The following is a 110,523-nucleotide window of genomic DNA, read 5'->3' as shown; positions in this document are numbered from 1 at the left end:
GGAAATCGACGATCCAGCACAGGTCGAACCGGTCCTTGTCGATGAGGTCCAGCTGCTCGCCCACGCGGATGCGGGCGAGGCCGGCGAGCTTGGCGGCCTGGCTTTCCTTGCCCGCCGCGAAGAACACGCCGTCATTGGGGCCAAGGCCCAGCGCCGCGATCAGCTTGGCGGTCGCTTCCTCGCCATGATTCTTGGCGATGGGGCCGCCGGGCACGCCGTCCTTGATGTTGATATAGCCGAGGCCCGAATAGCCCTCGCCCCGCGCCCAGACGTTCATGTCGTCGAAGAATTTGCGGCTGCCAGCGCCGGCACCCGGCGCGGGGATGGCGCGGATAACGCTGCCGCTTTCCACTAGGCTCGCGAAGATGCCGAAGCCCGATCCCACGAAATGCTCGGTGACGTCCTGGATCAGGATGGGATTGCGCAGGTCGGGCTTGTCGCTGCCATATTTCAGCATCGCTTCGGCATGGGGAATGCGCGGGAAGCTGCCAGCCGGGGTGACTGGCTTGCCCTCCGCGAACGCCTCGAACACGCTGGCGATCACAGGCTCCATCGTGTTCCACACATCTTCCTGCGTAACGAAGCTCATTTCGAGGTCGAGCTGGTAGAATTCGCCGGGCAGCCGGTCGGCGCGCGGATCTTCGTCGCGGAAGCAGGGGGCGATCTGGAAATAGCGGTCGAAGCCCGCGACCATCAACAACTGCTTATATTGCTGCGGCGCCTGCGGCAGGGCGTAGAATTTGCCGGCGTGGATGCGGCTCGGCACCAGAAAGTCGCGTGCGCCCTCCGGCGAGGATGCCGTCAGGATCGGCGTCGAATATTCGGTGAAGCCCGCATCCTCCATCCGGCGGCGCATGTCGCGGATGATCTGGGTGCGCTTGACGATATTGGCGTGCAGCGTCTCGCGCCGCAGGTCAAGGAAGCGGTAGCGCAGGCGGATGTCCTCCGGATATTCCTGCTCGCCAGCAACCGGCAGCGGCAGTTCCGCCGCCGTAGACAGCACCGTTACGCGATCGGCCACGATCTCGATCTCGCCGGTCGCCATTTTGGGGTTGATCGCTTCCGGGGTGCGGGCAACCACCTTGCCCTCGATCGTCACGACCGACTCAAGGCGCAGGGTTTCGAGAATCGCCAGCGGCTCGCTGTCCGCCTTCGCCACGATCTGGGTGATGCCATAATGGTCGCGCAGGTCGACGAACAGCACGCCGCCATGGTCGCGCTTGCGGTGGACCCATCCCGACACGCGCACGTCATTCCCGACCTCCCCCGTGGTCAGGGCGCCGCAGGTGTGGGTGCGATAGGCGTGCATGGCGATTTGATCTTTCAGCTTCGTTTTACGGAAATGACAAAGTGTTGCAGCCCCGCTATGGCCCGTCTGTCGATGGTTCGACGAGCCCGCCGGGGAGCGGGCCAGCCCATAATAAGATCGAAGTCCATATGCAAATCCATCCGCTGATTACCGACAGCAAGGCGCTTTCCGATTTCTGCGCCCGCATCGCCAAATCGCCCTACATCGCCGTCGATACGGAGTTCATGCGGGAGAACAGCTATTGGCCGGAACTCTGCCTGGTGCAGGTGGCCGACCCCCATGAGGCGGCGGCGATCGATCCCAAGGCACCCGGCCTCGACTTGAAGCCGCTGCTGGACCTGCTGGTCGACAATGAGGATGTGCTGAAGGTGTTTCACGCCGGCGGGCAGGACATAGAGATCGTCCATAACCTGACTGGCAAGACCCCCCACCCGATGTTCGATACGCAGATCGCGGCGATGGCCCTGGGCCTTGGCGAACAGATCGGTTACGGCAATCTGGTCGACGCGTGGATGGGCGTTCAGCTCGACAAGGGCGCGCGCTTCACGGACTGGGCGCGCCGTCCGCTCGACAAAAGGCAGATCGACTATGCGATCGGCGACGTCACCTATCTGATCCAGATTTTCCCCCGGATGCTGGAGGAACTGCGCAAGACCGGGCGCGGCGACTGGCTGGACCAGGAGATGGAGCGGATCAGCGATCCTGCCAATTACGAGAATGATCCGCAGCAGGCATGGCAGCGGGTGCGCATCGCCAGCAAGAAGGCGGATGTGCTGGGTCGCCTCAAGGCGCTGGCCGCTTGGCGCGAGATGGAGGCGCAGGACAAGAACCTGCCCCGCGGTCGCATCGTCAAGGACGAGACGCTGGCCGACATCGCCAGCCATCCCCCGCGCGCACAGGACGACCTTGGCAAGGTGCGGGGCCTCTCCGCCACATGGAAGAGCAACGACATCGGCGCGCGGCTGATGAACGCCATCAAGAATGCGCAGCCGCTCCACCGTGACGAGATGCCCGACCGCGAACCGCGCCGACCGGGCCTGGGCAAGGACGGCGCGCTGGTGGCCGACCTTTTGAAGCTGCTGCTCAAGATCCGATCGCGCGACATCAATGTGGCGGCGCGGCTGATCGCGCGGACGGACGATATCGATGCGCTGGCGGCCGGCGTGCGCGAGGGACTGTCTATCCTGGAGGGCTGGCGCTACGAACAGTTCGGCCGTGATGCGGTCGATCTGGTCGAAGGGCGCATGGCCTTCGCGGTCAAGAATGGCCGGCTCAAAATGACGCGCACCGAGTGAGAGGACGGACGATGCGGACGATGATGCTAGCCGGGCTGCTGGGCCTCACCGCTTGCGCTGGTGCCAATGGCGAGGGACCGGCAACGCCCCCCACCGCCGCCGAAGGACCATGCCGCAACGACGGCCTGGACGCGTTCGTGGGGCAAAAGGCAAGCGCAGAAAGCGGCGCGGCGCTGCTCAAGGCTTCGGGCGCGAAGGCGCTGCGCTGGGGCGGCCCCGGCATGGCGATGACGATGGACTTTCGGCCCGACCGGCTGACCGTCAGCTATGACGAGGCGATGACGATCACGTCCGCGCGTTGTGGCTGAGGACGCCGCCGCCGGCCTCGCCATCCGCCTCGCCCGCGCCTCCTTTAACCGCGCACTGGCGGAAGGCGACCTTGCCGCCATCGGCCCCCTGCTCAGCGCTGAGGTGGTGATGGTGACCGGCAGCGACAGCGCCGTCATCACCGGACGCAAGGCGCAGTTGATGGCGTGGAAGCGCGAATTCGCCGCCAGGGAACGAATGATCTACACCCGCACGCCGCAGACGATCACCGCCTCTCCGGTAGAGCCGGTCGCGATGGAGCTTGGCGCCTGGCAGGGCGTCGCGGATGGGGCGGTTCAGGCGTCCGGCACCTACAGCGCCAAATGGCGCGAGGTCGGCGGCACATGGCTGATCGAAGCCGAAATCTACGTCACGCTCGCCTGAGCGCGGATCAGCGCTTCCACCGCGCCCAGATGGCGGTGGGCAGCGCGATGCCCCGCGCCTCTTCCCGCACCGCCAGTTCCCCGGCCTCCACAGTGCCGGGCAAGTCCGCGAACGCCTGACGCAGCAGTTCGCCGATCGCCAGCGCCGACATGCGCACGGCATAGACGGTCAGGAACAGGAAACGGCTGTCGGCGTCCAGCAGCGCCCGGCAATTGGCAACCAAGCCAGGCAGGTCTTCTTCCAGCCGCCACACCTCGCCGTCCGGCCCGCGCCCATATTTGGGCGGGTCGAGCAAAATGCCGTCATAGCGCCGTTCCCGCCGCACTTCCCGGGCGACGAACTTCGCCGCATCCTCGACGATCCAGCGGACCGGCCGGTCCTCCATGCCCGACAGGGCGGCGTTGGCGCGCGCCTGCGCCACCGACTTTTTCGACGCGTCGACATGCACCAGGCGCGCGCCGCCGGCCGACAGCGCCAGCGTGCCGACGCCGGTATAGCCGAACAGGTTCATCACCTCCGCATCGGGCTTGTCGGCGATCGCCCTGCGCAGGTCGTCCCACACCGGCGCCATGTCGGGGAAGAACCCCAAATGGCGGAAGGGCGTGCAGCTCGACTGGAAGGTCACTTCACGCCAGTGCAGCGGCCAGCCTTCGGCCGGCACCGGCTTTTCATAATACCAGCGGCCGCCGCCATCCTCGTCCGATCCGGGGATGAATTCGGCGTCGGCGCGCCAGTCGGCGGTGGCAGGCTTCCACATCGCCTGTGGCTCGGGCCGGATGAAGCGGAAGCGGCCATAGCGTTCCAGCTTCCGCCCATCGCCTGAATCCAGCAGGCCGTAATCCGACCAGGGTTCGCCGATGAGCGTCTTGAGTTCCAAATCGACCCCGTCAGGCGCGCGGCGTCGCGCGTTCCGCCACATAGGCGGTCACGGCGTCAAACGTGCCGGGCAGCTTGGCATAGCTTTCCTCGCGCGCGAACAGGTCGCCCACGCGCGCCGGGAGAGGCGGGCGGGTGCCGGTCGCGCGCTCCACCGCATCGCGGAACTTGGCGGGATGGGCGGTCGCCAGCGTCACCACGGGGATCGACGGATCGAGCGCCGCTTCCCGCGCCGCCGCCAGCCCGATAGCGCTGTGCGGATCGACGATCTGCCCCGCCCCGTCATAGGCCCAGCGCATCGCCATGGTCATGCCGTCGGCATCGATCCGGGCGGAACCGAACAGATGCGCCGCCCCTTCGCGCTGCGCATTGGTGAGGCGCATGGCCCGGCTTGCCTCGAACCCGCGCATTTGGTCCGCAAGGGCCAGGCCGTCGCGCCCGCCCGCATCGAACAGCAGCCGTTCGAAGTTGGAGCTGACCTGGATGTCCATGCTGGGCGTCGCGGTCGCCACCACCTGACCCTGGCTATAGTCTCCCTCCGACAGCGCGCGATGCAGGATGTCGTTGACGTTGGTCGCTACGATCAGCTTCGCGACCGGCAGGCCCATCTTCGCGGCGACATAACCCGCGAACACATCGCCGAAATTGCCGGTGGGGACGGAGAAGGCGACCTGCCGCTCCGGCGCGCCCAGGCGCACGGCGGCGTAGAAATAATAGACCACCTGCGCCATCAGCCGCGCCCAGTTGATGCTGTTCACCGCCGACAGGTTGAACCGGCGCGAGAAAGCGGCGTCGTTGAACATCGCCTTCACCAGCGCCTGCGCCTCGTCAAAGCTGCCGTCGATCGCGATGTTGTAGACGTTGGGCGCGCGCACCGTGGTCATCTGCCGCCGCTGCACGTCCGACACTCGCCCGTCGGGATGCAGCATGAAGATGTCGATCTTCGCTCGCCCCGCCACCGCATCGATGGCCGCAGAGCCGGTATCCCCCGATGTCGCGCCAACGATGGTCAGATGGTCGTCCCGGCGCGACAGGAACCGCTCGAACAATTGGCCGAGCAGCTGGAGCGCGACATCCTTGAACGCCAGCGTAGGCCCGTGGAACAGTTCCAGCAGCCAGTGCTGATGATCGAGCTGGACCAGAGGCGTCACCGCGCCATGGCTGAACCGCCCATAGGCTGCGGTGCAAAGCTCCCGCAGTTCCTCTTCGCTCAGCGATCCCGCGACGAAAGGTGCCATGACCCGAACCGCCGTCTCGACATAGGAGAGTCCGGCAAGGGCGCGAATCTGATCGGGAGTGAAGGCGGGCCAGCTCTCGGGAATATAAAGGCCGCCGTCGGACGCGAGGCCCGCCAGCGTCACATCCTCGAAACCGAGCGTCGGCGCGCTCCCCCTGGTGCTCTGATACTGCATGATGGGCAAGCGCGGTAACGCCGGGCGACGCGGGGGGCAAGCAATTAAGGCTTTTACGGCCCCCTAGCGGAAATATTCCGCCGCCGCAGCGCCAGCGCATAGATGATGGCCGCCACGCCGGCGAAGAAGAACCATTGCATCGCATAGGCGAGATGGTTGTTCGGGATGTCATCGATATTGGGTGGCGCGACGGGCTTCAGCCCTTCCGGCGCGCGCTTTGCGATCAGCATGGGGCGCAGCGGCGGCGCCTTGCCGCCGATCCGGGTCAGCAGCGCGCGATGGTCCGGCTCCTCGCTGATCCAGCCTTCCACCTGTCCGCCCGACCAGCCCGGCGACTGGTCCGGCCGCTGCCCGACCCCCACGGCCACCAACACGCCCGGCCCTTCCGCGCCGGTCGAACATTGGGCGATGTGGCGATACCCGCTGCTGCCGTCCGCGGCGCGCCCAGCCTCCACCTGCCAGCCCACGACGGCAAGGCAGTGGACGGAGGACGGGCGGAACAGGATGGCGGGATCGACGGGAGGCAATCCGGGAAAGGCCATAGCGGGCTTACCGGGATTGGTCGCGGCAAGGGCAAGCGCCTGCGCCTTTTCCTCCCGCCGCTGCAACTGCCAGACGCCAAGACCGATCATCGTCAGCACCGCGAGCGCGACGAGCAGCGTCGGCATGATCGGGATGCGGGCCGGGATCGGGGTCGGACTTTGCGCGGTCATGCCCCTTGGTAAACCGCCTCGCCCGAAAAGAAAACGGCCGGCGCATCGCTATGCCGGCCGCATGTCAGGTTAACCGGCGGGATCAGCCGCCATGGACTTCCGCGCCCCAGCCGCCCCAGACATAGACGGCGACGAAGAGGAACAGCCACACCACGTCGACGAAGTGCCAGTACCAGGCGGCGGCTTCGAACCCGAAATGCTGGCGCGGAGTGAAGTGGCCCTTATAGGCGCGCACCAGGTTGACGATCAGGAAGATGGTGCCGACCAGAACGTGGAAGCCGTGGAAACCGGTCGCCATGTAGAAGGACGAGCTGTAGGGATTGCCGCCGAAGCCGAACGGCGCATGGGCATATTCATAGGCCTGGATGCAGCTGAAGATCGCGCCCAGGATGATCGTGCACCACAGCCCCTTGATGAGGCCGTCGCGGTCGCCATGGATCAGGCTGTGATGCGCCCAGGTGACCGTGGTGCCCGAGCAGAGCAGGATCAGCGTGTTGAGCAGCGGCAGCTCGAACGCGTTCATCACCTCGACGCCCTTGGAAGGGAAGGCGCCGTCGATCGGCGGCAATGCGCTCGGGAACAGCGAGAAGTCGAAGAAGGCCCAGAACCAGCCGACGAAGAACATGACTTCGGACGCGATGAACAGGATCATGCCATAGCGCAGATGCAGCTGCACGACCGGCGTATGGTCGCCCGCATGCGCTTCGGCGATGACATTGCCCCACCAGCTGTACATGGTGAACAACACGCCTGCCAGGCCGATCAGGAACACCCATCCGCCACCCGCGCCCATCGCGTCGGGATGCATGTACATGATCGCGCCGAACGCCATCACCAGCGCCGACATCGAGCCGAACAGCGGCCAGATGCTCGGCGGAAGAATATGATAATCGTGCGTCTTTGCGCCTGCCATGATCGGGTCTTCCCTGCTCCTGTTACCGCTCGTCCTTAGCTTGCCTTCTTGCCCTGCTCAACAGGATAGAAAGTATAGCTGAGCGTGATCTGTTGCGTGTCCTTGTTGTCCGGGTCGTTCAGTATCTTGGGATCGACATAATAGAGGACGGGCATCCGCACCTCCTGCCCCGGCTGCAGCGTCTGCTCGGTGAAACAGAAGCACTGGATCTTGGTGAAATAGGCGCCCGCCTGCGTCGGCGTGACGTTGAAGGCGGCGGTGCCGGTGACCGGCTTGTCCGACAGGTTCTTCGCGACGAAGATCGCCATGCTCTTCGCCCCGACCGTGACGGTCTGGGTAGGCCGCTCTGGGTGGAACGCCCATGGCATGCCGAGCGCGATGTTCGAATCGAAGCGGATCGACATGCTGTGCCCGGTCGCGACCGGCACCTGCGTGGCCGCTTCCGCGCGCTGCGTCGTGCCACCGAAGCCCGTTTGTTCGCAGAAGATGCGGTAGAGCGGGACCGAGGCGAAGCCCAGCCCCAGCATGGCGAGTCCCACGCCCGCCGCCGCCAGCATCGTGCGCCGGTTGCGCCGGTCGCGATCGAAGGGAGAAGGCGGCAGGCTGGCCATCAGATGTTATGGCTCGCGCCGATCTTCGCCAGGGTGATGGCGAAGAAGAGGATGACGAGGAAGCCGAGCAGCAGCCCCGTCACGATGGCGCGGCTCTTCTGCCGGGCACGGATCGCCTCCAGCTCCTCGGGCGTCACGCCAGCAGCCAGCGGTCGACGACCACTGCCCCGAACAGGAGGAAGAGATAGAGGACGGAATATTTGAACAACCGCTTTTCCGGGGCCATGCGCGCGGGATCGCTTTCCCGTCGGCGATAGACCTGGAAGGCGAAGACGGCGAACAGGCCAGTGCCGAGCAGCGCGGCCGTGCCGTAGACGAGGCCCGTCAGCCGCAGCAGCACCGGCGCGAGCGCTGCCACCGCCATGATCGCGGTGTAGAACCATATCTGCCGCCGCGTCGCCACCTCGCCCGACACGACGGGCAGCATCGGGATGCCGGCGGCGGCATAGTCGGTCTTCACGAACAGGGCGAGCGCCCAGAAATGCGGCGGCGTCCAGAAGAAGATCAGCATGAAGAGAGCGATGGGCAGCGCGCTGACATCGCCGGTCACCGCCGCCCAACCGATCACCGGGGGGAACGCCCCTGCCGCGCCGCCGATGACGATATTCTGCGCCGTGCGGGGCTTGAGCCAGATGGTGTAAACGAAGACGTAGAAGAGGATCGACACGGCCAGCACGGCGGCGGCGAGCCAGTTGGTCGCCATGCCCATCAGGATGACCGAGAAGAAGGAGAGCCCGACGCCGAAATGCAGCGCCGCCTGCCGGTCCATGCGGCCGGCGGGCAGCGGGCGGGACGCGGTACGCTTCATCTTGGCGTCGATGTCCGCTTCCCACCACTGGTTGAGCGCGGCGGCCGCGCCAGCACCCAGCGCGATGCAGAGGATCGCGGTGAAGGCCAGCACCGGATGGATCGTTCCCGGCGCGGCGAGCAGCCCGCACAGGCCCGTGAACACGACCAGCGTCATGACGCGCGGCTTGGTCAGCGCCACGAAGTCCCGCCAATGGGCGGGCATGGGCGCGGCGCGGCTTTCCGTCAGCGGCAGGCCGGCTTGCATCTGACCGGGCAGGATCGGCGAACTGGCCATAGTCTCCTCAATGGATCGAACGCGCCCCCTCTACAGGGGCGCGGCGATTCCGGCAAATGGACAGGCTGTCCCTCCCTGCAGGGCGGCAGCCTGTCTCTGCCCCATGATCAGTCGACGACCGGCAGGGTCTCGAACTGGTGGAAGGGCGGCGGGCTCGACAGCGTCCATTCCAGCGTCGTCGCGCCTTCGCCCCATGGATTGCCCTCAGCCTTCCTGCCGGCCGCGAGCGACCAGAAGATGTTGATGAGGAAGATCACGATGCCGACGGCCATGATCTCATAGCCGTGGGTCGCGACCGAGTTCCACTTCTCGAACGCCGCCGGATAGTCCGGATAGCGGCGCGGCATGCCGGAAAGGCCCAGGAAGTGCATCGGGAAGAACAGCAGGTTCACGCCGATGAAGAAGACCCAGAAGTGCAGCTGGCCCAGAAACTCGTTGTACATGCGCCCCGACATCTTCGGGAACCAGTAGTAGAAGCCGGCGAAGAGCGAGAAGACCGCGCCCAGCGACAACACATAGTGGAAGTGGGCGACGACATAATAGGTGTCGTGCAGCACGTCGTCCACGCCGCCATTGGCCAGCACCACGCCGGTCACCCCGCCAACGGTGAACAGGAAGATGAAGCCCAGCGCCCATACCATCGGCGTCTTGAAGCTGATCGACCCGCCCCAGATGGTGGCGATCCAAGAGAAGATCTTGATGCCGGTCGGCACCGCGATGACCATGGTGGCGGCGGTGAAATACATCTTCACGTTGACCGACATGCCGGTCGTGAACATGTGGTGCGCCCACACGACGAAGCCAACGACGCCGATCGCGACCATGGCATAGGCCATGCCGAGATAGCCGAACACCGGCTTGCGGCTGAAGGTCGAGATGATCTGGCTGACGATGCCGAAGCCCGGCAGGATCATGATATAGACTTCGGGGTGGCCGAAGAACCAGAAGAGATGCTGGTAGAGTTCGGGATCGCCGCCGCCCGCCGCATCATAGAAGGTCGTGCCGAAATTGCGGTCGGTCAGCAGCATCGTGATCGCCGCAGCCAGCACCGGAAGCGCCAGCAGCAGCAGGAAGGCGGTGACCAGCACCGACCAGACGAACAGCGGCATCTTGTGCAGGGTCATGCCCGGCGCACGCATATTGAGGATGGTGGTGATGAAGTTGATCGCGCCCAAAATCGACGACGCGCCCGCGATGTGCAGCGACAGGATCGCCATGTCGACGGCCGGCCCCGCCGACCCGCTGGTCGAAAGCGGCGCGTAGACGGTCCAGCCGGTGCCTGCGCCGTTGCCGGTGCCGCCGGGGACGAATGTCGATCCCAGCAGCAGCGCAAAGGCGGGGATGAGCAGCCAGAAGCTGATATTGTTCATCCGCGGGAAGGCCATGTCCGGCGCGCCGATCATGATCGGCACGAACCAGTTGCCGAAGCCGCCGATGATCGCCGGCATCACCATGAAGAAGACCATGATAAGGCCGTGTGCGGTGATCAGCACGTTCCAGAGGTGGTAGGCCTGGTCCAGCGTCGCGTCCGGCCCGTCCATCATCTGCGCCCAGCCATGGAGATACTGAATGCCCGGATGCGCCAGCTCGGCGCGCATCAGGCCCGAAATCGCGCCGCCGATCAGGCCGGCAAGGATCGCGAAGATCAGGTAGAGCGTGCCGATGTCCTTGTGATTGGTGGACATGAACCAGCGCTGGAAGAAGGCCGGCTTGTGGTCGGCATCATGGTGATCGTGTGCGTGATCGCCGTGATGATCGGCTGTGATGGTCGTCATGGCTTCCTAACCCCTGGATCAGATCTTGGCCGGCGCGCCGGCGGGCGCGGCGTCGGCGGTCTTGGGCTGCGGCTTCACGGTGCCGCCCTGCGAGAGCAGCCACTGTTCGAACTGCGCCGGCGGCAGCGCCTCGATCGCGATCGGCATGAAGCCGTGGCGCGCGCCGCACAGTTCGGAACACTGGCCGTAATAGACGCCGGGCTTCTCGATGAAGACGCTCTTTTCATTGAGACGGCCGGGCACCGCGTCCATCTTCAGCCAGAGCGAGGGCACCGCGAAGCTGTGGATCACGTCCGCGCCGGTGATGATCAGCTTGATCGGCCGGCCGACCGGCAGCACCAGGCGATTGTCGGGCGCGAGCAGATAGGGCTCGCCATTCGCCTTCGCCTTGTCTTCGGGCAGCATGTTGGACACGAACTCGGGCACGCCATTGTCGGGATATTCATAGCCCCAATACCATTGGTAGCCGGTGACCTTGACGGTCAGCGCATCCTTGGGCGCGGGCTTGTACTGGTCGGCCAGCAGGCTGATCGAAGGAACCGCGATGGCGAGCAGGATGACGACCGGGACGACGGTCCAGATCACCTCGATCACCGTATTGTGCGACGTCTTGGACGGAACCGGATTGGCGCTGCGGCGATAGCGGAACATGACCCACAGCATCAGCCCCAGCACCAGCAGCGAGATAAGCGTGATGATCGGCACCAGCATCTTGTCGTGCAGCCAGCGGGCGGTGTGGCCGGTGGGGCTGAACTGTTCCTGCAGCGTGATCTCGCCCGGACGCGGCATGCCGATGCCTTCGGTCGGCTTCATCCGCGGCGGCGCTGCGACCTTGGCGGCGGGCGCGGCGGCGCTGACGTTCGCCACATTGGCGTCGGCCGAATCGGCGGGCGCGCCGGGATCGGAGGATTTGGGGTCGGCATCCACGGGCGTCGCCAGCGCCGGGGCGGCCGCAGCCGCCGCATTGCCCTGCGCCATTGCCACACCACTCAGCCCCAGACCGGGCGAGAAAGCGAGCAACCCTGCAAGAACGAGCGATTTCACCTTGTTCATAGCGTCTTCGTACCCCTAACCCCTTGGCGCCGCTGCAACGAAGACGCACATGCGTGCGCACAGTCCCTCGCCCGTACGGTTCTGCCGCGGCTTATAGGCAGGCTTTTCCCCCGCCTCAAGCATTGATGGAGCAGATTTTCTTCGCTGTTGCAACGCACCCCCTCCCCGCCTATTTCGCAGGTCCGCGCACAGGGGCGCGATCATGGCGCGCTTTCAAGCACGCCGTGCATTCTTCAAGAGGGCGGATCGGCCAGGCAGCGCCGGCCCGCCGGGCATGGACGTAAGGCGGCATGACTGACGAGGACGTATTGGCGGAATTCCGGGCGGCAGGGGCGCTGCTCGAGGGGCACTTCATCCTCTCCTCGGGCCGGCGGAGCGCCAACTATCTGCAATGCGCCCGCGTGTTGATGAACGCCGAGCGCGCCGGCCGCCTCGCCCGCGCCGTGGTGCAGAAGCTGCCGCGCGAATTGCGGCAGGAGATCGACCTCGTCGTCTCGCCGGCGATGGGCGGCCTCATCATCGGGCATGAGGTCGGCCGCGCGCTGGACAAGGACGCGGTGTTCCTCGAACGACCAGAGGGCGTGTTCGAACTGCGCCGGGGCTTCGCCGTCGCGCCCGGGCAGAAGGTGCTGATGGTCGAGGATGTGGTGACCACCGGCCTGTCCTCCCGCCAGGCGATCGAGGCAGTGGAGAAGGAAGGCGGCATCGTCATCGCCGAAGCGGCGCTGGTCGACCGCTCGGCGGGCGAGGTGGAGCTTGGCGTCCCCTTCTACCCGCTCGTGTCGATCAACTTCCCGGTCTATGATGCCGATGCGATCCCGCCCGAACTGGCGGCGATCCCCGCGATCAAGCCCGGCAGCCGGAAGCAGTAGGCGGCCCCATGTCCACGCCGCTGCGCCTCGGGGTCAATATCGACCATGTCGCGACCATCCGCAACGCGCGGGGGGGCACGCATCCCGATCCGGTCAAGGCGGCGCTGCTTAGCGTGAAGGCTGGCGCGGACGGCATCACCGCGCATCTGCGTGAGGACAGGCGGCATATCCGCGACGAGGATATCGCCATGCTGATGGCCTCGCTCGACGTGCCGCTCAACCTGGAGATGGCGGCGACGCAGGAGATGCTGGAGATCGCGCTTCGCCACAAGCCGCACGCCGCCTGCATCGTCCCGGAAAAGCGCGAGGAACGCACGACCGAGGGCGGCCTTGACGCGGCGGGGCAGTTCGATGCGCTGCGCCCGATCGTCTCCGCGCTGGGCGAGGCGGGCATCCGCGTCAGCCTGTTCATCGAAGCGGATGCGGCACAGATCGAGGCGGCCATGAAGCTGGGCGCGCCAGTGGTGGAATTCCACACCGGGGCCTATGCCCATCTGGACGGTTCCGCCCGCGCCGCCGAGCTGCGCCGCATCGCCGACGCCGCCGCGCTCGCCGCCAAGAACGGGATCGAGCCGCATGCCGGCCACGGCCTCACCTTCGACAATGTCGCGCCGGTCGCCGCCATTCCCCAGATCGCCGAACTCAATATCGGCCATTTCCTGATCGGCGAAGCGATCTTCGGCGGCCTCGAAGCCAGCATCCGCGAAATGCGGCGGCAGATGGATCTGGCGCGGTGATGGCAGCCAAAGCATGATCATCGGCCTCGGCTCGGACCTCTGCAATATCGAGCGGATCCAGAACTCGCTCGACCGCTATGGCGAACGGTTCGAACGACGCGTCTTCACGCCCGTAGAGCAGGCCAAGGCCGCGCGCCGCCCCTTCACGCGCGCGGGCACCTACGCCAAGCGTTTCGCCGCCAAGGAGGCTTTCTCCAAGGCGGTCGGCACCGGCTTCAAGGCAGGCGTGTTCATGAAGGACATCGGCGTCGTCAACGCCCCCTCCGGCGCGCCCACGCTGGCGCTCACCGGCGGCGCGAAGGCGCGGCTGGACGCGATCACGCCGGTCGGCCACAAGGCGGTCGTTCACCTGACGCTCACCGACGACCATCCATGGGCGCAGGCCTTCGTCATCATCGAGGCGCTCCCGCTTTGAGCGAACCGTCGCCCCCCACCGAAAGCCAGTCCATGACGGCCATCGACCTTCCCGAACAGCCGCTCCAGTCCCTTCCCGCGACCGAGCCGGAGGAGCGCAAGGCGCCCGTCAACTGGTGGCATGAGGCGCGGAGCATCGTGCTGCTGGTTCTCGCCGTGCTCGCCTTCCACAGCTTTGTCGCCAAGCCCTTCTACATCCCCAGCGAATCGATGATGCCCGGCCTGCTGACCGGCGACCGGCTGGTGGTCAGCAAATTCCCCTATGGCTGGTCCTATGTGTCGCCCAGCTTCCATCCCCTCCCCTTCCTCAAGGGCCGCCTGCTCGGCCGCCTGCCGGAACGGGGCGACATCGTGATCGTCAGCCCGCAGAACCGGCGCGAGGATTATATCAAGCGCGTCATCGGCCTGCCCGGCGACATCGTCGAAGTGCGCGGCGGGCAGGTGATCCTGAACGGCGTCGCCGTGCCGCAGAAGATGCTGAAGCCGCTGCGCATCCCGGTCGATGGCAACGCGCCCTGCCCGCCGCTGCAATTCCCCGGCGCGCTGGTGACGGACAAGACCGGCAAAAGCTGGTGCGAACTGCCGGTGCGGCAGGAAATCCTGCCCAATGGCAAGACCTACACGATCATCGACATGGGGCCGAGCGCGCTCGACTGGTACGGACCGGTTCGGGTGCCGGAAAATCATGTATTCCTGATGGGCGACAATCGCGACAACAGCGCCGACAGCCGCGCCCCGCTGGAAGAAAACGGCCTGGGCGGCCCTGTGCCGTGGGAGGCGATCGGCGGCCGCGCCGAATTCATCACCTTCTCGCTGGACGGCGATGCGACCCTCAATCCGCTGACCTGGCTTCATGCCTTCCGCAGCGGGCGCGCGGGGAACAGCCTGCGTCCGGCGAGCGTTCCTCCCCCGAAATAACATCTTCGGGGATCAGGGTCTTGAGCGAGCAGCCGCGCCATATCGAGCAACCCGGTCCCAGCGAAGTCCGCAGCCCCATCATCCGGCGGGAACTCGCTCGCGCGGGCGTATGGATCGGCCTGGCCGTCGCCGTCGCGGTCCTGGCCTTGCTGGCCCAGCCGCTCATGCTCATCATGGGCGCACTGGTGTTCGCGACGATGCTGGACGGGGGCACGCGCCTTCTGGGTCGCGTCCTGCCGATCGGACGCGGATGGCGCCTTGCCATCGTCCTGCTCGGGATCGTCGCCTTCCTCGCCTATACCTTCTATCTCACCGGCGCGAGCCTCGCCGCGCAGGCGCAGGCGATGCGCGACATCGTCGAAACGCAAGTCGGACGCATCGGCGGCTGGATGCAGCAGCTGGGCGTCACCACCACGCCCAATGACCTCAAGGGGCTGGCGCAGCAGGCGATGAGCAGCATGGGCCGCGTGACGGCGGCGGTCGGCACGGCGGTCGGCGCGATCACCAGCGCGGTCATGATGCTGGTGCTCGCCATCTTCATCGCCGTCGAACCCAAGCTCTACGAGCGCGGCGTCGCCTGGATGCTGCCGATGGACCGGCGAGACGACTTCTACCGCACTGCCGACAAGATGGGCTGGACGCTGCGCCGGCTGATGTTCGGCCGGCTGATCGGCATGGCGGTGGAGGGCGTGGGCACCTGGCTGCTCTTGTGGGCGGGCGGCGTGCCGATGGCGGGACTGCTTGGCATATTGACCGGCCTGCTCGCCTTCCTCCCCAATATCGGCGCGATCATATCGGGCGCGCTCATCATCCTGGTCGGCTTTTCCGGCGGCACCGATACCGGCCTGTATGCCCTGGGCGTCTATCTGGCGGTCCAGATGGTCGATGGCTATCTGATCGTGCCGATGGTGGCGAAGCGTGCGGTGGACCTGGCCCCTGCGCTGGTGCTGGCGGCGCAGATCCTGTTCGGCGCGCTGTTCGGCATATTGGGCCTGTTCCTGGCCGATCCGATCGTCGCGATGATCAAGGTGTGGCTGGAGGAACGGTCGCGCGCGTCGAACGAACGCCGCCGCCCTGCCGGCTTCATCGCGCGCTAGCCTGCCACGCTCCCGCCGACTTGCCCCGGCGTCTCGGCACGGGACAACTGGCTGGAACGCCATGGCGCGCCACGCGCTTCATGCTATGATGAACAAAATGGAGAGGAAGGAGCGAAGCCGATGACAAGCGGGCTCGACAAACAGAAGAAGCTGCATTTCGACCTGTCCAATGTAGGCCTGCGCGCCCATGCGACGGCGGCGGGCTTGCTCCAGCTGTGCCTGGAACTGCGCCAGGCCGGGATATTGGACGACGCGGCGGTGGGGCGGATCAAGAACGCCATCGCCTGCGACATAGAAGTGTCCGCGCCGCGGTCCGTCGCGACCGCCGATTTCCGCCGCGACATCAAGCTGCGGCTGGACCGGCTGTTCGCTGGCGAGGAAAAGGTCGGCAGCGCCAACGCGCTGGCATTCGGCGCCTCCTTCGACGAGGATGGCGTCTGTCAGGGTCACGCCTGACCGGGACATGAAAAAGGGGCCGTGCGGCGGCCCCTTCCCAAAGACTTGGACTGGCTGTGCCGGTCAGTTGCCGGCGTGCGGCACCACGCCCTGCTGCATCTGCTGCTGAAGCTGCATCAGTTCCGCCTTCGACTTGAAGTCGTGCAGCGTGACGTCGAACACCAGCACCGAACCGGCCGGAATGGGGCCGGCGGCCTGATCACCATAGCCAAGCTGCGGCGGGATCCACAGGCGATACTTGCCGCCCTTCTTCATCTTCTGCAGGCCTTCGGAGAAACCCGGAACCACGCCGTCGATCGGCATCGGGGCCTGCGGATTCTCGTCGAAGACAGTGCCGTCGAGCAGCGTGCCCTTATAGCCGACCAGCGCGACGTCGGCCGTGGTCGGGCTCGCACCGGTGCCGTCTTCCAGCACCTTGTACTGCAGGCCAGATTCGGTCGTGACGACGCCATCGGCATGCGCGTTGGCGGACAGGAAGGCGGCCGGAGACGGTTCCACGCCCTGCTGCCCCGCCCAGGCCAGGCCGCCCGCCGCCAGCGCAACCGCCGCGACGCCGACCCAGAGGCGCGTCAATGACCCCTTGGCGATGGGACGAAGGGGAACGGCCGTCGTGGACATGGGGCTTGGCTCTCGTGATCAGGGGCAGGTCGAAACAGCGAAAACCGGAACGGTCATGCCGCTCCGGTCATAGGCGTCTTAACGGACGCCGTCGCGTTCGGCGCGCTTGCGCTCCATCTTGCGGGCGCGGCGGACAGCGGCAGCCTTTTCGCGGGCGCGCTTTTCCGACGGCTTCTCGTAATGACGGCGCAGCTTCATTTCGCGATACACGCCCTCGCGCTGCAGCTTCTTCTTGAGCGCGCGAAGAGCCTGGTCGACATTGTTGTCGCGAACGATGATCTGCATAAGTCCGTCAATCTCCAATCGAAAACGGGCGGTTCGCCGGGACCGAATTGTCTTTCCCGACGAGCCGACCGAATAGCAAAGCCAGTGAGTCGTCGCAGGTCGCCCTGCGCCATGTGCGGCGCGCCCTACCAGCGGTCCCGCGCAAATTCAACCCTATTGGGTGAAATCTCGACATTCTTGGCGCTTGGGCCGATAGTGGCGGCATAAAAGAGACAGGAGAAGGATCGCCATGGCCACCGCCGCCAAACACCCCGCTATGACCCCCGCCGAATGGGAAGCCCGCCAGCAGCTCGCCGCCTGCTACCGCATCTTCGACCATATGGGCTGGTCCGAACTCATCTACAACCACATCACCGTGCGCGTGCCGGGGGAAGATCACGCCTTCCTCATCAACCCCTTCGGTCTCAGCTATGCGGAGGTACGCGCGTCCAACCTCGTCAAGATCGACATCGACGGGCAGGTGCTGGACGGCAGCCCCTATCCGGTCAACCGCGCCGGCTTCACCCAGCACAGCGTCTTCCACCGCCATCTGCCAGACGCGCATTGCATCATCCACACCCACACGACCGCCGGCATGGCCGTCAGCGCCTGCGCGGAAGGACTGCGCCCGATCAGCTTCTATGCGGCCGCCTTCATCGGCCGGATCGCGCATCATGATTTCGAGGGCGTGACGATCCGGCCGGAGGAAGGCAAGCGGCTGATCGCCAATCTGGGCGACAAGCGCGTCATGCTGCTGCGCAATCATGGTACGCTGGTGATGGCGCCCACCCTACCCGAAGCGTTCCTGAAACACTGGCTGCTCCAGCGCGCCTGCGAGATTCAGGTGGCGGCGGGCTCGGCGGGCACGCCGATGAACATCCCGCTCGAGGTGATCGCCGTGCATCAGCGCGACCTGGCCGGCGTCCAGCTGCCCACCGGGCCGGGCGTTCCCGACTTTCAGGCGATGGTGCGCACCATCGACCGGATCGATCCGAGCTGGCGGGACTAGCGCAGCAGGGTCGAGCGTCAGCCCGCGCCGAAGCCCCCGCCACCCGGCGTTTCGATGACGAAGGCGTCGCCCGCGCGCAGCTGCGCCGTGGCGGTGGGGCCAAGCGGCTCCACCGTCCCGTCTGCCCGCTCCACCCGGTTGCGCCCAACGGCACCGGGCGCGCCGCCCTTCAGGCCGAAAGGTGGCACGGTCCGCCGGTTGGACAGGATGCCGGCGGTCATGTCCTCCAGGAAGCGGATGCGCCGCACCGCGCCGTCGCCGCCCCGGTGGCGGCCTGCGCCCCCTGATCCCTCACGCACCGAAAATTCCTCCAGCAGCACGGGAAAGCGGCTTTCGAGGATTTCGGGATCGGTAAGCCGGCTGTTGGTCATGTGCGTCTGCACCACGCTGGCCCCGTCATGGTCCGGCCCCGCCCCCGCGCCGCCCGCGATCGTCTCGTAATATTGATGGCGCGCATTGCCGAAGGTGAAGTTGTTCATCGTGCCCTGCGCGGCCGCCATCACGCCCAGCGCGCCGAACAGCGCGTCCGTCACCACCTGGCTGGTTTCGACATTGCCCGCGACCACGGCGGCCGGATGGCGCGGCCGCAGCATCGACCCATCGGGCACGACGATGGTGACGGGCTTCAGGCAGCCGTCATTCATCGGCACCGCCTCGTCGATCAGGGTGCGCACGACATAGAGCACCGCTGCCCGAACGATCGAGGCGGGCGCATTGAAATTGTTGGGCAATTGATCGGACGTGCCGGTGAAGTCGATGGTCGCGGCGCGCGCCTCCCGGTCGATGGAAACCGAGACCTGCACCGTTGCGCCATTGTCCATTGCGTAGGAAAAGCGCCCGTCGCTCAGGCTGCCGATCAGGCGGCGGACGGCCGCTTCGGCCTGATCCTGCACATGCCCCATATAGGCGGCGACCACGTCCGCACCATAATCGGCGCTGATCCGCTGCAATTCGCTGGCCCCTTTGGCGCAGGCCGCGATCTGCGCGGACAGGTCGGCGATATTCTGGTCGATGTTGCGCGCCGGCCAGCGGCCCGACGCCAGCAAGGCGCGGGTCTCCTCCTCGCGCAGCACCCCTGCCTCCACCAGCAGCCAGTTGTCGAACAGGATGCCTTCTTCCTCGACGCTGACGCTGCCGGGCGGCATCGATCCCGGCGTGATCCCGCCGATATCGGCATGATGCCCGCGCGCCGCAACGTAGAAGGACGGCGTGTCCCCTTCGACGAAGACCGGCATCACCACCGTCAGGTCAGGCAAGTGCGTGCCCCCGTCATAGGGCGCGTTGAGCGCATAGACATCGCCCGGCCTCATGCCGCGTCCGTCGATCGGCGCGCCGTCCGCGTCCGGCCCCCGGCGGCGCAGGATCGCGCGGATGCTGTCGCCCATGCTGCCCAGATGGACCGGCATGTGCGGCGCATTGGCCACCAGATTGCCGGTGGCATCGAACAGCGCGCAGGAAAAATCGAGCCGTTCGCGGATATTGACCGACGATGCGCTGTGCTGGAGCGCGGCCCCCATCTCCTCCGCAACCGCCATGAACAGCCCGCCCATCACCTCCAGCCGCACCGGATCGACCGCGCCGTCGCTCGCACCCTTGGCCCGCGCGGCATGGCGGGTCAGGATCAGATTGCCGTGACCATCCAGCCGCGCGCGCCAGCCCGGCTCGACCGCCGTGGTCGATACCGGATCGATGATGAGCGCCGGCCCGTCGACGACGCTGTCGGCCGCCAGCCCCGAACGGTCGAACACCGGCGCGTCCTGTCCGGCATAATCGACATGGGCCAGCGGTGGCGCGGCCCGGTCCGCGATCTCGACCAGACCGCTCATATCCTCGTCATTCGCGGCGATCGCCTCCACCCGCGCCATGTCGATCAGGATCGCGCCCTTGCCCGCAAAGCCGAACCGCGCGCTGTGCTGGGCCAGGAAATCGGCGCGCATGGCGGCGACATCGCCCAGCGGCACGTCGAACAGGCTGTCCGTGCCCTCATAGCGCAGCCGTAGCAGCGTTTCGGTCCGGTCCGCGTCCGGCAGGTCGGCCCGCGCCTCTTCCTCCAGCGCCGCCATCGCTTCGGCAAGCGCACCACCTGCCTCCAGCGGCAGCGCCAGCGTCCGCTCCCGCACCGCCCGGCGATCGGCCAGCCCCATGCCATAGGCCGACAGTACGCCGCCCAGCGGATGGATCATCACCCGGTCCATCCCCAGCGCGTCGGCCACCAGGCAGGCATGTTGCCCGCCCGCCCCGCCGAAGCTCGCCAGCGTATAGCGCGCCACGTCATGGCCCCGCGCCACCGATATGCGCTTGATCGCATTGGCCATGCTGGCGACCGCGACCGCGATGAAGCCGCCCGCCGCGTCCTCAACCGTGATCGCCCGCCCCGTCTCCGCCTCGACCTGTGTGCAGATGTCCGCGATCCGCGCCTGCGCCGCCGCCCGGTCGAGCGGCTGGTCGCCGTTCGGCCCGAACAAGCTGGGGAAGAAGGCGGGCTGGATCTTGCCCAGGACCAGGTTGCAGTCGGTGATGGTCAGCGGCCCGCCGCGCCGGTAGCAGGCGGGACCAGGCACCGCGCCGGCGCTGTCCGGCCCGACCCGGAACCGCCCGTCCTGAAAGGCGCAGACGGACCCGCCGCCCGCCGCGATCGTATGGATGCGCATCATCGGCGCGCGCAGCCGCACGCCGGCGATCTTCGCCTCATTGTCGCGCTCATAAGCGCCGGCATAATGCGACACGTCGGTGGACGTGCCGCCCATGTCGAAGCCGATGACCCGGTCGAAGCCCGCCTGCGCGCTCGTCCGGGCAAGGCCGACGATCCCGCCCGCCGGCCCGGACAGCACGGCGTCCTTCCCCCGGAACAGGCTGCCGTCCGTCAGGCCGCCGTTCGACTGCATGAACAGCATGTCCGCCCCTTCGCCAAGCGCGCGCCGCAGCCCGCCGACATAGGCGCGCAGCACGGGAGACAGATAGGCATCGGCCAGGCTGGTGTCGCCTCGCCCGATCAGCTTGATGAGCGGCGCGACCTCATGGCTGAGGCTGATCTGCGTGAAACCGATCTCCGCCGCGATTCCACCGACCCGCCGCTCATGATCGGGATGGCGATAGCCGTGCATCAGCGCGACCGCCACTGCGCGCAGCCCGCGATTATAGGCACCCTGAAGCGCGGCGCGCGCGGCATCCTCGTCCAGCGGCAGGCGCACGGTCCCGTCCGCTGTCACCCGCTCGTCGATCTCGACGACATCGGCGTGCAGCGGTTCGGCCACGCGGATGGCACGGGCGAACAGCTCCGGCCGCTCCTGCGTGCCGATGCGGATGGCGTCGCGAAAGCCGCGGGTGGTCGCCAGCAGCACCGGTTCGCCCTTCCGTTCCAGCAGCGCGTTTGTCGCGATCGTTGTGCCGATGCGAAGGGAACTGGGCGGAATCGGCCCGGCCTTCGCGCCGGTCAGCCGCCGCACCGCCTCCACCGCCGCGTCGGCATAGCGTTCCGGGTCGCTGGACAGCAGCTTGGCGCAATGCAGCCGTCCGCGGGGGTCGCGCGCCACGACATCCGTGAAGGTGCCGCCCCGATCGATCCAGAAATGCCATGTCATGGCGGGGGTGATGGCCTCGGCTCGTCCGATTGGCAAGGCATGTCGTCGCTGCACCGCAGCAAGAGCGAGTGCGCCGTTAACCATGGAAGTCCCTGCAAATCCGCCGATTTTTCTGGCGCACCCGGCAAAAATCTGATACTAAAATGTCACTTCGGGTAAGTGTTTGCATAAAAGTGTAAATTTAGGAGAGTTGGATGGCTGTTCTGGGGCAGGCCGTTTCTGCACAAGGCGATTATGATCACCGGTACGAAGATGTCTCCGGCGTGATGCGGGCTTTGCCGCTCGCGCTGGTGTTCAGCGCGGGCTTGTGGGCCGCCAGCGCCGCCTGCCTCTTTGGCTTCATCGGTTGACGGCGGCCACCCGGACGCCTTTTGGCAAGTAAAGCAAGGACAAGTCGCTTGCCCTGAGGCGGCGAATGACTCATGACGTTGCGCCATGCCTGCCCTGCGTCCTGAACGATCCGTCGTCATTCTGTTGCTTGCACTCGCGGTCGTGATGATCGCGGTCGGGGGGACGCTGTGGCTTTACACCGGCCAGCAGGCCGAGGCGGCATGGGTGCGCCACACCCTGCGGGTGGAAAATCGCCTCTCCATGCTGCTGTCCCGCGCGCAGGCGGCGGAAAGCGCCCAGCGCGGCTTCCTCCTGACGCGGAAGGACGATTTTCTCGGTTCCTACGAGGAATTCCGCGCGACCTGGCGGGATGAAGTGCGCGAGCTGCAGGCCGACGTCAGCGACAATCCCGAACAGTTCCGCTCGCTTGAGAAGGTGGCGGCGCTGATCGACCGGCGCGTACAACGGCTGCAGACCAACATAGAGGCGCGACGCGCGGGGCGGCAACCCGACTCCACCGTTCTGCTGCAGGGGCTGGTGCTGATGTCGAGCATCCGGGCCGAAATCGCCAGGATGAAGGCGCGCGAGGAGCAATTGCTGCGCACCCGTTCGATGCAGGCGGGGCGGTTGAGCGCCATGGTCACGGCCGGCCTGCTGCTGAGCGCCGCGCTCGTCATCGTCCTGGGGTTGATGGCCCTGCGCACCGCCCAGCGCCGCGTTACCGAAGCGGTGGAAAGCCGCGAGGCGCTGCAGAGCGCCAACGACCGGCTGATTGCCGAAGCGGAGGAGCGCGAAGCGGCGCAGGCGCAACTCCGTCAGGTGCAGAAAATGGAATCCATCGGCCAGCTGACCGGCGGCATCGCGCATGATTTCAACAACATGCTCGCCATCGTCATCGGGTCGCTCGACATGGCGAAGCGGCGGCTGGGCGAAGATGGCGATCCGCGCATCGCCCGCGGCATAGACAATGCGGCGGAAGGGGCACAGCGCGCCGCGCAGCTCACCGCCCGCCTGCTCGCCTTCTCCCGCCAGCAGCCGCTCGACCCGCAACCGACCGACGTCAACAAGCTGGTGGGCGGCATGTCCGAACTGCTGCGCCGCACGATCGGGGAAGATGTGCGCGTCGAATCCGTGCTCGCCGGCGGCCTCTGGCGCGCCAGCATCGACGCCAACCAGCTGGAAAGCGCGATCCTGAACCTGTGCGTCAATGCGCGGGATGCGATGCCGGGCGGCGGCCACCTGACGATCGAAACCGGCAACGCCCATCTCGACGATGCCTATGCCGCCGCGCATGCGGACGTTTCGCCAGGCCAATATGTGATGGTGTCGGTGACCGACACCGGCACCGGCATGCCGCCGCATGTGGTGGAGCGCGCCTTCGACCCCTTCTTCACCACCAAGGGGGTGGGCAAGGGTACTGGCCTCGGCCTCAGCCAGGTGTTCGGCTTCGTCAAGCAATCGCACGGCCATGTCAAAATCTATTCGGAGCCGGACGAAGGCACGACGATCAAGATCTACCTGCCGCGTCATTATGGCGCGGAGCTGGGCACCGGCTATGCCGCCCCCGCATCCGACAGCCTGCCGCGCGCCCGCGACGAGGAGATCGTCCTGGTGGTGGAGGATGAGGAACGTGTCCGCCATATGTCCGTCGATTCGCTGCGCGAATTGGGCTATACCGTGGTACAGGCGTCGGACGGCGAGCAGGCGCTGGAGATGCTGACGATCCAGCCGCGCATCGACATGCTGTTCACCGACATCGTCATGCCCGGCATCAATGGCCGCGAGCTTGCCGACCGGGCGCAGGCGCAGCGGCCGGGCCTCAAAATCCTCTACACCACCGGATATACTCGCAACGCCATCGTCCATAACGGTATGCTGGATCCCGGCCTCGCCTTCCTGCCCAAGCCCTTCACGCTGGACCAGCTGGCGATGAAGGTACGACAGGTTCTCGACGGGGCCAGCGACGGGGACGGGGCGGGGACCTGACCGGCGGCGGCCGCCATCTGGGGGACAGCCATGCCCTTTTGGTCAGGCTTGATGCAGATCATGGACAGAAGCGCGCACTGAACATATCAGGAACGAATGACGCAGCTTTCCACCCGGCAAAAGCTGGAAATCCTCGCCGACGCGGCAAAATATGACGCGTCCTGCGCCTCGTCCGGCACGGCGAAGCGCGACAGTCGCGGGGGCAAGGGCATCGGCTCGACCGAAGGCATGGGCATCTGCCACGCCTATGCGCCCGACGGTCGCTGCATCTCCCTGCTCAAGATATTGCTGACGAACAGCTGCATCTTCGATTGCCATTATTGCATCAACCGCCGGTCGAGCGACGTGCGCCGGGCCCGCTTCACCGCGCGCGAGGTGGTGGACCTGACGCTCAACTTCTATCGCCGCAACTATATCGAGGGTCTGTTCCTTTCCTCGGGGATCATCCGCTCCTCCGACTATACGATGGAGCAATTGGTGGAGGTCGCGCGATCGCTGCGCGAGGATCATGATTTCCGCGGTTACATCCACCTCAAGACTATCCCGGACGCCGACCCCGGATTGCTGAACTTGGCAGGGCTCTATGCCGACCGCCTCTCCATCAATGTCGAACTGCCGACCGAAGGGGGTTTGAAGCGCCTCGCGCCGGAAAAGGATGGCGGTCGGATCGAGGGCGCCATGGGCCAGCTCAGGAACGAGATCGAGGACAAGAAGGACGCCCGAAAGAAATATCGCCACGCCCCCCGCTTCGCCCCTGCGGGACAATCGACGCAGATGATCGTGGGGGCGGACGCGGCCGACGACCGCGCTATCATCGCGCGCGCCAGCACGCTCTACGACCGGCATCGCCTCCGCCGCGTCTATTACAGCGCCTTCTCCCCAATCCCCTCGCCCAGCGCCGTGTTGCCGCTCAAGCGCCCGCCCCTGATGCGCGAACATCGGCTCTACCAATCCGACTGGATGATCCGCTTCTACGGCTATGACGCGGGCGAAATCGCGGCCGCGACCGATCGGGCGACCGGATGCCTGCCGCTCGACATCGATCCCAAGCTCGCCTGGGCGCTGAACCACCGCGCCGCCTTCCCCGTGGACGTGAACCGCGCACCGCGCGAAGCGCTGCTGCGCGTGCCCGGCCTTGGCGTGAAGGCGGTCGACCGCATCCTGCTGAGCCGCCGCCATCGCCGGCTGCGGCTGGACGATGTCGCGCGGCTCACCACCTCCATCCGCAAGCTGCGGCCCTTCCTGATCGCCGCCGACTGGCGTCCGCTGGCGCTCACCGACCGGGCCGACCTGCGCACGCGCCTCGCGCCCCCCGCGCGCCAGCTCGACCTCTTCACATAAACGTCATTTTGCGGTTGATTGCCGCGCCGACTCGTGAAATTCTCGCATCAGGGTCTTTTGAAGGAGGATGGGGTCTTGGCGACCGCACTTGGCAACGGCGCGCATTCGCGCAAGAGCTTCGCCAAACGCATCAGCTCGCATCTCGCCGCTGCGCTGGTCGTCTTCTGCCTCCTGCAAATCGGCATCGTCGCGAAGATGGGCGGATCGCTCGTCCTGCACCTCGGCATCGTCATCGCCATCGGCGGCTTCGCGGTCGCGGCGCGGGGACTCGAACATCGCTGGCAGATGCTGGAGCAGGGCGGCCTGTCGCAGGGCGGCCTCATCGTGCGCTTCCGCCGCGATGTCGTGCAGCTCTGGGCCGCCAGCCTGCTTGGCGCGCTGCTCTGGATCCCCGTCGGCATCATCTACCGCTTCCTCTTCGGGTAGGCTCGGACCCAATCGGGCGCGCCCACGTTCTCCTTGGCTGGAACAAGGAGGAACCCCCATGGCCGACGCCACCATCTTCGATCGCCTCAAGCAGGATCATGACAGCCATCGCCAGCTCTTCGCCAAGATGGACGAAGCGAAGGACGATGCCGACCGCCTGGAAAAGCTGTTCGCCCAGTTCAAGGTCGAGGTAAAAGCCCACGCCGCCGCCGAGGAGGAAACGCTCTACGCCACCATGCTTGCCCGCCCCGACCTGCGCGAAGACGCCCAGCACAGCGTGTCCGAGCATAAGGAGATCGAGGATTATCTGGAGGAGATGGAGGAGCAGGAATTCAACGGCCAGGACTGGCGCGAAACCTTCGCCCAGCTCAAGAAGCGCTACCTCCACCATATCGAGGAGGAGGAAGAGGAGATGTTCCCGGACGCCGCCAAGGACTTGACCGACGAGGAGGAACGGACGCTGGGCGAGCGTTTCGCCGAACGCAAGCCCGCCGAGCTGGAACGCGCGCAGGCGGAGGACTAGGTCGCCGCCGCGCCAGCCCTTGATGCACCGCGTCGCCCTCTCCGCTCCCGACGATTTCGACGGCTGGCGCGCGGCGGCGCGGCGGCTGGCGGTGGCGGGCGTCGATCCCGCCGATGTGCATTGGCAGGTCGGTGACACCCCCGCCGACCTCTTCGCGGCAGACCCCCTCCCGCCCGAGCCGCTGCGCGCCGCCTTTTCCGTCCCGCGCGCCTTCGTTGATCTTGCCGAGAGCGCGATCCTCCACAGCGACGCCGAACGCTTCGCGCTGCTCTATGCGCTGCTGGTCCAGGTGCGCGACCGTCCGGGCGCGATGGAGGACAAGGCGGACCCGCTCCTCCGACGCATCGACGGGCTGGCGAAGGCGGTGCGCCGCGACATCCACAAGATGCGCGCCTTCGTCCGCTTCCGCGAGGTGGAGGCGGACGGCCACACCCGCTTCGTCGCCTGGTTCGAGCCCGACCATCATATCGTGCGCGCCAATGCCGGCTTCTTCGTCCGTCGCTTCGCCGCGATGCGCTGGTCCATACTGACGCCGGACATCAGCATCCATTGGGACGCTCAGACGTTGAGCGAAGGACCGGGCGCTAGCCGCGCCGATGCGCCGGAGGGCGACCCGGTCGAGGCTTTGTGGAAGGGCTATTATGCCGCGATCTTCAATCCGGCCCGGCTCAAGACCGGCGCGATGCTGTCGGAAATGCCAAAAAAATATTGGCGCAACCTGCCTGAAGCCGCGCTCATCCCCGACCTCATCGCCGGCGCGCAGGCGCGGGAGGCAGCCATGATCGCGACCACACCTCTGCCCGAAAAGCCGCGAAAGCCAACGCCGTCCCAAACCCCACCGGTGCAGCGCGGCAACGTCGCCCCCGTCTGGGCCGCGATCCGCGAGGAGGCGATGGTCTGCACCCGCTGCCCGCTCTATCAGGACGCCACCCAGACCGTGTTCGGCGAAGGTCCGCTCGACGCGCCGCTGCTCTTCATCGGCGAACAGCCGGGCGATCAGGAGGATTTGGCCGGCCGTCCCTTCGTCGGCCCGGCAGGCCAGCTGTTCGATCAGGCGCTTGAGCAGGCCGGCGTAGACCGGGCCGCCGCTTACGTCACCAATGCAGTCAAGCATTTCAAGTTCGAACGGCGCGGCAAGCGGCGGCTGCATCAGTCCCCTGATGCGGGCGAGATCCAGGCCTGCCGCTGGTGGCTGGGACAGGAAATCGATCTTGTCCGGCCCCGGCTGATCGTCGCGCTCGGCGCGTCGGCCGCCCGCGCGATGCTGGGCAAGGCGGTGACCATCAGCCGCAGCCGGGGTGCGGCTATCCCTCTGGAAAGCGGTGCGGAAGGGTGGGTGACGGTCCATCCCAGCTATCTCCTCCGCCTGCCCGACGAGGGCCGGCGCGCCGAGGAGCGCGCCCGCTTCGTCGATGAATTGCGCCGGATCGGACAGAGGGTGGCGGAGCTGACTTGACGCGGCGGAGGAAACCTCCGATCGACCCATGCATTATCATGGCGAAGCCAAGGCGAGCCACATGACGGACCAGCCCCCGCGCCCCAAAAGATCGAGCGTTTTCATCGACGCCGCGATGGACAGCCAGCAACAGAGCGCGTCCATGCAGACGGTGCGGATCCGCAACCTGTCGGAAGGCGGCGCGAAGATCGAGGGCAAGGCCCCGCCGGTGGGCACGGCCATCCTGCTGTCCCGGGGCGACCTGGAAATTGCTGCACGCGTCGCGTGGGTGTCGGACCGCTATTTCGGCGTCGCCTTCGATGAGCCGGTAGCAGTCGAACAACTGATGCGCGCGGCTGCGAAGCCCGGTGCGCCCGACCGGCCGGTCTATGCAGCAGCGCTGACCGAAGGCGTCGGCCGCGTCCAGCCGGAACCGCCGCGCCGCCGGACGACGCCGCTCGACCGCGCGACCTTCGGCCTGCGCGTCGCGCCGCGCTCCTGACCCGCGATCCTGAGCCTGCCTATTTCCGCAGCAGGAACACCGCATGTTCTGCGAACAGATTGGCGTTCGCATGGGTCGTTTCGCGGTCGCCCTTCAGGAACCACTGCCCGTCGATATGCCAGCCGCGATCCTTCACCAGCGCGCGGAAATCGTCGACGGTCACATGGTGGATGTTGAGCGTGTCATACCATGTGTCCGGCAGCAGCCGGGTCACCGGCATCCGCCCGCCCCACATCAGCGACAGCCGCCCGCGCCAGTGCGCGAAGTTGGGAAAGGACACGAAAGCCTGCGCGCCGATGCGCAGCAATTCTTCCACCACCAGATCGGGCCGCCGCGTCGTCTGAAGCGTCTGGCTCAATATCGCATAGTCGAAACTGGCGTCGGGATAATAGCCAAGGTCGGTGTCCGCGTCCCCCTGAACCACGGAAAGCCCGCGCGCCACGGCGGCCGCGACGTTGGATCCGTCGATCTCCAGCCCGCGTGCATCCGCCCCCGCATTGTCGCGCAGCGCCGCCATCAGCGCGCCGTCGCCGCACCCCACATCCAGCACCCGCGCGCCCGTCCGCACGGTGCGCGCGATCAGCGCCAGGTCGGGACGCAGCGCCGCGCTCACGCCCGCCCGCCGCGCAGGAAGCCGTCCACCACCCGGTTCAGCTCCGGACATTCCAGCAAGAAGGCGTCATGGCCGAACGGGCTGGACAGTTCGACGAAGCTCGCCTGCGCGCCGCTGGCGTTCAGCGCATGGACGATGATCCGCGATTCCGCGGTCGGATAGAGCCAGTCGGTATCGAAGCTGACGAGGCAGAAGCGCGCCTTCGTGCCCGCGAACGCCATGGCGAGCGATCCGCCATGATCCTCGGCAATGTCGTAATAGTCCATCGCGCGGGTGATGTAGAGATAGGAGTTGGCGTCGAACCGGTCGGTGAAGCTCAACCCCTGATGCCGCAAATAGCTTTCCACCTGGAAATCGGCGTCGAAGCCGAAGGTCTTTGCGTCGCGTGCCTGCAGCCGCCGGCCGAATTTTTCCGTCAGCCCCGCTTCCGACAGATAGGTGATGTGCGCCGCCATGCGTGCCACCGCAAGGCCCGCGACCGGCGCCTGTCCGTCCGCATAATAATCGCCCCCGCGCCAGTTCGGATCGGCCATGATCGCCTGCCGCCCGACTTCATGGAAGGCGATGTTCTGCGCGCTGTGCCGCGCGGTGGAAGCGATCACGACGCAGCTTTCCACGCGGTCGGGAAACAGGGTGGGCCAGGTCAGCGCCTGCATCCCCCCCATCGATCCGCCGATCACCGCCTTCAGCCGCTCCACCCCCAGATGGTCGAGCAGCGCCGCCTGCGCGCGCACCATGTCGGCGATGGTCAGCACCGGAAAGCGCATGGCGAAGGGATCGCCCGTCACGGGATCGATGCTGGCGGGGCCGGACGATCCCATGCAGCTGCCGATGACGTTGGAGCAGATGATGAAATGGCGGGCGGGATCGACCGGCTTGCCCTCTCCCACCAGCCGCCACCACCATCCGGGCTTGCCAGTGACGGGATGGTCGGAAGCTACATATTGATCGCCGGTCAGCGCATGGCAGATCAGGATGACGTTGGACTTGTCCGCGTTCATCGCACCATAGGTTTCGTAGGCGATGTCCACCGGGCCAAGGCTCGCCCCGCTCGACAGGTGCAGCGGCGCGGTCAGGCGCGCCTGCCGGCGCAGGCCGAAACGGCTGTCTTCGCTGGACGGGAGGCTCGCCATGATGGCGCGGGGCTAGGACCGGCGCGGCTCGCTGTCAATCTGGGCCGACATTCTGGCTTCACGAAGCACCAGCCGCTACAGCGACGCGATGACCGATATCCCCCCGCCGCATGGCAAGCCCCCCGTCCTCGGCTACGGCCATCTCAATCCCTATCTGGACGGCGAGCTGGGCCGCCGCTTCACGCTCCACCGGCTGGCGGCGGACGCCGACCTGTCCGCCCTGCCGGACGAGGTGCGGCAATCGCGCGCGCTGGTCAGCTTCGGATCGGTCGGCGCGCCTGCCGCAATCATGGACGCGTTGCCACGGCTGGAGATGATCGCGCTATTTTCCGTCGGCTACGACAAGGTCGATGTCGACCATGCCCGCGCGAAGGGCATCCGCGTCACCAACACGCCCGACGTGCTGACCGACGATACGGCGGACCTTGCCGTGGGGCTGCTCTACGCCACCGTCCGCAACATCGCCGCCAACGACCGGCTGGTGCGCGCGGGCGCTTGGGCGCGCGGGGAAATGCCTGCCCTGTCGGGCCGGGTGACGGGATCGCGCATCGGCATATTGGGCCTCGGCCGCATCGGCCGGGCGATCGCCAGGCGGCTGGAGCCGGTGGCGGGCGAGATCCTCTACCATAACCGCCGGGAAGCGACGGGCGCGCCCTATCGCTACGTCGCCGACCGCATCGACTTCGCGCGGCAGTGCGACGTCATCATGGTCGCGACCTCCGGCGGGCCGGAAGCGGCGCAGCTGGTGGACGGCGCGATGCTCGAAGCGCTGGGGCCGGACGGCGTGCTGGTGAACATCAGCCGGGGCAGCGTGGTGGACGAAGCCGCGCTGGTCGCGGCGCTGGCGGACGGGCGCATCGCCGGCGCGGGGCTCGATGTCTTCGCGCAGGAGCCGCATGTCCCCCAAGCCCTGCTCGCCATGGATCATGTCGTGCTGCAGCCGCATCAGGGCAGCGCCACCCGACACACGCGCAAGGCGATGGCCGACCTCGTGCTCGCCAATCTCGACGCGCATTTCGCGGGACGGCCGCTTTTGACCCCGGTCGTGTAGGAAAAGCCGCATAGGAGGAGAAGCTTCGCGAGCGCTTCGGGGAGGCGTCGGGAAAGCATGTGGAGAGCGTCGCGAGCGCGTCGCGGACGTTTTCGGCGGAAAAGCGTCGACTACGGTGTGAACTTCGGGAGCGGCCCCTGATGCGCCGCCGACTTTGCCTTTCTCCCCGAACCCGCTAAAGCCCCGGCCATGACCGATCTCGCTCTCAAACCCGCTCCCAAGGACTGGATTCTCGGCATTTCCGCCTATGTGCCCGGCAAGGCCGCGGCGGATGACGGCCGTCCCCTCATCAAGCTCAGCGCCAATGAAAATCCGCTGGGCACCGGAAAGGCCGCACGCGACGCGTTCCTTGCGGCGACCGCCGACATGGCGACCTACCCCGACCCATCCGCCACGGCGTTGCGCGAGGCGATCGGCACAGCGCACAATCTCGATCCCGCGCGGGTGATTTACGGCACAGGGTCCGACGAACTCCTCCACCTCGCCGCCTCCGCCTATGCCGGGCCGGGGGATGAGGTGCTGTATGTCCGCTACGGCTTTTCCGTCTATGACATCGCCGCCCGGCGCGTCGGCGCGACGCCCGTCATCGCGCCCGACCGCGACTATGCGACCGATGTCGACGCCCTGCTCGCGGCGGTGACGGACCGGACGAAGGTCGTCTTCCTCGCCAACCCCAACAATCCCACCGGCACGATGACGTCGCGCGCCGAAATCGCGCGGCTCCACGCCGGGCTGCGCCCCGACATCCTGTTCGTGCTGGATCAGGCCTATGCCGAATATCTGGACGCGGACGAGGATGACGGCGGCCTCGAACTGGCGCGCACCGCGTCCAATATCCTGGTCACCCGCACCTTCTCCAAAATCTATGGCCTCGCGGCGGAACGGATCGGCTGGGGCTATGGCCCGGCCCATGTCATCGACATGCTCCACCGCATCCGCGCGCCGTTCAACGTGACGACCGCCGGCCAAGCCGCCGCCATCGCAGCCATCGCCGACACCGCCTGGGTCGAACAAAGCCGCGCCCATAATGCGCGCTGGCGCGACTGGCTCGCGGGCGAAGTCGCTTCCCTCTCCAACCATGGCCTGCGCGCGGTGCCGAGCAAGACTAACTTCCTGCTCATCCTATTCGACGGCGCGCTGACCGCCGAAGCCGCGATGAAGGGGCTGTGGGACGAAGGCTTCGCCACCCGCTGGCTACCCGGACAAGGCTTGCCCAACGGCCTGCGCGTCACCATCGGAACGGAGGATCAGACCCGCGCCGTCGCCGCGAAGCTGCGCGCCATGGCGGAGGCGGCCTGACGCGATGCTGCCCCTTGCCCGCATCACCATCATCGGCCTGGGACTGATCGGCTCCTCGCTCTGCCGCGCTATCCGCGCCGAAATGCCGACAGTGCGAGTGACAGGGCATGACGCCGATCCGGCGGTGCGCGATATCGCACGCCGCATCGACCTGTGCGACGACATCACCGACACGGCGGGTGCCTCGGTGACGGACGCTGACCTTGTCATCCTGTGCGTGCCGGTCCGCGCCATGGGCGCCGCCGCTGCCGAGATCGCCGACGACCTGCCCGCCGACGCTATCGTCAGCGATGTGGGTTCCTGCAAGGCGGACGTGCTGGCGCAACTGAGCACGGCGTTGCCGCACCACAGCATCGTCCCCGCGCATCCTGTAGCGGGCACGGAGAATAGCGGCCCGGAAGCCGGCTTCGCCACGCTGTTCAAGGGACGCTGGTCGATCGTCACCCCGCCGCACGACGCCGACCCAACCGCGGTGGAGCGTGTAGCGGAACTGTGGCGCCGGCTGGGGGCTCAGGTGGAGACGATGGAACCTGCGCACCATGATCTGGTGCTGGCGGTGACCAGTCACCTGCCTCACCTCATCGCCTACACCATCGTCGGCACGGCCAGTGACCTGGAAGACGTGACCCGCAGCGAAGTCATCAAATATTCGGCCGGCGGCTTTCGCGACTTCACCCGCATCGCCGCGTCCGATCCCACCATGTGGCGCGACGTGTTCCTGGCGAACAAAGATGCCGTGCTGGAAATGCTGCAACGCTTTTCCGAGGATCTCTCGGCGCTTCAGCGGGCGATTCGCTGGAATGACGGGGATGCGCTCTTCACGCTCTTCACCCGCACCCGCGCGATCCGCCGGTCGATCATCGAAGAGGGGCAGGACGACGCGAAGCCGGACTTCGGTCGGTCGCACTGAGCGCGACGGGCCTCAGGGATTGAGGGCGTTGATCGCGGCGTGGACCCGCGCCTCGGCATCCTTGCGATCAAGGCCAGGTGGGATCATCTCGCCTACCTTGTAGGTGATGACGCCCGAGCGTTTTAGGAACCGCCCTCGCGGCGAAACCCGGCCGCTGTCGATCGCGATCGGCACGACAGGCAGGCGCAGCAGGCTGTAGAGGCCGGCAAAACCTGCCTTGAGCGGTGGACGCTCGCCGTGCGGCACACGCGTGCCTTCGGGGAAGAGGCAGATGGCGCGGCCCTCCGCCGTCGCCGTTTTCGCCGCGGCCCGCAGCGTGCGCAGGGCGCTCGCGCCCGCGGTGCGTTCGATGGGGATCAGGCCGTACCGCCGCGCGATCCCGCCCCAAAAGGGAATATCGAACAGTTCCCGCTTCGCGCCGATAGCCGGACGGTCGAACAGGCACAGCATGTCGATCGTCTCGAACATCGATTCATGCTTGACGATATAGAGATACGGACCCTGAGGCAGCTCGCCTTCGACCACCACTTTCTGCCCCAGCAGCCAGCGGGCGCAGCCGCGATGAAAGCGGCTCCAAGCCGTGGCGATCCGCTGCACCGCCGTCGGCGCGACCCAGCCGAAGAGCATCGCCGCCAACACGAAGCCGACGCTGCCCACATAGAATAGGAGCATGAACAGCAGGGAACGGACCGCCGTGACCATATCGCCAGATCCCGTCAGACGCCGATCAGCGCAGCGATGCGGCGAAGCAGATATTTGTTATATTCGCGCAGCAGCACGGAAAAACTGGGCCGGCTGGGCACCGCGTCATAGACGATGGTGACGCGCGCGGGCAGCGCCTGCCGCAGTTCGAGCGCGGCGCGGCGCATGTGCCAGTCCGTGGTGATCAGGCGCACGGTGCGATAGGCGCGCCGGTCAAGCCAGCGGGCCGTCTCGATCGCGTTGGAGCGGGTGTCGATCGCCTCGCGACCCAGGGTAATGCAGCAGGTGAAGAGCCGTTCGGGCGCCTCATATTCGGCAGCCAGTTCGCCCGGACGCACGGAACGATCGACGCCGGAGATGAGCATCCGCTTGGCCGCGCCTTCCTCCAGAAGGGAGAGGCCGCGATCGATCCGCCCCGCGCCGCCCGTCAGCACGACGATGGCGTCGGTCTCGCGTCCGTCGAGCGGCTGCGGCAGGAAAATCGCGAACCAGGCAAAACCCAACATCCAGGCGAGCAGGGTGACGGCGGCGAGGCGGACGATCACAGCGACCGCCCCAAGGCGCGCAACACGGTCCAGCGTGCGGCCAGCATGGCGAGCAGGACTCCGAGCAGCGGCAACAGCGCGAGCAGCGCCCAGCCGCGCGTGTCGATCTCCGCCGCGCCCAACAGGTCCGATCCGGCGGCCGACAGCCGCAGGCCGATGAGGATGATGACCAGCACGGCGAAGGCGAAGCCCAGCGCACTGCCGAAGAGGGCATCGAGACCGATCCGCCGCTGAAACAGCCGCGCGATCTGGACGTCTGTCGATCCCATCAGGTGCAGCACGTCGATGGTGCTGCGATGGCTGTCATGCGCGCCGCGCGCGGCCAGCACGACCACCGCTCCGGTCGCCAGCGCCATCAGCCCGACAACGCCGGCCGCAAGCCAGCCCAGGGCGCCCAAGAGGCCAGCGAGCGGCGCGAGAAAGGCCGCATGCGGTTCGATCCGCACTTTGGGGGAGAGACCGCTCAGTCGGCGCCGCAGTTCCGCGATCTTGCCTTCCGCGCCGCCGGGCGTCAGTGTGAGATCTATCAGCGCAGGCACGGGCAGGTCGCCGTTGGTTGCGGCATCGCCGAGCCATGGACGCAATTGATCGGCCAGCGTTGCCGGATCGACCGGATCGGCTGACCGGACATTCGGATTGCCGCGCAACAGGCGCAGCGCCGTCGTCGCCAGACGGGCTCGCGTTTCCGCGTCCGCTTCCACAATCTGGACGCTGGCACGGCCGGCGAGATCGGCGCTCATCGATCGCACCGCAGCCGCCATCGCCAAAGCGGCGGCGGCCGACAAGACCGTCAGGAACATCATGATGCCGATGATCCAGGGCATGGGGCCAGCCACCCTGCCTTCCGGAAGCAGGCGGTGGCGCGCGGCAACGGCGGCCTTGCGACCTGCGCGGCCGGTCACGCCCCACGCTCCTGCGAGCGCGGCGGGTAGCGAAGCGTGCCGGTGGGATCGGCCAGCCGACCCTTGTCCAATCGCATCATCTGCGCGCCGGACACCTGCGCGATCAGGGGCAGATCGTGGGTGGCGACGACGATCGTGGTGCCCAGCCGATTGAGCGCCTCGAACAAGGTCAGGAGCCGCTTCGCCATCTCTGCATCGACATTGCCGGTCGGCTCGTCCGCCACCAATATCTCAGGCCTGCCGATCACTGCCCGGGCGATGGCGACGCGCTGCTGCTCCCCGCCCGACAGCGTCGCGGGTCGCGCTTCTCCCCGGTCACCAAGGCCCACCCAGTTCAGCATTTCGGCGACGGGCGCGTCGATTTCCCCTTCCTCCATGCCGGCGACGCGCAATGGCAGGGCGATATTGTCGTAAGCGGACAGATGAGGGACGAGCCGAAAATCCTGGAAGACCACGCCGATGCGGCGGCGGAAGCCGGGCAGGCGCTTGCGCGGCAGGGTCACCACATCCTCGCCGAACAGGCGGATGACGCCCCGGCTGGGCCGCTGGGCCAAATAAAGGAGTTTCAGGAGCGAAGTCTTGCCCGCGCCCGACGCGCCGGTCAGGAAGTAGAAGCCGCCGCTGGCGAGCGAGAAGCTGACGTCGGAAAGCGTCTCACTGTCGAGGCCGTAGCGCAGGCCGACATTTTCGAACTGGACGATGGCCGACATAGATTGAAAAATCGCGCCGCCGCGCTCCCTGCGTCCCCGATATCCAAGCCATGGCACAGCGGGCGGGCCGCCGTAAAGCCCGCCCGCGCAAAGCCGCGAGTCGCAGGATGTCGCTGCGCCGCCTCTTGCCGCTTGCGTGCGAGTCCCTGGCGTGATTATGAAGCGAAATGATCCTGGTGTGCCCCAATTGCGCGACGCGCTATGTCGTGCCGGACAGTGCGGTCGGCCCCAATGGTCGCCAGGTCCGCTGCGCGGCGTGCAAACATAGCTGGTTCCAGGAACCGGCGCTGCTGCCGGAGCGGCAAGCGACCGTCGCATCTCCGCCGGAAGCCGCCCCTGTTCCTGCCCCCGCCCCAGTCGCACCACCGCCGCAACCCGCTACGCCCCCTGCCCCGTCCGCCGATCCTGATCCGGCGCCGGCCCAAGCGGAGGTGACGGAGCCGGTGAGAACGGAGCCTGAAACGGCTCCGCAGGATCACCGGTTCGACGACATCTACGCGGGCGTGCGGGATGACGCCGACGATGCAGAGGCATGGTCCGACGCGGCATCGCCCAGGAAGCCGCAGCGCAACATATTGAAGCTATGGACCTATGCCGCCGCCGCTTTCTGCCTGATCGTCGCCGCGGCGGGCGGCGCGCTTTATTATTTCGGCACGCCCGGATGGATGGTATCGATGGGCCTGGTGTCGGAAGAGGGCGATCCCGACCTGCTCTTCTATCTCTCCAAACCAGCCGAGCGCCGCAAGCTGCCGACCGGAGAAGAATATTTCGCGTTCGGCGCGCGGATCGTGAACAGCGGGGCGGAAGTCTTACCCGTGCCGCCGGTGCTGGTGCAGCTGCGCGACCGGCAGAACCGCCTGGTGTTCAGCTGGACCACCAAGGCTGACAAGGCCCGGCTGAAACCCGGCGAGGAAGCGTCGATCAACGAGAGCCGGATCGACATTCCGAAGAATGCCGAAAACCTTTCGCTGACATTCGTTCAGTAGCGCCCCTGCCAGATAGCGATCAGGGATAGCTGACCGTCTTGGGTCGCCCTTGGGGTATGGGGATGAATTCCTGATCGTCGCCGGGGATAAGCGGGAAACGCAGCGCCTCCCAATCTTCGCGCGCCTGCATCAGGCGGTCGGGGCGCGAGGACACGAAATTCCACCAGACGTGGCGCGGCGATGTGAAGGCTTCGCCGCCGCACAGCACCAGGCGTCCGCCGTCGACGCTGCGGAGCGTGGCGGACGTGCCGGGACGCAGGACGTAGAGCGTCTGGGGACTGAGCATCTGCCCGTCGAGCATGGCATCGCCGCCCGATACGTAAAGCGCCCGCTCGTCGGCGGAAGCATCGATCGCGATCCGTCCGCCCGGCGCGAGCTGAATGTCGGCATAGATGGTATGGGCATAGGTGGTGACGGGCGAGGTTTCGCCCCAGAGCGATCCCATGATGACGCGGGCGCGTGCGCCGCTATCCTCGATCACCGGCAGGCCACCCTCCCCCACATGTTCGAAGGCGGGGTCCATTTCCTCGATGGCGTCGGGAAGGGCGAGCCAAGTCTGGATCGCCGACAGCTTCGATGCCCTCGCGCGATCTGGTTCGGGCGAGCGTTCGGAATGCACGATGCCCTTGCCCGCAGTCATGAGGTTGACCGCGCCCGGCTCGATCAGCTGCTCGGTGCCGAGCGAGTCCCGATGCAGGAACGCGCCCTCGTACATATAGGTCACGGTGGCGAGGTTGATATGCGGATGCGGGCGTACGTCGATGCCCTGACCCGGCGCGATCTGGGCTGGGCCAGCCTGGTCGAAGAAGATGAAGGGCCCGACCATCGTGCGTTCCTTGACCGGCAGCGAGCGATGCACGCGGAAATCGCCCAGATTGTGGCTGGTCGGCGTGATCGTCTGAAGGATGATGTCGTCGAGGGTCATGGCGCATCCAGTTCGGGATAGTGGCGGAATATGTCTTCCCAATTGAAGGGAAGCCGCCGGTCACTGGTCAGATAGTCCTGCAATTCGGCCAGCGCCGCAACCCTGTCGTGGAGAACGGACAGTTTCGAAAATGCGTATCCAAGCGTCGCCAGTGGCAGGGGGAGAAGCGGCGCAGCACCGTCACCAAGGTGGAACAGCCAGAAGTCCCGACGAATTCGCCCCTGCTTGCGATGGTCGGCCAGTACCAGAAGTCATAGGCCATGGATGTCGTGCTCCCTTGACAGGGAGCAGAACCCGCCAGCCTGTCCGAAAGTCTCACGCCTCGCCGGGTGCGCGGGCCTTGATAGCGAGAGCGTGGACCTTGTCGCGTAACAGTTCTGCGAGCGCGCTGTTCACCATCCGTTGCCGGGCGACGCGGCTCTGGCCGATGAAACGGCGGGAGGTGATGTCCACGGTGAAATGGCTTTCGCCCGATCCGTCATGTCCGGCATGGCCGCGATGCTTTTCGCTGTCGTCGATGACGGCGAGCTGTTCGGGCGACAGGGCGGCGCGCAGGCGCGCTTCGATTTCAGTGGCGACAGGGCCTTTGAGGTCGGTGGTCATCTTTCCTATATAAACGTTTTGCCCGGATTTTCATCAGGACCATCTTGTCTACCGATCCCTTTTCGACCCGCCGCTTCAACCGCTTCCATGGCCGCGTGGAAAGCGACCGCCCCTGCGCGGTAGAGGGTTGCCCCCAACCCGGCGAATTCCGCGCCCCGCCGCTGGAAGGGGCGCGCCCGCAGCAGGAAGGACCGCAATGGCGCTGGCTCTGCCTCGACCATGTGCGCGAATTCAACCAGGGCTATAATTTCTTCACCGGCATGAGCCCGGAAGAGATCGCCGCTGCGCAACGTCCCTATGCCGGCTGGGAGCGGGAGACGCGCGCCTTTTCCTCCAACGCCGCCAGCCCGCCGCCGAAATGGTCGGATTTCCAGGATCCTCTCGACGCCATCGGCGCGAAATTCCGGGAGCGGGTGGCCAAGGCGCGCGAGGCGAGCCAGATGCGGCAGGACGGCAAGTTCCTGTCTGGCGAGGACCGCAAGCAACTCGCCGTCATGGGCCTTTCCATCGACGCGGATCGCAAGGCGCTGCGCACCCGCTACACCGAATTGCTGCGGCGCTATCATCCCGATCATAATGGCGGCGACCGCAGCCATGAAGGCGCTTTGCAGGATGTGATCGAAGCCTATGGCCATTTGCGCAAGGCGGCGGCTTTCGCTTAACTTCGCACATTTCCCGCAGAATTCGACATTTCGTTGCGGCGATAGGATATTTTCTGTCCAATCCCTCGTGCTCATGACGATGAGGACCATGTCGAAAAAGGGCTGGATAGGACAGCAACAGGCCAGCTCGTGCCAATGGGCAGCTTGATCGCCGGATGCCAACGCCCCACTCTATCGACACGCCCCGAACTGATCGGATAGGGGCTGATGACAGACTCGCAGAAAGATGACTCTCGATGACCGACATTTCCAACGTCCAGCCCGACGCCCGCGCCGATACGCTGCTCGACGCGCCCGACCGCGAGGTGGACGCGCGGGAGGTGTTCGGCGTCGACGTCGATATGAAAATCCCGGCTTTCAGCCAGGCCGACGAGCGCGTGCCGGACCTCGACCCCGCCTATGTGTTCGACCCCGACACCACGCTCGCGATCCTGGCGGGTTTTGCCTACAACCGCCGCGTCATGGTGCAGGGCTATCACGGCACCGGCAAGTCGAGCCATATCGAACAGGTCGCCGCCCGCCTGAAATGGCCGTGCATCCGCATCAACCTGGACGCGCATATCAGCCGCATCGACCTGGTGGGCCGTGACGCCATCGTGCTGAAGGACGGGCAGCAGGTGACGGAATTCCGCGAGGGGCTGCTCCCCTGGTCGCTCCAGCGCCCGGTCGCTCTGGTGTTCGACGAATATGATGCGGGACGGCCCGACGTCATGTTCGTGATCCAGCGCGTGCTGGAGACGGACGGCAAGATGACGCTGCTCGACCAGAACCGGGTCATCCGCCCTAATCCGCATTTCCGCCTGTTCGCGACCGCCAACACGGTGGGCCTTGGGGATACGACCGGCCTCTATCACGGCACGCAGCAGATCAACCAGGGGCAGATGGACCGCTGGAACCTCGTCGTGGCGCTCAATTACCTGCCCGCCGCGACCGAGGCTCAGGTGGTGCTGGCGAAGTCGGGCGAGTATGATCATGAGGGCGGCCGCAAGGAAGTCGAGAATATGATCAAGGTTGCCGAACTGACGCGGCAGGGCTTCGTCAATGGCGACATCTCCACCGTCATGAGCCCACGCACCGTCATCAGCTGGGCGCAGAATGCGCTGATATTCAAGAATGTCGGCTTCGCCTTCCGCCTGTCCTTCCTCAACAAATGCGACGAGGCGGAGCGGGCGCTGGTGGCCGAATATTATCAGCGGGTGTTCGGGAAGGATCTTCCCGAGAGCGTGGCGAGCCGGGCGAACTGATGATCGTCGTCGAGCGGATCGACTCGCAAGGCGGGACCGCGCACCGCGTCAGCATTCGCGGGCATGAGATCGTTGCCGACATGTCCGCGCCCGACGGCCATGACGCCGGGCCGGACCCCCATGACCTCTATGACTCGGCGCTCGGCACCTGCAAGGCGATGACGATGCTCTGGTACGCCCAGCGCAACGGCATTCCGGTCGAGGACATTCATGTCGGCGTCGTCCGCGACGCCAGCCGGGAGCGGCAGGGCGTCTACAGGCTGACCACGCGGATCGCGATCGGCGGCCCATTGACGGACGAGCAGCATGACAAGCTGATCGCCGTCGCCGCCAAATGCCCGGTCCACAAGCTGATGAGCGAGGTCGTAACTGAGATCGAGACCATCGCCGTGCCGCGTGTCGGCGATCCGGAACGGATATGAGCGTGGCGTCGGTTGCTCCCCTGCCGCTCGCCAGCGGGTTCAACCTGCGCGACTTTGGCGGGCATGCGATCCGCGACGCCCGGCATGTGCGCAGGGGGATGCTTTATCGCTCCGGCACGATGGCGCTGCTGACCGATGCCGACGCGCAGGCGCTGCGCACGCTCGGCATCAGGGCGATCTGCGACCTGCGCCGTCCCGGCGAACGGCAAGAGGAGCCGACAAGCTGGCACGGCCCCGACGTCGATTATTACTGCCGCGATTATAGCGAAACGAGCGGCGTTCTGACCGAAATCCTGCGAGCGGACAATGCCACGGCGGACGACCTGCACGCCGCGATGATCGGCATCTATCGCACCATCGCGACCGATCATGCAGACTCCTATCGCGCGATGTTCCGCCAGATGCTGGAGGGACGGTTGCCGATCCTCATCAACTGCGCGGCGGGCAAGGACCGCACCGGCGTCGGCGCGATGCTGATCCTCGCAGCGCTCGACGTGCCGCGCGAGACGATCCTGCGCGACTATCTCGCCACCAACGATCACGCCGACTGGACATGGCGGCTGGCGCAGAACGACAGCCGGCTCGCGCGCGCCCTGCGCCAGCGGGCGGATGTCGTCACGCCGGTGCTGCGCGCCGAGGCCGCCTATCTCGACGCGCTATTCGAGACGCTGGAGGCGCGGCATGGCGGCGTGGACGGCTATTTGCGGGAAACGCTGGGCGTCGATGCCGATGCCCGTGCGGCCCTGCGCGCGGCACTGTTGACGCTATGACCGAGCGCTCACCCCTCGACGCCTTCAAGGATGTGCTGTCCGGCGCGGCGCGTGCGATCACGCGCGATGCGGAGGTGGAGGTCGGCTTCACCGCCGACACGCCGCACGCCGCCGGCAAGGCGATCAAGGTGCCGACGCCCGGCCGGGCACTGCCCGCCGATCAGGTGGCGCTGGCACGGGGCTTCGCCGATGCATTGGCGCTGAAGCTGCGGCATCACGATGCGCGCGTCCATGCCGCCTCCGCGCCCGGCGAGGCCGTCGCGCGCGCGGTATTCGACGCGGTCGAGCAGGCGCGGGTGGAGGCGATCGGCTCGCGGTCCATGCTGGGCGTGCGGGACAATCTTAACCATGCGCTGGACCTGCGCCTCAAGTCCGACGCGATCCGCCGGGCGCGCGCCGCCGACGAAGTGCCGCTGTCCACGGCGCTGGCGCTCAAGGTGCGCGAGCGGCTGACGGGGCAGGCGATCCCCAAGGAAGCGGCTGCGGGCGTCGCGATGGTCGACCAGTGGATCGAGGACAAGGCGGGCGGCGATCTCGATTCGCTGATGCTCGCCATCGACGACCAGCGTGCCTTCCAGAAGCTGACCACCGCGATGCTGGAGCATCTGCAGCTGATCGACGCCGACGTGCCGCCCGACACCGAGGAGCCGGAGAGCGAGGACGAGGGCGAGGATCAGGAAGACCAGCAGGAGGAAGGCGAGAGCGGCCAGGAGGAGGCCGGCGACAGCGACATGAACGCCGAGGCGCGCGCCGAGGACAAGGGCGGCGACACGGAGGACGGCGAAACCGACTATAGCGACGAGTTCGACGCCGACAGCGACGAGGGCGCGGATGACATGGGCGAGGAAGGCATGATGCCCGTCCGCCCGAACCGGCCGATGTCCGACCTGCCGCCCGGTTTCGACTACAAGGCCTATACGACGAAGTTCGACGAGGTGGTCAGCCCCGACGAGCTGTGCGACGACGACGAGTTGGCGCGGCTGCGCGGCTTCCTGGACCAGCAGCTCGTCAGCCTGCAGGGTGCGGTGACCAAGCTTGCCAACCGATTGCAGCGCCGGTTGATGGCGCAGCAGTCGCGGTCGTGGGATTTCGACCAGGAGGAAGGGCTGCTCGACGCGGCGCGGCTGGCGCGGATCGTGATCGATCCCACGCGCTCGCTGTCCTACAAGATCGAGCGGGACACCGAGTTTCGCGACACCGTCGTCACGCTGCTGATCGACAATTCAGGTTCGATGCGCGGGCGGCCGATCAGCATAGCGGCGATCAGCGCCGACATCATGGCGCGCACGCTGGAGCGGTGCGGGGTCAAGACCGAGATATTGGGCTTCACCACCCGCGCGTGGAAGGGCGGACAGGCACGCGAGGAATGGCTTGCCGCCGGGCGGCCGCCGATGCCGGGGCGCCTCAACGACCTGCGCCACATCGTCTACAAGAAGGCGGATGACCCATGGCGTCGCGCGCGCAAGAATCTGGGCCTCATGATGCGCGAGGGGCTGCTCAAGGAGAATATCGACGGCGAGGCGCTGCTGTGGGCGCACGCGCGCCTGATCGCGCGGCCGGAGGAGCGGCGCATCCTGATGGTCATTTCCGACGGCGCGCCGGTGGATGATTCCACCCTGTCGGTCAACAGCGGCACCTATCTGGAGCGGCATCTGCGGCAGGTGATCGAATGGATTGAGAACCGGTCGCCGGTGCAGCTCGTCGCGATCGGCATCGGCCATGACGTGACCCGCTATTACCGCCGCGCCGTCACCATCATGGATGCGGAACAACTGGGCGGCACGATGGTCGAACAGCTGGCGGGGCTGTTTGATGAGGATACGAAATGAGCGTCGCCTTTCGTCGCGAGAGCGACGACGAGCATATGGAGCCCAAGTTCGAGCTGCCGATCCCGCCCGGCCCCAACTGGGTGACGGCGCGCGGATTGCGGCTGACGCGGGAGAAGGTCGAGGCGCTGGAAGCGGTTGATGCCGCCGCTCTGGAGGAAGATGCGGCGAAGAAGCATAAACGCGATTTGCGCTACTGGCGCACGCGTCTGGCGACGGCGGAAGTGCGGCCGGTGCCCGACGGCACGGCGGTCGCGTTCGGGTCGCGTGTGACCTACCGGCTGAACGGGGGGGAGAAGTCGGTCGTCATCGTCGGCGACGATGAGGCCGACCCGAATGAAGGGCGGATCAGCTTCACCTCGCCCCTCGCCCGCGCGATGATGGACGCAGAGCCAGGCGAGCGGGTCGATTTCGTGGGGAGGGCGGAGGCGGTGGAGATCGTCGGGATCGACGTGGCGGGCGAGGCCTGATCCTCCTCCGTTCGGTTCCCGACAAGCGCGAACCGAACGGGGAAGAAGCCTGTTACGCCCCGCGGGCGGCTTCGAACAGGAACCAGGCGCGCTGTTCGGCCTGATCGGTCCAGTCGTCCACGATGCCTTCGGTCGCGTTGTCGCCGGCTTCGGTGGCGGCGGCCTTCACAGCGCGGAAGGTTTCGACCAGCGCCAGATTGTCGTCGCGCAATTCCTTCAGCATGTCGGCCGGACTGACGAATTCTGCGTCATTGTCCTTGACGCTTTGGTGCCGTGCGATGTCGCCAATCGAGCGCAAGGTGGTGTTGCCGGTCTTGCGGACGCGCTCAGCGATCAGGTCGGTCGTGGCAAGGATCTCCGTCGCCTGCTCGTCGAACATCAGGTGATAGTCGCGGAAATGTGGGCCAGAAACGTGCCAGTGGAAATTCTTGGTCTTGAGGTAGAGGGCATAGCTATCCGCCAGCGCGCCGTTGAGCGCGTCGGCAACCGATTTGGTCTGGTTGCTCTTGAGATCGGTAGGCGTCTTGAGATCGGGAGCCGTCATCCATGTTCTCCTGTCCGGAAATGATTTCGGACATATAATGATCGGGACAGGATTCGGTGCCTATTTTTTTGCTGCAGAATCGCGATCAGCCTGATCCAGATATTCGATCAGAGAAGGCCGGTGGCGGAGAGCGCCAGGGTCGCGCCGGTCAAAAGCAGGATCGCGCCGCCACTCAGCCGGATGGGGCGCGTCGGCAGTAGGGCGAAGAGCCGGTCGCGCAGGAGAACCGCAGGCACGAGCGCGGCAAGGATGCCGATGGTGCCGCCGATGCCGGCAAGCACAGGCTGCGCCGAGCGTGTGGCCGTCCCCAGGATCAGGAATTGCGGGCCGTCGCCGAACTGGAGGATGAAGAGGCCGAGCGCGGTGGTGAGGAAAGGCCCGGTCGGCCAGCCCGTCAGCAAGGCGGGAGGCGATACGCGCCAGAGCAGGCCTGCGCCAAGGAAGAGGATGGATAGCGCCAGGAACAGCAGCCGTGCGTCGGACCCGAGCATCGGGCCGATCCACGCCCCCGCAAGGGTGGACAGGGCGGCATTGGCAAGGGCGGCGACGACGACGCCGGCGATCACCGCGCCGTTCCGGTCATAGCGGGCGGCGAGCGCGGCGACCAGCAGCTGGCTCTTGTCGCCCATTTCGCCCAGCAGGCAGCCGAGCAGCGCGGTCAGCAGGGCGTCCATCGGGCAGTGGCGTTCAGGCGTGGAGCGGCGAAGCGGCGGTCGGGATGCGGGGCGGGACCGGCAGGATGACGGCACTCGTCCTCTCGTCCCCGATGGCGTCGCGCAACAGGTCGAGATAGGAAAGCATGATGGGCGCCAGACCCTGGAGCGACAGGGCCGTTTCCAGCGTGCCGGCTAGGGCCTCTATCCTGTCGAAGCCGGCAATCCGGGCGATGTGGCGAATCTGATCGACCTCATCCTGCACGCGGGCAGCGGATAGATGACCGCGCTGGTCGGCTACCCCGTCCACCCGGCGCATCAGGTCGGCCAGGATAGCCTGTATCGGATCATGTCGCATGGGTTGCTTCCCCTTGTGCCCCTGAAAGACGATCATGGCGCGGATTGTTTAAAGGTGCGTAAAGCCTCACCCGCGGCGGGAAAGATCCGTGCGCCAGCCTTGACATCGGGTCGAATCTGGATCATGGGGCACGGCTGAAACGGGGCGGTCCGCCACTCACCAATGGCGAGCCGCTTTTCTTTTTACGCATTTTAAAGACCAGGGAATAGGGCCATGGCCAAGCCGGCAACCGTCAAGATCCGTCTCGTCAGCTCGGCTGACACTGGCTTCTTCTACGTCACCAAGAAGAATCCGCGCACCAAGACCGAGAAGCTGAGCTTCCGCAAGTATGACCCGGTCGCGCGCAAGCATGTCGAGTTCAAGGAAGCCAAGATCAAGTAAGCCGCTGCGGGCTTCGCGCCCGCGCGCCTGATCGGATGTCCGAACAGCAAAAGGCCCGCCCTGTGGAGGAGCGGGCCTTTTGCTGTTTGCTGCGCGTCAGCCAGCTCTGGGCAAAAGAAAGGGGGGTAGCGTCCACCGGGACGCTCCCCCCTTCCCGTTTCCTGCCGCCGCCGTCAGTTGCCGACCGGCTGGCCGTCCGTGCGACGCACCACGATGGTCGAGGAGCGCGGCGGCTGGCCCGACACCGGCCAGTTGCCGTCGGGGTGTTGGATGTTGATGAAGAAGGACTTGAGGTCCGGCGTATAGGCGATGCCGGTGATCTCGCAGCCGGTCGGCCCGACGAGGAAGCGCTTGGACTGCTTCGTGCTCTGATCGACGTAGAACATCGCGTTGTTGCCGAACGCCTGCACCATGTTGGACGCCGCGCCGCTCAGGGTGCCCGCATTGCCGGTCAGATTATGGTCGGTCTGGACCCAGAGGCGACCCTGCGGATCGATGCGCAGGCCATCGGGACTGGAGAAATAGTCGCCGCTGATATTGCCCTTGAGATTGGCTTCCGTGAGCGACGGGTTGCCAGCCAGCAGGAAGATTTCCCAGGTGAAGCCGGTCGCCAGCGGCGAGTCGCCATTTTCCCGGAATTTCAGGATATGCCCGTGAAGATTCTGGACGCGCGGATTGGGCGCGTCGGTCACGCGGCGGCCGCTGTTGTTGGTGAGCGTCACGAAGATCGACTGCCCGTTGGGCGCGACCGTGATCCATTCCGGCCGGTCCATGATCGTGCCGCCAGCGACGCGCGCTGCCGACTGGCAGTTGATGAGAACGTCCGACTGGGTGGCGAAATTGACGGTCACCGGCGCGGGCGGCGTGGTCGACTGGCTGACGTTGCCAGGATCGACGGCACCGGGCACGAGGCCGTTCTGACCCTGCACCAACGCGCGCCATTCGCCCGTGCCGTCCGCATTGAAGCGCGCGACATAGAGCGTGCCATAGTCGAGCAGGTTGGTGTTGGCGGCGCGGTTGGTGGTGCTGAATGCGTCGGCGGGCACGAACTTGTAGATGCAACCCGGCGTCGAATCATCCCCCATGTAAAAGGCGACGCGGTTGCTGGCATTGCTGAGGTAAGCGACGTTTTCGTGGCTGAAGCGACCCATGGCGGTGCGCTTGGTCGGCTGGGCGAGTTCCTGATAGGGGTCGATTTCGACCACCCAGCCATAGCCGTTGGCGGCGCGGCTCGGATCGAAATAGTTGTTCGTCGTTTCCTCGCAGGTGAGATAGGTGCCCCACGGCGTGCGGCCGCTGGCGCAATTGTTCAGCATGCCGCGAATGGTGGTGCCGATGACTCCGGCGGCGGGGCCGCCCACGCGATAGTCGGTGTTGCCGCTGTAGCGCTTGTTGAAGCGCGACCCGGCCTTCACCGCAAACTTGCCGTCGCTGCCCTTGGCGACTTCGACCACGCTGATGCCGACTGCCGACAGGACGATCTCCTTCTGCGCCTGGGTGGCGGTGGCGGCATTGTAGGATGCGCCGGAAAACAGGATGTTGAGGTCGGGATATTCATGGTTGATGGCGAGCAGGCCGCCCACATTGGGATCCGTGCCGGACAGTTCGAAATATTCCATGCCGTCATGGTTGCCGCCCGCCCACGCCGCGGTCTGGCTGACGCTGGTGGGGAAGGTGCCGGGCGCGAAGGCGGTGCCGGCTTCGACCAGATCGCCGGCCTTCAGCAGGACGTCCACGGTGTAGCCGGTGGGCACGGTGACGGTGTCGTTGGTGTTGATCGCGACCGATGCGAAGTTGATCGCATAGCTGGGCGCAGGAGCCGGGGTCGGCGTGGGGGTCGGGCTGGGGTCAGCGGCGTCATCATCATCGCCGCAGGCAGCAAGCGTGCCGAGCAGCGGCAGCATGGACAGGCCGATGAGGCCGTTCTTCAGGATGCTGCGGCGGCCGGGATTGGCGGCGACGATGGCTTCCAGACTGTTGTCGCCCAGTTCGATGGTGGGCTCGGCGTCGCGGAACGGCGCGCGCGCCTCGTCGGTCAGATGTGACATGCAAAACTACCCCTGTGGTTCAGGCTGTCGGCGGAACGCCGCGCCTTGGCGCAGGGGAGGTGGCAGAGAGGCATGACGCCAGCGCTGCGAAACGAAGGCAGGCGCGTGAAAGCCGCGTGACAATAGCATGACGGCTAAAGCAAGGCGTTCACCTGTTCGATGAAACGCAGGACGGAAATGGGCTTGGATACATAGGCTTGCGCGCCGGCGGCGCGAATCCTCTCCTCGTCGCCCTGCCCGGCATAGGCGGTCACCGCCATGATCGGCACGGCCGACAGCCTCTCGTCGGCCTTCAGGGAAATGATGAGGTCGAGGCCGCTGACATGCGGCAGATGGATGTCGGTAATGACGAGGTCGGGCAGAAAGTCGCGCGCTTGGCCAAGCACGTCGCGTCCGTCGCGCAAAGGCAGCACTTCATGGCCGTGCGCGCGCAGCAGGTCGCAAAAAAGTTTGAGGTTGAGTTCGTTGTCCTCGACAACGAGCACGCGCTTTGCCACCAGTCACCCGCGTTTCAGAAAAGCTCCGGAGCGCGCCCGATGACGCCCCACCCGCAGGGAATGACAATGCGCCCCGAGAATGCGAATGGCAAGCAGGATAGCGGTCCGCAGGACGCCACGTTGGCGTTGATGGCGCTGGGCTGGACGTTAAGCGACGGGTCGCGGGCGGACCGCTTGCTGGCGTTGACCGGGCTGGATGCGGACGCGCTGCGCGCCGGCATCGACAATCCGGTCGTGCTGGCGGCGGTGCTGGCATTCCTGGCGGATCATGAGCCGGACCTGATCGCCTGCGCCGACGCGATCGGATCGACCCCGGCCGCGCTCATCGCCGCACAGGAAAGACTGGCGCGGGACGGGTGGGGCCGATGACCCGCCCGCTCATCATCACCGATTGCGACGAGGTGCTGCTGCACATGGTCGTGCCTTTCCGCCAATGGCTGGAAGAGGCGCATGACGTGCATTTCGACATGCGCGAGCGCGGCTTCGTCGAAGCGCTGCGGCACAAGGACAGCGGGCAGCCGCTGGAGCGCGCCGCCGTGTGGGAACTGCTGCTGGGCTTTTTCGAGACGGAGATGCACCGCCAGACTCCGATCGCCGGCGCTGTCGAGGCGCTGCACCGATTGTCCGAGATCGCCGACATCGTCGTGCTGACCAACATCACGCAGCGGCACCAGCAACCGCGCGCCCATCAACTCGCTTCGCACGGCCTGAATCTGCCGGTGCAGTGGAACCAGGGCGGCAAGGGACAGCCGCTGGCCGCGATCGTCGCGGAGCGCAGCCCCAGCGTCGCGCTGTTCATCGACGACCTGGCCGAACATCATCATTCGGTCGCCGTCCATGCGCCAGGCATATGGCGGCTGCACCTGGTGGGCGAGCCGGAAATTGCGGCCCATGTGCCGCCTGCACCCTATGCCCACGCCCGCATCGACAATTGGGCCGCGGCGGAGCAATGGATCATCGAGCGGCTGGCGGAAGGGCCGGCCCCTGACGACTTTCCGGCCATCCATGGAGCAACTGTAGCATGAGCATCGAAGCCCGCCTCGCCGAACTCGGCATCACCCTGCCCCAAGCCGCCGCCCCGGTGGCCGCCTATGTCCCGACGGTCGAGATCAACGGCATGCTGCACATCAGCGGGCAGATCGCGCTGGGCCCGGACGGTCTGATGACCGGCCGGCTGGGCGAGGACCGCGACCTGGACTATGGCGTCGCGGCTGCGCGCGCTTGCGGCCTCAACCTCATCGCCCAAATGAAGGCGGCGCTGGGATCGCTGGACCGGGTCGAGCGGATCGTGAAGCTGGGCGCGTTCATTTCCAGCGCGCCGACCTTCACGGATCAGCCCAAGGTCGCGAACGGTGCGTCGGAACTGATGGTTGAAGTGTTTGGCGAGGCAGGCAAGCATGCCCGCAGCGCAGTGGGCGTGCCCGTGCTGCCGCTGGGCGCTGCGGTAGAGATCGACGCGGTGGTGCTTGTCAGGCCTGCCGCCTGACGCGCCTGCGGCTTCCGGCAGAAGGGCTGACACGGGCTGGCTGACTGCCCGCCCCTTCGCCCATCGCGGGTTGCATGGACCGGACGCGAGCGAGAATGGGATGGCGGCCTTCAAAGCCGCCATCGCCGCTTGCTACGGCGTCGAATGCGATGTGCGCGTCAGCCGCGATGGCGTTCCCTTCGTCTTCCACGACGTCGATCTGCAGCGCATGAGTGGGCGCGCGGAGGCGATAGCGACGCTGGACGCCGATGCACTGGACGATATGCGCCTGCCGGATGGAGGCGTGGTGCCGCGTCTCTCCGCGCTCCTTGCCCTATGCGGCGACCGCACGCCCCTGCTGGTCGAAATCAAGGCGGAAGGGGCGCAGGTCCGCGCTCTCTGCCAAGGCGTAGCCGATGCTCTGGCCGGCCATGAAGCGGCGCCAGTCGCCATCATGTCCTTCAATCCCCATGTGGTGCGCTGGTTTGCGAGACAGCGAAATGGACAACGTCGCGGCCTGGTCCTGACCCTGCAAGGGAAGGGTCGATTGCGAAGGGCAGTGGAACAGGCCCTTGCGCTTTGGATTGCCAGACCCGATTTTCTAGCCTGTGACATTCGCGATCTTCCCACTGCCCTTTCCCGCCGCGCACGGGCGCGAGGCATGCCCGTGCTGACGTGGACCGTGCGCTGCACGGCCGATCATGAACGGGCCGCCCGCCATGCCGACCAGATCATTTTCGAGGCGGCGCGTGACTGAAGTGACGGCGCGGATTGGGGCGGGCGTGGCGGATTTCCCGCGCGAAGAGTGGGACGCCTGCGCGGGCGGCGGCAACCCGTTCGTCAGCTGGGATTTTCTGGTTGCCCTGGAACGATCGGGCAGCGTCGGCGGCGACAGCGGGTGGCAACCCTTGCCTATCGTGATCGACGGCGCGGACGGGAAGATCGCGGCGGCTGCGCCGGCTTATGGCAAGAGCCACAGCCAGGGCGAATATGTGTTCGACCATGGCTGGGCCGATGCCTGGACCAGGGCTGGTGGGCGCTACTATCCGAAGATTCAGGTCGCCGCGCCCTTCTCGCCGGTGCCCGGCCCCCGCCTGCTGCTGCGCGACCCGGCCGCCGGGCCTGCCCTGATCGCCGGCATCGAAACGCTGGTCGAACGGCATGGCCTATCGTCGGCGCATGCGACGTTCATCGACCAAGCGCAGGTGCCTCTATTCGAAGCGGCCGGCTGGCTGATCCGTGAGGACAGCCAGTTCCACTGGAGCAACCGGGGCTATGGCAGCTTCAACGATTTCCTGGCCGACCTGTCGAGCGAGAAGCGCAAGAATATTCGCAAGGAAAGGCGGCGTGCTGTTGAGGGACTGGAGATCGTACACCTGACCGGCGGCGATATCACAGAGGCGCACTGGGATATCTTCTGGCAATTCTATCAGGATACCGGCGCGCGCAAATGGGGGCGCCCCTATCTGACCCGTGCCTTCTTTTCCCTGCTGGGCGAGATGATGGGCGACAAAGTTTTGCTCATTCTCGCGCTGCGGGACGGGCGCGCGATCGCTGGCGCGCTCAACCTGATCGGCGCGGATACGTTGTATGGCCGCTATTGGGGATGCGTCGAGGAGGTGCCCAACCTGCATTTCGAGCTATGCTATTATCAGGCGATCGACGCCGCCATCGCGCGCGGGATGCGCAAGGTGGAGGCCGGCGCGCAGGGCGGGCACAAGCTGGCTCGGGGCTATGCGCCCGAACCGACATGGTCGGCCCATCATATTCCGCATGACGGATTCCGCCGTGCCATCACCGAATTCCTGGAGCAGGAACGCGAAGGCGTGCGGCAGGACCGTCTCTGGCTGAACGAACGAACGCCGTTCAGGAAGGACGGTTGATCAGGCGGCGCGCAGCTGGGTCGCGGCGATCATGGCGCGGGCCGCGCGTTGGGCCTCGGCAATCTCGCGCGCGGTCATTTCCTCGGCGATCTCGGCGCGCATCGCCTGTCCTTCCTCACTGCCGCGCAGGGCCGCAAGGTTGAACCATTTGTGCGCTTCAATGAGGTCGATCGGCATGCCGCCATCGCCGCAGCAATAGGCCATGCCCAGATCGTAACATTCATCGGCCGAACCATATGCCGCCCGCGACAGGCGGGCTTCCATCAGAAATTGCGCGCTCTTGATGCTGTTACCCATGATGACTTTCCCTGTTCCGTCCTAGCTCAATGGAATGAACCCCCTTTTCCACGAGCGGCAGGTTGGACCGGGAAGCCATAAAAAATGGTTAACGCGATATTTGCCATCCGGGCGACGGCTTATCGTGGATTGGCCGGAGCGGTTTTCTGACGATCCGCAGCACATAAGGACTAGTGCAAGCGGATCATTGTCCGCATAGCCGCCCCCATGACCAGGACGCCTGCTTCTCCGACGGCGCCGGCGCGCGACATTCATTTCCGCGAATTCGTGCTGCTTTGCGCCTGCCTGATGGCGATGAACGCGCTGTCGATCGATCCGATGCTGCCGGCGCTGCCCGCCATCGGTCGCGACCTGGCGATCCCGCACCCCAATGACCGGCAGTTGATCATCAGCGTCTATTTCGCCGGACTGGGCATCGGATCGCTGCTGTTCGGCGTCCTTTCCGACCGATTCGGGCGCAAGAAGGTGCTGGGCAGCGCCATGGCGCTGTTCATCCTGTCGAGCATCGCCTGCGCGGGCGCGCACAGTTTCGCCATGATGCTGATCGGACGGGGGAGCGCGGGCTTCTTCGCCGGGGCAAGTCGCGTCATCACGGTAGGCATCATCCGGGACCGGTTCCGGGGCGACGCCATGGCGCGGGTGATGTCGCTGATCTTTGCCGTCTTCATGCTGATCCCGGTCATGGCGCCCAGTTTCGGGCAGGCGATATTGTGGGTCGCGCCGTGGCGCTGGATATTCTGGGTGCTGGTGATCCTTGCCAGCCTGATCCTGACATGGATGCTAGTGCGGCTGCCCGAAACGCTGTTGCCGGAAAACCGGGTGGCAATCACCCCGGGAGCGCTGCTGCACACCGTCGGCACCATCGTGCGGACGCGCAGCGCGATCGGCTATATGCTCGCGAGCGGCGTGGTGATGAGCGGGCTGATCGGCTTCATCCTGTCGGTACAGCAGATCTTCTTCGACGTGTTCGACGCGCAGAAGATTTTCCCGATCGCCTTTGCCTGCATCGCCGGCTGCATGGGCATAGGGAGCCTGGTCAACAGCCGGCTGGTATCGCGATTCGGCGCGCGACGGATGAGCCAGGGGGCGCTGCTGGTCTTCATCCTGGTAGCGCTGATCCACCTGACCGTCATCCTGGCCGGGCGCGAGACGTTGGTCACGTTCATGCTGCTGCAGGCGATGACGATGATGACCATCGCCTTCACCGCGTCCAATTTCAGCGCCATATCGATGGAGCCATTCCACAAGGGCGCGGGGGCCGCCTCTTCCTTTCAGGCGTTTCTGACCACCGCCGTTTCGGTGACGCTGGGCAGCATCGTCGGCCGCGCCTTCGACGGCACCACCCTTCCCTTCACGCTGGGGTTGCTGGTCTTTGGCAGCCTGTCCTTCCTGACCGTCTTCTGGGCGGAGCGGGGCAGGATGTTCACCCGACCGCATCTGGCGGCGCTGCGCGACCCGGAGGTCGACTTCCATTGAAAAAGGGGCGGTTCCCCGCCCCTCCCCCTATGCCAGTCAGGCGTCGCGGCCGCCCGGCGTATGCGCGCCCGGCATGGGCGGCACGGGCTGCGGCGGGATGTTCGCGTCATCCTCCGCCACATCGATGATGCCGCGCCCGACATAGCTGCGGCTGCGGCTGTAGGCGAAATATACAACCAGGCCGACCGCCGCCCACCCCACGAACATAAGCTTGGTTTCCGTTCCCAGGCTGACGAACAGATAAAGGCAGCCGATGATCGCGATCGGCGCCGTGATATTGATCGCCGGGGTGCGGAACGGTCGCGCGCGGCCCGCGTCGGTCTTGCGCAGCACCATGACCGCGATCGATACGGCGGCGAAGGCGAAGAGCGTGCCGGAGTTGGAAATGTCGGCAAGAATGCCGACCGGAAAGAAGGCGGCGAACAGCGCGACGAAGATGCCGGTCAGGATGGTGATGACGTGCGGCGTCTTGTAGGTCGGGTGGACCTTAGAGAACATCGCGGGCAGCAGACCGTCGCGGCTCATCACGAAGAAGATGCGGGTCTGGCCGAACATCATCATAAGGATGACCGAAGGCAGGGCCAGGCCGGCGGCAAGTCCAAGCAGGTTGCCGATCTGCGGCCAACCAATCTCGCGCAGGGTCCAGGCGAGCGCCTCCTTCGAGCAGGTGACAGCCTCGGTCCCGGCAGCGGCCAGCGCCGCGCATTGCTGCGACAGAGCAGCGGAACCCGGCGCGAGCGCTTCGCCGCCGGGGCCATAGACCGGCTGAGCGCCCACAGTGCCGATGACACCGGCGGCAACCAGCATGTAGAAGATGGTACAGATGCCAAGCGAACCGATGAGGCCGATCGGCATGTTGCGCTGCGGGTTCTTGGTCTCCTCCGCTGCGGTGGAGACGGCGTCGAAGCCGACATAGGCGAAAAAGATCGAGGCCGCCGCCGCCGAAATGCCCGAGAAGCCGAGCGGGGCGAAGGGGGTGAAGCCGTCCATGTTCATGACCGGCACGGACAGGACGATGAACAGAGTCAGCGCCGACACCTTGATGAGCACCAGCACCGCATTGACGGTCGCGCTTTCCTTCGTGCCGATGACCAGCAGCCAGGTCACGAGGCTGGCGATCAGCATGGCGGGCAGGTTGATCATGCCACCGTCGAACGGCCCGCGCGTCAGCAGATCAGGTATGTCCAGATGGAAGGTGTGCTCGATCAGGCCGACAACATAGCCGGACCAGCCGACCGATACCGCGCCCGCCGCCACCGCATATTCGAGGATCAGCGCCCAGCCCACCATCCAGGCGATCAGTTCGCCCATGACCGCGTAGCTATAGGTATAAGCCGATCCCGACACCGGCACCATCGCCGCCATCTCGGCATAACAGAGCGCCGCGACCGCGCAGACGAAGCCGGCGATCACGAACGACAGCATCATGCCTGGCCCGGCCTTCTGCGCCGCCTCCGCCGTCAGCACGAAGATGCCGGTGCCGATAACCGCGCCGATGCCCAGCATGGTCAGCTGGAACGCCCCGAGCGACCGATGGAGCGATTTCTTCTCGGCCGTCGCCAAGATGGCGTCCAGAGGCTTGATGCGCCCGAAAATCATGAATGATGCCCTTTATGCTCTTTGCTGTGCGCGGACGGCCAAGCTGCCCGCCCCCTTTGCGCTATGGACGGGAGACTATCGCCTAATCTGCCGTGCGCAAGTATGTTGCGTGTCTGCGACATGCTCGTCCAAAGGGGATCGGACGAAAAAGGGACGGGACGATGATCGAACTGCTGCGCACTCCCCTACTGACGGACCTGCCGCATGGCTTTGCCGGGCGCCGGGGCGGCGTATCGACCGGGGTCCATGCGGGCCTCAACGTCGGGCTGGGATCGGAAGACGGGCGGGAGGCGGTGCTGCGCAACCGCGATCTGGCGCGCGACGCCCTGCTGCCCGGCGCGAGTCTGGTCACGGTGCGGCAGGTGCATTCCGCGAACGTAGTGACGGTGAGGCACGCGATCGCGGAGGACCAGCGCCCGGCCGCCGACGCCATGGTGACCGACCGGCCCGCCATGGTGCTGGGCATCCTGACCGCCGATTGCGTGCCGGTGCTGTTTGCCGACGGGCAAGCCGGCGTCGTGGGGGCGGCCCATGCCGGATGGAAGGGTGCGATCGGCGGCGTCACCGACGCCACCATCGAGGCGATGGCGGCGCTCGGCGCGCGGGTGGACCGGATCGCCTGCGCGATCGGCCCGTGCATCGGCCGCGCCTCCTATGAGGTGACGGATGCGTTCGCCGCCCATTTCGAGGCGGAGGATGCGGCCAATGAGCGCTTCTTCACGCCCGGTCGGTCGGGCCATTGCCAGTTCGACATCGCCGCCTATGTCGCCGCGCGGTTGGCGCGGGCCGGCATCGAGCGGATCGCGATGCTGGACGAGGACACCTACAGCCAGCCGGATCGCTTCTACAGCTATCGCCGGTCATGCCATCGCGGCGAAAGCGACTATGGTCGGCAGATTTCGATGATCGCGATGCCCGCCTGAAGCGGCTCAATCAGCGCGGAAGAGGGATTGCAGGGTGCGCGGTTCCGAGCGAAGATATTGGCCCGGAACGCGGATTGACGCACCGAGAGCGGCCGCCGCATGCCAGGGCCAGCGCGGATCAAAGGTGATCGCGCGGGCAAGCGCGATCATGTCCGCCTGTCCGGTCGCGAGGATGCCCTCGGCCTGCTCGGGGCTGGTGATGAGGCCGACCGCTACCACGGGAATATCCACGGCCTGCTTGACCGCGCTGGCAAGCGGAACCTGATAGCTGGGGCCGACCGGAATGGCCTGGTCGGGATGCAGGCCGCCACTCGACACATGGATAGCGGCGCATCCACGCGCCTCGAGCGCCGTGGCGAAGGCCAACGATTGCTCCAGGTCCAGCCCGCCGTCCACCCAGTCAGTGGCGGAGATGCGCACACTGACCGGGCGGTCCGCCGGAAAGGCGGCGCGCACGGCGTCGAACACTTCCAGTGGAAAGCGCATGCGGTTTTCCAGGTTGCCGCCATAGTCATCGTCGCGCTGGTTCGACAGCGGCGACAGGAATTGATGCAGCAGATAGCCATGCGCGCCATGCAGCTGGATGAGGTCGAGGCCCAGCCGCGCCGCGCGCAACGCACTGGCGACGAAGGCGTCCCGGATGGCGGCGAGATCATCCCGATGCAGGGCGATAGGCGCATTTTCGTCGGCCTTGAAGGGAATGGCGGAAGGGGCGACGGTCTGCCAGCCATGATCGGCAGCCGGCGCGATCTGGCCGCCGCCAAGCCATGGCTTTTCCTGTGACGCCTTCCGGCCCGCATGGGAAAGTTGGATGCCCATCGGGATATCGGACACATGACGCACCGATTCCAGCACGCGGCGCATCGCGCTTTCGGCTTCGTCGCTGTAGAGGCCGACATCGGCGTAGGAAATCCGGCCTTCGGGCAGAACCGCCGTCGCCTCGATCGTGAGCAGGGCCGCGCCCGACAGGGCAAGACCGCCCAGATGGACGAGATGCCAGTCGGTCATACACCCGTCGACGGCCGAATATTGGCACATAGGCGCGATGACGATCCGGTTCGGCAGATCGAGCCTGGCTACGCGAATGGGCTGGAATAGCAATGGCTTGGGCATCTGATCCACCTTCGACTCGTTGTGCGCTCGCCACGCTTATCGGCCCTGCTGGAAGATGACACGCCAAAAGACCGACGGTGCCATAAGGAGGCGCTATTCCCACCTGGTGCTCGGGGATACCGATGCGGCATCCCATTGCAAGAATGTCATCACATCATGTGCATTCCTGATAATATGCCTACGAAGAAGCGAGTCATCATCGGCTTTCTGATAAGAATATTCGGCCATGGATGCTATCGTTACATCATACGCCCACCGCCGACTTGCCGCTGCGCGAGGGGCCGGGACGATGACCCTGCATGGACAGGGATTGCCGAGAGGATGCATTCATGACCAGCCCAGACAACCCCATCGGCCTTGACGGCTTCGAGTTCGTGGAATTCAGCGCGCCCGAGAAAGGCTTGCTGGAGCCGGTGTTTACGGCAATGGGCTTCACCCTCATCGCCCGCCATCGCTCCAAGGATGTGCAGCTGTGGCGGCAGGGCGGCATCAACCTCATCGCCAATTACGAACCGCGCAGCCCCGCCGCCTATTTCGCTGCCGAGCATGGCGCGTCGGCGTGCGGCATGGGATGGCGGGTGAAGGATGCTGCGAAAGCCTATGCGCTCGCCATCGAGCGCGGCGCCGAGCCGGTCGAGGTACGCACCGGCCCGATGGAATTGCGGCTGCCCGCGGTGCGCGGCATCGGCGGATCGATCATCTACCTCATCGACCGCTATGAGGACGAGAAGGGCGGCCTGTCGATCTACGACATCGACTTCTTGTACGAGCCGGGCGTCGACCGGCATCCCGAAGGCGCTGGCTTCAGGATCATCGATCACCTGACCCACAATGTCTATGGCGGCCGCATGGCCCATTGGGCGAGCTTCTACGAGCGCGTCTTCGGCTTTCGCGAAATCCGCTATTTCGACATCAAGGGCGAATATACCGGCCTCACCAGCAAGGCGATGACCGCGCCCGACGGCAAGATCCGCATCCCCCTGAACGAGGAAGGCAAGGCAGGCGGCGGCCAGATCGAGGAGTTCTTGCGCGCCTATAATGGCGAGGGCATTCAGCATATCGCGCTGCTGTGCGACGATCTGATCGCCGCGTGGGACCGGCTCAAGGCGCTGGGCGTGCCGTTGATGGCCGCGCCGCCCGCCACCTATTATGAGATGCTGGACGAACGGCTCCCGGGCCATGGCGAGCCGGTGGGCGAGTTGCAGGCGCGCGGCATCCTGCTCGACGGATCGACGCAGGACGGCGACCCGCGCCTGCTGCTCCAGATCTTCGCGCAGCCGCAGATCGGCCCGGTCTTCTTCGAGTTCATCCAGCGCAAGAAGGATGAGGGCTTCGGCGAGGGCAATTTCACCGCCCTGTTCCAAAGCATCGAGCGCGACCAGTTGCAGCGCGGCGCGCTGAATGTCGGAGAGCCGGCATGACCCAGGCCCCCGAACTCAAGCGCATCCATCATGTCGCCTATCGCTGCAACGATGCGAAGGAGACAGTGGAATGGTATCAACGCGTGCTGGGCATGACTTACACTACCGCCTTTGCCGAGGACAAGGTGCCCTCCACTGGCGAGGACGACCCGTACATGCACGTCTTCCTCGATTGCGGCGGCGGCAACGTGCTGGCCTTTTTTGAGCTGCCCAACCAGCAGCCCATGGGGCGCGACCCCAATACCCCGGCCTGGGTCCAGCATCTGGCTTTCGAGGTGGAGGATGAGGCTGCACTGCTCGCCGCCAAGGCGCATGTAGAGGCACAGGGGACCGACGTGCTCGGCCCGACCTGCCATGGCGTATTCCGGTCGATCTATTTCTTCGACCCCAACGGCCATCGCGTCGAGTTGGCCTGCAACATCGGGACGCGGGAGCAATATGCCGAGTTGCGGCGCGTGGCACCTTTGATGCTGGAGGAATGGAGCCGGACCAAGCGCGCGCCGCGCCATGCGGAATGGCTGCACGAGAACCCCGACGCATGAAGCTGGCCAGCCTGAAACATGGTCGCGATGGCCGGTTGGTGGTGGTGTCCGACGATCTTTCCACCTGTGCCGATGCGCGCGCCATGGCGCCGACCATGCAGGCAACGCTGGACGATTGGGCAAGCATCGCGCCGAGGAGCAGGTTCGTCCTTAGAGGAGCAAAAGATCGACCGCATCGGTCGTGAGCGGCCGGCCCGGGATGATATTTGGTTCTTTAGGATGAAATGCAGCCGGGATTTACCCTTCGGTAATGACGTTTGGGCTACGCCTGCCTGACCAGTTCAGGCTTGAGGGGATTCCCGTGGCGTCGGTTGTGCATAGTGCAAGGAGTTTCGATCGCCGCGCAGACATGCGCTTGAGCATCGATCGGCCCGCCGTGCTGCGCACGGACGATCAGGCATATGAGATCCGTGTCGACGACCTGACCCGCAACGGTTGCCGAATCACCGCGGACGTCGACCTGGAGGTTGATACGGTCGTGACGCTGGGCTTTGCCGGCGTGGGCCAGAGCCGCGCCCAGATCGTCCGGCGGGAAGAACTTGGCGACGCGTTCGTCTATGGCTGCTATTTCGAACAGCCCCTGCCCTCCGGCGCGGTGACGGCATCGACCCGCAACAATATCGGCCGGCTGACCGACGAAGGCGAGATGATCGAGGCCTTTTCTCCGGCAGAGGTGAAGCTGGGCGCGCGGCATCGCATGCTGCTGATCATGGGCATTTCCGGTGCCTTGTGGGCGGCCATAGCCGGCGGAGCGTTCATCTTCCTTCTGGTTTGAAGGCGATCGCCGGAAGGCGGTCGGGAAACGCGATGTTCGCGTTACGAAAGGGTGAGGCTGATCGTCTCAACCGGGCGCGATCGCGGGATCCTGTTGCAAATCGCTCCGCACGAGCCACCCCAATCACAATAGTTATAGTCTCCGCTATGCGATGACGGTATCGAAGCGCGTCACGAAGCGGAGCGAGTAACCCTGGATGAAAATCGCAGTTTTTGGCTTGGGCTATGTGGGCCTGTCGAACGCCGTCTTGCTGGCGCAGCATAATGAGGTGGTGGCGGTCGACATTTCGCAGGATCGCGTCGACAAGCTGAATGCGCGCCGGTCGCCCATCATCGATGCGGAACTGGAGGATTTCCTCGCCAATCGCCCGCTGAACCTGCGCGCCACGACGGACGCGCAGGACGCGTTGGCCGGTGCCGACTTCGCGATCGTGGCCACGCCCACCAATTATGACGTCGACACCAACAAATTCGACACCAGCTCCGTTCAGGCCGTCATCGCCACTGCCATCCGCGCCAATCCCGATGTGACCGTCGTGGTCAAATCGACCATCCCGGTGGGATTCGTGGACGATGTGCGCGCCAGCCTTGGTACGACGCAGGTCATCTTCAGCCCCGAATTCCTGCGCGAAGGCCGGGCGCTGTATGACAATCTGCATCCATCGCGGATCATCGTGGGCGAAAGATCGGAACGCGCGCGCGTCTTCGCCGACCTGCTGCTGCGGGGCGCAGAGAAGAAGGATATCGACGTCCTCTTCACCGATGCCCGCGAAGCCGAGGCAATCAAGCTGTTCGCCAACACCTACCTCGCCATGCGCGTGGCCTTCTTCAACGAACTGGACAGCTATGCCATCGCCGGTGGCATGGATACCCGCCAGATCATCGAGGGCGTGAGCCTAGACCCGCGAATCGGGCCGCATTACAATAATCCGAGCTTCGGCTATGGCGGCTATTGCCTGCCCAAGGACACCAAGCAGCTGCTGGCAAACTATGCGCAGGTGCCCCAGAACCTGATCCACGCGATCGTCGAGGCGAATCGCACGCGCAAGGATTTCCTGGCGGACCAGATCATCGCCCTGAGGCCGCGGACGGTCGGCGTTTTCCGCCTGGTCATGAAGGCGGGATCGGACAATTTCCGCCAGTCCTCGATCCAGGGCATCATGAAGCGGATCAAGGCCAAGGGCATTTCGGTCGTCGTGTATGAGCCCGCGCTTTCAGAAAGTGACTTCTTCGGATCGCAGGTGATCCCCGATCTCCAGGGCTTCCTGGAAAAAGCAGACGTCATTATCGCCAATCGCATGACGGCGGAACTGGAGCCGGCAAGGGAGAAGGTGTTCACGCGCGACATCTTCGGATCCGACTGACCCCTTTCGAAGCTTCTTGGCAAAGCCACTGGCTGCGTTCCATATGGGCAGGTCGAAGGCCTAGATTCCATGTGAGCGGTCCATGTTCAGCCTGTTGTCGAAAAAGGGAAAGGCCAGCGAGTCCAGGTCTCCAACAGGCGGACTTGGACGGACATACGCCGTTGGGGACGTTCACGGCCGGTTTGACCTGTTCGTCGGCATGCTCCGGCTGATCGAGGACGATCTTGCCAACCGTCCCACAGACATCTTCAAGATCATATTCCTGGGCGACCTGATCGATCGCGGTCCGCAATCAGCGGACATTATCGAGCTGGCCGAGACCCTGTCCCGTTCGACATCCCACCTTCAGTTCCTGAAGGGCAATCATGAGGAGATGTTTCTGCACGCCTTTGCAGGGGACGAACAAGCCGCCGGCTTCTTCTATTCCGTCGGGGGCCGCGAAACGCTGATGAGCTACGGTCTCGATTGCGCGGAAGGAGACACGATGTCCGGCGAGCAGCTGGTCGCGTGGATGAAGCTCCACATTCCCGACTCGCATATCAGGTTCATTTCCCGGTTCGATGACATGGTGCAGTCCGGCGACTTCATTTTCGTTCATGCCGGCATCAAGCCGCATGTTCCGCTGCATCGCCAAGCCCTCTCCGATCTTCGTTGGATCCGGAACGAATTCCTGAACTGCGAAACCCTGCATCCCGGCGTCATCGTGCATGGTCATTCGATCACCCAAGAGGTCGAAGAGCGGCCCAACCGTATCGGCATAGACACCGGCGCCTATTTCAGCGGGCGGCTGACAGGGATCGCGATCGAGGGGGAGGACCGCTGGTATCTGACCGCCACCAATGATGCGCCAGTCGCCACGGCTTTGGCGGAGACGGCCGACACGCCCTGAACGCTAGGAGGAATGGTGGTTGCACAGCATCGCGACATGGAAGGCGGCGGGCCCCCGTCCTTTTAGCGCACGGTGCGCCGAAGCGAGGTTTTTTGTCGATATAAAACGCCCTTGCCCCTTCGCCAGTCTCGGCAGGGCCATGTATGGCATCGCCAGTAACAGAGCGTTAGTTATTGTGCTGCAACGCAGCATCAGCTAGGAATGAGGGTATCGATCATGTTGGGCGAGCAGAAATAGCGACGAACTGTGCATGACAAGCGGCGATTAACTTTTCTTCGCTACGTTGCACACAGGCGCATGGTTCCATCCATCCCGTTGGCCATCGGATTTCTTCAATGTTCTGAAAGGTTATTGGAGAATTTCATTGAAAAAACTTCCTTTCGGGCGCTGAGAAAGAAGAAACTGTGCTGGACGCTTGGCAAATGACCGGAGACGCGGGGGAGTCCCAAACAAGGTCCAAATGGGATCTGCGACTGCGCATGTATGTCCTGTTGGCTGTTGCGGATGCGCTGGCAATATCGGCCAGCTTCTGGGCGGCGTGTCATCTCCTATACCTGCGTCAGCCCAGCGCCATGGCTTTCGAGCAATTGGCGATGTTCATACCACTCTTCTTGATCATCGCCCATCTGAACCGGTCTTATTCCACCCCCGCAATCCATGACCGATGGGCGAGCGTGGGCCTTGCCGTCAACGCTCTCGTCCTGGCGGCCGGCGCGGTCATTTTGATGGCCTTCTTCATGAAGGTCAGCGCCGAATGGTCGAGACTGACCTTCGTGGGCGGCGTATGCCTGTCGCTGATCGCCGTCAGCACATCCCGCTACATGCTCGTCCGCCACGCCCACCATATAGTGGGCGACGATCCCTATAATGTGATGCACATATTCGATGGCGTCAGTGCTGCCGACGCCGGCAGCCTGCGCGGCAGGTCGATCGTTTATTCGAGCGACATGCTCGACCCCGCCCGGCTCGATCCATCGACCTACGACAGGTTGGCGAAGGAAATCCGGCATGCCGACCGCGTGATCGTGCACTGCCCCGAAGCCAAGCGCAAGATTTGGGCAAGGGTGCTGAAAGGGGCCAACGTGCAGGGCGAGGTGATCGCTCCGGAACTGTCGGACCTGCAGCCGCTGGGCATCGCGCAGCGGGCCAGCACGCCCACGCTTATCGTGTCGCGCGGGCCGCTCGGCCTCAAGGACCGGCTGGTCAAGCGGGTATTCGATCTCGTTGTCGCAGGTAGCTTGTTACTGTTGCTGGCGCCGATGCTGATCGTCGTCGCGCTCATCATCTTCCTGCAGGATAGAGGCCCGATCTTCTTCGTGCAGATCCGGGTCGGCCGATCCAACCAGATGTTCCACATCTACAAGTTCCGCAGCATGTATGTGGAAAATTTGGATCATGCAGGCAACCGCTCGGCCAGCCGCGGCGACGATCGCATCACGCCGTTCGGACGCTTCATCCGCGCCACCAGCATCGATGAAATCCCGCAGCTGCTCAACGTCATGAAGGGCGAGATGAGCATCGTCGGACCACGCCCCCACGCTCTGGGTTCCATGGCCGAAAACAAGCTGTTCTGGCACATCGACGATCGCTATTGGCATCGCCACATCATCAAGCCCGGCCTCACAGGCCTGGCGCAGGTGCGCGGTTATCGCGGGGCAACCATAGTCGAAAGCGATCTGGTGAACCGGCTGCAGTCGGACCTTGAATATGTGCAGAACTGGACGCTGTGGCGCGACATCACGATCCTGGTGAGAACCGCTGGCGTGGTGCTGCACAAAAACGCCTATTGAGATCCACCGGGCGGCCGGCTTGCGCGTCCTTGTCCAGCGGCTCGCGCAACGCGCGGCCGGTGACGGCGAACTTGCCTCGCTGTGCGGAACGCTATTTCTTGCGCTCACCGGCAAGGATGGTCTGGTCGATTTCGGCTATGGAGCGCACGCCTGTCAACGCCATGGCGACGCGCATTTCGCTTTCCATCAGCGATAGCAGCCTGGCCACCCCTTCCTCTCCGCCGGCGGCAAGGGCATAGACGAACGCCCGCCCGATCAGCGTCATGTCCGCGCCCAAGGCCAGCATGCGCACGACGTCCAGCCCGGATCTGATGCCCGAATCAACGAGGATGCTGATGTCGCCCTTCACCGCATCGGCGATGACGGGAAGCGCGCGGACCGTGGACCGCACGCTATCGAGTTGCCGCCCGCCATGGTTGGACACCACGATCCCGTCCGCGCCGAACCGAACCGCATCGCGGGCATCCTCAGGGTCGAGTATGCCCTTGATCACCATCGGCCCCTTCCAGAAATCCCGTATCCATTCGAGATCGCGCCAGGAAATCGAGGGGTCGAAATTGGCCCCCAGCCAGCCGATATAATCCTCCAACGCCGTGGGCGTCCCCCGGTAGGCGGAGATATTGCCCAAGTCGTGCGGCCGCCCTCTCAACCCCACATCCCAGGCCCAGCGGGGATGGGTTACCGCCTGCATCATGCGGCGGACACCGGCATAGGGGCCGGACATGCCGGAATGCGCGTCCCGATAGCGCGCGCCAGGCACGGGCATGTCGACCGTGAAGATCAACGTCGTGACCCCGGCGGCTTGCGCCCGCTCCAACGCGTCGCGCATGAACCCGCGATCCTTCAGCACATAGAGCTGGAACCAGATGGGCGCGCTGGACGCCGCCTGCACCTCACGGATCGCGCAGACCGACACGGTGGAAAGCGTGAAGGGCACACCCTTCGCCGCCGCCGCGCGTGCGGCCTGTACCTCCCCGCGCCGCGCATACATGCCCGTCAGGCCAACCGGCGCCAGCGCGATCGGCAGGGCCATGCGGGTTCCGAACAGTTTGATCGCGACGTCGCAATCCGCCACGTCCCGCAGCACCCGCTGGCGAAGCTCCACCTCCGTAAGATCGCCCACATTCCGCCGCAGCGTATGTTCGGCATAGGCACCACCGTCGATATAGTGGAAGAGGAACGGCGGCAGGCGTCGCCGGGCCGCTTCGCGAAAGTCCATCGTTGCCGAAATGATCATGGCTTTCCACCTTCTTCCTTGGGGCCACTGAAGGTTTCAGTCCGCCATGCCGTTGGCGTAGCCGATGATGAGGGTAGCGAAGGCAACCCCGGATGCGCCGCCCGCGATGACCGCTGCGCGCCCTTCAAATCGGCCCGGCCAGACGCTCATCCAAGCACCGCGTTCCTCAGGTGGCGCCATTCGACGACATTCTGCCGCTGTGTGCCGAGCTTCGCGATGCCCAACTCCATGACGTCGCCGGCCTTGAGGAAGATCGCCTCGGGTTTCTTGCCCTCGCCCACGCCGGGCGGGGTGCCGGTGATCATCAGGTCGCCGGGCTGAAGCGTCACATATTCGCTGACATAGGAGATGAGCTGGGCAATGGTGAAGATCATCGTCTTCGTATTCCCGGTCTGCATCCGCGTACCGTTGACGTTGAGATACATGTCGAGAGTCTGCGGATCGCCGACCTCGTCGGGCGTCACCAGCCAGGGGCCGACAGGGCAGAAGGTGTCGTGGCCCTTGCCTTTGCTCCACTGGGTTCCACGCTGCTTCTGGTTGAAGCGTTCCGACACATCGTTGACGAGGACATAGCCCGCCACTTTCGACAGCGCCTCCTCCTCGCTGACGTAACGGCACGTCTCGCCGATCACCACGCCCAGCTCGACCTCCCAGTCACTGTGCGTCGAACCCTTGGGCAACATGACGTCATCATTGGGGCCGTTGAGCGCGGACAGCGCCTTCATGAACATGACCGGCTCGGTCGGAATCGGCAGGTTGGATTCGATCGCATGATCCTCATAGTTGAGGCCGATGGCGACGATCTTGCCTATGCCCTTCACCGGCACGCCATGGCGCGGCGCGCCCTCGACCACCGGCAGGGCGGCGACATCCACGCCTTTGGCGGTGGCGAGTGTCTCAACCGTCAGTTCAGGAATGATCGCGGACAGGTCGCGGACATTGCCTTCGCTGTCGATGACACCGGGCTTTTCCTGGCCGGGCTGGCCGACACGGCAAAATTTCATGGGCTGGCTCTCTTTTCTGAAAAACGTGGGTGCAGGGACGGCACAACGCAATATCGCGGTTGAGATCGACGCCAAAGCCCGGCGCGTCAAGGGCCGTGACCTTCAGACGGACGTGCTATGGGCATCGGCAAGGGCACTGATCTTCAAGAGCTCGATGAGGCCGCCCGCACCAGCCGCCGACCCGGTGACCTTCGCCCTGGCCGTGATTATCCGTCCCTCGCCCGCGCGGTCGTGAACGATCCCTCGCTGCTGCTGGTGGACGAGCCCTTCTGGGTGCTGGACATGCCCACCGCCGAGACGCTGCGCATCGACTTGCTCGATCTGTGGTGCGAGGGGCGGATGCCGATCCAATCGATCCTGGTCGTGACCCACAATATCGAGAAGGCCGTGCTGATGTGCGACCGCATCCGTCTTCTCCTCCAATCCCGGCCGGGTGGCGGCGGAAACCACGGTCGATCTGCCGCAGCGGCGACCGACTCGATCCGGCGTTCCGCGCGCTGGTTGACGACATCTATGCGCGGATGACGGCGCGCGCTCCGGCGACATCGGTGAACGACGGCCTTTTCCCTGGCACCGGCATCGCGGTGGTGCTGCTGCGCCTATCCACCAACAGCCTTGCCGGACTGATCGAGGAGGTGGATGGCACCCCGTTCGACGAGCGGGCCGGATTGCATTTATTGCCCGGCTGCAATCATCTCACGTTCGGCGACTAATCGATCTATATTGCGTAGGAATACGGCTAGAGTTGGGGAAGGATTGTCCGCGCGATAACCAGCGGCGATCTCGATGACGGGGCCATTGCCGGCAAGCGGACGACTGACGAGCGAGGCGGGCAAGAGCGCTTCCACGTAAGCCGGAAGCAGCGTCACCCCTCTGGTCGAGGCGACAAGTGAAATGCCGGTAGCGTATCCGTCCAGGAAGTGGGTCGGGGCCATTGCCAGATTACGGTCCCGGAAGTAGCGTTCCACAATGCCCCGCAAGACATGTGGCGGGTCAGCATAGCCAATGAAACTCTGCGGATCGATTGCGCGGGAATCGACCTCCCGGCCGGCAGCGAGAGGATGTTCTCGCGGCATTACGACGACGATCGGTTCATAAGCGATCACCTTGTAGGTGACGTCCGGCTGCGGCTCAATCCGCGAAAAGCCAAGATCGATATGGCCTCGCTGGACCGCAGCGCCGATCGCCGTCGAAAAATCGCTGGTGACGCGGAAATCGACGTTCCGCAATTCGTCGCGTAAAAGGCTGCTGACGTGCCGGAGCCATTCGACCTCCTGCCCAGTCAGAAAGCCAACCGAAAAACGGGCCTTGGCCGGCTTGGCAGCGCGCCGGGCGGAGGCGACCGCTTCGTTCGCCTGAGCAAGTGCGAGCCGGGCATGATCGAGGAATGCCCGTCCTGCGGAGGTGAGCGCAATCCCACGCGGCCCTCGCACGAAAAGTTGCGCGCCGACTTCCAGCTCCAGATCCTTAAGTTGCCGGCTCAACGACGGTTGTGACGTATGAAGCCGCCGCTCGGCAGCCTCGGTCAGGCTACCCGTTTCAGCGACGGCGACGAAGTAGCGGAGATGGCGCAGTTCCATAGAGCCATAGCTTACAGGCATGGCTGACCAACATGCAAAGTCTTTGTTACTGCCGCTATAGCGCACTATTTCCGATACCACCGGAGCAAGACGACTTGCTTCGACGGAATGGCAGGCATTCATCAGACCGAGGCTGATAACGCGCGGAATATGTGTTCCGAGCGAGAAGTCCCTTCGTCTGCCTGGCTGGCTGTCCACCCTCTGGATCGTGCCGATCCCCAGAGTCGGCGCGGCCTCAACACGCTGAAGGAGAATGACATGACCAAGATTTTGATCGTTCTGTCGGCCGCGACTCAGTGGACCCGCGCTGACGGCAGCAAATATGAAAGCGGCGTCTGGGCCGAGGAATTTGTTGTGATGGACGAAAAGTTCGTCGCCGCCGGCTGCGCTGTAGACATCGCGACGCCTGGCGGTGTCTCGCCGAAAATCGATCCTCACAGCATGAGCCCGGATGTAGTCGGGCAGGAGAAGGTCGATCACTTCCAGGCCTATCTCGACAGCATCGCCGATCGTCTCGCCAAGCCTCTCGTCCTCGCCGATGTGGACGGTCGCAACTATGACGCAATCGTGATCCCGGGAGGCCACGGCCCGGTCGAGGATCTCTACAAAGACAAGGATATGGGCCGGATCCTGATCGAAGCGGATCGAGCCGGCATTCTCATCGCCCCGGTCTGCCACGGCCAGGCGGCTTTGCTGGCAACCCGTGCCACTGATGGGAACTGGCCCTTTGCCGGCCGGGCGATGACATCGTTCAGCGACGAGGAGGAGGTGGAGCTTGGCACAGCCGATAATGCACCCTGGCTGCTTGCCGACACGTTACGTAAGGCCGGCGCGCGCTACGAAAAGGGTCCGAACTGGGGCGCTTTTGTCGTCCGCGATGGCAACCTGATGACGGGCCAGAACCCGGCGTCGAGCGAGCCTCTTGCCGAGGCGGTGCTGGCGGCGCTGCGCTGAACGCGAGCAGGCAAAATCGCATGATGGGGCCGGCTCGCCCGGAGCCGGCCTCCTCACTCTTCGCCTCATGAAAGCCACTTGATCCAACTGCCTGTCATGACGCGGGTAGGCGAACCAATAACCAGTCACTCCGGTTGAGAACTTTCAGGCGCTCGCTGAGCGCAGGGGAAGTCGACATTCTCAACTCGCGCCGCCGATCGCGCCTGGGGTGAGCGCCAAAGCCACAAAAATAAGGGCGATACCGATATAGGCCCATATCCCCATGCCGCGCCAAGCCAGCTGCCAGCCGCTTTCATCGATTGGAGCGGCCTTTGCTAATCGTGTTGCATAGATCATCGTGCCGGTCACTGCCATGGCGGTAAGGGCCGCGCCGAAGAGGAACCAGATCACCTTCGTCCAGAGCCCGCCGAACGTGCCGAAGTGCAGCGGGTCGGCCATTTCGGAAATGCGCTGATGGATAGTGAGATCGCGGCCATCCAGTCGGGCGATCACCCTTTGCGTTACAGGATCGACCGCGACGCCATTAGCTCGATCGCGCACAAGCCAGGCAGAAGACTGCCCGAGGAATATGACGCCGTGCTCCTGCGTGAAGCGGATTTCCCGTATATCGAGCTGCTGGTCTGATCGCCGGGCAAGTGCGACGAGGCTGTCAAGCCGGGCGCCGACCGGGGGAGCATTGGCGGCAGTCCGCGGCATTTCCGGCACGGGCGCGCTCCCGCCCAACGTCTCGACCAGATACCAGACGCCCGTCAGCGCGATGAGCGCGACGAACCAGAGGCTCCACACGCCTATCAGGCGATGCAGGTCGCCAGTCAGGCGACGAGTGTCGCCTGCGCGCGGTGCGCGGAAGAAGCCGCGCCACCATTTCTTGTAGGTGACGATACCCGATATCAGCGACACCGTCAGCAGCAGCGCGAGTGAAGACACCAGCGGAATGCCGATCTTCGTCGGCAACATGAGATGGCGATGCACCTGCCGCAGGAAGCGGTGGACATTGGCCCAGCCGTGCTGGCCGGTCACCTCCGCCGTCCAGGGATCGACATAGACCCGCTCAGGCGCGCCTTTGCCATGGCTGACCCATGCTTCGGCGGCGAACCACGGGTCGATGGGCGCGTAGAGCGTCTGAAGCCGTGCCTCCGGCGCCGCGCGCGTCACCGCGTACGCCAACGCCCCCCAGGAGGCGACCGGTTCCGTGCGCGGCGATACACGCATGGCCGGTGTCACCAGCCAGTCGATCTCATGGGCGAAGACCGCAAGCGTGCCGGTCGCGAGGATGAAGGTCAGGAAGATGGAGAGCTTTAGCCCGATCCAGCTATGCACCACCCACCAGAGCGAGCGGCCCTTCTTGGCATTTGCCTTGCCCATGGATTAGAAGCTGAAGCGCAGTTCAGCGAGGAAGGTGCGAGGCTCCCCTGGGAAATGCCCGCTCTGTGCGGAAAAGCCGGAGGCCGCGTAGACCTTGTCGAAGATATTATCGACCCGCAGCATCAGTTCGGCAAAGCCCAGCCCCTTGGTGATGGACGCATCGAAGATCGTGTAGGGCTTCACGCCTTGTCCGGAGAGGCTGATGCGTCGCGATACATATTCCCCGCCCACGGCAAAGGCCGCGTCGATGGCCGGCACCTGATGGCGCGTCCAGAAGCCGAGCTTATGCTTGGGAGCATTGGCGAAACGGTCGCCGACTGCGTTGGTGATCGCCTGCCCCGTAATCGTTCCGGTGATCTTCGTATCGTTATAGCCGTAGTTGACCAGTGCGACCCAGTTGGCGGTGATATCGGTCGACAGGTCGAACTCCAACCCCTTGCTCGTGACCTCGCCGATCGGGCGCAATTGATCCTGGCCGTTGACGGGCGGCAGGCTGGGGTCCGCTTGCAGGATGTTCTTCCGCACGATCCGGTAGGCGGCGAAGTTGGCCTGAAGGCGGCCGTCGAACAGGTCTGTCTTGACCCCGCCTTCGAACTGATCGCCCGTTACCGGGGCGAACGGACCGCCTGCATCGACCGTCTGGCTAGACGCGCTCTGCGGCTCGAAACTCTGCGACCAACTCACATAGACCGAAACATCCTTACGCGGTTTGAAAATGGCGCCCGTGCGGAAGGTGACGTCATCGTCGGTGTAGAAGCGGTTGCCCACGACGCCGTCCTCGAATTTGTCATATCGGACGCCGCCCACCAGCATGACCCTATCGGTCAGGCTGATCTGGTCCTGCAGATAGGCGCCCTTGCGCTTGGTGCGGGTGTCGGTGACGGTGAAGGGCAGCAGGGCCGCCCGAGCCACATCACGCGCGCTGTTGGTATAGACCGGGTTGCTAAGGCTGAGCGGCGTCACACCCGCACGCAGGATGCGGCTGTTGAGTACGCTCGTTTCGTCATACCAGTCCGCGCCAGTCTGGAATTTATGCTCCATGCCCAGCAGATCCACGCGTGCCGTCAGGTTGGCAGAAAAGGAAAGTCCGTCCACATCGCGGATCTGGTCGCGAAACTCGCGCGCGACAAGATCGGTGCTTCCCGCCACGAATCCGCGCGGTTCGTGATATTGCTGTGTCTCCGTCGCCTTGAAGTAGCGCACACCGGCGTCGAAGGCGACGGCATCGCCGATCGCCGTAGCGTAGCGCGCCTGGTAGGCGTGCGACTTCAGATGCAGGAAATCCGTGGGCTCGTTGGCGTTCCAGCGGATGTCGGTCAGGAAATTGCCGGCATTATCGGTGAGCACACCGCGCAGCCGGTTCGCTTGCAGGTCATTGTCGTAGACCGTCGCCTGGAGCGTCAGCTTGCCGCCTTCGTTCGTCCGGATCGCCACGCCGCCATCGCCGATCAGCGACACATTCTTCGTGTTCACCCGATAGGGGTTCATGGCTTCGTAAAAGCCGCCAAGCCGATAGGTAACGATGCCGTTGTCATCGACCGGGCCGGTCGCTTCCGCTGATACGCCGCGACGATCATAGTTGCCGCCGGTCGCCACAAGCCGCATTGCCGTCTTGGTATCCGGCACCTTCGACACATAGTTTATGATGCCGCCCGGCGAGCCCGGTCCGAAGAAGAGGCCCGCCGGACCTTTGAGCACCTCGACCCGCTCGATGTTGAAGAGCTGGGGCACCGAAAAGCCGATGAAAGGGTTGCCCCGCATGCCGTCGTAGAAGGACTGATCCTGCCGGAAGCCGCGGAAGGTGACGCCGGCATAGCTGAAGAAGCTGACGCCCGAGATGTTGCGATAAATGTCCGTCGCGTCGCGCGCGCCCTGATCGGCGAACAGATCCTTGTTGATAACCTGCAGGGCCTGCGGAATGTCGAGCGGATCTTGAGCGCTTTTCCCCACAGTCGTCGTCTCGGTGCGGTACAGGCGCTGGGCGCGGCCGGTGACGATGATCTGGTCCCCTTCTACGGCTTCGGGGGAAGGAACAGCTATCTGCCCAGCATAAGCCGCAGTGGTGCAGAGAGAAGCGGACGCAAGCAGCGCCGCACGAATGACAAACAAATCAGCCCCCTATCAACAGATTCGCTAATGCGGTTCATTCGCAGTAGAACGACTGAGCGTTCGGCGCAAGGGGCACTGGCTGAACGGGATCACCCCCGGAACAGCAGTTGCTGACCGTCCGCATCCGAGGCACGAAATTCGATTGCCGAGTGACCCGCTTGAGTCGACGACAGCGAGGACTTTGGCGTCTCTTTCAACTTGCGTCGCGGGTTATGTCTCAGTAGCTGTGACGCAGTTAGGCCTCTTCCCCGCCTGCAAGCGACTGGGATAAGGTCGCGATACCGCCCATCTCGGTCAGCGTTTCGCCCTGCGCGATGATTTTTCTGTCCGGGCGTTCCGATCGGGATTTCCACCGAAACCAGGAAGGGTTGGCGTTGGATACGCTCAGCAGTATTTCCTTCTGCGACACCATCTTCTGCCTAGCCGGGACTTGCGGCAGCGCAAGGCCAGGCCCCGTCGCGCTTTCATTACGCAGGATCAGCACTATGGTCGTCGGCGCGCCGTCCAGCATCTGCCAAGGGAAGATGGTGCGACGATATTGTTCCGAAACGGACGATTACCGAGGTTGCGTTCCGATCGGGTTTCAATGACTTGAGTAGCTTCGACCGCAATTTCTGCAAGCGCTATGGCGCATCGCCGCGGAATGTCCGGTCGTCGGGCCAAGCCAATGGGCGACCAGCGTAAGAAGCGTCGCTAAGCCATAGCGATGGTTCCCGCAGCGAGTCGGCGATTGGCTTACCGCCATCTAAGATGAGAAAATTAACGGTGGCGCGACCGGGATGAGCCGGCCGTCCTTGTATCCTTACGATGGATGGCGACGTCCATGTTCCGCGTTCGCGCGAGAAGCTGACGCTAAATACGATTTTTCAACCGACCATTCTGCAGACCTGACCGGCAAGTGATCCCTTCCGCAACAAGGCATCCATTGACCAGCCACCGCCACCGCGTGCAATCAGGGGTAGAAGGATCGCGACCCAGCCGAGATGCGTGGGCCATGCGTCGGGATAGACGAAAATCTCGATCACCGCAGTCATCATCAGGAGAGCCAGCGCCGAGAAACGCGTGCCCAGCCCCAGCACCAGCAGGATTGGAAAGACGTGTTCCGCCGCCGTCCCCATCACCGCCGCTATGTCAGGCGGCAGCAGCGGCAGGGCATATTCGGTGCGGAACAACTCATATGTGCTGTCCGTGATCGTTAAAACGCCCTCCACCTTGGTGCGGCCGGACAGGAAGAATATGGACGCGATGGCCAGACGGCCGACGAGCAGCAGCAGCGCGTCCGGCAGCAGCGCCGCGAGCCGCCGACCGGCAAGGTCATAAACTTGGACGAGCATCGATTGTCTCCAGCATGGCCGGGACGGTCGATCGTCCCGGCCTCTTCGGTCATGCCTTGGGGGTGAGCGATCCGTTGCCCTTGGGCGTCTTGATCGAGGTGCAGGTTCCGGCCTTCACCAGCTTCCAGGCGTTGCCCTGGTAATTGACCTTGGACGTGCCCGCGCAGCTCGTGCCGGGGCCGGCCGCGCAGTCGTTCTTGCCCGCAAGCGAGACGCCGTAGCATTTTTCCATCTTCGGCTTTTCCTGGGCATTGGTGGGAATGGCGATCGCGGCTGCCGAAGCGACGGCGATGCCTGCAGCGATCGCAGCATGGGTGGTACGCATGATGATGTCCTCTCTGATCCGGCGCCTCTTCGCGCGGCTCGGACTGGCCGAGCCGCGCGGTGACCGGGGAGGAGGCGGGGGAAGCCCGTGTCACGGCGGCAAGTTCGTGGCAGACATGCCTCCGGTTACAGCCGACCGGCGCGAAAATTTTTCATTGACGCTGTAACCTGTCCGAGCCCTGGCCCGAACATGCAGGCGAGGAGAATGAATGCAGGCCACAGAGGAACATCTGCGCGCATTGATGATCGATGGGCTGAACGGCGATGCCGACGCCCACGAGGCATTGCTGCGCCTGCTTGTTCCGCTGTTGCGGGGCTTCTACCGGCGTCGACTTCGCGGCGCTGACGATGATGTCGAGGATCTGGTGCAGGATACCCTTATTGCCGTTCACACGCGCCGTGCCTCCTATGATCGGGGACGGACATTCACCGCCTGGCTTTACGCGGTCGCACGCTACAAAATGATCGATCACTTCCGCCGCGTGGGTCGCTTGAGGCCGATCGAGGATTACGACGAATTGCCCGCCGCCGATTTCGAGGCGAGCAGCATCGCGAGGCTCGACGTGGACGATCTGTTGCAAGCACTGCCGGACAAGCAGGCGCGGATGATCCGCGCCACCCGGATAGAGGGGCTGAGCGTCGCAGAGGCGGCGAGCGCGGAGAGCATTGGTGAATCGGACGTCAAGGTGTCGGTGCATCGCGGCCTGAAGGCGTTGATGGCGCGGGTGCAGGGGGCGGCACGATGAACACCGACGATCTGGTTCGGCACCTCGCCGCCGACACCCGGCCGGTCGCGCGCAACAGCGTCACGCGACGGCTCGTCGCTGGTATGGCCGTCGGCGGCGCCGGATCGGCCATGATCATCCTGATCGCACTTGGCTTTCGGCCCGATCTGGGCACGGCAATGCGCGGCGCTTCCTTCTGGATGAAGTGGGGATATACGTTTTCCCTGGCCGTCGCGGCGTTGGTCATGACTGCGCAGCTCGCGCGGCCCGATAGCGGTCGACTGCGCGGCCTCTGGTTGCTCGCGATGCCGGTCATCCTTCTTGCTGGCGTCGGCCTGCTGGAACTGGTGCATACCCCTTCTTCGCAATGGCTGGCGATGTGGCTGGGCCAGAGCTGGCAAAGCTGTCCCTGGCTGGTCCTGTCGCTTTCCGCGCCGATCTTTGCGGGATTGCTCTGGTCGTTCCGCAGACTTGCTCCCACCCGGTTGCGGGCGGCCGGCGCGACGGCGGGTCTCTCCGCCGGTGCATTTGCGGCGACCGTCTATTGCCTGCACTGTCCCGAAGTGTCGGCCATCTTCGTCCTGACTTGGTATTCGCTCGGCATCGTGCTGGCGACCCTGCTCGGCACGGTGGTGGGGCCAAGGCTGCTGCGCTGGTAAGGCGGTGCGTCGGAGGTCGGATCGGTAAAATTTCTCTGGTTGCTGTAACCAGGCGCCCGACCGGATCGAAAGATGGGGGCCATTCTGGCTCAACCTGTGTTTCGGAGAATCCATCATGCGCACCCTCAACACCGGCATCGGCATTGCCGCCTCCGCCGCCTCCATTGCCATCGCCGCGGCTGCCGCTGCCCCCGCCGTGGCGAAGGACAGCGCCGATACGAAGGTCGTGCGCTGCTACGGCATCAACAGCTGCAAGGGCACGTCCGACTGCAAGACGGCCAGCAACGAATGCAAGGGACAGAATGTCTGCAAGGGGCATGGCTTCAAGGCCATGACCGTCAAGGCCTGCAAGGCTGCCGGCGGTAGCCTGACCGAACCCAAATAATTCTCTCGAAGCCCGGCGCTGATGAGGGCGCCGGGCTGCCCTCCGCAGCAAGGAGCGCCCCTCATGATCCCCTCGTTCGCCGGCTTCGGCCTTGGCCTGCGTGCGCCGCACTATGCCGATTTTCTCGATGGTCTGGTGGCAGTCGATTTTCTGGAGGTGATCTCCGAAAATTTCATGATCGATGGCGGTCGGCCGCGACGGATATTGCGCCAGATCCGCGAGCGCTACCCGGTCGCGCTCCACGGCGTATCGATGTCGATCGGCTCCGCAGATGGCGTGGATCGCTTTTACCTCGACCGGCTCCGCGCGCTCGTCGATGAGATTGAACCGCTGTTCGTTTCCGATCATCTGAGCTGGTCGCGGATCGAGGGGTTCAATTCGCACGATCTGCTGCCCTTGCCCTATACCTGGGAGGCGCTCGACACCGTCTGCACCAATATAGAAAGGGCGCAGGATGCGCTGGGCCGAGCGATGTTGGTCGAAAATCCCTCCACCTATCTCGACTTCATGTCGGCCGACATGACCGAATGGGAATTCCTGAACTTGGTGTGCGCGCGGACAGGCTGCGGGATATTGCTCGACGTGAACAACGTCTTCGTCAGCGCCAGCAATCACGGTTTCGACCCCATCGCCTATCTTGACGGCATCCCGCGCGGCCATGTGCGCCAAATCCACCTAGCCGGCCATAGCCAGGGCGAACATCTGCTGATCGATACGCATGATCGGCCGGTCCCCCCTTCGGTGTGGAGCCTCTACGCCCATATCCTTCCGCGCCTCGGCCCGGTTGCGACGATGATCGAGCGTGACGACCACATACCGCCGCTCGGCGACTTGCTGGTCGAACTTGACACCGCACGGCGGATCGCCGCCGGCAGGATGGAGGCGGCGGCATGAGCCTGCTCGCCCTTCAGCGCGACATGCGCGCCTGGCTCGTGCATGCCGACATGGCCGCCGCAACGCGTATCCAGCCGTCGGCCGAGCCGGGCTTCGCCGTCTATCAGAATAACTACCGCTCCCAACTCGTCGCCTGTCTGGAAAGCAGCTTTGCACGCACCCGTGCCTGGATCGGCGAGGACAGGTTCCTTCAGGCGGCCGTACATCATATCGACGATGTGCCGCCCAGCAGCTGGACGCTCGACGCCTATGCGCATGACTTTCCGGTGACCCTTGCGCGGCTTTATCCCGACGACGAGGAAATCCCGGAAATTGCCTGCCTGGAGCTTGGGCTGGAAGAACTGTTCGTATCGGCAGACAGCCCGGCAGTCCGCATCGACCGGTTGAACGACGTCGAATGGGACCGCGCCGTACTGACGTTTCAGAGGTCGATCGATCTTGTCGCTCTGAAGACGAACGCCTTTGTCATTTGGTCCGCATTGGGCGCTGGGGAAGAACCGCCCGCGTCCCGATATCTGAATACGCCCGAGACGGCCCTGCTATGGCGTCAGGACGAACAATGCCGCATCAGGATCATCGACGCCTCCGAATTATGCGCCTTGTTGGACGTCCGGAGCGGGATGGCTTTCGGGCAGGTTTGTCGAAACATCATGCGAAGGTTCGGTGAAGAGCATGGCGTAGCGCTGATCGGTCAGTGGCTGGCGCTGTGGCTATCCACCGGCATGATTGCCGCGATAGACGACCAGGAACTACAGTGCTTGGCTCGTTCGTGATCGCTGCGCAATTGATATTCTTGAGAGCATGACGCCGGCGTCGCGATGCAGTCCGGCGCTTAATGTTGCCACGGCTAGCTGAAGATCGCCGTAGCGCAGCCGAGGAAGTCACTGGTTCAACTGAGAATTGATCGGGGCTCGCCAACCGTTGCATCGTCGCTTGGCGTTATGTTGCGGCGCGCTGCGCGAACCGCGCCAGCAGGCTCAAGGCTGCACGAGCCGTCCTGCGGCGAAGTCGCGCGCGAGCGCGACAAAGGCTTGGAAGGCGGCGGAGGAATTGCGGCGATTGGGATAATAGAGGCACAGCGGCGCCAGCGGCGGCGTCCAGTCTTCGAGGATGCGCACGAGCCGACCCGCCGCAATGTCTTCGCGGATGTCAGTCTCCATGAAATAGCCGATCCCCACGCCTCTCGTCACCGCGATCCGGGCCAGGGAGGCTTCGTCGAGAGTGATCGGGCCTTCGACATCGAGCTGCAATTCTTCACCACCCTTCTCGAACCGCCATCGGAACAATGCGCCGTTGGGGAGCCGCACACGGACGCAAGGATAAGTGAGCAACTCCTGCGGCACCTGGGGGACGACCCTCCTTTCAAAAAAGGCGGGCGATGCGGCGACCGCCATGCGGCGCATCTGACCCAGCGGTATCGTGATTGCGTCGCTGGGCACCAGATCCGCGCTGCGCACCCCCAAATCGAAGCCCGCTGCCACGACATCGACAAGCCGCCCCTCGGTGACAAGGTCAATATGAACTTGCGGATAACGCTGCAGATAGGTCAGGACCAGAGGCGCCATGATCTCGCGCGCCGCCGTTGCGAAGGCATTGATGCGCAAGGTGCCAGACGGCGTCTCCTGCTGCGAGCGAGCCGTATTCATCGCTTTCTGGATATCCTCCAGCGCGGATTTGATCTGCGCGACGAAAATCCGCCCCGCATGGGTAAGCGAGACGCTGCGGGTGGTACGATTAAACAAGCGCACCGCAAGCTCCCGCTCGAGCTTGCCCACCGCATTGCTGATGGCCGTCGTCGACATGCCGAGATCGAGCGCCGCCGCTCGAAACGAGCCGCACCGCACGATGGCGAGAACGGCCTCAAGCTCGATCAGAGAATGGCGAGTCATTGTTCTGATTTCCGTGACACCCTATGCCGATTTGTCTCGATTATCAGGCGAGAAGTCTATCGTTAAATATGACTCATCACCGTTGAGGAGATGAACATGTCAATGAACCTACCCAAGCCGATCGCCGACTATGTCGAGGCAAATGCCCGTCTCGATATCGAGGGCATGGTAAAGCCCTTCCTGCACGACGCCGTCTTCATTGACAACGGCAAGCATTTCGAAGGACAGGCCGCAATCCGCCAACTGTTCGAGGAAGAAGTGATGCCCGTTAAGGCGATCTTCGTGCCCGATACCGTTCGGGAAGAAGATGGCGAAGTCATCGTCGAAGGTCCGGCGCATGGCGACTTCCCGGGCAGCCCGCTTCGTTTCACCTATCGCTTCACGCTGGTGCAGGGTGCCATCAAGACGCTGGAGACCACGGTATGAGCATCAAGGCCGATCCGACCGAGTTCGCCGGCAAGCGCGTACTCGTCAGCGGTGGCACCAAGGGTCTGGGCCGTGCCACCGTCGAGCGCTTCCTGGCCGGCGGAGCCCGTGTCGTCACCGCTGCGCGCGCGATCCGGGATCCGATAAAGGGCGTCGACTATGTTCAGGCGGACCTGACCACTGCGGAAGGCGGCGAAGCGCTGGCCAAGGCCGCGATCAAGCAGCTAGGCGGCATCGACATCCTTGCCCATGTTGTCGGTGGTTCGGAAATGCCGCCCGGCGGTTTCGTTGCGCTAACAGACGAGATCTGGCTTTCGGAACTGAACCTCAACCTTCTGGCGACGGTCCGCCTTGATCGCCTTCTGATCCCGCAGATGATCGAGCGCGGCAATGGTGCAGTGGTGCACGTCACCTCGACCCAGTCAAAGCTGCCGCTGCCACAGTCGACCACCGCCTATGCCGCCGCCAAGGGGGCGCTGAGAACCTACAGCAAATCCATTTCCAAGGAGCTGGGGCCGAAGGGGGTCCGGGTCAACATCGTCTGTCCCGGCTGGATCATGACCGAGGGTGCCGACGACCTCGTGAAGAATGTGCAGACTGCCAATGGCGGCACGTTCGAGGAAGCGCGGCAGGCGGTCATGGCGTGGATCGGTGGAATCCCGATCGGACGCGCGGCTGCGCCGTCCGAGGTCGCCGACCTTATCGCCTACTTGGCCTCGGACCGCGCCGCCGCCATCCATGGCGCCGAGTTCGTCATCGACGGCGGCACCGTTCCGACCGTCTGAAGCCCTGGCCCACATTCGCTTTCTCTAAAGGGAGGGCGAATGTCGGCGTCCGGATGATTGCAGTCGATGGACGCTGCCATCCAGCACCATCGCAGGCGCGTCAGGATAGAATATCTCTCCGTCTATCTTGAGTAAGATCAGGACTCATTGACCTGGACGAGAATGCACGCCCATCCTTCGGGCGAGAATTTGAAGGCCAACGAATTCCTCCATAGGCGGCTGACGGCCCAAGATGCCGCTGCAGCCCATCTTGCCGCGCTCGACGCACGCCCGACATCGGGTTCGACACGTTCATCATCTCTGCGCCCACGCCGTTCGCGCGAGAGGATGTTCACAAGCTGAAACGCGATGCCGCAGACGTCATCCGGGCGAAGTTCCCGGACGCCGCTGATCTCTACGCCGCACGCGGATGGACCCTGCCCACCAGCATCGGGCGCGTCTATGATGCCGGCCATGCCGAGCGGCAGCTTGGTTTTCGTTGCTCGACCAGTTTTTCCGACATTCTTGCAGCGTTGCGCGAAGGCACCGAAATGCCGTTCTCCCATGACCCCAGCTACATCTCACCCAAGGAATAAGGCCCGCATCTGAGCCGATGGGCAAATGGCAGCCATGTAAGGTTTTCGAGCCAAACCAGAGCAGCCTGGCTCCGTGAACGCGGGCCAAGACGTCGGCTGCCCCGCCCTAAAAAGATCAATGGCTTGTTGCAGAAAGCCCGTTTGACGCTGCCGGGTGTGTCGCGGACAAGCTGGTCGGCGATCGGCAGGCAAAGGGGGGTATTTCCATGCACATCCATCGGCGGGCTTTGATGGCGAGCATGGCCGCGCTGGTCGCAATGCCCCGCCAAGCGAGGGCTGCTGCGGCGGCGACCGATCCTCAACTGGCGCGCTTTATCGCTGCCATGCCCAAGACGGAATATCATGTGCATCTTGAGGGCACGCTGGAAGCGGACATGAAGTTCGTGCTGGCGCACCGCAACGGCCTGAAGCTGCCGTTCGCAGATGTGGCCGCGATGAAGGCCAGCTATAAGTTCAACGATCTGCCCAGTTTTCTTGCCATCTACTATGACGGGATGAAAGTCCTGCTCAAGGAGCAGGACTTCTACGACCTTGCCTGTGCCTATCTGACCAAGGCGGCGTCGCAGAACATTGTTTATACTGAAATGTTCTTCGACCCTCAGGAACATCTGAAGCGCGGTGTGCCCATGGCAGCGGTAATCGGCGGGATCACGCGGGCCCGCCACGATGCGCAAGCCGCGCTGGGTATCCGGTCACAACTCATCCTTTGCTTCGTGCGCGATCTTTCGGCGGAAAGCGCGATGGCCGCATTGGATGCGGCCCTGCCGTTCAAGGAGCATCTGGTCGGGGTGGGGCTGGATTCGGACGAAAAAGGCAACCCGCCGGAAAAATTCCGAGCCCATTTTGCCAAGGCTCGGGCGAATGGCCTGCATGTGACGGCCCATTGCGATGTGGATCAGGTCGATACGTTGCGTAATATCCGCACGGCGCTGCTCGACCTGAAGGTGGATCGTATCGATCACGGCGGCAACATCGTGCAATCGCCGGAACTGGTAGCCATAGCGCGTGAGCGAGGCATCTATTTCACGGTCTGCCCGACCTTTTCGGGCACCTTGCGGGCAGCGATGCAACAGCCGGTCGATGTGGTGCGAGCCATGTTGGACGCAGGGCTGAAGCTTACGATCTCGTCCGATGACCCTGCTTATATGGGCAGTGAATATCTGAATGATGTTCTGATCCGCGCGGCCGATCGGAGCCAGCTGACCCGCGCCGAAATCACCATGATTGCTCGCAATGGATTCGAAGCCGCGTGGCTGCCGGCGGCCGACAAGTCCGCCATGATCGCGCGGCTGGAGAATTATGTGCGCCCTGCTGCTTGAAAGCCGGCGCACATCCTCGGCTGCCGCAATCTGCACCGAAGCGGAACCCCGCCCTTTCCGACACGGCCCTACTTAACGGTGCCAGCGCTATTTTTTGCAACGATCCGTGCCGATCATTGCGTTGGATAGAGAGGGGCAAAACGGGCATCAGGATCATACATGCGCGTCATCCGCTTTATTCCGTCCATCGACCCGTTTCTGCTGTTTCTGATCGCGACGGTAGCGACGGCGTCCTTCTTGCCTGTCCGGGGTGGCGCGGCTGCGTGGGTCGGGCTGATCGCCGATCTGGCGATTGCACTCCTTTTTTTCCTGCATGGCGCAAAGCTGTCCCGCGATGCGATAATGCAGGGCATCGGCAATTGGCGGCTGCATCTGCTGGTGTTTGCGTCCACTTATATGCTGTTTCCCGCGATCGGCCTGGCCGTCAGCGGTCTTTCGGGCCGCTGGATCGATCCGCTGCTACTGTCGGGCCTGCTTTTTCTGACGCTGCTGCCGTCCACCGTGCAGTCTTCGATCGCTTTTACCGCGATCGCCGGTGGCAATGTCGCGGCGGCGGTGTGCAGCGCCTCGCTCTCCAACCTGATCGGCATCGTGCTGACGCCGCTGCTCGTCAGTCAGTTGATGACCGCTAGCGGCAGCGGCGTACAGATGAGCTGGCATTCGGTGGAAGCACTTCTGTTGCAGTTGCTGCTGCCCTTCGTCGCAGGGCATCTGCTGCGGCCGATGATCGGCGGCTTCGTGGCGCGCAAAAAGGCGATCCTGCAGATCGTCGACCGTGGATCGATCCTGCTGGTCGTCTATTCCGCCTTCAGCGCGGCGGTCGTGAATGGCATCTGGCTGATCTTAGGGTGGGGCGATATGACGGCGCTGCTGATACTGAGCGCGATCATCCTGGCGATCGTCATGGTGGCCAATCTGCTGACCGCGCGATTGCTCAAATTGCCGCGCGAGGACGCGATCGTGCTGCTCTTCTGCGGATCCAAGAAAAGTCTGGTCTCGGGCGTGCCGATGGCGGGCGCCTTGTTCGCGCCGGCAAGTGTCGGCATGATCGTGCTGCCACTGATGATCTTCCACCAGTTGCAGCTGTTCGTCTGCGCCGCGCTCGCCGCGCGCTACCGCCGCCAGATGGAGGCCGGCTGACATGGAGGAACCCCGCATCCCGCTGACCGAGGACGAAGTGCTGGCCGCCGCGGCGATGCTCGACCTGCCGATCCTTGCGGCCTGTATGCCGGGCGTTCTGGCCAATCTCGCGCTGCTCGACCGTCACGCGCGTACGCTGCTGGCGCAAGGGGGCACGGAATGCGAATGACATCTGCCACCGCGATAGCCGATGCGGTGCGGGCCGGCGCGGTAACGGCCGTTTCGGTTCTGGAAGATTGCCTGGCGGGGCTGGAACGAGAGGGTGGAAGGCTGATCGCCGTCACCCGCCTGCTGGCTGATCGGGCGCGTCGGGAAGCGGAGGCCGTGGACGCCATCGTCGCGGCGGGGGGCGATCCGGGGCCGCTGGCCGGCGTGCCCTACGGCGTCAAGGACTTGTTCGATGTCGACGGTCTGCCGACCACAGCCGGGTCCAGCCTCTATGCCGATGCGCCGCTCGCGACCGCCGACGCCGAGGCGATCGTGAAGCTGCGGGCGGCCGGCGCAGTGCTGGTCGCGACGCTAAACATGGATGAGTTCGCCTATGGTTTCGCGACGATCAACGCGCACCATGGCACGACGCGCAATCCCCATGATCCGGATCGGCTGGCGGGCGGATCTTCGGGGGGATCGGCGGCGGTGGTCGCCGCTCAATTGCTCCCCTTCTCGCTCGGCTCCGACACGAACGGATCGGTTCGGGTGCCCGCCAGCCTGACCGGCATCTATGGCCTGAAACCGACCCATGGCGGGCTGCCGATGGGCGGCGTCTTCCCCTTCGCCGACAGTTTCGACGATGTCGGACCCTTCACCTCGTCGATCCGGGACATGCAATGCGTGTGGAGCGTTCTGACGGGCAAGAACCCTTCCCCCCGCACGGGCGCGCTCCGCGTCGCGCGGCTGGGCGGCCGCTTCCGCGACAATGCCGATCCCGACCAGATCAAGGCGATAGACGCGATCGCGCCCAACGCGCCGCTGGTCAAACTGCCCGATATCGGCGCTGCCCGATCGGCGGCGTTTCTGATTACCGCGGCGGAGGGCGGCGCGTTGCACCGCGCGGCGCTGGGACGCGATCCTATGGCGTTCGATCCTGCGACCCGCGACCGCCTGCTCGCCGGCGCGCTATTGCCGCCGGAACTCTATGGGAAGGCGCAGGATTTCAAGACGGGCTACCGCCGGCGGATCAATGCGCTGATTGCTGACCATGACGTGCTGCTCGCGCCGGCTACGCCGTGTGTCGCACCGTCGATCGCCGATCCGCGCGTCCTGATCGACGGCACCTGGTCGCCGGCCCGCGCGGACCTCGGCATCCACAGCCAACCGATCAGCTTTACGGGCCTGCCGTCGCTCTGCGTTCCGCTCAGCCGACCGGATAAGTTGCCGATCGGCATACAGCTTATCGGCAAGGTGAGCGAAGAAGCCACTTTATTCCGCTTCGCCGCGATGCTGGAAGAAGAGGGGCGGATCGGCGTAACATCGCCGGCGGGATTGTTTCAGGGGGATATGTTATGACCGAAGCCGTTTCGCCGGATCCGGCGGCCACAGCGCCGCCGCCGCCCAACCGCCTGGACCGCTATTTCGCCCTGACCGAGCGCGGCACCACCCCCCGCACCGAGATATTGGCGGGCATCACCACCTTCCTGACCATGGCCTATATCGTGCTGGTCAACCCGTCGATCCTGAGCGCGGCGGGGATGCCGGTCGCTTCGGTCGCGGCGGCGACCTGCTTCGCCGCCGCCTTCGCCTCCATCCTGATGGGCATGGTCGCTAACACGCCGCTGGCGCTGGCGCCGGGCATGGGCCTCAACGCCTATTTCGCCTTCACCGTCGTCGGCCAAATGGGTGTGCCCTGGCCGGTGGCGCTGGGATGCGTTTTCATTTCCGGCGTCGCCTTCCTGATCCTGACGCTGACCGGGGTGCGGCAGATGATCGTCGCAGTGATCCCACCCTACCTGTTCGCGGCGGTGGCGGGGGGCATCGGCCTGTTCATCGGTTTCATCGGCCTCAAAAATGCCGGCATCGTCGCCGCCAGTCCGGCGACCATCGTGGCGTTGGGAGACCTCAAGGCGCCAGGCGCGGCCCTCGCGCTGCTGGGCCTCGCGATGATTGGCGCGCTCAGCGTCTGGAATGTGCGTGGCGCCATGCTGTTCGGGATTGTCGGCACGACCATCATCGGGTGGTTGACGGGGCAAGTGACGGTCAAGCCCGAACCCTATGACCTGTCCGCGCTGACCGGCACGGCGTTCAAGCTGGATCTGCCTGGCGTGTTCGGGCTGACCGGGTCGCACGGCATCGGCCTTATCGAAATCCTGTTCGTGTTCCTGTTCGTCGACCTGTTCGACAATATCGGCACGCTGGTCGCCGTTACGAAGCGCGCGGGGCTGATGGACGCGGCGGGCCGCATTCCAGGCCTCAACCGCATCCTGATGACCGACGCGGTCGCGACGATGGTGGGATCGATCGCGGGCACCAGTACCGTCACCTCCTATGTAGAGAGCGCGGCGGGCGTGCAGGCCGGCGGGCGCACGGGCCTGACCGCCGTGGTCACCGGCATACTGTTCCTGGCGACGATGTTCGTCGCGCCCTATGCGCAGATCGTGCCACTGGCGGCAACCGCCCCTGCGCTGATCATCGTCGGTGGGCTGATGCTGCTGCCGCTGACGGAAATCGAATGGGAAGACCCGATGGCGGCGATCCCTGCCTTCCTCACGGTGGCAATGATTCCGCTGACCTTCTCCATCGCCAACGGTCTCGCCTTCGGCATCACCGCCCATGCGGCGCTGAAACTGATCCGGGGCCGCGCGACGCGGACCGACTGGTTCCTGTTCCTGCTCGCCGGGCTGTTCGTCGTGCGCTTCGTCTGGATGTCCGCTGCATGATCCGTTTTCTTGCCTTTGCGCTGCTCTCATTGTTCGCAGCGCCCGCGCTCGCCCAGAAGCTGGACGAGACGCCGCGCACGGTCGTGATGACCGCTTATCGGCCGGAATGGAATGCGCTGGTCGCCCATGTCGAGCAGCCGTGCGAGCACAAGATCAACGGCATGACGCTGCTGACCGGCACTATGTCGGGCAAGCCCGTCATCCTGATGATGAGCGGCGTGTCGATCGTGAACGCGGCGATGAACAGCCAGATCGTCATTGATCGTTTCGCGGTGAAGCGCATCGTCTTTTCCGGCATCGCCGGCGGCGTCGATCCGGCGCTGTCGATCGGGGACGTAATCGTGGCGGACAGCTGGGGCCAATATCTGGAAGCGAGCTTCGCCCGGCGCACCAAGGCCGGCTATGTCCCGCCGGAAAATGCGGGGCCGGACGCGCCCGCCAACTGGAACTTCATCTTTCCGCGTGGGACCACCGTCAGCAATGACACAACGCCGGCAAAGCGCTTCTTCCGCTTCGCCGTCGATCCCGCGTTGCTGGACATCGCCCGGAAAGTCGTGCCCGACGTCCAACTGGAGCGCTGCGTCCCCCATCATCCCGAAGCACTGCCCGGCTCCGCGCTTTGCCTGCCGAAGTCGCCGAAGATCGTTGTCGGCGGCACCGGCGTATCGGCCGGCATCTTCGCCGACAATGCGACCTTCCGCCAATATCTGCACAAGGCGTGGGGCGCGCGCCTGCTGGACATGGAGAGCGCGGCGGTGGCACAGGTCGCCTATGCCAATCGCGTGCCGGCGATCTTCTTCCGCAGCCTCTCGGACCTCGCCGGCGGCGATGCCACCAAGAATATGGAGGATACGTTCGAGCACCTGGCCTCCGTGAATAGCGCGCACGTCGTGCGCGCCTATGTCGCGGCCTTGCCAGACTGATGACGATGCAGACCATTTCCGGCCGGCACGGCATGACGACCGCGCCCCACCACCTGGCCGCAAGCGCCGGGTGCGACGTGCTGCGCGACGGCGGCAACGCGGTGGAGGCCTGCGTGGCGATGGCCGCGACGCTGGCCGTCGTCTATCCGCATATGACGGGAATAGGTGGCGATGGATTCTGGCTGATCGCCGAACCGGACGGGCGCGTCCACGGCATCCATGGCTGCGGCGGCGCAGCGATGAAAGCGGACATCTCGCTCTATGCCGGGACGGACGCGGTGCCGACGCGCGGCCCGCTGGCGGCGAATACCGTGGCGGGGACCATTTCCGGTTGGGAAGCCGCACTGGCCGGCAGTAGCGGGACGATGCCGCTCGACCGCCTGCTGCGCGACGCGATCAGCCATGCTCGGGCGGGCGTGGCAGTGACAAAGGGCGGCGCAGCCATCGCGGCGGCCAAGGGCGGCGAGTTGCGCGTCCAGCCGGGCGGCTATGGCGCGATCTTTGAACCGGAGGGCCGCCCTCTGGCGGAAGGCGACATTCTAAAGCAGCCCGTTCTTGCCGACACGCTGGAGTGTTTGGCTGCGGATGGGCTCGCGGGATTCTACACAGGCGCTCTCGCCGCAGACATCGCCGCCGATCTTGAAGCGCTGGGCAGCCCCGTTTCCGCCGCCGATCTTGCTGCGCATGAGGCCACCCACCCGGCCCCGCTCCATGTTCCAATCAGCGGCGCGACCCTCTACAACAGTGCACCACCCACACAGGGCTTCGCTTCGCTGCTCATCCTTGCGCTGTTCGACCGGCTACGGGCCGGGAGAGCCGACGGCTTCGATCATGTCCATGGTCTGGTCGAGGCGACCAAGCAGGCCTTCCTGCTGCGCGACGTCCATGTCGGCGACCCCGCTTTCCACGATTATGACTATCAGGGGCTACTGGACGACCGCCAAGCGCTCGACCATCTGGCTACGCAGATCGACCCGGCGCAGGCGCTGCCATGGCCGCAGCCGCCGCAATGGGGCGACACCTGCTGGTTCTCGGCGGCGGACAGCCACGGCCGCGTCGTCAGCTGCATCCAGTCCACCTATTTCGAGTTCGGCTCCGGCGTGGTGCTGCCCAGGACCGGCATCACCTGGCAGAACAGGGGTTCCAGCTTTCGCCTTGCGCCGGGCAGGTGGAACGCACTCAAGCCCGGCCGCAAGCCCTTCCACACGCTCAACCCCGCGCTAGCGCGGTTCGATGACGGCCGCGTCATGGCCTATGGCACGATGGGCGGCGAGGGCCAGCCGCAGACGCAGGCGGCGCTCTTTAGCCGCTACGCCCGTTTCGGCGTCGATTTGCAGCAGGCGATAAGCGCGCCGCGCTGGCTGCTTGGCCGCACCTGGGGCGAGGAAAGCACGACGCTGAAGCTGGAAGACGGGTTCGATGACCAGCTTTATGCCGACCTCGCCAGCGCCGGACATGATGTCGAGCGGGCTGGGCCGCTGACCGCCACCATGGGCCATGCCGGCGCTATCGTGCGGCATCCCGACGGCACGCTGGACGGCGCGAGCGATCCGCGCAGCGACGGCGGGGTGGCGACATGGTGAGCGGGGGCAGGCGAGCTGTGGCGCGGTGCGACGCGCTGGGCGTCGCGCCCTATAGCGACATGGAGGGCGGGCTGTTCCGCGCCTATCTGACGCCTGCCTATGCGGCGGCGCAGAGTGCGCTTGCCGGCTGGATGGAGGAAGCGGGCATGAGCGTCCGGCTGGATCCGGCCGCCAATCTCATCGGGCGATACGAGGGCATGGTTGCCGATGCCCCGGCGCTTATGATCGGCAGCCATCTGGACAGCGTCAAGGATGGCGGGCGCTATGATGGACCGCTCGGCATAATGCTGGGCGTGGAAGCGGTGGATGCGCTGAACCGCGAGGGAAAGCGGATGCCCTTCCCGATCGAAGTGATCGCTTTCGGAGACGAAGAGGGATCGCGCTTCCCCGCCGCGATGCTGACCAGCCGCGCAGTGGCGGGCGTGCTGGATCTGGGGGCGTTGGAGGTCGTGGATGGAGAGGGCGTCACGTTACAGGATGCCATCGCTCACTTCCGTCACCCCAGGCTCGACCCAGGATCCCGCTTTTCCACGGCCGCAGGACTAGGCAGCGGAACCCCGGATCAAGTCCGGGGTGACGACTATCTGACGGCAAAGCACCCCACTGCCCTCGCCTATCTCGAAGCCCATATCGAGCAAGGCCCGGTCCTTGAGGCCAAAGGCCTCGCCGTCGGCACCGTCACCGGAATTGCCGCGCAGTTGCGCTACCAAGCGGTCGTCACCGGCCAGGCGAACCATGCCGGCACCACCACTATGCCACTACGCCGCGATGCGCTGACAGGCGCGGCGGAAATGGTGCTGGCGATCGAGACGATCGCGAGGGGCGACGCCTCCGATCTCGTCGCGACGGCCGGCCGTATCGAGGTGCTGCCCGGTGCGCCGAACGTCATCCCCGGCGAAGCGCGCTTTACGATCGACATCCGCTCCGGCGACCCCGACCGCCGCGATCGGGCGGCGGGGCAGATCATTGCCGCCCTCGAGGCGATCGCGCTCGCGCGCGGGCTGACGCTCACGGTCGATCTTATACACGATCTGCCGGCCAGTCCCTGCGCGCCAGATCTCATGGATAGGATAGACGCCGCGATCGCCATCGTAGGCCAGCCGCCCTTCCGGCTCGTCTCCGGCGCCGGGCATGACGCGATGGTCATGGCCGCGCTCTGCCCGACCGCGATGCTGTTCATCCGGTGCAGGGACGGCGTCAGCCACAACCCCGCCGAGCATGTCGATCCCGCCGACGCGGAAATCGCGCTACAGGTGATGCTGGGCTTCATCGATCGACTGGGAGATTCCGTTGCTGCCGCTTGACCCCACCTTATTCGGCGAGATCGATCCGCCCCAGCGCCTGCTGATGGGGCCTGGCCCGGTCAATGCGCATCCGCGCGTGCTACGCGCCATGTCGGCCGACCTTCTGGGCCAGTTCGACCCCGAAATGACCGACTATATGAACCAGGTCATGGCTTTATACCGCCCGATCTTCGGGACCGACAATCGGTGGACCATGCTGATCGACGGCACCGCGCGGGCGGCGATAGAGGCGTCGCTCGTCAGTCTCGTGACCGCCGGCGATACCGTGCTGGTGGTCAATTTCGGCCGCTTCGGCCTGCTGCTCCAGGAGATATTGGCGCGCATCGGCGCGGTCGTTGTAACGGTCGATGCGCCGTGGGGCGAAACGGTCCCGCTCGACGCCATCGCCGCCGCAATTGACCGTGTCGGCCCGAAGATCGTCGCCACCGTGCATGGCGACACTTCGACGACGATGGCGCAGCCGCTCGATGGCCTGGGCGACCTTGCGCACGCGGCCGGCGCGCTGCTCTACGTCGATGCGACTGCGACCATCGGCGGCATGGAAATGGCGAGCGACCGCTGGGGCGCGGATATCGTTACCGGCGGCCTCCAGAAATGTCTCGGCGGACCGTCCGGCTCAGCGCCGATCACCATCTCGGACCGCGCTGCCGACCATATCTTCGCGCGCCGCCATGTCGAAGCCGGCATAAAGGCGGCGGGCACGACCGACGGCGCGGGGCCGCGCATCGGGTCCAACTATTTCGATCTCGCCATGATCATGGATTATTGGAGCGAAAAGCGCCTCAACCATCATACCGAGGCGACATCGATGCTTTACGCCGCGCGGGAATGCGCCAGGATCATGCTGGGGGAAGGACTGGAGGCGCGCTATGCTCGCCATGCGCGCGCGGGCCGCGCCGTGACGGCGGGGCTGCGCGCCATGGGGCTGACCGTCTTTGGCGATGACGCCTATCGCATGACCAATGTGACCGGGGTCTACATCCCCGCAGGCGTAGACGGCGAACGCATCCGCACGATGATGCGCGAGGCGTTCGAGATCGAGATCGGCACGGCCTTCGGCCCGCTTGCCGGCAAGATCTGGCGGATCGGCGCGATGGGCTACAATGCCGCCCGGCATAAGGTGCTGATCACGCTCGGCGCGCTAGAAGCCTGCCTGCGCCGCGAGGGGCATGGCCTGCCGGCGGGCGCGGCCGTGGACGCGGCGATGGAGGCGTGGGAAGGATGAGCCGCGATCTCATCGGTTATGGCGCTTCCCCGCCCGATCCGCGTTGGCCCGGCGGCGCGCGGATCGCGGTGCAGTTCGTCATCAATTATGAGGAGGGGGCGGAAAATTCGGTCCTCAACGGCGACGCGCGATCGGAAGCCTTCCTGTCGGAAATGGTCGGCGCGGCCAGCCACCCGGATCGGGCGATGGCGATGGAAAGCCTCTACGAATATGGCAGCCGCACCGGCTTTTGGCGGCTGCACCGGATTTTCATCGAACGGGGACTGCCGGTGACGGTCTTCGGCGTGGCGAGCGCGATGGCAATGAACCGGCAAGCGGTCGAGGCGATGCTCAGGGCCGACTGGGAGATCGCAAGCCACGGGTATCGATGGATCGACTATCAGTATGTGCCCGAAGATGTCGAGCGCGAGCATATTACGCAGGCGATCGCGCTCCATGAAGAACTCACCGGCGCTCGCCCGCTCGGCTGGTATCAGGGGCGCACGTCGCCCAATACCGCGCGGCTTGTGCGGGAAGAAGGCGGCTTCCTCTACGACGCGGACAGCTATGCCGACGATCTGCCCTATTATGCAGAGGGCCAGTTGATCGTGCCCTACACGCTCGACGCCAACGACATGAAGATCGTGGCCTATAACGGCTTCACCGAGGGTGAGCAGTTCTTCCGTTACCTGCGAGACACGTTCGACCAGTTGCGCGAGGAGGGCGGTCGCATGATGTCGGTCGGCCTGCATGGCCGCATCGCCGGGCGGCCGGGCCGCGCCCGAGCCCTCGCCCGTTTTCTCGATCATGTAATTGCCAGCGGCGATGCCTGGGTCACGCGCCGCATCGACATCGCCCGCCACTGGATGGAGGTCCACCCCGCATGAAAATTGATGATCCCGTCCTGCTGGCGGAAGTCACCGCCGCCTTCATGGAATATGAGCGCGCGCTGATGGAGGATGATATCCCGGCGATGGACGCGCTGTTCCACGACGCCCCCACCACCAACCGCTATGGCGTCGGCGAGGTGCTGTATGGCATCGAGGAGATACGCGAGTTCCGCAAAGGCCGCGGCGGGTCGCCGCAGCGCCGTCTGGGGAAGGTCGCCATCACCGTCTATGGCGATAGCTTCGCCACCGCCGACGCGGAATTTTTCCGCGAGAATAGCGATCGGCGCGGCCGCCAGACGCAGAGCTGGGTCAAGTTCGCTGATGGGTGGAAAGTCGTGTCCGCCCATGTGTCCCTGGAAGGGAGCACGCATTGACGGCCTTGTTCGAACATAGTCCCTGGGTCGAGGCGCGCGCCGACGCACTGCCGTCATCCGGCGACCGCCATGCCGATCTGATGGCGGTCATGCACGCGGCTACGCCCGACGAGCAGCTGGCGCTGATCCGCGCGCATCCCGAACTGGCGGGCAAGGCCGCGATCGACCGGACCCTGACCGACGCGTCAGCCGCCGAGCAGGCTTCCGCCGGGCTGGACCGGCTTACGCCCGAGGAGTTTGCGCGCTTCCACGACCTCAACACCGCCTATCGCGGCCGCTTCGGCTTCCCCTTCATCATCTGCGTGCGCCTGACCGACAAGGCGGGAATATTGGCGGCGATGGAAACTCGCCTGTCCCACGATCGCGATACCGAAATCGCGACCGCGCTGGCGCAGATCGGCGAGATCGTCAGGCTCAGGCTCAAGGACAGGGAGGTGCAGCAATGACCGGCCTTGCCAGGCTCGAAGCGGAGCTTGCCCGCCAGCTCTTGCTCATCGGCTTTGGCGGCGCGGACTGGACGCGGCCGCGCGTCCGTGGCGACGGCCATGTTTTCGATGTCGTCATCGTCGGCGGCGGCCAGAGCGGCCTAGCGGCAGCCTTCGGTCTGCTGCGTGAGCGCGTATCCAACATCCTGATCATCGACGAAAGCCCGGCGGGTTATGAAGGCCCTTGGGACACCTATGCGCGAATGATCACGCTGCGCACGCCCAAGGAACTCAACCCGATCGATTTCGGCATCCCCGCCCTCACCTACCGCGCCTGGTGGGAGGCGCAGCATGGGGCTGCCGCCTGGGACGCGGTGGACAAGATCGCGCGCGGGGACTGGATGGACTATCTGCGCTGGTATCGGCGGGTGTTGGGCCTGCCGGTCCGCAACGACACACGCCTGACCGCGATCGAGCCGATCGGAAACGGGCTTCACAGGTTGCATGTCGAAGGGCAGGCTGCGCTGCTCGCGCGCAAGGTGGTGCTGGCGACCGGCATCCAGGGCGGGGGCGAATGGCATACGCCCGCCATGGTCAAGGATGCGCTGCCCCGGCACCTCTATGCCCATACCAGCGAGCCGGTCGATTATGCCGCCATGGCCGGCAAAAGCATCGGCATCCTGGGCGGCGGCGCATCTGCATTCGACAATGCCAATGCCGCGCTGACGCTCGGCGTCGCGCAAGCGCATGTCTTCATCCGACGGAAAGTCCTACCGCGCATCAATCCGATCCGCTTCATGGAGCGGGTCGGCTTCACCGGCCGCTATCCGGCGCTGTCGGACGCGGAAAAATATGCGGTGATGGCGAGCTTCCTCGGCCATAACCAACCGCCGACCAACGACACGTTCGAGCGCGCCGCGCGCTGGCCCGGCTTCGACCTGCATCTGGGGTCGCCCTGGACGGCGGTCGAGCATGTGGATGGCAAGGTGCGGGTAAAGACGCCGACCGCTACGCACGACTTCGATTTCGTGCTGCTTTCGACCGGCCTGATCAGCGATCCCGGCCTGCGCCCGGAGCTTGCGAACCTATCCCCCTATATCGCCCGCTGGGCCGATCGCTTCACCCCGACGAGCAACGCCAACGCGCTGATCGACGCCCATCCCTATCTCGGCCCCGGCTTCGAGCTGCTGCCGCGCACGCCCGGAGGCGAAGCGCTGCTGCACGGCCTGTTTGCTTTCAACTATTCTGCGCTCATCAGCCTTGGCCTGTCCGCCTCGGCGCTTTCGGGGCTTCAGACCGCCTTGCCGCGCTTGGTGCGCGGGGTCACCGACCAGCTTTTCCTCGACGACCGGGACATGCTGGTCGCCGACCTCCTCGCCTATGAGGAGGCCGAATTCGTGGGCGAATGGCCGCGCGGGGAGGCGGTGGAATGAGCAGTCTGTCCACCCATGTTCTCGACACGGCGCATGGTTGCCCGGCGGCGGGCATCGCCCTGCAGCTGTTCGACAAGGACGGCGCACTCCTGTTCAGCGGCGTGACCGATGCCGACGGCCGTTGCCCCGGCCTGCCTGCGCTAAGTCCCGGCCGCTACCGGCTCGGTTTCGGGGTAGCCGACTATTTCCGGGCACGCGGCGTCAGCCTGCCCGATCCGCCTTTCCTCGACATCGTGACGATCGATTTCGGCATCGCCGATGCGGACGGCCATTATCATGTGCCGCTGCTGGTTTCGCCTTTCGCCTACTCGACCTACCGGGGGAGCTAAGATGGGCGTGCGCTTCCTGCTCGACGGCGATGTCGTGGAGATCGAAGATGTCGATCCAACCGCCACGCTGCTGGACCATCTGCGCTATCGCATGGGTCGCACCGGCACTAAGGAGGGCTGCGCCGAAGGGGACTGCGGCGCGTGCACCGTGCTGGTGGCCGAACTGGAGGAGGACCGGGTGCAATGGCGGTCGGTCAACGCCTGCATCACTTTCCTGCCGATGCTCAATGGCCGGGCGCTGATGACGGTGGAGAGCCTGGGTGGCGCGGACGGCGCGCTCACGCCTTTGCAAGACTGCATGGCGGCCAATGGCAGTTCGCAATGCGGCTTCTGCACGCCGGGTTTCGTCATGTCGCTCCATGGCCGCTGCATCGGCGCGGTAGGCCATGATTTGCCGGTAGCGGACGTAATCGCGGGCAATCTGTGCCGCTGCACCGGCTATGGCCCGATCCTGGACGCGGGGAAGACGGTGGGTCCAGTAACGCAGGATGACACGGCGGTCGCGTTGGCGCTCAAGAACCTCTCCTCGCCGGAAACCGCAACGGGCAACCATCAGGGCCGCCAATGGTTCGCGCCGCGAACCGTTGCGGCCTTGATCGAGCTTCTCGCCGAACACCCCGACGCACGCATGGTGGCGGGCGCGACGGATGTAGGGCTGTGGGTGACGAAGGGATTGCAGATCATCGACACGCTCATCTTCCTGGCGGATATCGCTGAGTTGCGCAGAATCGAGGAAGAAGCCGATGGTCTGAGGATCGGCGCCGGCGTCCGCTATGCCGACGCGCATGCGGCCATGGCGCGGCTACACCCCGACCTTGGCGAACTTGTACGTAGGGTGGGCGGACTTCAGGTGCGCAATGCAGGAACAGTCGGCGGCAATATCGCCAACGGATCACCGATCGGTGACGGCCCGCCCGCTCTCATAGCGATGGGCTCCCAACTGACATTGCGGAGCCGCGAGGGTCGCCGCACGATACCGCTGGAGGAGTATTTCCTGGATTATGGCAAGCAGGATCTCCGGCCAGGCGAGTGTGTCGAGAGCATCTGGATACCCCGACCGGCGAAGGACGCGCTAGTACATATATCCAAGCTTTCGCGTCGGTTCGACAGCGATATTTCGGCAGTCTGCGGCGCATTCAACCTGACGGTCGAGGCCGGAATGATCATGAGCGCGCGCGTCGCCTTCGGCGGCATGGCGGCCACGCCGCGGCGGGCGGGCAGGTGCGAAGCGGCGTTGACAGGTCAGCCCTTCTCACGCGCGACCATGGAAAAGGCGGCAGATGCCCTGCACGCGGACTATGCGCCGCTGAGCGACGTTCGGGGATCGTCCGACTATCGCCTGGAGGCCGCCTCCAACCTGCTGCTGCGCCTGTGGCATAGCGCGCAGGGCGACACCGTATCCGTGCTGGACGGTCTTACGGCTCATGGCTGAGCGGGATTCCGAGCGGCCGGTCTTGGCCAAGCCCTCCCATCCGCATGATAGCGCACGGCTCCATGTCAGCGGCATGGCGCGCTACGCCGACGACTCGGCGGAGCCGGCGGGCATGCTTCACCTCGCCTTCGGCCAGAGCAGCGAGGCCCATGCGCGCCTCGCCGCCATGAATCTCGACGCCGTGCGGGCGGCACCCGGCGTGGTTGCGGTCTTTACCGCAGCGGACATTCCGGGTGCTAACGACGTCAGCCCCGGCGCGGGCGACGACCGGCTGCTTGCCGATGGCGAAGTGCTCCATGTGGGGCAGGCGGTCTTCTTGGTCGCCGCCACCAGCCAGACGGCGGCGCGCCGGGCGGCACGGCTGGGCCGGATCGACTATGAACCGCTACCCGCCTTGCTCACCATCGAAGCAGCGCAGGCGGCGGGATCGCTGATCGAGCCCACGCAGCGCATGGCGCGGGGCGACGCCGACGCCGAGTTGGCCGCCGCGCCACTCAGCCTCACCGGCGAGTTTGATATCGGTGGCCAGGATCATTTCTATCTGGAGGGGCAGGTCGCCGTCGCCACGCCCGGCGAGGACGGGCAGATGCACATTCTCTCCTCGACGCAGCATCCCAGCGAAGTGCAGCATCTGGTCGCCCACATGCTCCAGCGCAGCTCGGCCGACGTGACGGTGGAGGTGCGGCGCATGGGCGGCGCTTTCGGCGGCAAGGAGACGCAGGCCGCCCTGTTCGCCGCGGCCGCCGCGCTGGTCGCGCATCGCACCGGGCGGCCCGCCAAGTTCCGCGGCGACCGGGACGACGACATGGCGATGACGGGCAAACGCCATGCGTTCCGCATCGGCTATGATGTCGGGTTCGACGCCGAAGGGCATGTGCTGGCGCTCAAGCTGCGCCTCGCCTCGCGCTGCGGCGCTACGGTGGACCTGTCTCCGGCGATCAACGACCGCGCGATGTTCCATGCCGACAATTGCTATTATCTGCCCGCAATCGAGATCGTGTCGGAGCGGCTCAAGACCAACACCGTTTCCGACACCGCGTTTCGCGGCTTCGGCGGGCCACAGGGCATGATCGCGATCGAGCGGATCATTGACGATGTCGCCGCGCATCTGGGGCTGGACCCGCTCGACGTCCGGACGGCCAATCTCTACGGCCCCGGCCGCGACATAACCCCCTACGATATGACCATCGCCGACAATGTCGCGCCGCAGATCATCGCCCGGCTGCGCGCCGACGCCCGTTACGACGAGCGGAGCGAGGAGATCGCCGCCTTCAACGCGGCAAGCCCGATCATCAAGAAAGGGATCGCGCTGACACCCGTCAAGTTCGGAATCAGCTTCACCACGACCCATCTCAACCAGGCCGGTGCGCTGGTGCTGGTCTATGCGGACGGCAGCATCCAGATCAATCATGGCGGCACCGAAATGGGCCAGGGGCTGTACATCAAGGTGGCGCAAGTCGTCGCCGATGTCTTCGCCGTTCCGATCGATCAGGTGCGGATCACCGCGACGCGCACCGACAAGGTGCCCAACACATCAGCAACGGCAGCTTCCTCCGGTGCCGACCTCAATGGCATGGCCGCCTACAACGCCGCGATGACCATTCGCGCGCGGCTGACCGACTTTGCGGCGCGAACCTTCGGTTGCTTGACCGATGAGGTGCATTTCACACCCGATGGCGTCGTCGCCGGCCGGGAAAGCCTGTCCTTCGGCCAGCTTTGCCGCAAGGCGCATATCGGCCGCATCTCGCTTGCCTCGACCGGCTATTATGCGACGCCCGACATCGCCTATGATCGCGCCGCGCATAAGGGGAGACCCTTTTATTATTTCGCCTATGGTGCAGCGGTCAGCGAGGTCGCGATCGACCTGCTGACCGGAGAGCATAAGGTGCTGGCCGTGGACATCCTTCATGATGTCGGCAAATCGCTCAATCCGCTCATTGATCTGGGCCAGATCGAGGGCGGCTTCCTTCAGGGGCAAGGCTGGCTGACGACCGAGGAACTGGTCTTCGACGATAAAGGCCGCCTCCTCACCCATTCGCCCGCGACCTACAAGATCCCGACCGCGTCGGACCGGCCGTTGCGGATGACGATTTCGCTGTGGAACGGGGAGAATGTGCAACCGACCATCAACCGGTCCAAAGCGGTTGGGGAACCGCCCTTCATGCTGGCGATCTCGGTCTTCTCGGCCCTGACGCGCGCGGTCGCTTCGGTCGCGCCGCACAAGCGTGCCCTGCCCGCGCTCAGCGCGCCGGCAACGCCCGAGCGGATTTTGTGGGCCTTACGGGATCATCGCGCGCCATGATCGACTGGCTCGGATGGCTCGATGAGGTCGCCCGCAGACACCCCGCAGCGCTGGTCAGCATCCTTGCCAGCGAAGGCTCGGCTCCGCGCGGCGCTGGCACCCGGATGTTGGTGACCAGCGACGCACTGTTTGGCACAATCGGCGGCGGGCAGCTGGAATATCGGGCGGTCGAGCAGGCGCGCGCGATCCTCGCCCTGCCGCCCGGCAGTTGGCGCATACAGGACTATCCGCTGGGGCCGCTGCTCGGCCAATGTTGCGGCGGGCGGGTGCGGCTCCTCATCGAGCATGTCGATCCGGCGGGGCTAGGCTGGATCGGCGATGCCGGCGAGGATCGGGCGCTGGTCTCGACCTTCATGGCCGAACGCATCGACCGGCACTGCACCCACCCCCTGCCGGCGACGCCCCTCTCGGCGCGGGGCGATCGGCCGCGCGCGGGGAGCAGCGTGGTGGAGCTATTCGGGCAGCGCCGCCGCCCGCTCTATCTGTTCGGCGCGGGTCATGTCGGTCAGGCGATCGCGCGCCATAGCGTCGGCCTGCCCTTCCGCCTTGCCTGGTTCGACACGCGGCCGGTGTTCGAGACGGTCGAGGGCGTGACTGTCGTACCCGAAGCCGGACTCGAGCAATGCGTCACCGAAGCGCCCGAGGATACCGCCATCCTGATCCTGACGCACGATCACGCGCTCGACTACAGTCTGACAAAGGCGGCCCTCAGCGGCAATCCGGTCACCTTCGTCGGCCTGATCGGGTCGGAGACCAAGCGGGCTCGTTTCCATTCCCGGCTGGAAAAGGACGGGATAGATGCTGCAACGCGCGCGCGGCTGACCTGTCCGATCGGCATCGCGGATATCGCCGGCAAGGAGCCGGACGTCATCGCCATCGCCACGCTCGCCCAGTTGCTTCAGATGAGGCAGCAATGACACTTAAAGCCTATCGCGGCGAAATCCTGTCGGTGTCGCTCGATCCGCTCCCCCGTCCAGACGCCATCCGGCATGACCCTGACGGGCTGCTGGTGGTCGAAGACGGCATCATCGTGGCGCGGGGCGCTTACGCGGATCTCGCCGACCGGTATCAGAGCATCCTCGTGGAAAGCCTGGCCGGCTTGATCGTGCCGGGCTTCGTCGATGCGCATGTCCATTATCCGCAGATGGACCGCATCGCCGCGCATGGCGAGCAATTGCTCGACTGGCTGGAACGGCATATCTTTCCGGCCGAGCAAGCCTTTGCCGATCGCGCTCATGCGAGGGAAGTAGCGGACCTGTTCCTGGACGAACTGCTCCGCAACGGCACGACCAGCGCGCTGGTCTTCCCCACGGTTCATGCCCATTCGGTCGATGCGCTATTCAACGCGGCGCTTGCCCGCAACATGCGGATCGCGTCGGGCAAGGTGCTGATGGACTTGGGGCCTGATGGGCTGCGCGACACGGTCGAAGCCGCGCGCGACGACAGCGAAGCGTTGATTCGCTGCTGGCGGAATCGAGGACGGCTATCCTATGCGGTGACGCCCCGCTTCGCGCTGACCTCCAGCGACGCGCAACTGAGGCTTGCGGGCGAGCTGCTGGCGGCGCACCCCGACATGCTGCTCCACACGCATCTAGCCGAAAATGTGCAAGAATGTGCGGCGGTGATCGATCGCTTTCCCGACGCCTATCATTATCTCGACGCTTATGACCGGTTCGGCCTCGTCGGCGCGCGGTCGGTCTTCGCCCATGCCATCCATATGTGCGGCCGGTCCTGCGCGCGAATGGCGCAGGCAGGCGCGGGCATCGCCATATGCCCCAGTTCCAACCTGTTCCTGGGATCGGGCTTCTTCGATTTCGCGCAAGCCGACACGCATGGCATCCGGCTGGGCCTTGGCACCGATATCGGCGCGGGCACGTCCTTCTCGATGCTCTTCACCGCCGGTCTCGCCTATCAGGCGGCGCTGGCGCGCGGCACCGCGCTCGATCCGTTCCGCGCGCTCTATCTGGCGACGGCAGGCAGCGCCGCGCTGCTGCATATCGGCGACCGGGTCGGCAGCCTCCTGCCCGGTCAGGAGGCGGATTTCGTGGTGCTGGACAGTGGCGCGACACCCCTGCTCGCGCGGCGGACGGCCGGCGCATCGCTAGCCGATCGGTTATTCGCGCTGCAGATATTGGGCGACGATCGCGCCGTTGCGCGGACCTACGTCATGGGCGAATGCGCGTGGGACAGGACTAGCGGAGGCACCCCATGACAGACATCGACGCTTTCATCGCCGGCCTGCCCAAGGCGGAGCTGCACCTGCATATCGAAGGGAGCCTGGAACCCGAGCTGATGTTCGCGCTCGCGAAGCGGAACGGCATCGCCATCCCCTACGCCTCGGTTGAGGACGTCCGTACGGCTTATGCCTTCTCCAACCTTCAGGGTTTCCTCGACATCTATTATGCCGGAGCGGATGTGCTGCGGACGCGGGAGGATTTCCACGATCTCGCGACCGCCTATTTCGACCGGGCAGCGGCAGACGGCGTGCTCCACGCCGAAATCATGTTCGACCCGCAGACCCACACAGCCCGTGGCATCGCCTTCGAGACGGTAATCGAGGGGCTGCTGTCCGCCTGCGCGCAAGCGGAAACGGAACATGGCCTCACCAGTCGCCTCATCCTTTGCTTCCTGCGCCATCTGAGCGAAGCCGAAGCGCTCGAGACGCTGGCGCAGGCGGAACCCTGGCTGGACCGGATCGCCGCGGTGGGTCTGGACTCGTCCGAAGTCGGTCATCCGCCGGAGAAATTCGCCCGCGTCTTCGCCACAGCGCGGGACAAGGGGCTGAAACTGGTCGCCCATGCCGGCGAGGAAGGACCGCCCGCTTATGTGTATGAAGCGCTAGATATTTTGCAGGTCGATCGCATCGACCATGGAAACCGATCGCTGGAGGACATGACTCTCACGGACCGGCTGGCGCGAGAGGACATGCCCCTGACCGTCTGCCCGCTCTCCAACCTGAAGCTCTGCGTGATCGACCAAATGGAGGATCATCCGATCGACCGGATGCTGGACCTCGGCCTCCATGCCACGATCAATTCGGACGATCCCGCCTATTTCGGCGGCTATGTCGCGGACAATTACCGGGCCGTCGCGACGGCGCGGGGATTGACGCGGGTGCAGCTTGTCACCCTGGCGCGCAACAGTTTCACCGGCTCCTTCCTGCCGCCCGAGGCAGTCGCTGCGCATCTCGAACGGATCGACGCCTATGTGGCGGCGCAACCATGAGGCTGCTGGCGATCATTCTCTCTGTCCTGATGTCGGTCACCGCCGTGCAGGCGCAGGACGGCCCGCGCAAGGTCATCATCGATGACGAAGGCTTTGCGCTGATGCACCTGATGCTGCTCCAGGCGCCCGATGTGGACGTGCTGGGCATCACCACCGTGTCGGGCAATGTCTGGGCCAACCGCGCCACCGCGATGGTGCTGCGGGGGCTCGAGATTGCCGGCCGCACCGACGTGCCGGTCGCCCAGGGCGCGACCTATCCGCTGCTCAACAGCGAAAAGCAGACCGATCGCTGGGAAGCACTATACGGCAAGCTCACCTGGAAGGGCGCGTGGATGAAGCAATGGGTCGAGCCGACCCAGCAGAGTACGCCGCCCTATTTCGGTCCCGACGACCCGGTGCATCTGCCTGAAGGCGACCCCACCACCAAGCCCGCTGACGAGATCGCCGCCAATTTCCTCATTCGCATGGTCCGCCTCTATCCGGGTGAGGTGACGATCGTCGCCTGCGGGCCACTTACCAACCTCGCGCTGGCGCAACGGCTGGACCCCGCCTTTGCCGGGCTGGCGAAGGAGCTGGTCTATATGGGCGGCAGCCTCAATCCCCGGCAGACGCTCGACACCGTGTCCGCAGCGCAGTTCGCTCGCGAGTTCGTCAATACGCCCCGCCGCGAATTCAACATCCGCTTCGATCCCGAAGCGGCCAGCATCGTATCGCGCAGCCCGTGGCGGAAGATCACCATCGTCCCGGTCGATCCCTCGACCGACACACAGCGCACCAAAGCGCTGATCGATCGCATGGCGAAGGCAGCGCCTGCCCGGCTTGCCACTTATATCAGCGCGATGGAGCCGGGCTTTCCTCTATGGGACGAGATTGCCGCCGGCGTGTGGCTCGACCCCCGCATGATCACCCGGCGCGAAACGCTTTACATCGACTATAATACGCAGTTCGGACCCGGCTATGGCGACATGCTGTCCTGGCGCCGCGACTATCGACCCGACCTTGGCGAGCAGCCGGCCGAGGTCGTCAGGGCGATCGATCCCAAGCGGCTGGAGGCATTGATGGTGCGGCTGATGGGCGAACGGCCCGGAACCAACTGACTCGCGTCAGACGTCGTCCGCGCCCAGCCAATGCTCTGTCTTGGGCGGCAGATAGTGCGCCATCCGGTCAAGCAATACGCCCGGATCGTCGTCCACCAACAGCATCGCGCGATGGCGCGGCTGGAGGAAGCCTTCCTCCACCACCTGATCGATGAACCGCGCCATCGGCGTATAGAAGCCGTTGACGTTGAGCAGGCCGCAGGGCTTTTCATGATAGCCAAGCTGTGACCAGCACCAGGCCTCGAATATCTCCTCCAGCGTGCCGATACCGCCGGGCAGGCAGAGGAAACCGTCGGCGAACTTCGCCATCATCGCCTTGCGCTCGTGCATCGTCTTGACGACGTGCAGTTCGGTTATGCCCTGATGGTCATGCTCGCGCGCGCGCAACGCTTCGGGAATGACGCCGATCACCTCGCCCCCGGCGGCGCAGACCGCATCGGCGACGATCCCCATCAGCCCGACCGTCCCACCGCCATAGACGAGGCCGATCCCGCGTTCGGCGAGCAGCGCTCCGACCCGTTCGGCCGCTTGGGCATAGACGGGCGAGCGGCCGGGCGAAGAGCCGAGATAGACGCAGATCCGCATCAGGCGAGACGCTCCGGCACCGACAGCGCTTCCTCGATGATCGTGTTGCGCGTGCCGACCGCCTCCCAGGGAAAAACGAACCAGCGCTTGTCGTCCTCCCGGTCGATCATCTGCGCCCAATAATCGACGGTCGCGCGCGACCGGCTGTTGTTGATAAGGACGGCGAAGCGCAGGTTCGCGCCTTCACAATCATTGTCCTGCAACAGCCGTCGGACATAGGCGATGGTGCCGCCGCTGTCGTTGATGTCGTCGATGAAGAGCAGCTTCACGCCGGCCGCGCTCTTGGCGGCGACCTTCGCCAGCAGTTCGTCGGCAAAGCCGGGCACCTTGGAGCTGTGATCGATCGACAGCATCGGCAGGTCGGCATGATGCGAGATATAGACCGCCGGGACGAGGCCACCGCGCCCGATGCCAATTACGAAATCGGGCTTCCAGTCACTCTCGCCGATCTGTCGCGCGACGCTTCTGACATCAGCCAGAAACGCCGCGTCGGTGATGTAGTGAAGTTCAGGGGCTGCCTCTATGCTCATGACGCGAATCCGTTAACTCTGGAAATTCGCCGCTATCGGGTCGGCAAGCTTTGGGCAATCGCCGCACGACAAAAGTTTAAAGCGATTTCTAATCAGATGAAATCATCTGATGACTCGGAAATCGCGCAAATCAAAAACTAAAGCTCCCCCGGCCCCTCGATCGACAACGGATAGCTGAGTTGGCTGAAGCCGTTCTCAATCTCCTGGAGCATCATCGCCGCGGCATAGGAGGGCGTTCGAGCCGACGCCGTGCACAGGCCCAGCGTCATCGGGCGCAAGATCGGGTCGGAAATGCGGGTGAAGGACAAGAGGCCGCGCCGTACCTCAGTAATGACGTCCAGTGACGTCAATATGCCAACGCCGACGCCTTGCAAAACGATCGAAGTGATCATCTGGATATTGTCGGACGACACGGCCCTTTCCATGACCACGCCCGTCGTACCTTCCAGCACCGAAATCTGCTCATAGACGGCGAGCGGCTGGGCCGGTACAATCAGCTTCGACCCGCTACAGGCCGAAAAGCGCGCCTCGCGTTTCGCGCCGAAGGGATGGCCGCTCGGAGTCACGAACCCCAGCACCACATCGACGAAGGCCCGCACCGCCAGATCGCGATAGCTCTGCGGATCGAAGAAAATGCCGAAATCCACCTCGCCCCGCGCCGTCGCTTGCCGCGCAAGGTCGTTTTCCAGCACTCTGACGCCAATGCTGATGCCGGGATATTTGCCCTGGATCGACTGGATGACGGAGGGGATATAGCCCTTCGCCAGGGCGTCGATGACGGCGATTTCCACATGGCCCCGTTTCAGGCCTCGCAGATCCTCTATCTGAGCGACGACATCAGCTAGATTCTTCTGCCATTTGCCGCCAGCTGCCATCATGATCTCGCCTGCCGCGGTCAGGCGAAGGCCGCTCGGCAGGCGCTCGAAGAGCGGCATTCCAAGCGTTGCTTCCACATTCAATATCTGGCGGTCGATCGCGGAGGCCGAGACGTTCAATTCGTCCGCCGCGCGCCGAATCGAACCCAGCCGTCCAACGGCTAGAAAATAGCGGAGAAAGCGGGAAAGAGCGGGCACACCCAACCTATTTTTTGCAACGCAGCGTCGAGTTCATGGCATTTGCTTGCATCGCGTCAAGCCCCTAACTCCTGTTGCGGCATGTTATGCGCAAAGCGGAACTGCGCTGAGATCAGTGCGGCGCAGAGCATTGCCCGTAAAATTTCCCGCAGCATCCAACCATGCGCGGCGACATTCGGCCAAGACGACGGAGAGGAGATCAGGGGAAAAGAGCCGCGGGGCATTGTCACTGGGCAGCGCTCGACGGTCAAAGGGGGGTACGACCATAATGACTATGCATTTGAAGACGCTCGAACAGAATCCTGCATCGCAAAAATCCGTACGGCTTGCTCCATACCCCCTCATTACAGCTGCTCTTCTTGCCTGCACGGCCTTGACGGCGCCGGCATTTGCACAGACCCCCGCCCCTGCCGAAGAACCGACCGATGAGATCATCGTCACCGGCGCACTTGACGCGCTGCCGATTAAGAATGTCGGCTCCATCTTCGGCTTCGACAAGACGATCGTGGAAACGCCGCGCTCCGCCTCCACCATCTCGAAGGAACAGATCGAGCGTTTCGGCATCACCGACATCTACGACCTCGTCGCACAGGCGCCGGGCACCTTCACGAACAGCTTTTTCGGCGTCGGCGGCGCGCTCGACATTCGCGGTACGCCGGGCGAAGTCTATTTCCGGGGCATGCGCCGCCTGGACAATCCGGGCAACTATCCGACCCCGATCGCAGCGTCCGATCGCATCGACATCGTGCGCGGCCCGGCCTCTCCCATCTACGGCCCGTCCAAGACGGGCGGCTATATGAACTTCGTGCCCAAGTCCGCGCGCGTCGCCGATGGCAAACTGCGCGACAAGGCATCGGGCGAAATCAGCTACACGCGCGGCAGTTGGGACATGAACATCGCCAAGGGCGAAATTTCCGGGCCGCTCAAGATCGGCGAACAGGAGTTCGGGTACAGCCTGTTCGGCCAATATGAGGACGACGGCAGCTACTATCGCAACATGGGGACCAAGCAATATATATTGCAGGCGTCCTTCGACACCGACCTATCCGACCATGTGCGGATCGAATGGGGCGGCCAGTATCAGAATTACAAGGGCCAGCAGAATGGCGGCTGGAACCGCCTTACCCAGGATCTGGTCGATAACGGCACCTATCTGACCGGCCAGGCGCAGCCCGTGGACACCAATGGCGACGGCCAGATGTCGCAGGGCGAGATCAACGCCGTCATTCCCGGCGGCTTCTCGATCTTCGGCAACTTCGGCTGCCCCAACAGCACGTTCAGCCCGTTCGCGACCGGATTTACCGACGCATGCTTCGGGCCGGGCGGCTTCAATGCGCTCAACCTCGTCAACACCGGGACGGCGAAGCTCAGCCGCCGCGACACGCTGACGGGCAAGGACGACAAGCTGAACAACAGGGGCACCGCGCTCTATTTCGACGCGATCTACACATCCGACAGCGGTTTCGAACTCAAGAACCAGTGGTTCTACGACAGCTATGAGAACCTCAATGAAAATGCCTATGGCTTTTCCCAGTTCCATGACAGCTGGGTGATCGAGGACAAGATCGTCGCGTCCAAGACCTTCGAGAACAAGGCGGGTAAATTCTCGTTCCAGCTCTCGCCGTCGGTGCGCTATACCAAGTTCGCCCATGGCGACGACTTCAACTATGAATATTTCCACCGCGTTGATTTGACCGTGGGCTACAACGCCCTGTCCGATCGCCTGCTGTCGACCGAATGCGACTGCGATTACACGAGCTACGTCGTCGGCCATTATTCGGACCTCGCCTTTGCCGGTCTGGCCGATCTCGATTTCGCCTTCGGCCTCGATCTGACGCTGGGCGCTCGCTACGACCATTTCGACGTCAAGGCCACCAACCTGACGTCGAAGATGGAAGCCGCCGCTATCCCGGCGATCAACAATGGCAGCGGCAGCAAGGGCGCGTGGTCCTATTCCGGCAGCGCCTCCTACAAGCTCCCCTTTGGCCTCATTCCCTACGCGACGATCGCCAAGCAGTCGGTCGTGATCGCCGGCCAGGGTGCGGAAATCTATCCCGACCTTGCCGCCACCAACACGTTCATCTCCGCGTCGAAACTCTATGAGGGGGGCATCAAGGGAAGCTGGCTAGACAACACCCTCTATGCCGCCGTCTCGGTCTACAAGCAGAAGCGCAACGACTTCAACGTCCAGTCCATCACGGTCAACCAGGCGGTCGAAACCAAGGGTCTGGAAGCGGAATTCCGCTGGTCGGTGGACAAGCACCTGCTGATCACTGGCGCCTACACCCACACCAATGTCTATAACCTGACCGCACTTGAGAGCGGTACGCTGTTCAGCTTCTTCGGTATCGAAGATCTGGTGAACGTCAGCAATCCCTATCTCTATCTGGGTGGCCAGCCGATCGGCCTTGTTCCGATCAACAGCAAGAGCGATTCCAAGCGCGCGGGCATCCCTGAAAACATGTTCTCGGCTACAGCGACCTATGCCTTCGACTTCGGCCTCGCGCTATCGGCCAGCGCCGTCCATGTCGACTCGGTCTATTCGGGCCAGAGCCAAGCCGTGAAGCTCCCAGCCTACACGACCGTCGATCTTGGCGCATCCTTCGAGACCGGGCCGTTCCTCTTCCGCCTGGTCGTCAAGAATGCGACCAACGAGAGATATTTCCGCGCCAACTTCACCGAATTGTTCGGCAGCACCATCGTCCTCCCGGAACGTCCGCGCAGCTTCCAGGCATCGGCGGTCTACAAATTCTGATGAGCGGGGGGGCACCTGCTTGCGGGTGCCCCTTGCTCAACACGGTGTTCCTGCGGAAGCAGCAGCACGCCCCTTGCCGGCTGGAGGATAGCCACGAATGTTCCGATTGATGCGCATCCTCCCGATCCTCGCAGCAATCATCCTACCCCTGCCGAGTCACGCACAAACTCCGCCCGCTACCGACTGCGCGCCCGGCGCGCCCTGCTCCCAGCCGCTTCCCGTCCGGGTCGTCATCGTCACCATGTTCGAAATCGGCGCGGACACCGGCGACGCGCCCGGCGAATTCCAGCTGTGGAAAGAACGGCGTAAGCTCGATATCCGCATCCCCTTTCCGCAAGGCTATCACGACCTCTACTACAATCCCGACAGCCGCATCCTGGCGATGGTGACAGGCGTGGGGACGGCGCGGTCAGGCACCGGCGTGATGGCGCTGGGCCTGGACCCGCGGTTCGACCTTTCGCACGCCTATTGGCTGGTCGCGGGTATCGCCGGCATCGACCCGCAGGACGCGTCGATCGGATCGGCCGCCTGGGCGCGCTACAGCGTCGACGGCGATCTGGCGCATGAGATCGACGCGCGTGAAATTCCCAAAGGCTGGAAATCGGGCTTCTTTCCCCTCGACAAGCAGGGGCCGGACGACAGGAGTCCGCCCATCACCGAAGGCCGTGTTTTCGCGCTCAATCCCAAGCTCACCGACTGGGCCTATGCGCTGACCAAGGACATGAAGCTGCCCGACGATCGGGGTATCGCCAAGGAGCGCGCCCGCTATTCCGGCTACCCCAACGCCCAGAAGCCGCCCTTCGTGCTGATGGGCGATCAACTCTCCGCCATGACCTTCTGGCATGGCAAGCTGCTCACAGGTTGGGCGAATGACTGGGTGCGTTATTCGACCAGCGGCAAGGGTGAGTTCGTGACCTCCGCCATGGAAGAGACGGGCACACTCCAGGCGATCACCTATCTCGACAAGATCGAGAAGGTGGACAGAGACCGCGTGCTGGTGCTGCGGTCGGGCAGCAATTTCTCCATGCCCCCGCCGGGCGTCGCCGCCGCCGACTATCTGCTGCGCGAGAATGAAGGCTATGCCGGCATGAAGGCGTCGCTGGAGAGCCTCTACATAGTGGGATCGAAGGTGATCGATCAACTGGTCGGCCATTGGGACCGTTACGAAAAGGCGCCGCCCGAATGACCCTGACGGTCATCCGCAATGCCGACATAATCGTCACCATGGATGACCGGCGGCGCGAAATTGTGGGCGGTGCGCTGGCCTTTCGCGATGGGGCCATCGAAGCAGTCGGGACAACGGCGGAACTGACCGCTCTCGTCCCGGACGCCGATGAAGTGATCGACGCCACTGGCTGCGTCGTGACTCCCGGCCTCGTCAACACCCATCACCATCTCTACCAGTCGCTGACGCGGGCGCTGCCCGGCGCGATCAATGCGTCGTTGTTCGATTGGTTGAAGCGCCTCTATCCGATCTGGGCCCGCTACACGCCCGACGATGTGTTCGCGGCGACCCAGCTTGGCCTGGCGGAACTGGCGCTGTCGGGCTGCACGATGAGCAGCGATCATCTCTATCTTTTCCCGAATGGCGTGACACTGGACGATACGATCGCTGCCGCGCGGGGCATCGGCATCCGCTTCCACCCGACGCGCGGCGCGATGAGCGTTGGCGAAAGCGCCGGCGGCCTGCCCCCCGACAGCCTGGTGGAACGCGAGGACGCGATCCTCAACGACTGCATCCGCGTGATCGACCGCTTCCATGATGCAGCGGACGGTGCGATGGTGCGGGTCGGCGTCGCGCCCTGCTCGCCCTTCTCGGTCAGCCGCGACCTGATGCGCGACGCCGCCCTGCTCGCGCGCGACAAGGGCGTGATGCTGCACACCCATCTGGCCGAGGACGCCGACGATGTCGCCTTCAGCCTGGAGCGCTTCGGCTGCCGGCCGGGCCAATATGCGGAGGAACTGGGCTGGACCGGACCGGATGTCTGGCACGCCCATTGCGTGCAGCTCGACGCGCAGGAGATCGACCTGTTCGCGCGGACGAAGACCGGCGTCGCCCATTGCCCCTGCTCCAACTGCCGCCTTGGATCGGGCATCGCGCCGCTCCGCGCCATGGTCGCCCAGGATGTGCCGGTCGGCATCGGCGTGGACGGCTCCGCCTCGAACGACAGCGGGCACCTGCTGCTCGAAGCGCGGCAGGCGATGCTTCTCCAGCGCGCGATCGGCGGGCCTTCGGCGTTCGATTCGCGCGACGCATTGTTCCTGGCGACGCGCGGCGGGGCGCAGATCTTGGGGCGGTCCGATTGCGGATCGCTTGAGCCGGGCAAGCGCGCCGATATCGTGCTGTGGGACGTCGCAGACATCCCCTCCGCCGGCGCATGGGACAAGGTGGCGGCGCTGCTGCTCGCCCCGCCCTCGGGCGCGCGCGATGTATTCGTCGAGGGGCGCGCGGTCGTGCGCGACGGCGAACTGGCGCAGGCCAGCCGCCGCGACATCCTGCGCGCCGCCGACCGTTCGCTCGTCCGCCTGATGGAAGCCGCCTGATGCACGCTCCGCCCCCTCCCGCGCTGAACACATCGTTCCACGCCGGTGTGATGACGGCCGATCAAGCGTGCGATCCCGACCATTTTCCCAACCTCACCGTCGCTCTGCCCCTCGGCATCCAGCATGTACTGGCAATGTTCGTCAGCAACCTGACGCCCGCGATCATCGTTGCTGGTGCGGCGGGCTTCGGCTTCGGATCGCCCGATGCCAGCTCGCTCATCTACATGATCCAGATGGCGATGCTGTTCGCCGGGGTCGCCACCCTGATCCAGACGATCGGCATCGGCCCGGCCGGCGCACGGCTGCCGCTGGTGCAGGGGACCAGCTTCGCTTTCCTGCCGGTGATGATCCCGATCGTCGCCGGTCAGGGCGTCGCCGCCATGGCGCAACTGACCACTGCCGCGATATTCGGCGGGCTGTTCCATATGGGCGTCAGCTTCTTCATCGGCCGCATACGCTTTGCACTGCCGCCCATGGTCACGGGGCTGGTCGTGCTGATGATCGGCCTGTCGCTAATGCGCGTCGGGGTGCAATATGCCGCCGGCGGCGTCCCCGCTCATGGTACGCCTGCTTACGGCGCCGGCATCAGCTGGATGCTGGCGGGAATTGTGGTGTTCACGACGCTCGGCTTCAGCTTCTTCGGCCGCGGCATCTGGTCGACCGCTTCGGTGCTACTGGGGCTAGCCGCCGGCTATGCGGCGGCGGCGCTGCTGGGGCGCGTGTCGCTCGCGCCGGTCGGTTTGGCACCCTGGTTCATGCTGCCTTCGCCCTTCCGTTTCGGCTTCGCCTTGTCCGCCTCGGCTATACTCGGCTTCGTGCTGATGGGCTTCATCTCCGCGATCGAATCGATCGGCGCGGTGTCGGCGATCTGTGAAAATGGTGCGGGCCGGCCGGCGACCAACCGGGAA

Annotated in this window: 118 protein-coding genes and 2 pseudogenes (2 of these 120 cut by a window edge); 79 read left to right on the top strand and 41 right to left on the bottom strand. The window is 65.0% G+C overall.

Features of this window, described 5'->3' with window-relative positions:
* A protein-coding gene (aspS, locus tag ACFQ24_RS16725) for an aspartate--tRNA ligase (RefSeq protein WP_380913257.1) crosses the window boundary here: on the bottom strand, positions 1-1,309 show its 5' portion. Its footprint begins 476 nt before the window's first position; the window shows 1,309 of its 1,785 coding nt (coding positions 1-1,309); it begins with the start codon at positions 1,307-1,309; its stop codon lies off the left edge, out of view.
* Between the two features lie 128 nt (positions 1,310-1,437).
* On the opposite strand from aspS, the gene rnd reads away from it, so the two are divergent.
* Genes rnd through ACFQ24_RS16710 form a run of 3 tightly spaced genes read left to right on the top strand, consistent with a single transcriptional unit; the run spans position 1,438 to position 3,294 of the window.
* Complete coding sequence (gene rnd, locus ACFQ24_RS16720; RefSeq protein WP_380913255.1) at positions 1,438-2,604, top strand: ribonuclease D; 1,167 nt, start codon at positions 1,438-1,440, stop codon at positions 2,602-2,604.
* Positions 2,605-2,615: 11 nt separating this feature from the next.
* Entirely contained in the window at positions 2,616-2,912 is a 297-nt protein-coding gene (locus tag ACFQ24_RS16715) for an I78 family peptidase inhibitor (protein ID WP_380913253.1), read from the top strand.
* Complete coding sequence (locus ACFQ24_RS16710; RefSeq protein ID WP_380913251.1) at positions 2,905-3,294, top strand: nuclear transport factor 2 family protein; 390 nt, start codon at positions 2,905-2,907, stop codon at positions 3,292-3,294. Before ACFQ24_RS16715 ends, ACFQ24_RS16710 begins: the two co-directional genes overlap by 8 nt.
* A 7-nt stretch (positions 3,295-3,301) precedes the next feature.
* On the opposite strand, the gene ACFQ24_RS16705 is transcribed toward ACFQ24_RS16710, so the two are convergent.
* The 9 genes from ACFQ24_RS16705 to coxB form a co-directional block, all read right to left on the bottom strand.
* Positions 3,302-4,171, bottom strand: coding sequence for a class I SAM-dependent methyltransferase (locus tag ACFQ24_RS16705; protein WP_380913249.1), 870 nt, complete (start codon positions 4,169-4,171; stop codon positions 3,302-3,304).
* A 10-nt stretch (positions 4,172-4,181) separates the two neighbouring features.
* Positions 4,182-5,582, bottom strand: a complete 1,401-nt coding sequence (gene thrC / locus ACFQ24_RS16700) for a threonine synthase (protein WP_380913247.1) — start codon at positions 5,580-5,582, stop codon at positions 4,182-4,184.
* A 53-nt stretch (positions 5,583-5,635) separates the two neighbouring features.
* Positions 5,636-6,295, bottom strand: coding sequence for an SURF1 family protein (locus tag ACFQ24_RS16695; protein ID WP_380913245.1), 660 nt, complete (start codon positions 6,293-6,295; stop codon positions 5,636-5,638).
* 82 nt (positions 6,296-6,377) lie between these two features.
* Positions 6,378-7,208 (bottom strand): cytochrome c oxidase subunit 3, encoded by an 831-nt coding sequence (locus ACFQ24_RS16690; RefSeq protein WP_066762244.1) that lies wholly within the window; start codon positions 7,206-7,208, stop codon positions 6,378-6,380.
* Positions 7,209-7,243: 35 nt separating this feature from the next.
* Positions 7,244-7,819 (bottom strand): cytochrome c oxidase assembly protein, encoded by a 576-nt coding sequence (locus ACFQ24_RS16685; protein ID WP_380913242.1) that lies wholly within the window; start codon positions 7,817-7,819, stop codon positions 7,244-7,246.
* Positions 7,819-7,956 carry a hypothetical protein gene (locus tag ACFQ24_RS16680; RefSeq protein WP_380913240.1) on the bottom strand — a complete coding sequence of 46 codons (138 nt, stop codon included), beginning with the start codon at positions 7,954-7,956 and terminating at the stop codon, positions 7,819-7,821. Before ACFQ24_RS16680 ends, ACFQ24_RS16685 begins: the two co-directional genes overlap by 1 nt.
* The gene (locus ACFQ24_RS16675; protein ID WP_380913238.1) at positions 7,953-8,903 is read right to left on the bottom strand and encodes a heme o synthase; all 951 of its coding nucleotides are present in this window, start codon (positions 8,901-8,903) and stop codon (positions 7,953-7,955) included. Before ACFQ24_RS16675 ends, ACFQ24_RS16680 begins: the two co-directional genes overlap by 4 nt.
* Before the next feature lie 107 nt (positions 8,904-9,010).
* The gene (gene ctaD, locus ACFQ24_RS16670; RefSeq protein ID WP_380913236.1) at positions 9,011-10,678 is read right to left on the bottom strand and encodes a cytochrome c oxidase subunit I; all 1,668 of its coding nucleotides are present in this window, start codon (positions 10,676-10,678) and stop codon (positions 9,011-9,013) included.
* An 18-nt stretch (positions 10,679-10,696) separates the two neighbouring features.
* The gene (gene coxB, locus ACFQ24_RS16665; RefSeq protein WP_380913235.1) at positions 10,697-11,731 is read right to left on the bottom strand and encodes a cytochrome c oxidase subunit II; all 1,035 of its coding nucleotides are present in this window, start codon (positions 11,729-11,731) and stop codon (positions 10,697-10,699) included.
* A 290-nt stretch (positions 11,732-12,021) separates the two neighbouring features.
* On the opposite strand from coxB, the gene pyrE reads away from it, so the two are divergent.
* The 6 genes from pyrE (at position 12,022) to ACFQ24_RS16635 (ending at position 16,225) form a co-directional block, all read left to right on the top strand.
* The gene (gene pyrE, locus ACFQ24_RS16660; protein WP_380913233.1) at positions 12,022-12,603 is read left to right on the top strand and encodes an orotate phosphoribosyltransferase; all 582 of its coding nucleotides are present in this window, start codon (positions 12,022-12,024) and stop codon (positions 12,601-12,603) included.
* 8 nt (positions 12,604-12,611) lie between these two features.
* On the top strand, positions 12,612-13,340 hold the full coding sequence (locus ACFQ24_RS16655) for a pyridoxine 5'-phosphate synthase (RefSeq protein WP_380913231.1): 729 nt from the start codon (positions 12,612-12,614) through the stop codon (positions 13,338-13,340).
* A gap of 13 nt (positions 13,341-13,353) precedes the next feature.
* Positions 13,354-13,755 (top strand): holo-ACP synthase, encoded by a 402-nt coding sequence (gene acpS, locus ACFQ24_RS16650; RefSeq protein WP_380913229.1) that lies wholly within the window; start codon positions 13,354-13,356, stop codon positions 13,753-13,755.
* A gap of 32 nt (positions 13,756-13,787) precedes the next feature.
* Complete coding sequence (gene lepB / locus ACFQ24_RS16645) at positions 13,788-14,672, top strand: signal peptidase I (RefSeq protein ID WP_380913227.1); 885 nt, start codon at positions 13,788-13,790, stop codon at positions 14,670-14,672.
* Between the two features lie 20 nt (positions 14,673-14,692).
* Entirely contained in the window at positions 14,693-15,769 is a 1,077-nt protein-coding gene (locus tag ACFQ24_RS16640) for an AI-2E family transporter (protein WP_380913225.1), read from the top strand.
* Positions 15,770-15,889: 120 nt separating this feature from the next.
* Positions 15,890-16,225 carry a hypothetical protein gene (locus ACFQ24_RS16635; RefSeq protein WP_380913224.1) on the top strand — a complete coding sequence of 112 codons (336 nt, stop codon included), beginning with the start codon at positions 15,890-15,892 and terminating at the stop codon, positions 16,223-16,225.
* 63 nt (positions 16,226-16,288) lie between these two features.
* Here the strand turns inward: ACFQ24_RS16635 and ACFQ24_RS16630 are convergent, their stop codons facing one another.
* Positions 16,289-16,843: an FKBP-type peptidyl-prolyl cis-trans isomerase gene (locus tag ACFQ24_RS16630; RefSeq protein WP_380913222.1), complete on the bottom strand. Its 555-nt coding sequence runs from the start codon at positions 16,841-16,843 to the stop codon at positions 16,289-16,291.
* 78 nt (positions 16,844-16,921) lie between these two features.
* Positions 16,922-17,128, bottom strand: coding sequence for a 30S ribosomal protein S21 (gene rpsU / locus ACFQ24_RS16625; protein WP_021226581.1), 207 nt, complete (start codon positions 17,126-17,128; stop codon positions 16,922-16,924).
* A 229-nt stretch (positions 17,129-17,357) separates the two neighbouring features.
* Here rpsU and ACFQ24_RS16620 point away from each other — a divergent pair, with 229 nt between their 5' ends.
* Positions 17,358-18,116 (top strand): class II aldolase/adducin family protein, encoded by a 759-nt coding sequence (locus tag ACFQ24_RS16620; protein WP_380913220.1) that lies wholly within the window; start codon positions 17,358-17,360, stop codon positions 18,114-18,116.
* 17 nt (positions 18,117-18,133) lie between these two features.
* Here ACFQ24_RS16620 and ACFQ24_RS16615 read toward each other — a convergent pair whose 3' ends face one another.
* Complete coding sequence (locus ACFQ24_RS16615) at positions 18,134-21,697, bottom strand: hydantoinase B/oxoprolinase family protein (protein ID WP_380913287.1); 3,564 nt, start codon at positions 21,695-21,697, stop codon at positions 18,134-18,136.
* A 194-nt stretch (positions 21,698-21,891) separates the two neighbouring features.
* Here ACFQ24_RS16615 and ACFQ24_RS16610 point away from each other — a divergent pair, with 194 nt between their 5' ends.
* The 7 genes from ACFQ24_RS16610 (at position 21,892) to ACFQ24_RS16580 (ending at position 28,240) form a co-directional block, all read left to right on the top strand.
* Entirely contained in the window at positions 21,892-22,047 is a 156-nt protein-coding gene (locus ACFQ24_RS16610; RefSeq protein ID WP_380913218.1) for a hypothetical protein, read from the top strand.
* Between the two features lie 85 nt (positions 22,048-22,132).
* Positions 22,133-24,013 carry a CHASE3 domain-containing protein gene (locus ACFQ24_RS16605; RefSeq protein ID WP_380913216.1) on the top strand — a complete coding sequence of 627 codons (1,881 nt, stop codon included), beginning with the start codon at positions 22,133-22,135 and terminating at the stop codon, positions 24,011-24,013.
* Between the two features lie 96 nt (positions 24,014-24,109).
* On the top strand, positions 24,110-25,354 hold the full coding sequence (locus ACFQ24_RS16600) for a putative DNA modification/repair radical SAM protein (protein WP_380913215.1): 1,245 nt from the start codon (positions 24,110-24,112) through the stop codon (positions 25,352-25,354).
* Positions 25,355-25,429: 75 nt separating this feature from the next.
* Positions 25,430-25,780 (top strand): hypothetical protein, encoded by a 351-nt coding sequence (locus ACFQ24_RS16595; RefSeq protein WP_380913213.1) that lies wholly within the window; start codon positions 25,430-25,432, stop codon positions 25,778-25,780.
* 58 nt (positions 25,781-25,838) lie between these two features.
* On the top strand, positions 25,839-26,303 hold the full coding sequence (locus ACFQ24_RS16590) for a hemerythrin domain-containing protein (RefSeq protein ID WP_380913212.1): 465 nt from the start codon (positions 25,839-25,841) through the stop codon (positions 26,301-26,303).
* Between the two features lie 22 nt (positions 26,304-26,325).
* Positions 26,326-27,759 carry a UdgX family uracil-DNA binding protein gene (locus tag ACFQ24_RS16585; RefSeq protein ID WP_380913210.1) on the top strand — a complete coding sequence of 478 codons (1,434 nt, stop codon included), beginning with the start codon at positions 26,326-26,328 and terminating at the stop codon, positions 27,757-27,759.
* 61 nt (positions 27,760-27,820) lie between these two features.
* Positions 27,821-28,240 (top strand): PilZ domain-containing protein, encoded by a 420-nt coding sequence (locus tag ACFQ24_RS16580; protein ID WP_380913208.1) that lies wholly within the window; start codon positions 27,821-27,823, stop codon positions 28,238-28,240.
* 19 nt (positions 28,241-28,259) lie between these two features.
* Here ACFQ24_RS16580 and metW read toward each other — a convergent pair whose 3' ends face one another.
* Both metW and metX read right to left on the bottom strand, forming a co-directional pair.
* Entirely contained in the window at positions 28,260-28,853 is a 594-nt protein-coding gene (metW, locus tag ACFQ24_RS16575; protein ID WP_380913206.1) for a methionine biosynthesis protein MetW, read from the bottom strand.
* Positions 28,850-29,986, bottom strand: coding sequence for a homoserine O-acetyltransferase MetX (gene metX / locus ACFQ24_RS16570; protein WP_380913204.1), 1,137 nt, complete (start codon positions 29,984-29,986; stop codon positions 28,850-28,852). The genes metW and metX overlap by 4 nt, the downstream gene beginning before the upstream one ends.
* 88 nt (positions 29,987-30,074) lie before the next feature.
* Between metX and ACFQ24_RS16565 the strand changes: the two genes are divergently transcribed.
* The 3 genes from ACFQ24_RS16565 to ACFQ24_RS16555 all read left to right on the top strand — a co-directional run bounded on the left by ACFQ24_RS16565 (position 30,075) and on the right by ACFQ24_RS16555 (position 33,246).
* A complete protein-coding gene (locus ACFQ24_RS16565; protein WP_380913202.1) occupies positions 30,075-31,037 on the top strand; it encodes a 2-hydroxyacid dehydrogenase in 963 nt (320 codons plus the stop codon).
* Between the two features lie 189 nt (positions 31,038-31,226).
* The gene (locus ACFQ24_RS16560; RefSeq protein WP_380913200.1) at positions 31,227-32,336 is read left to right on the top strand and encodes a pyridoxal phosphate-dependent aminotransferase; all 1,110 of its coding nucleotides are present in this window, start codon (positions 31,227-31,229) and stop codon (positions 32,334-32,336) included.
* 4 nt (positions 32,337-32,340) lie between these two features.
* Complete coding sequence (locus ACFQ24_RS16555) at positions 32,341-33,246, top strand: prephenate/arogenate dehydrogenase family protein (protein ID WP_380913198.1); 906 nt, start codon at positions 32,341-32,343, stop codon at positions 33,244-33,246.
* 12 nt (positions 33,247-33,258) lie between these two features.
* On the opposite strand, the gene ACFQ24_RS16550 is transcribed toward ACFQ24_RS16555, so the two are convergent.
* The 4 genes from ACFQ24_RS16550 to ftsE are packed head-to-tail and all read right to left on the bottom strand — an operon-like array spanning position 33,259 to position 36,105.
* Complete coding sequence (locus tag ACFQ24_RS16550) at positions 33,259-33,948, bottom strand: lysophospholipid acyltransferase family protein (RefSeq protein ID WP_380913196.1); 690 nt, start codon at positions 33,946-33,948, stop codon at positions 33,259-33,261.
* A gap of 14 nt (positions 33,949-33,962) precedes the next feature.
* The gene (locus ACFQ24_RS16545) at positions 33,963-34,493 is read right to left on the bottom strand and encodes a YdcF family protein (protein WP_380913194.1); all 531 of its coding nucleotides are present in this window, start codon (positions 34,491-34,493) and stop codon (positions 33,963-33,965) included.
* Complete coding sequence (locus ACFQ24_RS16540) at positions 34,490-35,395, bottom strand: cell division protein FtsX (protein WP_380913192.1); 906 nt, start codon at positions 35,393-35,395, stop codon at positions 34,490-34,492. Before ACFQ24_RS16540 ends, ACFQ24_RS16545 begins: the two co-directional genes overlap by 4 nt.
* Positions 35,392-36,105: a cell division ATP-binding protein FtsE gene (gene ftsE, locus ACFQ24_RS16535; protein ID WP_380913190.1), complete on the bottom strand. Its 714-nt coding sequence runs from the start codon at positions 36,103-36,105 to the stop codon at positions 35,392-35,394. Before ftsE ends, ACFQ24_RS16540 begins: the two co-directional genes overlap by 4 nt.
* A 167-nt stretch (positions 36,106-36,272) precedes the next feature.
* On the opposite strand from ftsE, the gene ACFQ24_RS16530 reads away from it, so the two are divergent.
* Positions 36,273-37,091 carry a zinc-ribbon domain-containing protein gene (locus ACFQ24_RS16530; protein ID WP_380913188.1) on the top strand — a complete coding sequence of 273 codons (819 nt, stop codon included), beginning with the start codon at positions 36,273-36,275 and terminating at the stop codon, positions 37,089-37,091.
* Positions 37,092-37,110: 19 nt separating this feature from the next.
* Here the strand turns inward: ACFQ24_RS16530 and ACFQ24_RS16525 are convergent, their stop codons facing one another.
* The gene (locus ACFQ24_RS16525) at positions 37,111-38,016 is read right to left on the bottom strand and encodes a pirin family protein (protein ID WP_380913186.1); all 906 of its coding nucleotides are present in this window, start codon (positions 38,014-38,016) and stop codon (positions 37,111-37,113) included.
* Between the two features lie 20 nt (positions 38,017-38,036).
* Between ACFQ24_RS16525 and ACFQ24_RS16520 the strand changes: the two genes are divergently transcribed.
* On the top strand, positions 38,037-38,273 hold the full coding sequence (locus ACFQ24_RS16520) for a hypothetical protein (protein ID WP_380913184.1): 237 nt from the start codon (positions 38,037-38,039) through the stop codon (positions 38,271-38,273).
* Between the two features lie 58 nt (positions 38,274-38,331).
* On the opposite strand, the gene ACFQ24_RS16515 is transcribed toward ACFQ24_RS16520, so the two are convergent.
* Positions 38,332-38,619, bottom strand: a complete 288-nt coding sequence (locus ACFQ24_RS16515; protein WP_380913182.1) for a BolA family protein — start codon at positions 38,617-38,619, stop codon at positions 38,332-38,334.
* A 44-nt stretch (positions 38,620-38,663) separates the two neighbouring features.
* Between ACFQ24_RS16515 and ACFQ24_RS16510 the strand changes: the two genes are divergently transcribed.
* From ACFQ24_RS16510 to ACFQ24_RS16485, 6 genes are all read left to right on the top strand, one after another.
* Complete coding sequence (locus ACFQ24_RS16510; RefSeq protein WP_380913180.1) at positions 38,664-39,281, top strand: DnaJ domain-containing protein; 618 nt, start codon at positions 38,664-38,666, stop codon at positions 39,279-39,281.
* A gap of 236 nt (positions 39,282-39,517) precedes the next feature.
* The gene (cobS, locus tag ACFQ24_RS16505; RefSeq protein WP_380913178.1) at positions 39,518-40,525 is read left to right on the top strand and encodes a cobaltochelatase subunit CobS; all 1,008 of its coding nucleotides are present in this window, start codon (positions 39,518-39,520) and stop codon (positions 40,523-40,525) included.
* Positions 40,525-40,947, top strand: coding sequence for an OsmC family protein (locus ACFQ24_RS16500; protein WP_380913176.1), 423 nt, complete (start codon positions 40,525-40,527; stop codon positions 40,945-40,947). Before cobS ends, ACFQ24_RS16500 begins: the two co-directional genes overlap by 1 nt.
* The gene (locus ACFQ24_RS16495) at positions 40,944-41,717 is read left to right on the top strand and encodes a tyrosine-protein phosphatase (RefSeq protein ID WP_380913174.1); all 774 of its coding nucleotides are present in this window, start codon (positions 40,944-40,946) and stop codon (positions 41,715-41,717) included. The genes ACFQ24_RS16500 and ACFQ24_RS16495 overlap by 4 nt, the downstream gene beginning before the upstream one ends.
* Complete coding sequence (cobT, locus tag ACFQ24_RS16490) at positions 41,714-43,546, top strand: cobaltochelatase subunit CobT (protein WP_380913171.1); 1,833 nt, start codon at positions 41,714-41,716, stop codon at positions 43,544-43,546. The genes ACFQ24_RS16495 and cobT overlap by 4 nt, the downstream gene beginning before the upstream one ends.
* On the top strand, positions 43,543-44,013 hold the full coding sequence (locus tag ACFQ24_RS16485; protein ID WP_380913169.1) for a GreA/GreB family elongation factor: 471 nt from the start codon (positions 43,543-43,545) through the stop codon (positions 44,011-44,013). The genes cobT and ACFQ24_RS16485 overlap by 4 nt, the downstream gene beginning before the upstream one ends.
* A 52-nt stretch (positions 44,014-44,065) precedes the next feature.
* Here the strand turns inward: ACFQ24_RS16485 and ACFQ24_RS16480 are convergent, their stop codons facing one another.
* The 3 genes from ACFQ24_RS16480 to ACFQ24_RS16470 form a co-directional block, all read right to left on the bottom strand.
* Positions 44,066-44,557 carry a Dps family protein gene (locus tag ACFQ24_RS16480; RefSeq protein WP_380913167.1) on the bottom strand — a complete coding sequence of 164 codons (492 nt, stop codon included), beginning with the start codon at positions 44,555-44,557 and terminating at the stop codon, positions 44,066-44,068.
* A gap of 107 nt (positions 44,558-44,664) precedes the next feature.
* Positions 44,665-45,231, bottom strand: a complete 567-nt coding sequence (locus tag ACFQ24_RS16475) for a TMEM165/GDT1 family protein (RefSeq protein ID WP_380913165.1) — start codon at positions 45,229-45,231, stop codon at positions 44,665-44,667.
* A 13-nt stretch (positions 45,232-45,244) separates the two neighbouring features.
* Positions 45,245-45,568 (bottom strand): hypothetical protein, encoded by a 324-nt coding sequence (locus ACFQ24_RS16470; RefSeq protein ID WP_380913163.1) that lies wholly within the window; start codon positions 45,566-45,568, stop codon positions 45,245-45,247.
* 213 nt (positions 45,569-45,781) lie between these two features.
* Between ACFQ24_RS16470 and rpmG the strand changes: the two genes are divergently transcribed.
* Complete coding sequence (gene rpmG, locus ACFQ24_RS16465; RefSeq protein ID WP_021226203.1) at positions 45,782-45,949, top strand: 50S ribosomal protein L33; 168 nt, start codon at positions 45,782-45,784, stop codon at positions 45,947-45,949.
* Positions 45,950-46,122: 173 nt separating this feature from the next.
* On the opposite strand, the gene ACFQ24_RS16460 is transcribed toward rpmG, so the two are convergent.
* Positions 46,123-47,997, bottom strand: a complete 1,875-nt coding sequence (locus tag ACFQ24_RS16460) for a PhoX family protein (protein WP_380913161.1) — start codon at positions 47,995-47,997, stop codon at positions 46,123-46,125.
* Positions 47,998-48,131: 134 nt separating this feature from the next.
* Positions 48,132-48,494 (bottom strand): response regulator, encoded by a 363-nt coding sequence (locus ACFQ24_RS16455; protein ID WP_380913159.1) that lies wholly within the window; start codon positions 48,492-48,494, stop codon positions 48,132-48,134.
* Between the two features lie 66 nt (positions 48,495-48,560).
* On the opposite strand from ACFQ24_RS16455, the gene ACFQ24_RS16450 reads away from it, so the two are divergent.
* The 5 genes from ACFQ24_RS16450 to ACFQ24_RS16430 are packed head-to-tail and all read left to right on the top strand — an operon-like array spanning position 48,561 to position 51,842.
* Complete coding sequence (locus tag ACFQ24_RS16450; RefSeq protein WP_380913157.1) at positions 48,561-48,863, top strand: DUF3572 domain-containing protein; 303 nt, start codon at positions 48,561-48,563, stop codon at positions 48,861-48,863.
* Complete coding sequence (locus ACFQ24_RS16445) at positions 48,860-49,519, top strand: HAD family hydrolase (protein WP_380913155.1); 660 nt, start codon at positions 48,860-48,862, stop codon at positions 49,517-49,519. Before ACFQ24_RS16450 ends, ACFQ24_RS16445 begins: the two co-directional genes overlap by 4 nt.
* Positions 49,516-49,980, top strand: a complete 465-nt coding sequence (locus tag ACFQ24_RS16440) for a RidA family protein (protein WP_380913153.1) — start codon at positions 49,516-49,518, stop codon at positions 49,978-49,980. The genes ACFQ24_RS16445 and ACFQ24_RS16440 overlap by 4 nt, the downstream gene beginning before the upstream one ends.
* The gene (locus ACFQ24_RS16435; protein WP_380913152.1) at positions 49,961-50,716 is read left to right on the top strand and encodes a glycerophosphodiester phosphodiesterase family protein; all 756 of its coding nucleotides are present in this window, start codon (positions 49,961-49,963) and stop codon (positions 50,714-50,716) included. Before ACFQ24_RS16440 ends, ACFQ24_RS16435 begins: the two co-directional genes overlap by 20 nt.
* A complete protein-coding gene (locus ACFQ24_RS16430; RefSeq protein WP_380913150.1) occupies positions 50,709-51,842 on the top strand; it encodes a GNAT family N-acetyltransferase in 1,134 nt (377 codons plus the stop codon). Before ACFQ24_RS16435 ends, ACFQ24_RS16430 begins: the two co-directional genes overlap by 8 nt.
* Here ACFQ24_RS16430 and ACFQ24_RS16425 read toward each other — a convergent pair whose 3' ends face one another.
* Positions 51,843-52,139, bottom strand: a complete 297-nt coding sequence (locus ACFQ24_RS16425) for a hypothetical protein (RefSeq protein ID WP_380913148.1) — start codon at positions 52,137-52,139, stop codon at positions 51,843-51,845.
* A gap of 207 nt (positions 52,140-52,346) precedes the next feature.
* Between ACFQ24_RS16425 and ACFQ24_RS16420 the strand changes: the two genes are divergently transcribed.
* Positions 52,347-53,615, top strand: a complete 1,269-nt coding sequence (locus tag ACFQ24_RS16420) for a multidrug effflux MFS transporter (protein ID WP_380913146.1) — start codon at positions 52,347-52,349, stop codon at positions 53,613-53,615.
* Positions 53,616-53,651: 36 nt separating this feature from the next.
* On the opposite strand, the gene ACFQ24_RS16415 is transcribed toward ACFQ24_RS16420, so the two are convergent.
* Entirely contained in the window at positions 53,652-55,214 is a 1,563-nt protein-coding gene (locus ACFQ24_RS16415; RefSeq protein ID WP_380913144.1) for an amino acid permease, read from the bottom strand.
* A 161-nt stretch (positions 55,215-55,375) separates the two neighbouring features.
* On the opposite strand from ACFQ24_RS16415, the gene pgeF reads away from it, so the two are divergent.
* The gene (gene pgeF / locus ACFQ24_RS16410) at positions 55,376-56,137 is read left to right on the top strand and encodes a peptidoglycan editing factor PgeF (RefSeq protein ID WP_380913143.1); all 762 of its coding nucleotides are present in this window, start codon (positions 55,376-55,378) and stop codon (positions 56,135-56,137) included.
* Between the two features lie 6 nt (positions 56,138-56,143).
* On the opposite strand, the gene ACFQ24_RS16405 is transcribed toward pgeF, so the two are convergent.
* Entirely contained in the window at positions 56,144-57,250 is a 1,107-nt protein-coding gene (locus tag ACFQ24_RS16405) for an NADH:flavin oxidoreductase/NADH oxidase (RefSeq protein WP_380913285.1), read from the bottom strand.
* A gap of 329 nt (positions 57,251-57,579) precedes the next feature.
* Here ACFQ24_RS16405 and hppD point away from each other — a divergent pair, with 329 nt between their 5' ends.
* The 7 genes and pseudogenes from hppD to ACFQ24_RS16370 all read left to right on the top strand — a co-directional run bounded on the left by hppD (position 57,580) and on the right by ACFQ24_RS16370 (position 64,030).
* Positions 57,580-58,671: a 4-hydroxyphenylpyruvate dioxygenase gene (gene hppD / locus ACFQ24_RS16400; RefSeq protein ID WP_380913141.1), complete on the top strand. Its 1,092-nt coding sequence runs from the start codon at positions 57,580-57,582 to the stop codon at positions 58,669-58,671.
* The gene (locus tag ACFQ24_RS16395; RefSeq protein ID WP_380913139.1) at positions 58,668-59,213 is read left to right on the top strand and encodes a VOC family protein; all 546 of its coding nucleotides are present in this window, start codon (positions 58,668-58,670) and stop codon (positions 59,211-59,213) included. Before hppD ends, ACFQ24_RS16395 begins: the two co-directional genes overlap by 4 nt.
* Positions 59,210-59,350 (top strand): annotated as a pseudogene (locus ACFQ24_RS16390) (fumarylacetoacetate hydrolase family protein); the annotation flags it as partial. The gene ACFQ24_RS16395 and the pseudogene ACFQ24_RS16390, both read left to right, overlap by 4 nt.
* A 113-nt stretch (positions 59,351-59,463) precedes the next feature.
* On the top strand, positions 59,464-59,988 hold the full coding sequence (locus tag ACFQ24_RS16385; protein WP_380913137.1) for a PilZ domain-containing protein: 525 nt from the start codon (positions 59,464-59,466) through the stop codon (positions 59,986-59,988).
* A 196-nt stretch (positions 59,989-60,184) separates the two neighbouring features.
* The gene (locus ACFQ24_RS16380) at positions 60,185-61,351 is read left to right on the top strand and encodes a nucleotide sugar dehydrogenase (protein ID WP_380913135.1); all 1,167 of its coding nucleotides are present in this window, start codon (positions 60,185-60,187) and stop codon (positions 61,349-61,351) included.
* 82 nt (positions 61,352-61,433) lie between these two features.
* Positions 61,434-62,240, top strand: coding sequence for a metallophosphoesterase family protein (locus ACFQ24_RS16375; RefSeq protein ID WP_380913133.1), 807 nt, complete (start codon positions 61,434-61,436; stop codon positions 62,238-62,240).
* 479 nt (positions 62,241-62,719) lie between these two features.
* The gene (locus tag ACFQ24_RS16370; protein ID WP_380913131.1) at positions 62,720-64,030 is read left to right on the top strand and encodes an exopolysaccharide biosynthesis polyprenyl glycosylphosphotransferase; all 1,311 of its coding nucleotides are present in this window, start codon (positions 62,720-62,722) and stop codon (positions 64,028-64,030) included.
* Positions 64,031-64,121: 91 nt separating this feature from the next.
* On the opposite strand, the gene lldD is transcribed toward ACFQ24_RS16370, so the two are convergent.
* Both lldD and ACFQ24_RS16360 read right to left on the bottom strand, forming a co-directional pair.
* Complete coding sequence (gene lldD, locus ACFQ24_RS16365; protein WP_380913129.1) at positions 64,122-65,267, bottom strand: FMN-dependent L-lactate dehydrogenase LldD; 1,146 nt, start codon at positions 65,265-65,267, stop codon at positions 64,122-64,124.
* A gap of 146 nt (positions 65,268-65,413) precedes the next feature.
* Positions 65,414-66,271 (bottom strand): fumarylacetoacetate hydrolase family protein, encoded by an 858-nt coding sequence (locus ACFQ24_RS16360; RefSeq protein ID WP_380913127.1) that lies wholly within the window; start codon positions 66,269-66,271, stop codon positions 65,414-65,416.
* A gap of 117 nt (positions 66,272-66,388) precedes the next feature.
* Between ACFQ24_RS16360 and ACFQ24_RS16355 the strand changes: the two genes are divergently transcribed.
* Together ACFQ24_RS16355 and ACFQ24_RS16350 are read left to right on the top strand one after the other, a co-directional pair.
* Entirely contained in the window at positions 66,389-66,796 is a 408-nt protein-coding gene (locus ACFQ24_RS16355) for a hypothetical protein (protein WP_380913125.1), read from the top strand.
* 23 nt (positions 66,797-66,819) lie between these two features.
* Entirely contained in the window at positions 66,820-66,984 is a 165-nt protein-coding gene (locus ACFQ24_RS16350; RefSeq protein WP_380913123.1) for a hypothetical protein, read from the top strand.
* On the opposite strand, the gene ACFQ24_RS16345 is transcribed toward ACFQ24_RS16350, so the two are convergent.
* Positions 66,946-67,851: a LysR substrate-binding domain-containing protein gene (locus ACFQ24_RS16345; RefSeq protein WP_380913121.1), complete on the bottom strand. Its 906-nt coding sequence runs from the start codon at positions 67,849-67,851 to the stop codon at positions 66,946-66,948. The genes ACFQ24_RS16350 and ACFQ24_RS16345 overlap by 39 nt on opposite strands.
* Positions 67,852-68,109: 258 nt before the next feature.
* On the opposite strand from ACFQ24_RS16345, the gene ACFQ24_RS16340 reads away from it, so the two are divergent.
* Entirely contained in the window at positions 68,110-68,805 is a 696-nt protein-coding gene (locus tag ACFQ24_RS16340) for a type 1 glutamine amidotransferase domain-containing protein (protein WP_380913119.1), read from the top strand.
* Between the two features lie 180 nt (positions 68,806-68,985).
* Here the strand turns inward: ACFQ24_RS16340 and ACFQ24_RS16335 are convergent, their stop codons facing one another.
* The 3 genes from ACFQ24_RS16335 to ACFQ24_RS16325 form a co-directional block, all read right to left on the bottom strand.
* Entirely contained in the window at positions 68,986-70,170 is a 1,185-nt protein-coding gene (locus ACFQ24_RS16335; protein ID WP_380913117.1) for a PepSY-associated TM helix domain-containing protein, read from the bottom strand.
* Between the two features lie 3 nt (positions 70,171-70,173).
* Complete coding sequence (locus ACFQ24_RS16330) at positions 70,174-72,279, bottom strand: TonB-dependent siderophore receptor (protein WP_380913115.1); 2,106 nt, start codon at positions 72,277-72,279, stop codon at positions 70,174-70,176.
* A 235-nt stretch (positions 72,280-72,514) separates the two neighbouring features.
* Positions 72,515-72,790 (bottom strand): hypothetical protein, encoded by a 276-nt coding sequence (locus ACFQ24_RS16325; protein ID WP_380913113.1) that lies wholly within the window; start codon positions 72,788-72,790, stop codon positions 72,515-72,517.
* Positions 72,791-72,816: 26 nt separating this feature from the next.
* On the opposite strand from ACFQ24_RS16325, the gene ACFQ24_RS16320 reads away from it, so the two are divergent.
* Positions 72,817-72,963, top strand: coding sequence for a helix-turn-helix domain-containing protein (locus tag ACFQ24_RS16320; RefSeq protein ID WP_380913283.1), 147 nt, complete (start codon positions 72,817-72,819; stop codon positions 72,961-72,963).
* Positions 72,964-73,145: 182 nt separating this feature from the next.
* On the opposite strand, the gene ACFQ24_RS16315 is transcribed toward ACFQ24_RS16320, so the two are convergent.
* Both ACFQ24_RS16315 and ACFQ24_RS16310 read right to left on the bottom strand, forming a co-directional pair.
* Positions 73,146-73,613, bottom strand: coding sequence for a DoxX family protein (locus ACFQ24_RS16315; protein WP_380913111.1), 468 nt, complete (start codon positions 73,611-73,613; stop codon positions 73,146-73,148).
* A 49-nt stretch (positions 73,614-73,662) separates the two neighbouring features.
* Positions 73,663-73,938, bottom strand: a complete 276-nt coding sequence (locus tag ACFQ24_RS16310; protein ID WP_380913109.1) for a BufA1 family periplasmic bufferin-type metallophore — start codon at positions 73,936-73,938, stop codon at positions 73,663-73,665.
* A gap of 208 nt (positions 73,939-74,146) precedes the next feature.
* Here ACFQ24_RS16310 and ACFQ24_RS16305 point away from each other — a divergent pair, with 208 nt between their 5' ends.
* From ACFQ24_RS16305 to ACFQ24_RS16285, 5 genes are all read left to right on the top strand, one after another.
* The gene (locus ACFQ24_RS16305) at positions 74,147-74,683 is read left to right on the top strand and encodes a sigma-70 family RNA polymerase sigma factor (protein ID WP_380913108.1); all 537 of its coding nucleotides are present in this window, start codon (positions 74,147-74,149) and stop codon (positions 74,681-74,683) included.
* The gene (locus tag ACFQ24_RS16300; RefSeq protein WP_380913107.1) at positions 74,680-75,321 is read left to right on the top strand and encodes a DUF1109 domain-containing protein; all 642 of its coding nucleotides are present in this window, start codon (positions 74,680-74,682) and stop codon (positions 75,319-75,321) included. Before ACFQ24_RS16305 ends, ACFQ24_RS16300 begins: the two co-directional genes overlap by 4 nt.
* A 115-nt stretch (positions 75,322-75,436) precedes the next feature.
* Entirely contained in the window at positions 75,437-75,706 is a 270-nt protein-coding gene (bufA2, locus tag ACFQ24_RS16295) for a BufA2 family periplasmic bufferin-type metallophore (RefSeq protein WP_380913105.1), read from the top strand.
* Positions 75,707-75,769: 63 nt separating this feature from the next.
* On the top strand, positions 75,770-76,600 hold the full coding sequence (bufB, locus tag ACFQ24_RS16290; protein WP_380913103.1) for an MNIO family bufferin maturase: 831 nt from the start codon (positions 75,770-75,772) through the stop codon (positions 76,598-76,600).
* Complete coding sequence (locus ACFQ24_RS16285) at positions 76,597-77,373, top strand: HvfC/BufC N-terminal domain-containing protein (protein WP_380913101.1); 777 nt, start codon at positions 76,597-76,599, stop codon at positions 77,371-77,373. Before bufB ends, ACFQ24_RS16285 begins: the two co-directional genes overlap by 4 nt.
* Positions 77,374-77,577: 204 nt before the next feature.
* On the opposite strand, the gene ACFQ24_RS16280 is transcribed toward ACFQ24_RS16285, so the two are convergent.
* Entirely contained in the window at positions 77,578-78,489 is a 912-nt protein-coding gene (locus tag ACFQ24_RS16280; RefSeq protein WP_380913099.1) for a LysR family transcriptional regulator, read from the bottom strand.
* Positions 78,490-78,585: 96 nt separating this feature from the next.
* Here ACFQ24_RS16280 and ACFQ24_RS16275 point away from each other — a divergent pair, with 96 nt between their 5' ends.
* From ACFQ24_RS16275 to ACFQ24_RS16165, 23 genes and pseudogenes are all read left to right on the top strand, one after another.
* The gene (locus ACFQ24_RS16275; RefSeq protein WP_380913097.1) at positions 78,586-78,915 is read left to right on the top strand and encodes a nuclear transport factor 2 family protein; all 330 of its coding nucleotides are present in this window, start codon (positions 78,586-78,588) and stop codon (positions 78,913-78,915) included.
* Positions 78,912-79,700 carry an SDR family oxidoreductase gene (locus ACFQ24_RS16270; RefSeq protein WP_380913095.1) on the top strand — a complete coding sequence of 263 codons (789 nt, stop codon included), beginning with the start codon at positions 78,912-78,914 and terminating at the stop codon, positions 79,698-79,700. Before ACFQ24_RS16275 ends, ACFQ24_RS16270 begins: the two co-directional genes overlap by 4 nt.
* A gap of 165 nt (positions 79,701-79,865) precedes the next feature.
* Positions 79,866-80,275, top strand: a pseudogene (locus ACFQ24_RS16265) (NAD-dependent epimerase/dehydratase family protein); the annotation flags it as partial.
* Between the two features lie 257 nt (positions 80,276-80,532).
* Entirely contained in the window at positions 80,533-81,594 is a 1,062-nt protein-coding gene (gene add / locus ACFQ24_RS16260) for an adenosine deaminase (protein ID WP_380913281.1), read from the top strand.
* Positions 81,595-81,753: 159 nt separating this feature from the next.
* Positions 81,754-82,734, top strand: a complete 981-nt coding sequence (locus ACFQ24_RS16255; RefSeq protein ID WP_380913093.1) for a bile acid:sodium symporter family protein — start codon at positions 81,754-81,756, stop codon at positions 82,732-82,734.
* A 1-nt stretch (position 82,735) separates the two neighbouring features.
* Complete coding sequence (locus ACFQ24_RS16250; protein WP_380913091.1) at positions 82,736-82,903, top strand: AtzG-like protein; 168 nt, start codon at positions 82,736-82,738, stop codon at positions 82,901-82,903.
* Complete coding sequence (locus ACFQ24_RS16245) at positions 82,900-84,240, top strand: AtzE family amidohydrolase (RefSeq protein WP_380913089.1); 1,341 nt, start codon at positions 82,900-82,902, stop codon at positions 84,238-84,240. Before ACFQ24_RS16250 ends, ACFQ24_RS16245 begins: the two co-directional genes overlap by 4 nt.
* Positions 84,237-85,607, top strand: a complete 1,371-nt coding sequence (locus ACFQ24_RS16240; RefSeq protein ID WP_380913087.1) for an NCS2 family permease — start codon at positions 84,237-84,239, stop codon at positions 85,605-85,607. Before ACFQ24_RS16245 ends, ACFQ24_RS16240 begins: the two co-directional genes overlap by 4 nt.
* On the top strand, positions 85,604-86,530 hold the full coding sequence (locus tag ACFQ24_RS16235) for a 5'-methylthioadenosine/S-adenosylhomocysteine nucleosidase (protein WP_380913085.1): 927 nt from the start codon (positions 85,604-85,606) through the stop codon (positions 86,528-86,530). Before ACFQ24_RS16240 ends, ACFQ24_RS16235 begins: the two co-directional genes overlap by 4 nt.
* Positions 86,530-88,113 carry a gamma-glutamyltransferase family protein gene (locus ACFQ24_RS16230; RefSeq protein WP_380913083.1) on the top strand — a complete coding sequence of 528 codons (1,584 nt, stop codon included), beginning with the start codon at positions 86,530-86,532 and terminating at the stop codon, positions 88,111-88,113. Before ACFQ24_RS16235 ends, ACFQ24_RS16230 begins: the two co-directional genes overlap by 1 nt.
* Entirely contained in the window at positions 88,107-89,417 is a 1,311-nt protein-coding gene (locus ACFQ24_RS16225) for a Zn-dependent hydrolase (RefSeq protein ID WP_380913081.1), read from the top strand. Before ACFQ24_RS16230 ends, ACFQ24_RS16225 begins: the two co-directional genes overlap by 7 nt.
* Positions 89,404-90,642, top strand: a complete 1,239-nt coding sequence (locus ACFQ24_RS16220; RefSeq protein ID WP_380913079.1) for a pyridoxal-phosphate-dependent aminotransferase family protein — start codon at positions 89,404-89,406, stop codon at positions 90,640-90,642. The genes ACFQ24_RS16225 and ACFQ24_RS16220 overlap by 14 nt, the downstream gene beginning before the upstream one ends.
* Positions 90,639-91,508, top strand: coding sequence for an allantoinase PuuE (gene puuE, locus ACFQ24_RS16215; protein ID WP_380913077.1), 870 nt, complete (start codon positions 90,639-90,641; stop codon positions 91,506-91,508). The genes ACFQ24_RS16220 and puuE overlap by 4 nt, the downstream gene beginning before the upstream one ends.
* Complete coding sequence (gene hpxZ, locus ACFQ24_RS16210) at positions 91,505-91,885, top strand: oxalurate catabolism protein HpxZ (protein ID WP_380913075.1); 381 nt, start codon at positions 91,505-91,507, stop codon at positions 91,883-91,885. The genes puuE and hpxZ overlap by 4 nt, the downstream gene beginning before the upstream one ends.
* Complete coding sequence (gene uraD / locus ACFQ24_RS16205; RefSeq protein WP_380913073.1) at positions 91,882-92,331, top strand: 2-oxo-4-hydroxy-4-carboxy-5-ureidoimidazoline decarboxylase; 450 nt, start codon at positions 91,882-91,884, stop codon at positions 92,329-92,331. The genes hpxZ and uraD overlap by 4 nt, the downstream gene beginning before the upstream one ends.
* The gene (locus ACFQ24_RS16200; RefSeq protein WP_380913071.1) at positions 92,328-93,743 is read left to right on the top strand and encodes an FAD/NAD(P)-binding protein; all 1,416 of its coding nucleotides are present in this window, start codon (positions 92,328-92,330) and stop codon (positions 93,741-93,743) included. Before uraD ends, ACFQ24_RS16200 begins: the two co-directional genes overlap by 4 nt.
* Positions 93,740-94,072 carry a hydroxyisourate hydrolase gene (gene uraH / locus ACFQ24_RS16195; protein ID WP_380913069.1) on the top strand — a complete coding sequence of 111 codons (333 nt, stop codon included), beginning with the start codon at positions 93,740-93,742 and terminating at the stop codon, positions 94,070-94,072. The genes ACFQ24_RS16200 and uraH overlap by 4 nt, the downstream gene beginning before the upstream one ends.
* A gap of 1 nt (position 94,073) precedes the next feature.
* On the top strand, positions 94,074-95,504 hold the full coding sequence (gene xdhA / locus ACFQ24_RS16190) for a xanthine dehydrogenase small subunit (RefSeq protein WP_380913067.1): 1,431 nt from the start codon (positions 94,074-94,076) through the stop codon (positions 95,502-95,504).
* A 22-nt stretch (positions 95,505-95,526) separates the two neighbouring features.
* Positions 95,527-97,806, top strand: coding sequence for a xanthine dehydrogenase molybdopterin binding subunit (gene xdhB / locus ACFQ24_RS16185; protein ID WP_380913065.1), 2,280 nt, complete (start codon positions 95,527-95,529; stop codon positions 97,804-97,806).
* Positions 97,803-98,723, top strand: a complete 921-nt coding sequence (gene xdhC, locus ACFQ24_RS16180) for a xanthine dehydrogenase accessory protein XdhC (protein WP_380913063.1) — start codon at positions 97,803-97,805, stop codon at positions 98,721-98,723. Before xdhB ends, xdhC begins: the two co-directional genes overlap by 4 nt.
* Entirely contained in the window at positions 98,720-100,018 is a 1,299-nt protein-coding gene (guaD, locus tag ACFQ24_RS16175; protein WP_380913061.1) for a guanine deaminase, read from the top strand. Before xdhC ends, guaD begins: the two co-directional genes overlap by 4 nt.
* A complete protein-coding gene (locus tag ACFQ24_RS16170) occupies positions 100,015-101,031 on the top strand; it encodes an adenosine deaminase (RefSeq protein WP_380913059.1) in 1,017 nt (338 codons plus the stop codon). The genes guaD and ACFQ24_RS16170 overlap by 4 nt, the downstream gene beginning before the upstream one ends.
* Positions 101,028-102,128: a nucleoside hydrolase gene (locus ACFQ24_RS16165; RefSeq protein ID WP_380913057.1), complete on the top strand. Its 1,101-nt coding sequence runs from the start codon at positions 101,028-101,030 to the stop codon at positions 102,126-102,128. The genes ACFQ24_RS16170 and ACFQ24_RS16165 overlap by 4 nt, the downstream gene beginning before the upstream one ends.
* Before the next feature lie 6 nt (positions 102,129-102,134).
* Here the strand turns inward: ACFQ24_RS16165 and ACFQ24_RS16160 are convergent, their stop codons facing one another.
* The 3 genes from ACFQ24_RS16160 to ACFQ24_RS16150 all read right to left on the bottom strand — a co-directional run bounded on the left by ACFQ24_RS16160 (position 102,135) and on the right by ACFQ24_RS16150 (position 104,316).
* On the bottom strand, positions 102,135-102,713 hold the full coding sequence (locus ACFQ24_RS16160; RefSeq protein WP_380913055.1) for an LOG family protein: 579 nt from the start codon (positions 102,711-102,713) through the stop codon (positions 102,135-102,137).
* A complete protein-coding gene (locus tag ACFQ24_RS16155) occupies positions 102,713-103,243 on the bottom strand; it encodes a phosphoribosyltransferase (RefSeq protein ID WP_380913053.1) in 531 nt (176 codons plus the stop codon). The genes ACFQ24_RS16160 and ACFQ24_RS16155 overlap by 1 nt, the downstream gene beginning before the upstream one ends.
* 137 nt (positions 103,244-103,380) lie before the next feature.
* The gene (locus tag ACFQ24_RS16150; protein ID WP_380913051.1) at positions 103,381-104,316 is read right to left on the bottom strand and encodes a LysR family transcriptional regulator; all 936 of its coding nucleotides are present in this window, start codon (positions 104,314-104,316) and stop codon (positions 103,381-103,383) included.
* Between the two features lie 274 nt (positions 104,317-104,590).
* On the opposite strand from ACFQ24_RS16150, the gene ACFQ24_RS16145 reads away from it, so the two are divergent.
* The 4 genes from ACFQ24_RS16145 to ACFQ24_RS16130 all read left to right on the top strand — a co-directional run.
* Positions 104,591-107,071 carry a TonB-dependent siderophore receptor gene (locus ACFQ24_RS16145; protein ID WP_380913279.1) on the top strand — a complete coding sequence of 827 codons (2,481 nt, stop codon included), beginning with the start codon at positions 104,591-104,593 and terminating at the stop codon, positions 107,069-107,071.
* A 97-nt stretch (positions 107,072-107,168) separates the two neighbouring features.
* Positions 107,169-108,257: a purine nucleoside permease gene (locus ACFQ24_RS16140; RefSeq protein WP_380913049.1), complete on the top strand. Its 1,089-nt coding sequence runs from the start codon at positions 107,169-107,171 to the stop codon at positions 108,255-108,257.
* Positions 108,254-109,615 (top strand): 8-oxoguanine deaminase, encoded by a 1,362-nt coding sequence (locus ACFQ24_RS16135; RefSeq protein ID WP_380913048.1) that lies wholly within the window; start codon positions 108,254-108,256, stop codon positions 109,613-109,615. The genes ACFQ24_RS16140 and ACFQ24_RS16135 overlap by 4 nt, the downstream gene beginning before the upstream one ends.
* On the top strand, positions 109,615-110,523 hold the 5' portion of the coding sequence (locus ACFQ24_RS16130; protein WP_380913046.1) for a uracil-xanthine permease family protein. 492 nt of this gene lie beyond the right edge of the window; 909 of the gene's 1,401 nt are visible here — the first part of the coding sequence; its start codon is at positions 109,615-109,617; the stop codon falls past the right edge of the window. The genes ACFQ24_RS16135 and ACFQ24_RS16130 overlap by 1 nt, the downstream gene beginning before the upstream one ends.

This window comes from Sphingobium olei (genome assembly GCF_042678845.1).
In the GTDB taxonomy this organism is placed as follows: Bacteria; Pseudomonadota; Alphaproteobacteria; order Sphingomonadales; family Sphingomonadaceae; genus Sphingobium; species Sphingobium olei.
Note: the sequence above shows the minus strand (reverse complement) of the source record. Positions and strands in the feature narration are given on the sequence as shown.

Coding starts and splice junctions, on each gene's coding strand:
- rnd (WP_380913255.1), top strand. CDS start 1,438: ATGCAAATCCATCCGCTGATTACCGACAGCAAGGCGCTTTCCGATTTC.
- ACFQ24_RS16715 (WP_380913253.1), top strand. CDS start 2,616: ATGCGGACGATGATGCTAGCCGGGCTGCTGGGCCTCACCGCTTGCGCT.
- thrC (WP_380913247.1), bottom strand. CDS start 5,582: ATGCAGTATCAGAGCACCAGGGGGAGCGCGCCGACGCTCGGTTTCGAG.
- ACFQ24_RS16695 (WP_380913245.1), bottom strand. CDS start 6,295: ATGACCGCGCAAAGTCCGACCCCGATCCCGGCCCGCATCCCGATCATG.
- ACFQ24_RS16690 (WP_066762244.1), bottom strand. CDS start 7,208: ATGGCAGGCGCAAAGACGCACGATTATCATATTCTTCCGCCGAGCATC.
- ACFQ24_RS16685 (WP_380913242.1), bottom strand. CDS start 7,819: ATGGCCAGCCTGCCGCCTTCTCCCTTCGATCGCGACCGGCGCAACCGG.
- ACFQ24_RS16675 (WP_380913238.1), bottom strand. CDS start 8,903: ATGGCCAGTTCGCCGATCCTGCCCGGTCAGATGCAAGCCGGCCTGCCG.
- ctaD (WP_380913236.1), bottom strand. CDS start 10,678: ATGACGACCATCACAGCCGATCATCACGGCGATCACGCACACGATCAC.
- coxB (WP_380913235.1), bottom strand. CDS start 11,731: ATGAACAAGGTGAAATCGCTCGTTCTTGCAGGGTTGCTCGCTTTCTCG.
- pyrE (WP_380913233.1), top strand. CDS start 12,022: ATGACTGACGAGGACGTATTGGCGGAATTCCGGGCGGCAGGGGCGCTG.
- ACFQ24_RS16655 (WP_380913231.1), top strand. CDS start 12,612: ATGTCCACGCCGCTGCGCCTCGGGGTCAATATCGACCATGTCGCGACC.
- acpS (WP_380913229.1), top strand. CDS start 13,354: ATGATCATCGGCCTCGGCTCGGACCTCTGCAATATCGAGCGGATCCAG.
- lepB (WP_380913227.1), top strand. CDS start 13,788: ATGACGGCCATCGACCTTCCCGAACAGCCGCTCCAGTCCCTTCCCGCG.
- ACFQ24_RS16635 (WP_380913224.1), top strand. CDS start 15,890: ATGACAAGCGGGCTCGACAAACAGAAGAAGCTGCATTTCGACCTGTCC.
- ACFQ24_RS16630 (WP_380913222.1), bottom strand. CDS start 16,843: ATGTCCACGACGGCCGTTCCCCTTCGTCCCATCGCCAAGGGGTCATTG.
- rpsU (WP_021226581.1), bottom strand. CDS start 17,128: ATGCAGATCATCGTTCGCGACAACAATGTCGACCAGGCTCTTCGCGCG.
- ACFQ24_RS16620 (WP_380913220.1), top strand. CDS start 17,358: ATGGCCACCGCCGCCAAACACCCCGCTATGACCCCCGCCGAATGGGAA.
- ACFQ24_RS16615 (WP_380913287.1), bottom strand. CDS start 21,697: ATGACATGGCATTTCTGGATCGATCGGGGCGGCACCTTCACGGATGTC.
- ACFQ24_RS16610 (WP_380913218.1), top strand. CDS start 21,892: ATGGCTGTTCTGGGGCAGGCCGTTTCTGCACAAGGCGATTATGATCAC.
- ACFQ24_RS16605 (WP_380913216.1), top strand. CDS start 22,133: ATGCCTGCCCTGCGTCCTGAACGATCCGTCGTCATTCTGTTGCTTGCA.
- ACFQ24_RS16600 (WP_380913215.1), top strand. CDS start 24,110: ATGACGCAGCTTTCCACCCGGCAAAAGCTGGAAATCCTCGCCGACGCG.
- ACFQ24_RS16590 (WP_380913212.1), top strand. CDS start 25,839: ATGGCCGACGCCACCATCTTCGATCGCCTCAAGCAGGATCATGACAGC.
- ACFQ24_RS16585 (WP_380913210.1), top strand. CDS start 26,326: ATGCACCGCGTCGCCCTCTCCGCTCCCGACGATTTCGACGGCTGGCGC.
- ACFQ24_RS16580 (WP_380913208.1), top strand. CDS start 27,821: ATGACGGACCAGCCCCCGCGCCCCAAAAGATCGAGCGTTTTCATCGAC.
- metX (WP_380913204.1), bottom strand. CDS start 29,986: ATGGCGAGCCTCCCGTCCAGCGAAGACAGCCGTTTCGGCCTGCGCCGG.
- ACFQ24_RS16565 (WP_380913202.1), top strand. CDS start 30,075: ATGACCGATATCCCCCCGCCGCATGGCAAGCCCCCCGTCCTCGGCTAC.
- ACFQ24_RS16560 (WP_380913200.1), top strand. CDS start 31,227: ATGACCGATCTCGCTCTCAAACCCGCTCCCAAGGACTGGATTCTCGGC.
- ACFQ24_RS16555 (WP_380913198.1), top strand. CDS start 32,341: ATGCTGCCCCTTGCCCGCATCACCATCATCGGCCTGGGACTGATCGGC.
- ACFQ24_RS16550 (WP_380913196.1), bottom strand. CDS start 33,948: ATGGTCACGGCGGTCCGTTCCCTGCTGTTCATGCTCCTATTCTATGTG.
- ftsE (WP_380913190.1), bottom strand. CDS start 36,105: ATGTCGGCCATCGTCCAGTTCGAAAATGTCGGCCTGCGCTACGGCCTC.
- ACFQ24_RS16530 (WP_380913188.1), top strand. CDS start 36,273: ATGATCCTGGTGTGCCCCAATTGCGCGACGCGCTATGTCGTGCCGGAC.
- ACFQ24_RS16525 (WP_380913186.1), bottom strand. CDS start 38,016: ATGACCCTCGACGACATCATCCTTCAGACGATCACGCCGACCAGCCAC.
- ACFQ24_RS16515 (WP_380913182.1), bottom strand. CDS start 38,619: ATGACCACCGACCTCAAAGGCCCTGTCGCCACTGAAATCGAAGCGCGC.
- cobS (WP_380913178.1), top strand. CDS start 39,518: ATGACCGACATTTCCAACGTCCAGCCCGACGCCCGCGCCGATACGCTG.
- ACFQ24_RS16500 (WP_380913176.1), top strand. CDS start 40,525: ATGATCGTCGTCGAGCGGATCGACTCGCAAGGCGGGACCGCGCACCGC.
- ACFQ24_RS16495 (WP_380913174.1), top strand. CDS start 40,944: ATGAGCGTGGCGTCGGTTGCTCCCCTGCCGCTCGCCAGCGGGTTCAAC.
- cobT (WP_380913171.1), top strand. CDS start 41,714: ATGACCGAGCGCTCACCCCTCGACGCCTTCAAGGATGTGCTGTCCGGC.
- ACFQ24_RS16485 (WP_380913169.1), top strand. CDS start 43,543: ATGAGCGTCGCCTTTCGTCGCGAGAGCGACGACGAGCATATGGAGCCC.
- ACFQ24_RS16480 (WP_380913167.1), bottom strand. CDS start 44,557: ATGACGGCTCCCGATCTCAAGACGCCTACCGATCTCAAGAGCAACCAG.
- ACFQ24_RS16475 (WP_380913165.1), bottom strand. CDS start 45,231: ATGGACGCCCTGCTGACCGCGCTGCTCGGCTGCCTGCTGGGCGAAATG.
- ACFQ24_RS16470 (WP_380913163.1), bottom strand. CDS start 45,568: ATGCGACATGATCCGATACAGGCTATCCTGGCCGACCTGATGCGCCGG.
- rpmG (WP_021226203.1), top strand. CDS start 45,782: ATGGCCAAGCCGGCAACCGTCAAGATCCGTCTCGTCAGCTCGGCTGAC.
- ACFQ24_RS16460 (WP_380913161.1), bottom strand. CDS start 47,997: ATGTCACATCTGACCGACGAGGCGCGCGCGCCGTTCCGCGACGCCGAG.
- ACFQ24_RS16450 (WP_380913157.1), top strand. CDS start 48,561: ATGCGCCCCGAGAATGCGAATGGCAAGCAGGATAGCGGTCCGCAGGAC.
- ACFQ24_RS16445 (WP_380913155.1), top strand. CDS start 48,860: ATGACCCGCCCGCTCATCATCACCGATTGCGACGAGGTGCTGCTGCAC.
- ACFQ24_RS16440 (WP_380913153.1), top strand. CDS start 49,516: ATGAGCATCGAAGCCCGCCTCGCCGAACTCGGCATCACCCTGCCCCAA.
- ACFQ24_RS16425 (WP_380913148.1), bottom strand. CDS start 52,139: ATGGGTAACAGCATCAAGAGCGCGCAATTTCTGATGGAAGCCCGCCTG.
- ACFQ24_RS16420 (WP_380913146.1), top strand. CDS start 52,347: ATGACCAGGACGCCTGCTTCTCCGACGGCGCCGGCGCGCGACATTCAT.
- ACFQ24_RS16415 (WP_380913144.1), bottom strand. CDS start 55,214: ATGATTTTCGGGCGCATCAAGCCTCTGGACGCCATCTTGGCGACGGCC.
- pgeF (WP_380913143.1), top strand. CDS start 55,376: ATGATCGAACTGCTGCGCACTCCCCTACTGACGGACCTGCCGCATGGC.
- ACFQ24_RS16405 (WP_380913285.1), bottom strand. CDS start 57,250: ATGCCCAAGCCATTGCTATTCCAGCCCATTCGCGTAGCCAGGCTCGAT.
- hppD (WP_380913141.1), top strand. CDS start 57,580: ATGACCAGCCCAGACAACCCCATCGGCCTTGACGGCTTCGAGTTCGTG.
- ACFQ24_RS16395 (WP_380913139.1), top strand. CDS start 58,668: ATGACCCAGGCCCCCGAACTCAAGCGCATCCATCATGTCGCCTATCGC.
- ACFQ24_RS16385 (WP_380913137.1), top strand. CDS start 59,464: ATGACGTTTGGGCTACGCCTGCCTGACCAGTTCAGGCTTGAGGGGATT.
- ACFQ24_RS16380 (WP_380913135.1), top strand. CDS start 60,185: ATGAAAATCGCAGTTTTTGGCTTGGGCTATGTGGGCCTGTCGAACGCC.
- ACFQ24_RS16375 (WP_380913133.1), top strand. CDS start 61,434: ATGTTCAGCCTGTTGTCGAAAAAGGGAAAGGCCAGCGAGTCCAGGTCT.
- ACFQ24_RS16370 (WP_380913131.1), top strand. CDS start 62,720: ATGTATGTCCTGTTGGCTGTTGCGGATGCGCTGGCAATATCGGCCAGC.
- lldD (WP_380913129.1), bottom strand. CDS start 65,267: ATGATCATTTCGGCAACGATGGACTTTCGCGAAGCGGCCCGGCGACGC.
- ACFQ24_RS16360 (WP_380913127.1), bottom strand. CDS start 66,271: ATGAAATTTTGCCGTGTCGGCCAGCCCGGCCAGGAAAAGCCCGGTGTC.
- ACFQ24_RS16355 (WP_380913125.1), top strand. CDS start 66,389: ATGGGCATCGGCAAGGGCACTGATCTTCAAGAGCTCGATGAGGCCGCC.
- ACFQ24_RS16345 (WP_380913121.1), bottom strand. CDS start 67,851: ATGGAACTGCGCCATCTCCGCTACTTCGTCGCCGTCGCTGAAACGGGT.
- ACFQ24_RS16340 (WP_380913119.1), top strand. CDS start 68,110: ATGACCAAGATTTTGATCGTTCTGTCGGCCGCGACTCAGTGGACCCGC.
- ACFQ24_RS16335 (WP_380913117.1), bottom strand. CDS start 70,170: ATGGGCAAGGCAAATGCCAAGAAGGGCCGCTCGCTCTGGTGGGTGGTG.
- ACFQ24_RS16325 (WP_380913113.1), bottom strand. CDS start 72,790: ATGCTGGACGGCGCGCCGACGACCATAGTGCTGATCCTGCGTAATGAA.
- ACFQ24_RS16315 (WP_380913111.1), bottom strand. CDS start 73,613: ATGCTCGTCCAAGTTTATGACCTTGCCGGTCGGCGGCTCGCGGCGCTG.
- ACFQ24_RS16310 (WP_380913109.1), bottom strand. CDS start 73,938: ATGCGTACCACCCATGCTGCGATCGCTGCAGGCATCGCCGTCGCTTCG.
- ACFQ24_RS16305 (WP_380913108.1), top strand. CDS start 74,147: ATGCAGGCCACAGAGGAACATCTGCGCGCATTGATGATCGATGGGCTG.
- ACFQ24_RS16300 (WP_380913107.1), top strand. CDS start 74,680: ATGAACACCGACGATCTGGTTCGGCACCTCGCCGCCGACACCCGGCCG.
- bufA2 (WP_380913105.1), top strand. CDS start 75,437: ATGCGCACCCTCAACACCGGCATCGGCATTGCCGCCTCCGCCGCCTCC.
- bufB (WP_380913103.1), top strand. CDS start 75,770: ATGATCCCCTCGTTCGCCGGCTTCGGCCTTGGCCTGCGTGCGCCGCAC.
- ACFQ24_RS16285 (WP_380913101.1), top strand. CDS start 76,597: ATGAGCCTGCTCGCCCTTCAGCGCGACATGCGCGCCTGGCTCGTGCAT.
- ACFQ24_RS16280 (WP_380913099.1), bottom strand. CDS start 78,489: ATGACTCGCCATTCTCTGATCGAGCTTGAGGCCGTTCTCGCCATCGTG.
- ACFQ24_RS16275 (WP_380913097.1), top strand. CDS start 78,586: ATGTCAATGAACCTACCCAAGCCGATCGCCGACTATGTCGAGGCAAAT.
- ACFQ24_RS16270 (WP_380913095.1), top strand. CDS start 78,912: ATGAGCATCAAGGCCGATCCGACCGAGTTCGCCGGCAAGCGCGTACTC.
- add (WP_380913281.1), top strand. CDS start 80,533: ATGCCCCGCCAAGCGAGGGCTGCTGCGGCGGCGACCGATCCTCAACTG.
- ACFQ24_RS16255 (WP_380913093.1), top strand. CDS start 81,754: ATGCGCGTCATCCGCTTTATTCCGTCCATCGACCCGTTTCTGCTGTTT.
- ACFQ24_RS16250 (WP_380913091.1), top strand. CDS start 82,736: ATGGAGGAACCCCGCATCCCGCTGACCGAGGACGAAGTGCTGGCCGCC.
- ACFQ24_RS16245 (WP_380913089.1), top strand. CDS start 82,900: ATGACATCTGCCACCGCGATAGCCGATGCGGTGCGGGCCGGCGCGGTA.
- ACFQ24_RS16240 (WP_380913087.1), top strand. CDS start 84,237: ATGACCGAAGCCGTTTCGCCGGATCCGGCGGCCACAGCGCCGCCGCCG.
- ACFQ24_RS16235 (WP_380913085.1), top strand. CDS start 85,604: ATGATCCGTTTTCTTGCCTTTGCGCTGCTCTCATTGTTCGCAGCGCCC.
- ACFQ24_RS16230 (WP_380913083.1), top strand. CDS start 86,530: ATGACGATGCAGACCATTTCCGGCCGGCACGGCATGACGACCGCGCCC.
- ACFQ24_RS16225 (WP_380913081.1), top strand. CDS start 88,107: ATGGTGAGCGGGGGCAGGCGAGCTGTGGCGCGGTGCGACGCGCTGGGC.
- puuE (WP_380913077.1), top strand. CDS start 90,639: ATGAGCCGCGATCTCATCGGTTATGGCGCTTCCCCGCCCGATCCGCGT.
- hpxZ (WP_380913075.1), top strand. CDS start 91,505: ATGAAAATTGATGATCCCGTCCTGCTGGCGGAAGTCACCGCCGCCTTC.
- ACFQ24_RS16200 (WP_380913071.1), top strand. CDS start 92,328: ATGACCGGCCTTGCCAGGCTCGAAGCGGAGCTTGCCCGCCAGCTCTTG.
- uraH (WP_380913069.1), top strand. CDS start 93,740: ATGAGCAGTCTGTCCACCCATGTTCTCGACACGGCGCATGGTTGCCCG.
- xdhA (WP_380913067.1), top strand. CDS start 94,074: ATGGGCGTGCGCTTCCTGCTCGACGGCGATGTCGTGGAGATCGAAGAT.
- xdhC (WP_380913063.1), top strand. CDS start 97,803: ATGATCGACTGGCTCGGATGGCTCGATGAGGTCGCCCGCAGACACCCC.
- guaD (WP_380913061.1), top strand. CDS start 98,720: ATGACACTTAAAGCCTATCGCGGCGAAATCCTGTCGGTGTCGCTCGAT.
- ACFQ24_RS16170 (WP_380913059.1), top strand. CDS start 100,015: ATGACAGACATCGACGCTTTCATCGCCGGCCTGCCCAAGGCGGAGCTG.
- ACFQ24_RS16165 (WP_380913057.1), top strand. CDS start 101,028: ATGAGGCTGCTGGCGATCATTCTCTCTGTCCTGATGTCGGTCACCGCC.
- ACFQ24_RS16160 (WP_380913055.1), bottom strand. CDS start 102,713: ATGCGGATCTGCGTCTATCTCGGCTCTTCGCCCGGCCGCTCGCCCGTC.
- ACFQ24_RS16155 (WP_380913053.1), bottom strand. CDS start 103,243: ATGAGCATAGAGGCAGCCCCTGAACTTCACTACATCACCGACGCGGCG.
- ACFQ24_RS16145 (WP_380913279.1), top strand. CDS start 104,591: ATGCATTTGAAGACGCTCGAACAGAATCCTGCATCGCAAAAATCCGTA.
- ACFQ24_RS16140 (WP_380913049.1), top strand. CDS start 107,169: ATGTTCCGATTGATGCGCATCCTCCCGATCCTCGCAGCAATCATCCTA.
- ACFQ24_RS16135 (WP_380913048.1), top strand. CDS start 108,254: ATGACCCTGACGGTCATCCGCAATGCCGACATAATCGTCACCATGGAT.